The 115343-nt window shown below is 47.2% G+C and carries 102 protein-coding genes, 1 pseudogene and 1 riboswitch (2 of these 104 only partly in view); of the genes and pseudogenes, 44 read left to right on the top strand and 59 right to left on the bottom strand.

Features of this window, described 5'->3' with window-relative positions; all coding sequences use genetic code 11:
- Nucleotides 1-579, bottom strand: the beginning of a protein-coding gene (gene clpA, locus M0415_RS03680) for an ATP-dependent Clp protease ATP-binding subunit ClpA (protein WP_249555571.1). It extends 1689 nt beyond the left edge of the window; 579 of the gene's 2268 nt are visible here — the first part of the coding sequence; the start codon lies at nt 577-579; the stop codon falls past the left edge of the window.
- 42 nt (nt 580-621) lie between these two features.
- Nucleotides 622-930, bottom strand: a complete 309-nt coding sequence (clpS, locus tag M0415_RS03675; protein ID WP_011622425.1) for an ATP-dependent Clp protease adapter ClpS — start codon at nt 928-930, stop codon at nt 622-624.
- A 193-nt stretch (nt 931-1123) separates the two neighbouring features.
- Here clpS and cspD point away from each other — a divergent pair, with 193 nt between their 5' ends.
- Entirely contained in the window at nt 1124-1330 is a 207-nt protein-coding gene (cspD, locus tag M0415_RS03670) for a cold shock domain-containing protein CspD (protein ID WP_011072576.1), read from the top strand.
- Nucleotides 1331-1478: 148 nt separating this feature from the next.
- Here cspD and M0415_RS03665 read toward each other — a convergent pair whose 3' ends face one another.
- Nucleotides 1479-3704: an NADP-dependent isocitrate dehydrogenase gene (locus tag M0415_RS03665; protein WP_011716769.1), complete on the bottom strand. Its 2226-nt coding sequence runs from the start codon at nt 3702-3704 to the stop codon at nt 1479-1481.
- Between the two features lie 52 nt (nt 3705-3756).
- Between M0415_RS03665 and M0415_RS21425 the strand changes: the two genes are divergently transcribed.
- The 7 genes from M0415_RS21425 to M0415_RS03635 all read left to right on the top strand — a co-directional run bounded on the left by M0415_RS21425 (nt 3757) and on the right by M0415_RS03635 (nt 10041).
- Entirely contained in the window at nt 3757-3879 is a 123-nt protein-coding gene (locus M0415_RS21425; RefSeq protein WP_258405807.1) for a hypothetical protein, read from the top strand.
- A 175-nt stretch (nt 3880-4054) separates the two neighbouring features.
- Entirely contained in the window at nt 4055-4852 is a 798-nt protein-coding gene (locus M0415_RS03660; RefSeq protein WP_249555572.1) for an rRNA large subunit pseudouridine synthase E, read from the top strand.
- Between the two features lie 70 nt (nt 4853-4922).
- Nucleotides 4923-5414 carry an NUDIX hydrolase gene (locus tag M0415_RS03655; protein ID WP_249555574.1) on the top strand — a complete coding sequence of 164 codons (492 nt, stop codon included), beginning with the start codon at nt 4923-4925 and terminating at the stop codon, nt 5412-5414.
- Nucleotides 5415-5635: 221 nt separating this feature from the next.
- A complete protein-coding gene (gene mnmA / locus M0415_RS03650) occupies nt 5636-6754 on the top strand; it encodes a tRNA 2-thiouridine(34) synthase MnmA (RefSeq protein ID WP_249555575.1) in 1119 nt (372 codons plus the stop codon).
- 3 nt (nt 6755-6757) lie between these two features.
- A complete protein-coding gene (hflD, locus tag M0415_RS03645) occupies nt 6758-7375 on the top strand; it encodes a high frequency lysogenization protein HflD (RefSeq protein ID WP_249555586.1) in 618 nt (205 codons plus the stop codon).
- A 29-nt stretch (nt 7376-7404) separates the two neighbouring features.
- Nucleotides 7405-8775 carry an adenylosuccinate lyase gene (gene purB, locus M0415_RS03640; protein WP_249555588.1) on the top strand — a complete coding sequence of 457 codons (1371 nt, stop codon included), beginning with the start codon at nt 7405-7407 and terminating at the stop codon, nt 8773-8775.
- A 126-nt stretch (nt 8776-8901) separates the two neighbouring features.
- Nucleotides 8902-10041, top strand: a complete 1140-nt coding sequence (locus M0415_RS03635; protein WP_249555590.1) for a ribosomal protein uL16 3-hydroxylase — start codon at nt 8902-8904, stop codon at nt 10039-10041.
- Nucleotides 10042-10137: 96 nt separating this feature from the next.
- Here M0415_RS03635 and M0415_RS03630 read toward each other — a convergent pair whose 3' ends face one another.
- Complete coding sequence (locus M0415_RS03630; protein WP_249555592.1) at nt 10138-10596, bottom strand: DUF4826 family protein; 459 nt, start codon at nt 10594-10596, stop codon at nt 10138-10140.
- Between the two features lie 279 nt (nt 10597-10875).
- Here M0415_RS03630 and M0415_RS03625 point away from each other — a divergent pair, with 279 nt between their 5' ends.
- Nucleotides 10876-11910 (top strand): Glu/Leu/Phe/Val dehydrogenase dimerization domain-containing protein, encoded by a 1035-nt coding sequence (locus tag M0415_RS03625; RefSeq protein WP_011716761.1) that lies wholly within the window; start codon nt 10876-10878, stop codon nt 11908-11910.
- A 193-nt stretch (nt 11911-12103) separates the two neighbouring features.
- Nucleotides 12104-12451 carry a hypothetical protein gene (locus M0415_RS03620; RefSeq protein ID WP_249555594.1) on the top strand — a complete coding sequence of 116 codons (348 nt, stop codon included), beginning with the start codon at nt 12104-12106 and terminating at the stop codon, nt 12449-12451.
- A gap of 76 nt (nt 12452-12527) precedes the next feature.
- Here M0415_RS03620 and M0415_RS03615 read toward each other — a convergent pair whose 3' ends face one another.
- The 6 genes from M0415_RS03615 to ppsA form a co-directional block, all read right to left on the bottom strand.
- Nucleotides 12528-13163 (bottom strand): peptidase, encoded by a 636-nt coding sequence (locus tag M0415_RS03615; protein WP_249555596.1) that lies wholly within the window; start codon nt 13161-13163, stop codon nt 12528-12530.
- Nucleotides 13150-16302, bottom strand: a complete 3153-nt coding sequence (locus M0415_RS03610) for a S8 family serine peptidase (protein ID WP_249555598.1) — start codon at nt 16300-16302, stop codon at nt 13150-13152. The genes M0415_RS03615 and M0415_RS03610 overlap by 14 nt, the downstream gene beginning before the upstream one ends.
- Nucleotides 16303-16591: 289 nt before the next feature.
- Nucleotides 16592-17023 (bottom strand): MarR family winged helix-turn-helix transcriptional regulator, encoded by a 432-nt coding sequence (locus M0415_RS03605; RefSeq protein WP_220057915.1) that lies wholly within the window; start codon nt 17021-17023, stop codon nt 16592-16594.
- Between the two features lie 138 nt (nt 17024-17161).
- Nucleotides 17162-17650, bottom strand: coding sequence for a DUF1285 domain-containing protein (locus M0415_RS03600; protein ID WP_249555600.1), 489 nt, complete (start codon nt 17648-17650; stop codon nt 17162-17164).
- An 88-nt stretch (nt 17651-17738) separates the two neighbouring features.
- Nucleotides 17739-20780, bottom strand: coding sequence for a D-2-hydroxyglutarate dehydrogenase YdiJ (gene ydiJ / locus M0415_RS03595; RefSeq protein WP_249555601.1), 3042 nt, complete (start codon nt 20778-20780; stop codon nt 17739-17741).
- Between the two features lie 99 nt (nt 20781-20879).
- Nucleotides 20880-23249: a phosphoenolpyruvate synthase gene (gene ppsA, locus M0415_RS03590; RefSeq protein WP_011716755.1), complete on the bottom strand. Its 2370-nt coding sequence runs from the start codon at nt 23247-23249 to the stop codon at nt 20880-20882.
- 124 nt (nt 23250-23373) lie between these two features.
- On the opposite strand from ppsA, the gene ppsR reads away from it, so the two are divergent.
- The 4 genes from ppsR to M0415_RS03570 all read left to right on the top strand — a co-directional run bounded on the left by ppsR (nt 23374) and on the right by M0415_RS03570 (nt 26898).
- Nucleotides 23374-24186 (top strand): posphoenolpyruvate synthetase regulatory kinase/phosphorylase PpsR, encoded by an 813-nt coding sequence (gene ppsR, locus M0415_RS03585; RefSeq protein WP_011622371.1) that lies wholly within the window; start codon nt 23374-23376, stop codon nt 24184-24186.
- A 181-nt stretch (nt 24187-24367) separates the two neighbouring features.
- Nucleotides 24368-25432 (top strand): 3-deoxy-7-phosphoheptulonate synthase, encoded by a 1065-nt coding sequence (locus tag M0415_RS03580; protein WP_249555603.1) that lies wholly within the window; start codon nt 24368-24370, stop codon nt 25430-25432.
- 150 nt (nt 25433-25582) lie between these two features.
- Entirely contained in the window at nt 25583-26014 is a 432-nt protein-coding gene (locus M0415_RS03575; protein ID WP_249555604.1) for an acyl-CoA thioesterase, read from the top strand.
- A gap of 221 nt (nt 26015-26235) precedes the next feature.
- Entirely contained in the window at nt 26236-26898 is a 663-nt protein-coding gene (locus M0415_RS03570) for a response regulator transcription factor (protein WP_086903577.1), read from the top strand.
- A gap of 81 nt (nt 26899-26979) precedes the next feature.
- Here the strand turns inward: M0415_RS03570 and cysB are convergent, their stop codons facing one another.
- Nucleotides 26980-27954 carry an HTH-type transcriptional regulator CysB gene (gene cysB / locus M0415_RS03565; RefSeq protein ID WP_011622367.1) on the bottom strand — a complete coding sequence of 325 codons (975 nt, stop codon included), beginning with the start codon at nt 27952-27954 and terminating at the stop codon, nt 26980-26982.
- Nucleotides 27955-28181: 227 nt separating this feature from the next.
- Here cysB and zomB point away from each other — a divergent pair, with 227 nt between their 5' ends.
- Nucleotides 28182-28961, top strand: a complete 780-nt coding sequence (zomB, locus tag M0415_RS03560; protein WP_011716752.1) for a flagellar motor control protein ZomB — start codon at nt 28182-28184, stop codon at nt 28959-28961.
- A 220-nt stretch (nt 28962-29181) separates the two neighbouring features.
- On the opposite strand, the gene topA is transcribed toward zomB, so the two are convergent.
- Nucleotides 29182-31818, bottom strand: a complete 2637-nt coding sequence (topA, locus tag M0415_RS03555; protein ID WP_249555605.1) for a type I DNA topoisomerase — start codon at nt 31816-31818, stop codon at nt 29182-29184.
- A gap of 331 nt (nt 31819-32149) precedes the next feature.
- Between topA and astB the strand changes: the two genes are divergently transcribed.
- Nucleotides 32150-33484: an N-succinylarginine dihydrolase gene (gene astB / locus M0415_RS03550; RefSeq protein WP_109287775.1), complete on the top strand. Its 1335-nt coding sequence runs from the start codon at nt 32150-32152 to the stop codon at nt 33482-33484.
- An 88-nt stretch (nt 33485-33572) separates the two neighbouring features.
- Here astB and M0415_RS03545 read toward each other — a convergent pair whose 3' ends face one another.
- Nucleotides 33573-37247: an Ig-like domain-containing protein gene (locus M0415_RS03545; protein ID WP_249555607.1), complete on the bottom strand. Its 3675-nt coding sequence runs from the start codon at nt 37245-37247 to the stop codon at nt 33573-33575.
- Nucleotides 37248-37467: 220 nt separating this feature from the next.
- Between M0415_RS03545 and M0415_RS03540 the strand changes: the two genes are divergently transcribed.
- The gene (locus M0415_RS03540; protein ID WP_011716748.1) at nt 37468-38781 is read left to right on the top strand and encodes a dicarboxylate/amino acid:cation symporter; all 1314 of its coding nucleotides are present in this window, start codon (nt 37468-37470) and stop codon (nt 38779-38781) included.
- Between the two features lie 156 nt (nt 38782-38937).
- Nucleotides 38938-39270: a hypothetical protein gene (locus M0415_RS03535; RefSeq protein ID WP_249555609.1), complete on the top strand. Its 333-nt coding sequence runs from the start codon at nt 38938-38940 to the stop codon at nt 39268-39270.
- A 92-nt stretch (nt 39271-39362) separates the two neighbouring features.
- Here M0415_RS03535 and tnpA read toward each other — a convergent pair.
- The 4 genes and pseudogenes from tnpA to M0415_RS03515 all read right to left on the bottom strand — a co-directional run bounded on the left by tnpA (nt 39363) and on the right by M0415_RS03515 (nt 43033).
- A pseudogene (tnpA, locus tag M0415_RS03530) lies at nt 39363-39773 on the bottom strand (IS200/IS605 family transposase).
- Nucleotides 39774-40001: 228 nt separating this feature from the next.
- Complete coding sequence (ushA, locus tag M0415_RS03525; RefSeq protein WP_249555611.1) at nt 40002-41723, bottom strand: bifunctional UDP-sugar hydrolase/5'-nucleotidase UshA; 1722 nt, start codon at nt 41721-41723, stop codon at nt 40002-40004.
- A gap of 364 nt (nt 41724-42087) precedes the next feature.
- Nucleotides 42088-42753 (bottom strand): alpha/beta hydrolase, encoded by a 666-nt coding sequence (locus M0415_RS03520; protein WP_249555614.1) that lies wholly within the window; start codon nt 42751-42753, stop codon nt 42088-42090.
- Between the two features lie 52 nt (nt 42754-42805).
- Entirely contained in the window at nt 42806-43033 is a 228-nt protein-coding gene (locus M0415_RS03515; protein WP_249555615.1) for a DUF3389 domain-containing protein, read from the bottom strand.
- Between the two features lie 386 nt (nt 43034-43419).
- Between M0415_RS03515 and M0415_RS03510 the strand changes: the two genes are divergently transcribed.
- Nucleotides 43420-45348 (top strand): M1 family metallopeptidase, encoded by a 1929-nt coding sequence (locus M0415_RS03510; protein WP_249555617.1) that lies wholly within the window; start codon nt 43420-43422, stop codon nt 45346-45348.
- Nucleotides 45349-45608: 260 nt separating this feature from the next.
- On the opposite strand, the gene M0415_RS03505 is transcribed toward M0415_RS03510, so the two are convergent.
- A complete protein-coding gene (locus tag M0415_RS03505) occupies nt 45609-46097 on the bottom strand; it encodes an FKBP-type peptidyl-prolyl cis-trans isomerase (RefSeq protein ID WP_011623029.1) in 489 nt (162 codons plus the stop codon).
- A 209-nt stretch (nt 46098-46306) separates the two neighbouring features.
- Nucleotides 46307-47599, bottom strand: a complete 1293-nt coding sequence (locus M0415_RS03500; protein WP_249555619.1) for a lytic murein transglycosylase — start codon at nt 47597-47599, stop codon at nt 46307-46309.
- Nucleotides 47600-48005: 406 nt separating this feature from the next.
- Between M0415_RS03500 and M0415_RS03495 the strand changes: the two genes are divergently transcribed.
- The gene (locus tag M0415_RS03495) at nt 48006-48365 is read left to right on the top strand and encodes a DUF2750 domain-containing protein (RefSeq protein WP_011072081.1); all 360 of its coding nucleotides are present in this window, start codon (nt 48006-48008) and stop codon (nt 48363-48365) included.
- A gap of 57 nt (nt 48366-48422) precedes the next feature.
- Entirely contained in the window at nt 48423-49064 is a 642-nt protein-coding gene (locus M0415_RS03490) for a hypothetical protein (protein ID WP_249555621.1), read from the top strand.
- Nucleotides 49065-49241: 177 nt separating this feature from the next.
- On the opposite strand, the gene M0415_RS03485 is transcribed toward M0415_RS03490, so the two are convergent.
- Nucleotides 49242-50186, bottom strand: a complete 945-nt coding sequence (locus tag M0415_RS03485; RefSeq protein ID WP_011717385.1) for a chemotaxis protein CheV — start codon at nt 50184-50186, stop codon at nt 49242-49244.
- 212 nt (nt 50187-50398) lie between these two features.
- Nucleotides 50399-51013, bottom strand: a complete 615-nt coding sequence (locus M0415_RS03480; protein ID WP_249555623.1) for a class I SAM-dependent methyltransferase — start codon at nt 51011-51013, stop codon at nt 50399-50401.
- Between the two features lie 96 nt (nt 51014-51109).
- Here M0415_RS03480 and M0415_RS03475 point away from each other — a divergent pair, with 96 nt between their 5' ends.
- The 5 genes from M0415_RS03475 to M0415_RS03455 all read left to right on the top strand — a co-directional run bounded on the left by M0415_RS03475 (nt 51110) and on the right by M0415_RS03455 (nt 54385).
- Nucleotides 51110-51667, top strand: coding sequence for an LON peptidase substrate-binding domain-containing protein (locus tag M0415_RS03475; protein WP_249555625.1), 558 nt, complete (start codon nt 51110-51112; stop codon nt 51665-51667).
- Between the two features lie 115 nt (nt 51668-51782).
- The gene (locus M0415_RS03470; RefSeq protein ID WP_249555627.1) at nt 51783-52451 is read left to right on the top strand and encodes a sigma-70 family RNA polymerase sigma factor; all 669 of its coding nucleotides are present in this window, start codon (nt 51783-51785) and stop codon (nt 52449-52451) included.
- Nucleotides 52444-53139 carry a ChrR family anti-sigma-E factor gene (locus M0415_RS03465; RefSeq protein ID WP_249555629.1) on the top strand — a complete coding sequence of 232 codons (696 nt, stop codon included), beginning with the start codon at nt 52444-52446 and terminating at the stop codon, nt 53137-53139. The genes M0415_RS03470 and M0415_RS03465 overlap by 8 nt, the downstream gene beginning before the upstream one ends.
- Before the next feature lie 534 nt (nt 53140-53673).
- Complete coding sequence (locus M0415_RS03460) at nt 53674-53847, top strand: hypothetical protein (protein ID WP_023265706.1); 174 nt, start codon at nt 53674-53676, stop codon at nt 53845-53847.
- A gap of 277 nt (nt 53848-54124) precedes the next feature.
- Nucleotides 54125-54385, top strand: a complete 261-nt coding sequence (locus M0415_RS03455) for a hypothetical protein (protein WP_011717391.1) — start codon at nt 54125-54127, stop codon at nt 54383-54385.
- Between the two features lie 3 nt (nt 54386-54388).
- On the opposite strand, the gene M0415_RS03450 is transcribed toward M0415_RS03455, so the two are convergent.
- A complete protein-coding gene (locus tag M0415_RS03450) occupies nt 54389-55336 on the bottom strand; it encodes a 1-aminocyclopropane-1-carboxylate deaminase/D-cysteine desulfhydrase (RefSeq protein ID WP_249556605.1) in 948 nt (315 codons plus the stop codon).
- Nucleotides 55337-55620: 284 nt separating this feature from the next.
- Here M0415_RS03450 and M0415_RS03445 point away from each other — a divergent pair, with 284 nt between their 5' ends.
- Nucleotides 55621-56028 carry a YccF domain-containing protein gene (locus tag M0415_RS03445; RefSeq protein ID WP_011626453.1) on the top strand — a complete coding sequence of 136 codons (408 nt, stop codon included), beginning with the start codon at nt 55621-55623 and terminating at the stop codon, nt 56026-56028.
- Nucleotides 56029-56090: 62 nt separating this feature from the next.
- Here the strand turns inward: M0415_RS03445 and M0415_RS03440 are convergent, their stop codons facing one another.
- The 3 genes from M0415_RS03440 to M0415_RS03430 form a co-directional block, all read right to left on the bottom strand.
- Entirely contained in the window at nt 56091-56960 is an 870-nt protein-coding gene (locus tag M0415_RS03440) for an alpha/beta fold hydrolase (RefSeq protein ID WP_249555630.1), read from the bottom strand.
- The gene (locus M0415_RS03435) at nt 56960-57985 is read right to left on the bottom strand and encodes a M14 family metallopeptidase (protein ID WP_249555632.1); all 1026 of its coding nucleotides are present in this window, start codon (nt 57983-57985) and stop codon (nt 56960-56962) included. Before M0415_RS03435 ends, M0415_RS03440 begins: the two co-directional genes overlap by 1 nt.
- A gap of 106 nt (nt 57986-58091) precedes the next feature.
- Complete coding sequence (locus tag M0415_RS03430; RefSeq protein ID WP_088211574.1) at nt 58092-58844, bottom strand: substrate-binding periplasmic protein; 753 nt, start codon at nt 58842-58844, stop codon at nt 58092-58094.
- Between the two features lie 280 nt (nt 58845-59124).
- Between M0415_RS03430 and M0415_RS03425 the strand changes: the two genes are divergently transcribed.
- Nucleotides 59125-59391 (top strand): PGPGW domain-containing protein, encoded by a 267-nt coding sequence (locus M0415_RS03425; RefSeq protein ID WP_220053307.1) that lies wholly within the window; start codon nt 59125-59127, stop codon nt 59389-59391.
- Nucleotides 59392-59735: 344 nt separating this feature from the next.
- On the opposite strand, the gene M0415_RS03420 is transcribed toward M0415_RS03425, so the two are convergent.
- Together M0415_RS03420 and M0415_RS03415 are read right to left on the bottom strand one after the other, a co-directional pair.
- On the bottom strand, nt 59736-61460 hold the full coding sequence (locus M0415_RS03420; protein ID WP_249555634.1) for an AMP-binding protein: 1725 nt from the start codon (nt 61458-61460) through the stop codon (nt 59736-59738).
- Nucleotides 61461-61588: 128 nt separating this feature from the next.
- Nucleotides 61589-61969 carry a DUF6508 domain-containing protein gene (locus M0415_RS03415; RefSeq protein WP_249555636.1) on the bottom strand — a complete coding sequence of 127 codons (381 nt, stop codon included), beginning with the start codon at nt 61967-61969 and terminating at the stop codon, nt 61589-61591.
- Between the two features lie 287 nt (nt 61970-62256).
- Between M0415_RS03415 and M0415_RS03410 the strand changes: the two genes are divergently transcribed.
- On the top strand, nt 62257-62718 hold the full coding sequence (locus M0415_RS03410; protein WP_249555638.1) for an EVE domain-containing protein: 462 nt from the start codon (nt 62257-62259) through the stop codon (nt 62716-62718).
- A gap of 75 nt (nt 62719-62793) precedes the next feature.
- Nucleotides 62794-63132, top strand: coding sequence for a hypothetical protein (locus M0415_RS03405; protein ID WP_011717400.1), 339 nt, complete (start codon nt 62794-62796; stop codon nt 63130-63132).
- 65 nt (nt 63133-63197) lie between these two features.
- Here the strand turns inward: M0415_RS03405 and M0415_RS03400 are convergent, their stop codons facing one another.
- Both M0415_RS03400 and M0415_RS03395 read right to left on the bottom strand, forming a co-directional pair.
- Nucleotides 63198-63992 (bottom strand): TIGR00266 family protein, encoded by a 795-nt coding sequence (locus M0415_RS03400; RefSeq protein WP_011717401.1) that lies wholly within the window; start codon nt 63990-63992, stop codon nt 63198-63200.
- A gap of 159 nt (nt 63993-64151) precedes the next feature.
- Nucleotides 64152-65066: a LysR family transcriptional regulator gene (locus M0415_RS03395; RefSeq protein WP_088211568.1), complete on the bottom strand. Its 915-nt coding sequence runs from the start codon at nt 65064-65066 to the stop codon at nt 64152-64154.
- Between the two features lie 214 nt (nt 65067-65280).
- Between M0415_RS03395 and M0415_RS03390 the strand changes: the two genes are divergently transcribed.
- A complete protein-coding gene (locus tag M0415_RS03390; protein WP_089067590.1) occupies nt 65281-66441 on the top strand; it encodes a homogentisate 1,2-dioxygenase in 1161 nt (386 codons plus the stop codon).
- A 113-nt stretch (nt 66442-66554) separates the two neighbouring features.
- Nucleotides 66555-67595 (top strand): 4-hydroxyphenylpyruvate dioxygenase, encoded by a 1041-nt coding sequence (gene hppD, locus M0415_RS03385; RefSeq protein WP_011623053.1) that lies wholly within the window; start codon nt 66555-66557, stop codon nt 67593-67595.
- Between the two features lie 195 nt (nt 67596-67790).
- Here hppD and M0415_RS03380 read toward each other — a convergent pair whose 3' ends face one another.
- Both M0415_RS03380 and M0415_RS03375 read right to left on the bottom strand, forming a co-directional pair.
- Nucleotides 67791-69194 carry a GGDEF domain-containing protein gene (locus tag M0415_RS03380; protein ID WP_249555646.1) on the bottom strand — a complete coding sequence of 468 codons (1404 nt, stop codon included), beginning with the start codon at nt 69192-69194 and terminating at the stop codon, nt 67791-67793.
- Between the two features lie 163 nt (nt 69195-69357).
- A complete protein-coding gene (locus M0415_RS03375; protein ID WP_249555648.1) occupies nt 69358-69921 on the bottom strand; it encodes a sugar O-acetyltransferase in 564 nt (187 codons plus the stop codon).
- Between the two features lie 254 nt (nt 69922-70175).
- Here M0415_RS03375 and M0415_RS03370 point away from each other — a divergent pair, with 254 nt between their 5' ends.
- Complete coding sequence (locus M0415_RS03370; protein WP_011626464.1) at nt 70176-70799, top strand: LysE family translocator; 624 nt, start codon at nt 70176-70178, stop codon at nt 70797-70799.
- 112 nt (nt 70800-70911) lie between these two features.
- Here M0415_RS03370 and M0415_RS03365 read toward each other — a convergent pair whose 3' ends face one another.
- A complete protein-coding gene (locus M0415_RS03365; protein ID WP_249555650.1) occupies nt 70912-72177 on the bottom strand; it encodes a GNAT family N-acetyltransferase in 1266 nt (421 codons plus the stop codon).
- Between the two features lie 109 nt (nt 72178-72286).
- Here M0415_RS03365 and ggt point away from each other — a divergent pair, with 109 nt between their 5' ends.
- Nucleotides 72287-74026 carry a gamma-glutamyltransferase gene (gene ggt, locus M0415_RS03360; protein ID WP_249555652.1) on the top strand — a complete coding sequence of 580 codons (1740 nt, stop codon included), beginning with the start codon at nt 72287-72289 and terminating at the stop codon, nt 74024-74026.
- A 245-nt stretch (nt 74027-74271) separates the two neighbouring features.
- On the opposite strand, the gene M0415_RS03355 is transcribed toward ggt, so the two are convergent.
- On the bottom strand, nt 74272-76362 hold the full coding sequence (locus M0415_RS03355) for a TonB-dependent siderophore receptor (RefSeq protein WP_425383157.1): 2091 nt from the start codon (nt 76360-76362) through the stop codon (nt 74272-74274).
- A 355-nt stretch (nt 76363-76717) separates the two neighbouring features.
- On the opposite strand from M0415_RS03355, the gene M0415_RS03350 reads away from it, so the two are divergent.
- Nucleotides 76718-76933, top strand: a complete 216-nt coding sequence (locus M0415_RS03350) for a hypothetical protein (protein ID WP_249555656.1) — start codon at nt 76718-76720, stop codon at nt 76931-76933.
- A 252-nt stretch (nt 76934-77185) separates the two neighbouring features.
- On the opposite strand, the gene M0415_RS03345 is transcribed toward M0415_RS03350, so the two are convergent.
- The 4 genes from M0415_RS03345 to M0415_RS03330 all read right to left on the bottom strand — a co-directional run bounded on the left by M0415_RS03345 (nt 77186) and on the right by M0415_RS03330 (nt 81121).
- Entirely contained in the window at nt 77186-77617 is a 432-nt protein-coding gene (locus tag M0415_RS03345; protein WP_249555658.1) for an Imm26 family immunity protein, read from the bottom strand.
- Nucleotides 77618-77727: 110 nt separating this feature from the next.
- On the bottom strand, nt 77728-78261 hold the full coding sequence (locus M0415_RS03340; RefSeq protein WP_249555660.1) for a hypothetical protein: 534 nt from the start codon (nt 78259-78261) through the stop codon (nt 77728-77730).
- A gap of 117 nt (nt 78262-78378) precedes the next feature.
- Entirely contained in the window at nt 78379-78759 is a 381-nt protein-coding gene (locus M0415_RS03335; protein WP_249555662.1) for a DUF6896 domain-containing protein, read from the bottom strand.
- Between the two features lie 760 nt (nt 78760-79519).
- Nucleotides 79520-81121 carry a dipeptidase gene (locus tag M0415_RS03330; RefSeq protein WP_249555664.1) on the bottom strand — a complete coding sequence of 534 codons (1602 nt, stop codon included), beginning with the start codon at nt 81119-81121 and terminating at the stop codon, nt 79520-79522.
- Between the two features lie 273 nt (nt 81122-81394).
- Between M0415_RS03330 and M0415_RS03325 the strand changes: the two genes are divergently transcribed.
- A complete protein-coding gene (locus M0415_RS03325; RefSeq protein ID WP_249555666.1) occupies nt 81395-83623 on the top strand; it encodes a M3 family metallopeptidase in 2229 nt (742 codons plus the stop codon).
- A 99-nt stretch (nt 83624-83722) separates the two neighbouring features.
- Here the strand turns inward: M0415_RS03325 and M0415_RS03320 are convergent, their stop codons facing one another.
- From M0415_RS03320 to M0415_RS03285, 8 genes are all read right to left on the bottom strand, one after another.
- Nucleotides 83723-84220: a GNAT family N-acetyltransferase gene (locus M0415_RS03320; protein WP_164717868.1), complete on the bottom strand. Its 498-nt coding sequence runs from the start codon at nt 84218-84220 to the stop codon at nt 83723-83725.
- A gap of 34 nt (nt 84221-84254) precedes the next feature.
- On the bottom strand, nt 84255-84803 hold the full coding sequence (locus M0415_RS03315; protein WP_109285701.1) for an NAD(P)H nitroreductase: 549 nt from the start codon (nt 84801-84803) through the stop codon (nt 84255-84257).
- A 128-nt stretch (nt 84804-84931) separates the two neighbouring features.
- Complete coding sequence (locus M0415_RS03310) at nt 84932-85525, bottom strand: HvfX family Cu-binding RiPP maturation protein (protein WP_249555668.1); 594 nt, start codon at nt 85523-85525, stop codon at nt 84932-84934.
- A gap of 50 nt (nt 85526-85575) precedes the next feature.
- Complete coding sequence (locus M0415_RS03305) at nt 85576-86448, bottom strand: DUF6279 family lipoprotein (protein ID WP_249555670.1); 873 nt, start codon at nt 86446-86448, stop codon at nt 85576-85578.
- Between the two features lie 110 nt (nt 86449-86558).
- Nucleotides 86559-87803, bottom strand: coding sequence for a phosphotransferase (locus M0415_RS03300; RefSeq protein WP_249555671.1), 1245 nt, complete (start codon nt 87801-87803; stop codon nt 86559-86561).
- A gap of 90 nt (nt 87804-87893) precedes the next feature.
- On the bottom strand, nt 87894-88559 hold the full coding sequence (gene pnuC, locus M0415_RS03295; protein ID WP_249555673.1) for a nicotinamide riboside transporter PnuC: 666 nt from the start codon (nt 88557-88559) through the stop codon (nt 87894-87896).
- 120 nt (nt 88560-88679) lie between these two features.
- A complete protein-coding gene (locus tag M0415_RS03290; protein WP_011626476.1) occupies nt 88680-88940 on the bottom strand; it encodes a YkoF family thiamine/hydroxymethylpyrimidine-binding protein in 261 nt (86 codons plus the stop codon).
- Nucleotides 88941-89035: 95 nt separating this feature from the next.
- Nucleotides 89036-91261: a TonB-dependent receptor gene (locus tag M0415_RS03285; RefSeq protein WP_249555675.1), complete on the bottom strand. Its 2226-nt coding sequence runs from the start codon at nt 91259-91261 to the stop codon at nt 89036-89038.
- A 53-nt stretch (nt 91262-91314) separates the two neighbouring features.
- Nucleotides 91315-91425, bottom strand: a riboswitch (TPP riboswitch).
- Between the two features lie 214 nt (nt 91426-91639).
- Between M0415_RS03285 and M0415_RS03280 the strand changes: the two genes are divergently transcribed.
- Nucleotides 91640-92320 (top strand): Crp/Fnr family transcriptional regulator, encoded by a 681-nt coding sequence (locus M0415_RS03280; RefSeq protein ID WP_088211550.1) that lies wholly within the window; start codon nt 91640-91642, stop codon nt 92318-92320.
- A 55-nt stretch (nt 92321-92375) separates the two neighbouring features.
- Here the strand turns inward: M0415_RS03280 and tsgA are convergent, their stop codons facing one another.
- The 6 genes from tsgA to hinT all read right to left on the bottom strand — a co-directional run bounded on the left by tsgA (nt 92376) and on the right by hinT (nt 96510).
- The gene (gene tsgA / locus M0415_RS03275; RefSeq protein WP_249555678.1) at nt 92376-93551 is read right to left on the bottom strand and encodes an MFS transporter TsgA; all 1176 of its coding nucleotides are present in this window, start codon (nt 93549-93551) and stop codon (nt 92376-92378) included.
- 50 nt (nt 93552-93601) lie between these two features.
- The gene (gene deoD, locus M0415_RS03270; RefSeq protein WP_011717422.1) at nt 93602-94306 is read right to left on the bottom strand and encodes a purine-nucleoside phosphorylase; all 705 of its coding nucleotides are present in this window, start codon (nt 94304-94306) and stop codon (nt 93602-93604) included.
- Nucleotides 94307-94655: 349 nt separating this feature from the next.
- Nucleotides 94656-95048: a YcfL family putative periplasmic lipoprotein gene (locus M0415_RS03265; protein WP_011717423.1), complete on the bottom strand. Its 393-nt coding sequence runs from the start codon at nt 95046-95048 to the stop codon at nt 94656-94658.
- Nucleotides 95049-95178: 130 nt separating this feature from the next.
- Nucleotides 95179-95643: a PaaI family thioesterase gene (locus M0415_RS03260; RefSeq protein ID WP_011623073.1), complete on the bottom strand. Its 465-nt coding sequence runs from the start codon at nt 95641-95643 to the stop codon at nt 95179-95181.
- Entirely contained in the window at nt 95630-96157 is a 528-nt protein-coding gene (locus tag M0415_RS03255) for a PaaI family thioesterase (RefSeq protein WP_249555680.1), read from the bottom strand. Before M0415_RS03255 ends, M0415_RS03260 begins: the two co-directional genes overlap by 14 nt.
- Nucleotides 96154-96510, bottom strand: a complete 357-nt coding sequence (gene hinT, locus M0415_RS03250; protein ID WP_249555682.1) for a purine nucleoside phosphoramidase — start codon at nt 96508-96510, stop codon at nt 96154-96156. The genes M0415_RS03255 and hinT overlap by 4 nt, the downstream gene beginning before the upstream one ends.
- A gap of 145 nt (nt 96511-96655) precedes the next feature.
- Between hinT and M0415_RS03245 the strand changes: the two genes are divergently transcribed.
- A complete protein-coding gene (locus M0415_RS03245; protein WP_249555684.1) occupies nt 96656-98422 on the top strand; it encodes a M61 family metallopeptidase in 1767 nt (588 codons plus the stop codon).
- A 167-nt stretch (nt 98423-98589) separates the two neighbouring features.
- Here M0415_RS03245 and M0415_RS03240 read toward each other — a convergent pair whose 3' ends face one another.
- Nucleotides 98590-99225, bottom strand: a complete 636-nt coding sequence (locus tag M0415_RS03240; RefSeq protein ID WP_011717426.1) for a LuxR C-terminal-related transcriptional regulator — start codon at nt 99223-99225, stop codon at nt 98590-98592.
- A gap of 296 nt (nt 99226-99521) precedes the next feature.
- Between M0415_RS03240 and M0415_RS03235 the strand changes: the two genes are divergently transcribed.
- Nucleotides 99522-100268 carry a cytochrome b/b6 domain-containing protein gene (locus M0415_RS03235; RefSeq protein ID WP_249555686.1) on the top strand — a complete coding sequence of 249 codons (747 nt, stop codon included), beginning with the start codon at nt 99522-99524 and terminating at the stop codon, nt 100266-100268.
- Between the two features lie 62 nt (nt 100269-100330).
- On the opposite strand, the gene cctA is transcribed toward M0415_RS03235, so the two are convergent.
- Both cctA and htpX read right to left on the bottom strand, forming a co-directional pair.
- Entirely contained in the window at nt 100331-100681 is a 351-nt protein-coding gene (gene cctA, locus M0415_RS03230; RefSeq protein ID WP_011717428.1) for a tetraheme c-type cytochrome CctA, read from the bottom strand.
- 324 nt (nt 100682-101005) lie between these two features.
- Nucleotides 101006-101869, bottom strand: coding sequence for a protease HtpX (htpX, locus tag M0415_RS03225; protein ID WP_011717429.1), 864 nt, complete (start codon nt 101867-101869; stop codon nt 101006-101008).
- A 287-nt stretch (nt 101870-102156) separates the two neighbouring features.
- On the opposite strand from htpX, the gene pepE reads away from it, so the two are divergent.
- The 3 genes from pepE (at nt 102157) to M0415_RS03210 (ending at nt 106528) form a co-directional block, all read left to right on the top strand.
- Nucleotides 102157-102867 (top strand): dipeptidase PepE, encoded by a 711-nt coding sequence (gene pepE / locus M0415_RS03220; protein WP_249555688.1) that lies wholly within the window; start codon nt 102157-102159, stop codon nt 102865-102867.
- A gap of 408 nt (nt 102868-103275) precedes the next feature.
- Nucleotides 103276-104856: a glucan biosynthesis protein G gene (locus M0415_RS03215; RefSeq protein WP_249555690.1), complete on the top strand. Its 1581-nt coding sequence runs from the start codon at nt 103276-103278 to the stop codon at nt 104854-104856.
- 703 nt (nt 104857-105559) lie between these two features.
- On the top strand, nt 105560-106528 hold the full coding sequence (locus M0415_RS03210; RefSeq protein ID WP_249555691.1) for a DUF3187 family protein: 969 nt from the start codon (nt 105560-105562) through the stop codon (nt 106526-106528).
- An 81-nt stretch (nt 106529-106609) separates the two neighbouring features.
- Here M0415_RS03210 and bioD read toward each other — a convergent pair whose 3' ends face one another.
- The 4 genes from bioD to bioB form a co-directional block, all read right to left on the bottom strand.
- Entirely contained in the window at nt 106610-107305 is a 696-nt protein-coding gene (bioD, locus tag M0415_RS03205; protein WP_249555693.1) for a dethiobiotin synthase, read from the bottom strand.
- A gap of 55 nt (nt 107306-107360) precedes the next feature.
- The gene (bioC, locus tag M0415_RS03200; RefSeq protein WP_249556606.1) at nt 107361-108188 is read right to left on the bottom strand and encodes a malonyl-ACP O-methyltransferase BioC; all 828 of its coding nucleotides are present in this window, start codon (nt 108186-108188) and stop codon (nt 107361-107363) included.
- Between the two features lie 161 nt (nt 108189-108349).
- Nucleotides 108350-109570 (bottom strand): aminotransferase class I/II-fold pyridoxal phosphate-dependent enzyme, encoded by a 1221-nt coding sequence (locus M0415_RS03195; RefSeq protein WP_249555695.1) that lies wholly within the window; start codon nt 109568-109570, stop codon nt 108350-108352.
- A gap of 219 nt (nt 109571-109789) precedes the next feature.
- Complete coding sequence (bioB, locus tag M0415_RS03190; protein WP_011623120.1) at nt 109790-110842, bottom strand: biotin synthase BioB; 1053 nt, start codon at nt 110840-110842, stop codon at nt 109790-109792.
- 122 nt (nt 110843-110964) lie between these two features.
- Between bioB and bioA the strand changes: the two genes are divergently transcribed.
- Both bioA and M0415_RS03180 read left to right on the top strand, forming a co-directional pair.
- On the top strand, nt 110965-112323 hold the full coding sequence (bioA, locus tag M0415_RS03185) for an adenosylmethionine--8-amino-7-oxononanoate transaminase (protein WP_249555696.1): 1359 nt from the start codon (nt 110965-110967) through the stop codon (nt 112321-112323).
- 470 nt (nt 112324-112793) lie between these two features.
- The gene (locus tag M0415_RS03180) at nt 112794-114395 is read left to right on the top strand and encodes a methyl-accepting chemotaxis protein (RefSeq protein ID WP_249555698.1); all 1602 of its coding nucleotides are present in this window, start codon (nt 112794-112796) and stop codon (nt 114393-114395) included.
- A 49-nt stretch (nt 114396-114444) separates the two neighbouring features.
- Here M0415_RS03180 and M0415_RS03175 read toward each other — a convergent pair whose 3' ends face one another.
- On the bottom strand, nt 114445-115343 hold the 3' portion of the coding sequence (locus tag M0415_RS03175) for a hybrid sensor histidine kinase/response regulator (RefSeq protein ID WP_249555700.1). It continues 2542 nt past the right edge of the window; 899 of the gene's 3441 nt are visible here — the last part of the coding sequence; the start codon falls outside the window, past its right edge — the gene reads right to left on this strand; the stop codon is at nt 114445-114447.

Here is a 115343-nt window from a genome sequence, read left to right as displayed (position 1 = left end):
ATCGCGGCCGATGAGTGGATCGATAATCCCTTGTTTTGCAAGCTGGTTTAGATTGCTCGCAAACTGCGACAACATGCTGCGCTCTTCACCCGCTTCGGCTTGATCTTCGATGCGTTCGTGATCTTGATGGGCGTCGCTGTCCTCATTTTTTGAAAAACCATGGGAAATATAATTCACCACATCTAAACGACTGATGTCGCTGCGACGCAGCAGATACACGGCTTGGGATTCTTGCTCACTAAAAATGGCCACCAGCACATTGGCACCAGTGACTTCATTGCGGCCCGAAGACTGCACATGGAAAACGGCGCGTTGCAGCACCCGCTGAAACCCAAGCGTTGGCTGGGTCTCTTTATCATCATCCATATCTGCAATGATTGGGGTGGTTTGTTGGATAAAGCTTGCTACTTCATCTCTGAGTTTATCTAAATTCGCTCCACAGGCGATTAGCGCTTCTTGAGCCGCAGGGTTGTCGATCAGAGCCAATAACAGATGTTCAACTGTCATATACTCGTGACGTGCCTCTCTGGCTTGCTGAAACGCCAGATTTAAGGTGACTTCCAGATCTTTGTTCAGCATAAGCACCCCCAAAATTAACAACTGACAACAGAGTAAGCGCGGTTAAGCCTTCTCTAACGAACACAGTAACGGATGTTGGTTTTGTCTTGCAAATTGATTTACTTGTATCACCTTAGTTTCTGCAATGCCGTAGGGGAAAATCCCGCAGATACCCTTTCCCTGGTGATGAATAGTCAACATGATATCTGTGGCTTCCTGCTCATTCTTGCGAAAGAAGATTTGCAGCACTTCGATCACAAAATCCATTGGAGTGTAATCGTCATTATTAAGGATCACCTTATACATCGAAGGTGGCATTAACTCAGATTCCACACGCTCTTCAACGTGTTCTATGTTTCCTGTCTTACCCATTTTTTAATACTAGCCTCTCGTGTTGGCCTCTTCCAATTGCTATCTTCAAATTAATTAGTTGTTACCTCTTTGTTAATTTTAGCTTGACTTCCGCTTTTACTCCTTACATTCTGTAGCTCAGACGGTGAAACAATCCCGTCTATACAGGTTTTACTATCTTACTGGTAAGTAGACAACAGAAGGAAGTGGAAGTATGGCAAGCGGAACTGTTAAATGGTTCAACAACGCCAAAGGATTCGGGTTTATTTGCCCTGATCAAGGTGGCGAGGACGTTTTTGCACACTATTCTACCATTGAAATGGAAGGCTATAGAACTCTAAAAGCAGGCCAACCAGTTCAATTTGAAGTAGAACAGGGTCCAAAAGGAATGCACGCTTCAGCCATTTCACCAACAAAATAACGTTTGGTGAGGCCAATGATCTAAAAGGCAGGGATTATATCCCTGCCTTTTTATTGGGCGATTAATAGCTTTCTTGAAGATTGAATGTGATAAAAAAGGCCTGCAATGCAGGCCTTTTCAGTATTAATGCTAAGTTAACGATAAATCGTTAAGCAATTAATAACTTGTTCAGTGTCTCGCTTGGGCGCATGGCTTTTTCAGCTTTTGCCGCGTCTAAACGATAGTAACCGCCTAAATCCACAGGCGCACCTTGCGCATTGTTTAGCTCAGCAACAATCACTTGCTCATTTGCGCTTAACGCGTGCGCTAATGGAATAAAGTGAGCTTGTAACTGCTCATCTTTGGTTTGAGCGGCTAAAGCTTGTGCCCAGTACATCGCCAGATAGAAATGGCTACCACGGTTATCCAGCTCACCAACGCGTCTTGATGGCGACTTGTTGCTATCTAAGAACTGACCGATGGCTTGATCTAAGGTATCTGCCAGTACTTGCGCCTTAGGATTACCCACAGTTTGGCTTAAATGCTCTAAAGAAGCCGCTAAAGCCAGGAACTCACCTAATGAGTCCCAACGTAAGTGACCTTCTTTCTCAACCTGTTGTACGTGTTTAGGCGCACTACCGCCCGCACCCGTTTCGAACAGGCCACCGCCATTCATTAATGGCACGATAGACAGCATCTTAGCACTGGTACCCAATTCGAGGATTGGGAACAAGTCAGTCAGGTAGTCACGCAGTACGTTACCGGTAACAGAAATAGTATCTTTACCTTCTTTAATGCGCACTAATGAGAAACGAGTCGCTTCTTCTGGTGACATGATGCTGATGTCTAAACCGTCAGTATCATGCTCAGGTAGATATTGCTTCACTTTAGCGATCAGCTGCGCATCGTGGGCGCGATTCGCATCTAACCAGAATACCGCAGGAGTATTGCTTAAGCGTGCACGGCGTACAGCTAATTTCACCCAGTCGCGAATTGGAGCGTCTTTAACTTGGCACATTCTCCAAATATCGCCCGCTTCGACGTTGTGGCTCATTAACACTTTGCCACTGGCATCAATCACGTTAACCACGCCATCCGCTGGGATTTCGAAGGTTTTATCGTGGCTACCATATTCTTCGGCTTTTTGCGCCATCAGACCAACGTTTGGCACGCTACCCATAGTGCTTGGATCGAAGGCACCATGCTCTTTACAGAAAGCGATAGTTTCTTGATACACACCCGCGTAGCAACGGTCTGGGATCAGCGCTTTAGTGTCGTGCAACTTGCCATCAGGACCCCACATTTGGCCTGATGAACGAATGGCTGCAGGCATAGAAGCATCGATAATGATGTCGCTTGGTACGTGTAAGTTGGTGATGCCTTTGTCAGAATCCACCATCGCCAGCGCTGGGCGCTCAGCATAAACGGCGGCGATATCCGCTTCAATTTGTGCACGAACATCGGCTGGTAAACTAGCGATTTTGGCGTATACATCGCCAAAGCCGTTGTTCACATCAACGCCTAATTCAGCAAATAATGACGCATGTTTATCAAACACAGGTTTGAAGAATACTTTGACTGCGTGACCGAACATAATGGGATCGGACACTTTCATCATGGTGGCTTTAAGGTGCAGTGATAACAACACGTTTTCGGCCTTGGCATTGGCGATTTCACGCTCAAAGAAGCTAACTAGGGCTTTTTTGCTCATCACTGACGCGTCGATGATCTCACCAGCTAGCAGTTTCAGGCCAGATTTCAATACCACTTCTTGACCGTCTTTTTGCGACAGTACGATGTTAACTGTGTCTGCGTTAGCCAGCGTCACTGACTGCTCGCTACCGTAGAAGTCACCTTCACTCATGTGAGCAACGTGTGATTGAGACTCTTTGGTCCACTTACCCATTGAGTGTGGGTTTTTCTTAGCGAAGTTTTTCACTGACAGCGGCGCGCGGCGATCAGAGTTACCTTCACGCAGTACTGGGTTTACCGCACTGCCTTTGATCTTGTCGTAACGCGCTTTGATAGACTTTTCTTCGTCAGTCTTTGGCTCGTCAGGATAATTGGGAATGTCGTAACCTTTCTGTTGCAGCTCTAAAATACAAGCTTTTAACTGCGGAATTGAGGCACTGATGTTTGGCAGTTTGATGATGTTAGCTTCAGGTTGGTTAGCTAATTCACCCAGCTCAGCTAAGTGATCGCCAATCTTTTGCGCGTCAGTCAGTTTTTCAGGGAAATTAGCAATCACACGGCCCGATAAAGAAATATCACGGGTTTCAACCGCAACACCCGCCGCATCGGTAAAGGTTTTGATGATAGGTAACAGAGAAAGCGTTGCCAGAGCTGGTGCTTCATCGGTTTCGGTATAAATAATTGTTGGTGAGTTATCTTTCATGTTACATCCTACATTATTGTAAAATTTAATATTTTTATAATAATTTTATATCATGACGAACAAACATTGGCACGGCGGAATTCTCTATCGAGGCAATCGTGAACGCCTCTGCTACCTCAAAACCCGCGGCAACATCCTCTTTGCGTTCGCCAACGTGGGTAAATCGACTCATTAATACCTAACAAACATTTAGGCGTAGATCACATTTTCAGGCCGACATCATAGAGCATTCGCAGTAATATTCAAATTCCACTAACGGCGAATGCCAAGTACACTGTGTACAGATTATTGATACACGTCCTCAAACTTTTAAGTTCGGTCGTCAGCTTACAGCGACTATTAGCCACAGCATGAACAAAAACAGCACGCCAGCAACCGCATCCAGCCCACGCGCCAGCGGGAAACGCCCCGCTACAGGGCGCGCCAATCCGGTGGATAACCGCAATAGCGCCAAGAAACCCCATACCTTCGCCAAGAATGCCAAGCCAAGTTTACAGCAAGGTGCAAACGCCAAGCGAAACAGTGCTGAGCGTAGCGGCGCCAAGCCTCGCCCGCAGCAGCGCTCAACGGCTGCACGCACAAAAACCCAAGGCGAGCCGATGATCGTCTTATTTAATAAGCCGTTCGATGTCCTGTGCCAATTTACCGATGAGCAAGGCCGTAAAACCTTAAAGGATTACATCCCTATTCCGGAAGTGTACGCCGCAGGGCGATTGGATCGTGACAGTGAAGGCTTGTTACTTCTCACCAACGATGGTCAACTTCAGGCCAAACTCACTGAGCCAAAAAAGAAAACCTTTAAAACCTATTGGGTGCAAGTCGAGGGAGAACCCACGGAAGCAGATTTAGCAAAATTGCGCCAAGGGGTTGAATTAAAAGATGGTATGACACTCCCCGCTAAGGTCAGCATCATGGCGACGCCGAATGTTTGGCCGCGTAATCCGCCGATCCGTGAGCGAAAAAACATCCCTACCACTTGGCTGGAAGTTCAAATCCATGAAGGGCGTAATCGCCAAGTTCGGCGGATGACGGCCCATATTGGTTTTCCAACCTTAAGACTCATTCGTTATAAAATAGGCCAATGGAGTCTAGATGATTTAGCCACGGGTGAACATAAATGCATCCAAGTGACTCAAAAGGCTGGATGATTTAACAACACTGCGAATGCAATAAACAGGATGTCATTGTGCCCAGCCAACAGATAAAAAGGTGATTAGCGTGGCAGAAAAACTCAGATACAAACCCAATGTGACTGTGGCCTGTATTATCCACGCTCCTACCGAAGATAAGTATCTGTTGGTAGAAGAGTGGATCGATGGCGAGCAGCGCCTTAACCAGCCCGCCGGACATTTAGAAGCGAATGAGAGTCTGATCCAGGCCTGTAAACGTGAAGTGCTCGAAGAAACGGGGCTTACTCTTAAGCCACAGGGTTTAGTGGGGATTTATCAGTTTAGTGCCAGTGAAGCACTCGCTTTTGTGCGCTTTACCTTTTTCGTACAAGTCGATGCGCTGCTCCCACCTCAGCCACAGGATGCGGATATTGATGCCGCCCATTGGCTGAGCTTTGAGCAAATCGAAGCCAAAACGCAACAGCTTCGTAGCCCATTGGTGCTCGATTGCCTTAAGGATTACCGCCATCAGCAACAACAGGGGCAAACCTATTCCCTCGAATTACTCGATAGTCAGCGTCTGACGGGATGTCAAAGATAGCCCCAAGCGACAAGGCGTGATAGAATACGCCCCCGCGTAAATTCGCGATTCAACACGGCATTTAAGCGCTGTTTTAGCAAACACTCGCTCGATGAATCGCCCGCTTGTCTGCCATCAAACACAGTCTAAGCGAAGACGCAGATTTTAACGTGAGCGTGGCCCACTAAGGTGAGTCATTCTCGCGGCTAACCAATACATATACTCAATGGTTTTTAGGATCTATGACATCAATCGAACCCACTCATACAGGAAAAAAAGTCATTGTCGGCATGTCCGGCGGTGTTGATTCATCTGTTTCAGCCTATTTGCTTATGCAGCAAGGCTATCAGGTTGAAGGCCTTTTCATGAAGAACTGGGAAGAAGATGACAACGACGAGTATTGCGCGGCCGCCGAAGATTTAAAGGATGCTCAAGCCGTTTGCGACAAGCTTGGGATCAAACTGCACACGGTCAACTTTGCCGCCGAATATTGGGACAATGTGTTCGAGTACTTCCTCGCCGAATACAAGGCGGGTCGTACCCCTAACCCCGATATCATGTGCAACAAAGAAATCAAATTTAAAGCCTTTTTAGACTTTGCCGACGATATCCTCGATGCCGACTATATCGCCATGGGCCACTATGTGCGCCGCCGCGATAATGCCGATGGCACCACGCAAATGCTACGCGGTGTCGATAACAACAAGGATCAGAGCTACTTCCTGTATACCTTAAGCCATGAACAAGTGGCGCGTAGCCTGTTCCCCGTTGGTGAACTCGAAAAGCACGAAGTGCGTGAAATCGCGAAGAAAATGGGCTTAATTACCCATGATAAAAAGGACAGCACTGGCATTTGCTTTATCGGTGAACGTAAATTCACCGAGTTCTTAGGTAATTACTTACCAGCGCAACCGGGCAATATCGAAACAGCCGAAGGCGAAATCATTGGCAAGCACCAAGGCTTGATGTACCACACCTTAGGTCAACGTAAAGGTCTGGGCATTGGCGGCATGAAAAACAGCAACGACGATCCTTGGTACGTGGTCGATAAAGATCTCAAACGTAATGTCTTGGTGGTTGGCCAAGGTGGGCATCACCCGCGTTTGATGTCCAACGGCATGCTCGTCAATCAATTGCATTGGGTCGACCGCAAAGGTCCCGCCGAAGGCAGCAAGATTGTGGTGAAAACCCGTTACCGCCAGCAGGATATCCCCTGCACCCTCACCTATCTTGATGACAATACCCTCAAGGTGGTGTTTGACGAGCCTGTTGCCGCCGTAACGCCTGGCCAATCTGCGGTATTCTACGATGGCGAAGTGTGCCTAGGTGGCGGGATTATCGATCAACTGATCCGAGGATAAGCCGTGAACGAGCAGCTCCATAATCGCACTATGGCCTTTGCAGGAATACTGCAGGCCATTGCGCAAGTTCAGTATTTAGCCCGTCATGGTGAGAGTGACACGGATGAGCTGGCGGCCAGTTTAAACACTATTTTAGTGACCGACCCTGAAAGCGCCGCCGATGTCTATCAAGACAAGGCCGCGCTGCACAAAGGTTATCAGTTGGTGTTAAACCAACTGGGCGACAGCAGTCAAAAAGATGTGGAAATCACCCGCTATCTGGTCGGCATTTTGGCGCTTGAACGTAAATTAACTCGCTCGAACAGCGGGTTAGCCATGCTTGCTGAGCGCATCAATCAAGTGAATCGCCAACTACATCATTTTGCGATCACCGACGAGCAAGTCATTGCCAATCTGGCCAGTATTTACAGCGACATTATCAGTAATCTTGGACCGAAGATTCAGATCTCAGGCAATCCACTGTGTCTGCAACGTCCACTGGTACAACACAAAATTCGCGCCCTGCTGCTAGCAGCCATGCGCAGCGCCGTGTTATGGCGACAACTGGGCGGTAAACGTCGACACTTAGTCTTCGCCCGTAAAGCCATCATAGACACAGCCAAGAAAAGTCTTACCCTATAATAAAATAAGTTTTCATCAAGGAGCTTCACATGGATCTTTCCGCACTAACTGCTATCTCTCCGGTAGACGGCCGTTACGGTAGTAAAACAGCGTCATTGCGAGGGATTTTCAGCGAGTTCGGTCTTACTAAGTACCGTGTTCAAGTTGAAATCAACTGGTTAAAATTACTCGCCGATTGCCCAGAAATCACTGAAGTGCCGCCACTGAGCGAATCTGCTATCGCGGTGTTAGATGCAATTAAAGACAATTTCAGCGAGCAAGATGCGCTACGCGTGAAAGCCATTGAAAGCACCACCAACCACGACGTAAAAGCGGTTGAATACTTCATCAAAGAAAAAATCGCAGACAACGCCGAACTCGCCGCTGTGGGTGAATTTGTTCACTTCGCCTGTACCTCTGAAGACATCAACAACCTGAGCCACGGCTTAATGTTGACCGAAGCCCGTGAGCAAGTGGTTCTGCCATACTGCAATGAACTGCTCAGCGCCATCAAAAAACTGGCCGTTGAATACCGCTCAGTGCCATTGATGTCACGCACCCACGGTCAACCCGCTTCGCCTTCGACGTTAGGTAAAGAAATGGCCAACGTTGCGGTACGTTTAGAGCGTCAAATCAAGCAGATCGCAGCTGTTGAAGTCATGGGTAAAATTAACGGCGCCGTGGGTAACTACAACGCTCACTTATCTGCTTACCCAGAAGTGAACTGGCATGCACTGTCTGAGCGTTTTGTCACCAGCTTAGGCCTGCACTGGAACGCTTACACCACGCAAATCGAGCCACACGATTACATCGCCGAACTGTTTGATGCCATCGCGCGTTTCAACACTATCCTGATTGACTTCGACCGTGACATTTGGGGTTACATTGCCCTTGGTCACTTCAAGCAACGTACCGTTGCCGGTGAAATTGGTTCATCCACCATGCCACACAAAGTCAACCCAATCGACTTTGAAAACTCTGAGGGTAACCTCGGGATTGCTAACGCACTGATGCAACACTTAGCGTCTAAGCTGCCAGTATCAAGATGGCAACGTGACCTGACCGACTCAACCGTACTGCGTAACTTAGGCGTGGGTATTGCCCACTCGCTGATCGCCTACCAAGCCACCTTAAAAGGCATCAGCAAGTTACAAGTGAACGAAGATCATTTACGTGCCGAACTCGACCAAAACTGGGAAGTCTTAGCCGAGCCAGTACAAACCGTTATGCGTCGCTATGGTATTGAAAAACCCTACGAGAAGTTAAAAGAACTGACTCGCGGTAAGCGTATCGATGCCCAGCAATTAGCAGTATTCATCGACGGTTTAGCCCTGCCTGAAGAAGTGAAAGCAGAGCTGAAGAAGATGACGCCAGCCAACTACATTGGCCGTGCTGAAGCCTTCGTCGACGAGCTTAACTAATATTTTTAGCTCAGCGGAATTTGCTCATAAAGTAGCAAGAGCAAAGATTCGCGAGCTGATATTGTTTATCAGCCACAAATAAGGATTAAGGCGGTTACATTCGATGTAGTCGCCTTTTTTGACACTATGTATACACTCAATCTCGATATCGCCCAGTTCCTCAAGGAACACTGGCAACAAAAACCTGTAGTCATCAAGGGGGCCTTCCCTGACTTTGAAGATCCTATCAGCGCCGATGAGCTTGCAGGCCTTGCCTGTGAAGAAGAAATCACCTCGCGCATCGTGGTCACTCAAAAAGACAACTGGGAAGTGATCCAGGGCCCGTTCGAGGATTACGACAATTACGGTGAAACCCACTGGCAATTACTGGTGCAAGCCGTAAACCATTGGTACCCGGACTCTCAGCCATTAGTGGAAGCGTTTCGTTTTCTGCCCGACTGGCGATTCGATGATTTGATGGTGTCCTTCGCGACCCCAAGTGGCGGTGTCGGTCCACACGTTGATAACTACGATGTGTTTATCATCCAAGGTGAAGGCGAGCGTCGCTGGACTGTTGGGGCTAATACGCCGCAGCAACGCCGTGGCGGCAACCCGAACTCGCCACTGGTGGAAGACTTCGAGCCCATCATCGACGTGGTATTAGAGAAAGGCGACGTGCTATATATTCCGCCTGGTTACCCACACTGCGGTGAAACCTTAACCTTAGCCTTAAGCTATTCAATTGGTTACCGCGCACCGAGCCAACAGGAGCTCGCCAGTGAAGTTGCCGATTACTTGCTCGACAATAACTTAGGTCAGCAGCGTTTCACCTCGGCGTCAGAGCCTGCAAATCCTGGCGTGATCAGTCAAGATCATCAGCTCGGGATCATGTCGCTGTTAAGCCAGCTCGCTCAAGATCCAACAAGCTATCAAGTGGTGCTGGGTAAACTGTTGAGTCAAAACCGCTTTGAACTGGATATTTGTGAGGGTGAAGAAGCCTATAACGCCGACGATCTGCAGGATGCCTTCGAGCAAGGTGCCGGCGTTAATCGTATCGGTGGCTTAAAAGTGCTGCGCTTAGAAAACGACACTCAATCACGCTTATTCATCAATGGCGAAATTTATGAGCTGCCCAATACGCCAGAAGCCGTATTAACCCAGTTAAGCGACCATGTTAGCTTTGATTGCGACAGCGCCATGGCACTGTGTGAGCATGCCGAAGTGCAAGCGCTGCTGCTCCAGCTTATCAATCAAGGCTTGTATTATTTAAGTGACGATGAAGCTTAAGTCTTAGCGCACTATTGCGTTAGGTGACTAATTAGCGTCATCCAAAACAATAAAGGCACTCAACTGAGTGCCTTTAATTTTTACGCTAACACTAGATTAAGCATTGGTATTCCAAAGCTTTTCGTCATTATAAATACGATACAAGCTCTCAGCACGCGAGACTAATAACTGCGCAAATTTCGCCTGCGTCGCATCGCGTCGAACCGCGCCTGAGCGGATCAGGTTTTCAGCCTGCATCTGCCACATCATAGAAAAATGTCTAACTGCATCTCTAGCAGTTTTAGCGACATGTATATCAACGAAATCCGACGGTAAATCGCCAGACATCACCCAATAGGTTTTGGCCGAAGGACGCTTAGATTCCATTTTCCAAATCGCTAAATAAGGTGCCAGATAACGGCTTTCGTCGGCTAGCACTTTACTTGGGATCACCCCTTTTTCTGCTAAAAAACGGTTCGCTTTTTGGAATTGAGTTCTGACCCACTCTTGGCGCAGTTTCTCCATTTCTTCTGGAGAGATTGTTGGTTGAGCCTGGTCGACAGCTTGTTCAGTCATACTTCCGTCCTATCTTATTGTTATTACGCGGCTCTCATTCTTGGGACAGCACGCGAATCGTTCTAATGTCTGAGATTATCCCAGTAAAAACTGGTTTCACACTAAAAACCTTACGTTTACGTAAAGTGGAAAGCTAGATTGCCACAAATAATCTATTTATTCGGTCATTATGCATGGTTGAGAGTATCGCTAAATGCTATGGTTCTGCAATAAATATAACGAGCTGTCGATGGGAAGCCATTCCATCGACGTTTTATTGTGTATAGCGGAGAACTTCACGTGGCTGTATTTAATCATGTATCCTTTGATGAGCATGAACAGGTCGTATTCTGTCATGATAAAGAGAGTGGCTTAAAAGCCATCGTTGCCATCCATAACACCAACTTAGGTCCTGCTGTGGGTGGCTGCCGGATGTGGAACTACCAATCCGACGATGAAGCCCTGACAGACGTATTACGCCTCTCCCGCGGTATGACGTACAAAAACGCCCTCGCAGGTTTGACTATGGGTGGTGGTAAGTCAGTAATTATTGCCGATCCTAAGCGCCCTGATCGCGAAGCCCTCTTCCGTGCTTTTGGCCGTTTTATCAATAGCCTGGGTGGACGTTACTATTCAGCAGAAGACGTAGGTACCACTACAGCGGATATCATGATCGCCCATCAAGAAACCCCATACATGGCGGGTCTTGAAGGCAAGAGCGGCGATCCATCACCCTTTACCGCATTAGGCACCTATTTAGGGATCAAAGCTGCCGTTAAACACAAACTCGGTTTAGACAGCTTAAAAGGCCTTAAAATCGCCGTTCAAGGTGTGGGCCATGTGGGTTACTACCTGTGTAAACATCTACATGAAGAAGGTGCAGAGCTTATCGTCACCGATATTCACCAAGCTTCACTCGACAAAGTGGCTACCGACTTTGGCGCCATCGTCGTTGCCCCACAGGATATCTATGCCCAAGACGTTGATGTCTATGCGCCATGTGCATTAGGTGCCACCTTAAACGATGTGACCTTGCCACAGCTTAAAGCTAAGATTGTTGCCGGTTGCGCCAACAACCAATTAGCCGAAGTTCGCCATGGCGAGCAGTTAAAAGAAATGGGCATTCTGTATGCGCCAGACTATGTGATTAACGCTGGCGGTATCATCAACGTGTCATTTGAAAAAGACTATGACGCAGCGAAATCAGAAGCTAAGGTCAGAGAAATCTACAATACATTGCTGAAGATTTTCACTAAAGCCGACGCTGAAAACCGCACTACTGCGGCGGTTGCAGACGAAATGGCCCGTGCCATTTATCAAGCAGCAAAAGCCTAATCATGCTATAGGCGGACAACGACTTGTTGTTCGCCTCAACCTCTTCCCTCGCTTCGTTTATCCAGCTAAAAATAAATTCCTCTTAATACCAATCAGATACCAAAACGCCACGTAAAATTCACTTTTCTGTAGTGGAAAAGCCTATGTGCCTCTGCTTGAATTAATCACTCGTCTGTCAATGAAGGGATTGCATATGGTCAGTTTTAAGTACGAGTTAAATCAGGACTCGGTTGAGCTACAGGCCAGTGATTGGTTTGGAATTGAACGTGTGTTCGTGAATGGGCTGATGGTGTCGCGCAAGTTTAACTTTGGCCCGAACAGCGTACATAAAGTGCAGCTCAATGATGGCCATCAATGCAGTTTCAAGCTGTTTATCGATCCCCAAACCGATGAGTTGACTTGCCGAATTTATAAACACAATCAACTTATTACCAGCTTAAAACAAGGTAAAAACAGCCTTATTCAAGGCCAACGTCTGCTGCAACAGGGGTTACTGCTGGGTTCCAGTTTAGTGCTGCTCGCCGTGCTCTTCCCTTTCTAAGCCGTGTTAAACATTCAGTAATAAAAAACCGCTATTGCCTAAACAATAGCGGTGTTATCCAAACTACTCTGGCATATTACTTCAGCATATAAACCCGCATCATAGTCTGCTGCCCAGTGCTACTGCCATCGTTCATTTGTACACGTAAATGCACAAAATTACCCGCGGCAGCATCGTTAGGAATGGTCGCAGCCCACTGACCATCGACCATTTTGACTTCTGCCGTTTTCCATGCACTTTCAGCAAATTTACTCGCAACGGGGCAGTAAATCGATACAGAGACTGCTGCCAGTGAACACTCTTGGCCATAACCGTACTCTAAGCTGACATCAGCCAAGTCAACTTGACCTATGCCATCCATCACACCCGCAAGCTTGACGGTAACCGCTTCACCCGCAGCTACAGTGTTATCAAGCGCGACTGGAATATCGATTTTAGGTACCAATACCGCCTGAACACCTTGCTTACTCGAATCCGTGCTGAAGTGATAAATCCCTTGGTAGAAAGAGCCTAAGTTATCTTTAATCGGTGAGCTGCTACCGACACCACGAGCGTAGGAGCGAATTTCGAGTTCTACTTGAGCATTCGAGTCTGGAAGCGTCAGCAGCCCACTGTCGAGATAAGTGTTCTGACCATTCACTTTCAGTCCATAGAGAGACTGTGAATTGTAGCCACCTGTGCCATCATGCCCTGCCGCATCACCGAATCGCACAATACTTAAATCGATAGTATTTGTATCGCGATAGGCAATTGCGCCACAAACTCCCCGCCTTAGGTCCTTTAAGCCAAGAGGTGCTCTCAACTCTGCCTTCGGTCATCATACGTGGACCATCGAAGTAAGCACCTTCGGCCGTCATCGCAGAGCCAGGCATAACGATGTTGGTCCACATATTTTTACTGGTTGCCGTGTAGTATTCATCACGGACAATCGGTGTCATCACCATTTGCGTGCTGCCCGTGGAATAAAACTCGCCCGTACTATTGGTCATCCCCATCACATCCACAAACACAGGGCGCTCATCATTTTGTGAATGATAGGCAGCGCTAATTTTCTGCATCTTGTGCTCTTGCAACACCACTTGACCACCATCGATGCGACCATCGGTGATATGGTTAATGGAATAAGCATAGGGTGTACGCTCTGCAGCAATTCCTGACCAACTGACGATATTGTTACCCGCTTCCACCTGCGTCAATAGAGCTTCACCTTGCTCTGAACTGATCCCTACAGCAGGAATGCGCGGCGTGCCACCAATCGTTCCCTTGTAACGGCCCTTAAGACCCGGACGATAGAAAATTACCCCTATCGCGCCATTTTTCAGGGCATTGTTCACCATGGTTGAAGTCAAATAATAGGGATTACCTATGAGTGCAATGCGTCCCTTAAGCTCGAACTGAGTCCAATCCGTGCTGTAACCGCCATCGCCCACAAATACTGCTTCAGCACTGCCTTGGCCATTGAAGGACATTGCCAAACCTTGCTTGTTATACTCCAGCACTTCCCCATTTTGCATCGTCAGCACAGCTTCGGGGGCAATAGCACGAGTCGTCACGAAGGAGCGGAATCTGTCATCGTGCCCCTGTGACCAAGTGTACATATCCTTCACATAGTCGGGTGCAAAGTCCATCGCCGCCAATTTTGCTAGCTTGTTATCATCCAATGCATAGGTAAATCCAAAGGAGAAACCTTGCGTCGCTAACGGCTTACTGGCTTTAAACTGCAATTTTTCAGCATTACCGGCATCAAACTCGAGGTGGGTATCTTGGCTTAACTTACGATTAAGCACCGCCATTTGAGTCGCCGATTCCACTAAACCATTTGAAGTAAAATCATTGTCGTAGGTCATAACATTAGCGACGATTGAATAGTTACCCTCAGGCACTTTCACGCTCGCTTGGCCATTGGTTAAGCTTACGGCTTGTCCCCAATCATCTTCCTCATTCATCAAATACACTTTTGATGGCGAGGTGGCAGGATGACCACGCATATCGGTCACACTTAAGCTCAAGTTTACCTGCGGCGGCTCGATCCAGAATGACACAGGTACAGTAACCCGTTCATCGGATTTACCCGTTGTTGTACCTTCGATGCGCCCAGTGATAGTGCCATAGGCGCCACTACGCAGTGCCACACTCGAGTCTATCCACACTGGGATCTCAGCACTCCCATTGGCAGGGACGGTAATACTGTTAAGGCTTAACCCCGCCAATGTGGCTGGCATACGGGTTTTACCATCTTCACCTATCAAGCTCATTTTCAGCTTAAGATTAATGTCCTTATCGGATAAGTTGCGCAAACTAATGGTTTTTTCTGTAACGCCAATATCCTGATCATAGGCAAAGGAGCCAAGCTCCATATTGGGCGGCGCGATAATGCTTTGAGCGATTGCGCGATTCACATCCATAGGCCCAGCGCCTTGTTCAAGCACGTGTGAATCGTTCGGTAATACCGAAGAGGTCAACACTTCTTTCACTTGGCGCGGACTCAATTCGGGTCTTGCTTGCATCACAATCGCCGCACCGCCTGACACATGGGGCGCCGACATGGAGGTACCCGACAGAGCGCGATAGGCCGTCAAGCCAAATCCCCCTGAAGCCGCCGACACGACATCCACACCTTGGGAGGCGATATCGGGTTTTGCAGAATGGCCATCAGGAGAAGGTCCTCGGGAAGAGAAAGATGCGGTGTGATTGTCGCGGTCAACGGCCCCCACGGTTAACGCACTCGGAGCACATCCTGGGATCCCCACCGTCTCGCGGGTAAAACTATTGCCCGCCGATACCACAAACAGGGCTTTGTCGCTCAAGGCTTCGACCATATCGACAAGCGGCCCAGTACAGCTAGTGCCACTGCCACCTAAAGACATGCTGACCACATCGGCGCCTTGAGCCACGGCCCACTGCATACCACTCAAGATCCCACTAGTAGAGCCGGAGCCCGCATTTGTCAGTACCTTGCCCACCAGCAGCTTGGCTCCTGGCGCCATGCCCGCCCAGCGACCATTAGATTCGACACCCGTCCCCGCAATAGTAGCCGCGGTGTGTGTACCATGACCATTGAGATCGTCTATTCCATTACTGGAATAGGTAAAATCTTTGCTGACAAGCACTTGCTCTGCTAAATCGTTATGATCAAGATCATAACCAGTATCAAGTACTGCAACAGTGACACCTTGACCATTGAAGTGCTTGGCTAAATTGCCATAGGCACCGGTTAACGGCACGGTTGGAGTTAAGTTTGCCAATGCATTCACGCCATTTGGTACCTCTTTATCGGCATGCACCACGGCATCTAACCATACAGATTTCACCGAAGCATCTTTGCTGAGGGTTTCCCATACCTTAGCCGCTTTCGACTTACTCACACCAAAGGCGGCGCTGTCAATAAGCTCGATTTCATCGGTTAATGTCGCCCCTTCAATAGGATTAGGTACCGCAGAGCCCGCCAGCGTGCCATCTTGGTATTCGATAATCACGGGCAGCTTATCGGTGGAAGCATCGTCATAGCCCGCTGCATGTAATTTAGTGATGTTAAAGAGCTCTAAATCGACGGCTTTAGATGTCACCAGTGGTTGGGCTTTGGGGGTAATAAGATATTGGCCATTCGCATTTTGAAAAATACTGGTGATCACCTCGGCCCCATGTTCACCGAGCAAACGGATCCCGCCGAGTGAGCCATCAGCACGCACGACCGCTGTGACCACCTCACCCGTAATTAAGGTAAATTGCACCGCACCAGACTGTGCATCCACGAACGCACTATCATCCGCCAGCGTGGCGTAACTGGTCGCGAGCCCCATCGCCATAAGACAGGTCGCAGCAATACGGCTGCGCTTAAAGAGTTGTTTCATTTCATGTTCCCTGAAAAATCACCTTGTAATTGCTCAGTCGACAAACCAATCTGAGCAATGTTTTTGTGTTGGAATGCAAGCTTCCAGTGCAACAAGATGGCGTTTAGAGAAACATTTTTGCAACAATACTCGGGTAGCAATTTGTACTGCTGGTTAAAACAAGAATGAGTAATAGGCCGGAGTATTAGTAACAAACCAATACGCTGAGAAAACAAACATTGTGATAGCAGTTTAATCGCCATTAGCGAATGCGTGGAGACGGTTAAACAGCATTGTCTAAGGGCAGAGCTTACAGCTCTGTGAGTGAAGGTAAGCGATTTATCTTATTGAGTAAGCGCATAAACTGCTGGCGCTCCTCTTCGCTGAGATTGGACAGGTATTTCTCATTGACGCGCTCGGCCTCACGGATCAAATCCTGCTCCAGCGCCTTAGCCTCATCGGTGAGGAAAATCTGGAAAGCTCGGCGGTTATCGAGCTCTTGGTGACGGGTGATCAATCCCTGAACCTGCAACTGATCGAGCAGACGGGTCATGGTATAGTTGGCCACATCGCAACGCTTAGACAGCTCGGTCTGAGTGATCCCCTCCTCCTGCCAAAGCGCGAACAACACCGGCCACAACTTTATGTCGAGCTGATAGCGTTTCAGCTGGATATCGAGCTCATTTTGCAGCTCAATATTCAAGTGGGAAACAAGATAGCCTAAGCTTTCATAGCGGTTCAAACAGCACCTCCGAAAACACCATTTAGACCCATCAACACAGACCACAAGCAAAAGGATATTCGCCGAAGTCAGTTTTAATACTACCACTTAACCTGTAATAAACTAGTCAGCTTGCCCAAGTAATTGCAATCAAAATCTTTATGCATCCGACCCTTGGTCGTCGGATAAATTGAATTCATTCACAAAATTATAGTAACAGGCGCGACTTAATTTTCCCCATAAGCCGCGCTCTAGGGGCAGATAAATCCCAAAGTCGGTAAGCTTTAGTCGTTTGAGATCCGCAATCTGATGTTCAGTCCCGATACTGCTTTTGAGCGTCAAGCTAGGTGCTGTGTCATTCATTACATAATCGACAATCACCAATGGCGCATCTTCCACCTCGACTCTCACCTTCTCGACAGGCGTGATCAGAAAATGCTCGCCATCGATACCATGTAAAATACTGGCAAATAACTTGGCAAACTTGGTCGGTAATGGGCTGTCCTGATATATCCAGTCACCGGAGAGTTGGATACGAAATAACGCGACTTCACTACACAGCGCCGTTGGTTGTGCGGTGACATCCGGCGCTGGCTTGCTGGTGAATTCCTGTAGCGTGTCGATAACATTGTCCGTGTGCTTTTCCATAGCGTCCCCTCAATAAAAAAACCAGCCTGACGACTGGTTTAGTGTGGCATTGCCTTAGGGATTATCCAATCCCTAAGTCAAAATTGCGTTAAGCCTTAGAAAGCTCCAATAAAGCCTCTAATGGATGTTTTGGCTTATACCCGGCGAAACGTTTCACTTGGCTGCGACATGAATAGCCCGAGACTAACACCTGCGACGCATCTATCTTGCTCAAAGTGTCTTTCCACGACATATCAAACAAGGTCTTAGAACGCTCAAGATTCTCAGCCTCATGGCCGTAAGTACCCGCCATGCCGCAACAACCCAGATTCACCGCGGTTAATTTAGCGCCAAAGTGAGTGAAGATTTTGCTCCACTCATTGGCGGTATTCGGCTTCGCCGTAGACTCAGTACAATGGCTAAACCAAGTAAATTGTTTATCTTGCATGGCCTTAGTGGGAATATCCTGCAGAATGCTAAGGAGCCATTCGTTAGCCAGTTTCACCTCAAACGCGCCGCGATTCGTCCCTAAGATTTCTTTATATTCATCGCGATAACAGAGCACTAAGGCAGGATCGATGCCCACCATAGGCATGCCTAACTTATGCACTTGGTTTAAGAAATCCGCGCTCGACTGCGCCGTTTTGGCAAATTTATCCAAGAAGCCCTTGATATGAGTGGGTTTACCATTGGGTTTAAAGGGTAATAAAACGGGCTTTAATCCTAATGTTTCAATCAGTTGGATAAAACGATACACCAAGCCTGCATCGTAGAAACTGTTAAACGGATCTTGCACCACTAACACAAATTTTGCCCGCTCATCGGCGGGGATGGCCTGTAATGCCGCCAGATCATAACCGCGACTCGCATGACCATCGAGCCGTTGTTTTAATGTCGGCACCGACAGCGCTGGCGCATCCACATAACCGATGGCTTTTTTGATCACCCATTGGCTGAGCGGGTTTTGCGAGGCGAAATTGGTCAACCTTGGCGCCGCCGCCATAATAGGTAAACTGTCCTCGATGCCCGCCACCAGATAATCTTTAGCCGGACGCAGGTAACGTTGATAGTAAATATTAAAGAACTGCGCCCTAAATTTAGGCACATCCACTTTCACCGGACATTGGCTCGAGCAGGCCTTACAGGCTAAACAACCCTTCAGTGATTCCATCACTTCGTGGGAATAATCGTAATCGCGCTTCGCATTGAGGGTATTTTGCATGCGCTGCAAAATGCCTAAGGGTTTGGCTCTGGCCAGCGCATTGACATCGACGCCTTCAGATTCAAGCAAACGCAGCCACTCACGCATTAAGCCCGCGCGCCCCTTAGGCGACTGAACTCTGTCTCCCGTCACTTTAAATGACGGACACATAGGTGAGAAACTGCTGTAGTTAAAGCACAGCCCATTACCATTACAGTTCATCACATCGGGATAGGCATCGCGCACTTCGACCGGAATTTGCCGGTCAAACTTGCCGCGCTTAGTACTGTCCACATCAAAACACAGGCCACCCGCTTGCTTGGGCGCCACTAACTTACCTGGGTTGAGCCGATTATCAGGGTCAAACAGGCCTTTAATGTCTTGCAGCACGCCATAAAGCTCGTCACCAAATACCGATGGACCATATTCGCCGCGCACGCCCTTACCGTGCTCGCCCCACATCAGGCCGCCATATTTGAGTGTCAGCGCCGCGACTTGATCAGAAATCACCCTAAGCAGTTTTTCATCTTCGACATCGCACATATCCAGCGCGGGCCGCACGTGCAAAACGCCCGCATCCACATGGCCAAACATGCCGTATTGCAAATTGTGACTATCGAGTAGCGCACGGAACTCCATAATATAATCGGCGAGCATTTCGGGCGGCACTGCCGTATCTTCGGCAAACGCAATGGGTTTACGACGTCCCTTGGTAGCACCGAGCAGGCCCACGGCTTTTTTACGCATGCCGTAGATTTTCTCAATGCTGGCCTTATCTTGAGTGACTTGATAACCAACCACACCACACTCACCACGGCTGATTTGCTCGGTCAGCACGGCTTCGAGTGCTGCAAGCTTTTCGCTCACCTCACCGGCATCACCTGCAAACTCAACCATATTGAGGCCATCGATCACTTTGCCCGGCACTTCTTGAATAAGGTCTGAAACCGAATGCCAAACTATGTCCTCACGGGCAAGGTTAAGCACTTTTGAGTCCACGGTTTCGACCACAGTGGCCCGCGCAGCCACTAAGGATGGCGCATGGCGCAGCGCAGACTGGAAGGAATCGTACTTAATGTTCACCATCGCCCGCTCACTCGGCAGTGGTGTGATATTGAGCTTCGCTTCGGTGATCACCGCCAGCGTGCCTTCAGAGCCAGTTAAAATACGCGAGAGATCGAACTGGGTTAAGCCGTTGTTCCAGACATTCTTTAAGTCATATCCGGTTAAAAAACGATTGAGCTTAGGGAATTGTTGTTCGATCAGCGCACGCTTCTCGCGGCACACCTCGGCAATCGCCGAAATCAGTTTTTGCCCGAGCGGGTTATCGCTCACGTTATCGGGGTTACATAGCAGACCCGCATCGAGGGGACGAGTGTCGAACACGCTGCCATCAATCAATACGCTGCGTAGCGCCAGCACGTGATCAGAGGTTTTACCGTAAACTAAGGATCCCGCGCCCGAGGCATCGGTATTAATCATACCGCCGATAGTGGCGCGGTTTGAGGTTGAGAGATCGGGACTGAAAAAATAACCGTGGGGACGCAGCGCATCGTTTAGCGCATCTTTGACGACACCCGCCTCGACGCGTACCCAACCCTGCTCGGGGTTCACTTCCAATACGCGATTCATGTAGCGAGAAACATCGAGGATCAAGCCGTGGGTCAGTGATTGGCCATTGGTGCCCGTACCGCCGCCTCTGGCACTAAAAGTCACACCCACAAATTCAGCTTTTGCCGCCAGCGACAAGGCAATTTGAATATCTTTTTGATGCTTAGGATAAAGCACCGCCTGCGGCAAAAATTGGTACACGGAGTTATCCGTGGCCTGCACGAGGCGCGCGCTGTAGCGCTTATCGATGTCACCGGCGTAGCCACTTTGCGCTAAGGCATCAAGATAGGCCAGATAGACAGGTTCTAAGGTTTGTTGGTGTGATAACAGAGGTAACATGAGCGGCTTCAGTCAATTATTGTTATGCGGCCCATTATAAACAAAAAAAAGCCGCTAAAAAGCGGCTTTTTTAACACCTTTATAAAATTACAACCGAGATCAACCGTGCGCTTCGGCTAAATATAACCAAGTATCAATCACTGTATCAGGGTTTAACGATACGGTATCGATGCCTTGTTCAACTAACCAGGCGGCGAAATCTGCGTGATCTGAAGGTCCTTGACCACAGATACCGATGTAAGCGCCCTTCGCCTTAGCCGCTTTAATGGCCATAGACAGCAGGATCTTAACGGCTTCGTTACGCTCATCGAACAGGTGGCTGATGATGCCTGAGTCACGGTCAAGACCGAGTGATAACTGGGTTAAGTCGTTTGAGCCAATAGAGAAACCATCGAAGTGCTCAAGGAATTGGTCCGCTAACAGCGCGTTTGACGGTACTTCACACATCATGATGACGCGCAGACCATCTTTACCACGCTCTAAGCCCTGCTCTTTCAGCAGTTCAATCACTTGCTCGGCTTCTTTCACGGTACGGACGAATGGGATCATCACTTCAACGTTCTTCAGACCCATCTCGTTACGCACGCGCTTAATCGCTTCACATTCTAACGCGAAACAATCGCGGAATGATTCGGAAATATAACGGCTTGCACCACGGAAGCCCAACATTGGGTTTTCTTCCTCTGGCTCGTAACGATCACCACCTACTAAGTTAGCGTATTCGTTAGACTTGAAGTCAGACATACGCACGATCACTTTCTTCGGATAGAAAGCTGAACCGATTGAGGCGATACCTTCGACTAAGCGGGCAATGTAGAACTCAACAGGAGAGTCGTAACCTGCGATCATCTCGTTGATTTCTTCCTGCAGCGCAGCGTCTTGTTGGTTGAATTCAAGCAGCGCTTTCGGGTGAATACCGATCATGCGGTTGATGATGAACTCTAAACGCGCTAGACCCACACCTTCGTTTGGTAAACGAGCGAAATCAAAGGCGCGATCTGGGTTACCCACGTTCATCATGATTTTCATCGGTAATGCAGGCAGAGCGTCAACGCGGTTAGACACCACTTCGAACTCTTGCTTACCTTCGTAGATGTAACCAGTGTCACCTTCGGCGCAAGAAACCGTCACTAACTGACCATTCTTGATACGGTCGGTCACGTCGCCACAACCTACTACTGCAGGTACACCTAATTCACGGGCAATAATCGCCGCGTGACAGGTACGGCCGCCACGGTTAGTCACGATGGCGCTGGCGCGCTTCATGATAGGTTCCCAATCTGGGTCAGTCATGTCGGTCACTAACACATCGCCAGGCTGGATTTGATCCATGTCAGCGATTGAAGTTAATACCTTAGCCACGCCTGAACCCACTTTATGACCGATAGCACGACCTTCAGAGATCACCGCGCCACGGCTCTTTAAGTGGTAACGTTCAATTAATTGTACGTCTTCACGGCTGCGAACCGTTTCTGGACGCGCTTGAACGATATAAAGTTTGCCATCGTTACCGTCTTTCGCCCACTCGATATCCATTGGACGACCGTAGTGTTTTTCGATAACCATAGCTTGTTTAGCCAGTTCCATCACTTCGGCGTCGTTGATGGAGAATTGGCGACGTTTTTCAGCAGCAACGTCTTCAATTTTCACTTGTTTGCCGTGAGAAGCATCATCGGAATACACCATCTGGATGAGCTTGCTACCGATATTACGGCGAACAACGGCTTTATGGCCTTGAGTGAGGATAGGTTTGTGAACATAGAATTCGTCAGGGTTTACCGCACCTTGAACAACCATTTCACCCAGACCGAAAGATGAAGTGATAAACACCACATCGTTGTTGCCTGATTCAGTGTCCATGGTGAACATCACACCTGATGCCGCTTTGTCTGAACGAACCATGCGTTGTACGCCGGCAGACAGGGCAACACCGTGGTGCTCATAACCTTGGTGAACACGGTATGAAATTGCACGGTCGTTAAAGAGTGACGCGAACACGTGCTTAATCGCCACGAGTACTGAGTCAAATCCTTTCACGTTTAAGAAGGTTTCTTGCTGACCAGCAAAAGAAGCATCTGGCATGTCTTCTGCGGTAGCAGAAGAACGCACCGCGAATGATGCATCGCTCGTTTCAGCGGCAAGTTTGTCGTAAGCTTCACGAATCGCTTGCTCTAGAGCTGGTTGGAACGGGGTATCGATAACCCATTGTCTGATCTGTGCACCTACTTGTGCCAGTGCATTGACATCATCTACATCCAATGTTGCTAGGATGTCATAAATCTTCTGGTTTACTCCACTTTGTTCAAGGAACTCATTGAACGCATAAGAAGTAGTCGCAAATCCGCCAGGTACTTGAACACCGGCATTAGCTAGATTGCTGATCATCTCGCCAAGAGAAGCATTTTTACCGCCAACCAAGTTGACGTCACCCATGCCTAATTCCTGATACCAGAGTACGTATTGCTGCACAGTTCTATCTCCGCAAGTTTATTTCAGTGGCCCCTTCACACGAGGGCAGCGGCATTTTACACTCCCGCCGAAGCAGCGTAAATCTATAATTTTATTTGTAATTTTATTACTACAAGAGGTCAGTATGGCACCAAAGGTATTTTACATCTCCGACGGGACAGCGATCACAGCTGAGGTTTTTGGGCATGCAGTACTCTCGCAATTTCCATTAGAATTTGAGTCACTTACAATTCCATTTGTTGAAACATTGGCAAAAGCCGAGAACGTTAAACGACAAATTAATGATTGTTTTATTACAACAGGTGAAAGGCCGTTAGTGTTCCATTCGATCGTAAAACCTGAAATTCGGGACATTATTTATTCGAGTGAAGGTCTCGATTACGATTTTTTAAATACCTTCGTTGCACCACTTGAACAACATTTAGGCGTTAGCGCCTCTCCGGTGTTACATCGCACCCACGGGAAAGCTAATCACGGCTACGAAGCCCGTATCGATGCCATCAATTTTGCGATGGACAATGACGATGGCCAAACCATGAAACATATGGATCAGGCCGATTTAATCCTACTTGGCGTGTCTCGCTGCGGTAAAACCCCGTCCAGCCTCTATTTATCGATGCAGTTTGGTATTAAGGCGGCCAACTATCCGTTCACCGAAGACGATATGGATAACCTGAAACTGCCCGAAGCGTTAAAACGCAATAAGAAGAAGTTGTTCGGCCTAACCATCGATCCGGTGCGCTTACATGAAATCCGCCAAAGCCGCATGGAAAACAGCCGCTACTCGTCCTTAAAGCAGTGTCGTTTAGAGGTAAAAGAAGTCGAGATGATGTTTAAACGTGAACGTATTCCTTATATCGACACCACCAACCACTCGGTCGAAGAAATCGCCACTAAGATTTTGGACGTGACAGGCTTAGAACGTCATATGTTCTAATCTTGATGATTTCGAACGAGGCAATCGAGTCCCTCGATTTAGGCTAAATAGGTCTAACTTAAATCAAATTCATTGCACAGTTGCCGACAATTAACACAATTGGCACTGTGCAATGCTGTTCGATTCGTTATAATCCGAGGCAATCTGGCGAAAAGCGCCGCACGCAAGCTCGGTATTTTGAATGACCATTAAAACAGACGAATTACGCACTTCCTTATTAGCTAAAGTCATCTCACCTGCACAACTGGCATCTGAGTACCCGTTAACCCAAGATGCAGCCGATTATCTCGTACAACAACGTCGAGAAGTCGAAGCCATTATTATGGGCGAAGATCAACGCCTATTAGTGATCATTGGCCCCTGCTCTATCCATGATACTCAAGCCGCCCTCGACTACGCTCGCCGTTTAGCCGTATTGCACCAAGAGTTGAAGGACGATCTCTGCATTTTAATGCGCGTGTATTTTGAAAAACCACGCACTATCGTCGGTTGGAAGGGGTTAATCTCCGATCCTGATTTAGACGGCAGCTTCGAGCCAAATAAAGGTTTACGTATTGCCCGTGAGTTATTGCAGCAAATCACTGAGCTGAAGTTACCGATTGCCACTGAATTTTTAGATATGGTGAATGGTCAATATATTGCCGACCTAATCACCTGGGGCGCTATCGGTGCCCGCACCACCGAAAGCCAAGTCCACCGCGAGATGGCCTCGGCGCTCTCCTGCCCCGTGGGCTTTAAGAACGGTACCGATGGCAATATTAATATCGCCGTCGATGCGGTGCGCGCAGCAAAAGTGCCACATATCTTCTATTCACCGGATAAAGATGGTGCCATGTCTGTCTATCGCACCCATGGTAATCCTTACGGCCACATCATTTTACGTGGCGGTAAAAAACCGAATTACTTTGAGCAAGACATTGAAGAAGCAAGATTAAAACTTGAGTCTGTCGATGTAACACCGCGTATGGTGGTTGATTTTAGCCATGGTAATAGCGAAAAGAATCACCTGAAGCAGTTAGTCGTTGCCGATAATATCATGGCGCAAATGCGCGCTGGCAGCACGGCAATTGCGGGTGTTATGGCCGAAAGTTTCTTACAGGAAGGCAACCAGAAGGTGGTTGAGGGCCAACCATTATGCTACGGCCAAAGCATCACAGATGCGTGCCTGCATTGGAATGACTCGGAAAAGTTACTGCGCGATCTGGCCAAAGCCTCTCGCGATAGACGTGAGCTTCTCGGCAAATAAGTCGATGACCCACAGCAAAAGGCTTCCACTGGAAGCCTTTTTACTTTTCGTGCAGTCTTAACACCTAACGATATAGGCGTTTTCTACCATTCAAATTGAAAACTCACTATAATTGCGCCTCTTTAAAAATGCATAACCTCAGGTTGCCGTATGCCAAACTCGCTCGACTCTAGCCGCCCTGCCTTTTCTGACGTCATCGAACAGCGGATCAATCAATCCGAAGCGCGGGTGATCAAGGCGGTATTCCCGTCTATCACCAATCACCACAACACCTTATTCGGTGGCGAAGCGTTAGCCTGGATGGATGAAACCGCCTTTATTGCGGCGACTCGCTTTTGCCGTAAAACCTTAGTGACCGTCAGCTCCGATAGAATCGACTTTAAAAAACCTATTCCAGCCGGCACCTTAGCCGAACTCATCGCCCGCGTGATCCATGTGGGTAATACCTCGTTAAAGGTGGAAGTGAATATTTTCGTCGAAGACATGTATCAAGACCATCGCGAGCATGCGATCCGCGGTGTATTCACCTTTGTTGCGGTTGACGAACAACGCCACCCAACTCAGGTGTGGACCGCTGAATAATATTTAGTCAGCCAAGATAACGCACTCTAGCCCTTAAACCCCTTGGTTTTGGGGCTTATTTCTATGTGAATATCCCGTCCACTTTTGATAGACAAAAGTATAACAACCAGAAACATATAAAAATTTTGTCAATCTTACTGCATAAAGCAATAGGATCCTCGATTACTTTTCTGTTACATTGGGTTTAATCTTCACGTGCCACGAACATAACCAACAAAGCCATGAAGCTAGAAAACTTAAATATTATTATTGCCGATGACCATCCATTGTTTCGAAATGCACTACGTCAAGCCCTCAGTAGCGCCTTTGAACACACCCAATGGTATGAGGCCGACAGTGCCGATGCCTTACAGTCTGTATTAGATTCACAGAATGTGAGTTACGATTTGGTTTTGCTGGATCTGCAAATGCCTGGCTCCCACGGCTATTCGACGCTTATTCACCTGCGCTCCCATTATCCTGAACTGCCTGTGGTGGTGATTTCGGCCCATGAGGATATCAATACCATTAGCCGTGCTATCCATTATGGCGGCAGTGGTTTTATTCCTAAATCGGCATCGATGGAAACCTTAAAAGAAGCGCTCACCGCCGTATTATTTGGGGATATCTGGTTGCCCGCTGGTGCTGAAATCATCCCGATTGAAGATGATGATACGGATAAGATGGCCAACAAACTCTCCGACTTGACGCCGCAGCAATACAAAGTGTTGCAGATGTTCGCCGAGGGCTTACTCAATAAACAGATCGCCTATGACTTAGGTGTGTCTGAAGCCACCATCAAAGCCCACGCTACTGCGATTTTTAGAAAGCTAGGAGTCCGTAATCGTACTCAAGCCGTTATTGCCTTAGGCCAGCTTGAAATGGATAAAGTGGATTTGACCTAATTCGGCCGTGGCTGCTGTCAATTTCGCATAAAAAATGCCGCATTCATTGCGGCATTTTTTATTGTCTCTAACAACCGCGAATCAACGCATTGGCAGGTTTTTATCGGCAAACATTTCATCAATCAATTGCTGATCGCGTAGTGCCACCGCCTTTTCAACGACATCGCGAGTCAAATGCGGTGCAAAGTGTTGAATAAAATCATACATATAACTACGTAAGAAACTACCCTTTCTAAAACCAATCTTAGTCGTGCTGTGGGCAAATAAATGGCCCGCATCGATAGCCACTAAGTCTTTATCGATATTAGGGTCAATCGCCATTGAGGCTATCACCCCGACTCCTAAGCCTAAACGTACATAGGTTTTCAGCACATCGGCGCTGGTCGCACTAAAGACCACCCGCGGCTCGAGATTGGCGCGGTTAAAAGCTTTTTCAATCTCCGATGCGCGGTCAAAACCAAACACATAAGTGACTAATGGGAAACGGGCTAAATCTTCGATACTGATATGGGTACGGGTCGCCAAGGGATGATCTTTGGGAACCACAACCGAGCGATTCCAATGGTAACAAGGCAACATGATTAAGTCGGAATACAAGTGCATCGCTTCGGTGGCAATCGCAAAGTCAGCATCGCCACGCGCCGCTTGTTCGCTGATCTGCGATGGCGTGCCTTGGTGCATATGCAGGTTGACTTTAGGATAGCGGTCAATGAATTGGCGAATAATATGGGGTAACGCATACCGCGCCTGCGTATCCGTGGTCGCGATATTCAATTCACCCTGATCAGGTTTAGTGTATTCCTCGGAGACTTTTTTAATGCTTTCGACTTTGCCTAAGATGTCATTGGCAATATTTATCACCTGTTGTCCGGCGGGTGTCACGTGGGTCAAATGTTTACCGCTGCGACCGAAGATTTGAATGCCTAATTCATCTTCCAACATGCGAACTTGCTTACTGATCCCAGGTTGCGATGTATATAAATTTTCCGCGGTGGCCGATACGTTAAGGTTGTGTTTGACGACCTCAGCAATATACCTGAGCTGTTGCAGTTTCATCTTATGTCCTTGTCTCAAACAGGCTGAATTGGATTGGCGAACATGGCGCAACTCAGTATCAGCTATAATCAATCGTTATAGTATATAGTAAAAATTAAAGCAAATAGGAATATAGAGCACAAGTCTTAAGTTTCATACGACAGAAATGATAACCTAGGCTAAGATAACTATGCTAGTTTATTGATTTATTGTAGCATTAGCCCAATTAGATAAATAATGGAACAGCTATGACATTCACCTTGGTTCTGATCCTCATCGGTGCACTTTTACTGCTTGTTATCGGAATTAACGTTATACAACAACAAAAAGAACGTGCTGAGGCTGAACGTCGCATAGAATTTGCCCGTCAACGCGCAATTATTGATGAAACTGAAACCGTATTATCCAACACAGGGATGATCCCTTGCAGTACACACATCATTTTAGTGCTCTATCGTCGTGTGCAAGAAGCGTTAGAAATCGCCACCACTTTAAGTGCGAGTCAACAGCAATCGGATTTTCAACGTCGTCTTACCGATCTCAAGTCACAAATCGAGACATTGCAATCTAACACGCCACAGATGCCCCCTATTGAGAATTTTAGATTGCCGGATAATGACAAGCAGATCTTAGTGTTAGTACAAACACTCAAGAAACTGAAAGCCATTTTACGTGCAGAGCACAACAAGGGCCGAGTCGACCCCAATGTTTTTGCTCAGGAAGAGAATCGTATCGATAGTTTACAGCTACGGATTAATGTTGATTCCATGCTATCCCGTGCCCGTGCCGCGAGCTTTATGAAGCAATATGGTTCGTCTAAGCAAATGGTCACAAAAGCTTTAGCAACCCTACACGCTATTAAAGCGCAAACACCGAATGATCCTTTTATTGCCCGCAAGGTCGATGAAGCCAAAATGTTGTTAGATGAGATTATGGGTGCACAAAAACTGTCTGCACCTAGTGCGCCTAGACCTAAAAATGAAGAAGATGACATCGATATGCTGTTTCAACCGAAGAAGAAATGGTGATATCGCATTGCTCAATTAAGAACGTTTTCCATAAAAAGCCAAGTCTGTGACTTGGCTTTTTTATGCGTGGTATTTTTATTCACAATATCTCGGTTATCGATACGCCAACATCATTACTGCAATCGGCGATTGTAAGAACCCTAGATAACAAAATGGGCTCACCTAAGTGAACCCATTTATAACCACGAAGAAAAGGATCCTAAACCCTATTCAGATCAGGTTACTTCTTAGCTTTCTTCGCCGTCGATTCAGTCACCCATTTACCATTCACATAATGGGCCGACCATCCGGTTGCTTTACCGTCAACTTCGGTCGCCACATATTGCTCTTTGGTCTTACGGCTAAACTTAACCGCCGCTTTATTCCCCTCATCATCGGCGATAGGAGCATCGGCAAGGTACTGATATTTTGGCCACAATAGCTCGCGATATTTCACTAACTCTTCAACCAGTGGCGCACGGGTTTCCCGAGATTTAGGGAAAGTGCTGGCGGCTAAGAAAATCCCCGCCGCACCATCACGCAGCACAAAATGCGCATCAGACTTGCTGCATTTCAGCTCTGGCAGATAAATAGGATCTTCTTTTGGCGGCGCAGCTTCGCCGTTTTTCAGTAACTTACGAGTATTCTTACATTCCTCGTTAGTACAACCAAAATACTTACCAAAACGGCCGTTTTTCAGCTCCATATCATGGCCACAGCGGTCACATTCAATTAATGGACCTTCATAACCTTTGATCTTAAATTGTCCTTCTTCGACTTCATAACCCTCACAGATGGGGTTATTACCGCAAACGTGCAGCTTACGCTTTTCGTCGATAAGGTAGCTGTCCATCGCCGTACCACAAATGCCGCAGCGATGCTTGGCGCGTAGCGCATCGGTTTCGGCATCTTCACTGTCGCTAATCGCTTCAATGCCTGGCGTTAAGTTCATGGTGGTTTTGCAGCGTTCTTTCGGTGGTAACTCGTAACCCGAACAACCGAGGAACACCCCAGTTGTGCCGGTACGGATCCCCATAGGGCGACCACAAGTCGGACACTTAATATTGGTCATCACCATTTGATTGAGGCGCATACCGCCTTCTTCTGGTGCCAATTCCGCCTTCTCTAATTGTTTAGTGAAGTCGGCATAGAAACCATCGAGAACCTTTTTCCAATCCAGCTCACCACTGGCAACATCGTCGAGTGTCTGTTCCATACTGGCGGTAAAATCGTAGCTCATCAGCTCAGCAAAACTACCGACTAAACGCTCACTGACAATCTCGCCCATTTTCTCTGCGTAGAAACGGCGGTTTTCAACTTTGACATAACCCCGCTCTTGAATCGTCGAAATAATAGTGGCATAGGTTGAAGGACGACCGATACCACGCTTCTCTAATTCTTTTACCAATGACGCTTCGCTGTATCTGGCAGGCGGCTTAGTAAAGTGTTGCTTAGGCTCTAATTCGACCAGAGACAACAGATCACCTTCGTTCACCGAAGGCAAGGTATTGTCTTCTTCATTTTTCTTTTTTAATGCGGTTTGAACACGAGTCCAACCGTCAAAGCGCAGGATACGTCCCGTCGCTTTCAGTTCGTAGTCACCCGCCTTGACCGTGAGTTTGGTCGCATCGTATTGGGCTGGTGTCATCTGACAAGAGACAAACTGACGCCAAATCAGCTCGTAGAGACGCTGTGCATCACGTTCCATATCAGTTAAGGCAGCCGCTTCGACCTTCACGTTTGATGGACGAATCGCTTCGTGCGCCTCTTGCGCGCCTTCCTTAGAGCCGTAGCGGATCGGTTCGGCAGGTAAATACTTGGTGCCATATTCCTTGCCGATCATCTCACGCACACTGTCTAACGCTTCTTGGCTTAAGTTTGTCGAATCGGTACGCATATAAGTGATGTGACCCGCTTCGTACAAGCGCTGTGCCATCATCATGGTTTTCTTCACCCCAAAGCCTAGGCGAGTACTGGCCGCTTGTTGTAGGGTTGAGGTAATAAAAGGAGCCGAAGGTTTACTCTGGGTCGCTTTATCTTCACGAGCGATCACTTTAAAGCTGGCAGAAGATAAGGCTTGAACGGCGGCTAACGCTTGCTGCTCGTTTGTTGGCTCGAAGGCTGAGTCTAGGTACTTAACCACTTCCATGCGCAGCGCTTCGCTCGCAGGCGTATTCAGCTGTGCATGCACATCCCAAAACTCTTCAGGTACGAAGGCTTTGATTTCGCTTTCACGCTCCACCACAAGACGCACGGCCACGGATTGTACCCGTCCTGCGGATAATCCGCGGGCAACCTTCTTCCACAACAGTGGTGACACCATAAAGCCGACGACACGGTCTAAAAAGCGTCGCGCCTGCTGGGCATTCACCATATTAGTGTCGAGGGAAGAAGGTTTACTAAAGGCTTCTTGAATCGCAGATTTGGTGATTTCGTTAAATACAACGCGTTGATACCGTGAAGGATCGCCACCAATCACCTCTTGCAAATGCCAGGCGATGGCTTCCCCTTCACGGTCTAAGTCCGTTGCGAGATAGATTTGGTCAGCAGAATCGGCTAAGGCTTGCAGCTCTTTAACGACTTTCTCTTTACCCGGTAGGATTTGATATTTAGCCGCCCAGCCCTTTTCAGGGTTAACGCCCATACGCGACACCAGCGCCTGGTGGTCTTTCACCTTTTTATATCGCGCCTTTTCTTCTGGCGACATCTTCTTCACTTCGGCGGCGGATTTCACCTTTTCATTGCCGTCAGATGAAGAAGAAGTTGGTAGGTCACGGATATGCCCCACGCTCGATTTAACGATGAATTCTTTGCCAAGATATTTATTAATAGTCTTAGCTTTGGCCGGTGATTCGACAATAACTAGCGATTTACCCATAGTTTGATTTGCGCCAAAAAATCTCAAGAAGGTGGAAATTGGCTCCATATATAGAGGGTTGCATTGAGAGTTTCAAGCTAATCCCTCTTTTATATGTACCAGCGAGTCACTTTTTAATCAAAGTTGAAAAAATGTAAAAAAATAATATTGCGTAATTAAAAACTAATATTTCATTATTTGCCAGCAAGCAAGAAATAGTTATGCATTTATCGCGAAAAAGTCGCTTTGAGCACAAAACCGTGCGCTTGTGCCCACAAAAACCTTCAGTATACTGGGTCGCCTCAGGGACCATTTGAATAAATAATAACCTTCCCTATCACAAGGATAAGCAATGAAGCACTTTGAAGCGAATTTCGACGGACTCGTTGGGCCAACCCACAATTATGCCGGTTTGTCTTTTGGCAATGTGGCCTCACTCAACAACGCCGCTTTAGTCTCAAATCCTAAAGCCGCCGCTAAACAAGGTTTGCAAAAAGCCAAAGCACTCGCTGATTTAGGGATGATCCAAGGCATGTTAGCGCCACAAGAGCGCCCAGATCTTAATACACTGCGCCGAATTGGTTTTTCTGGCAGTGATGCCCAAGTTTTACAACAAGCCGCTAAAACCGCGCCTGCGCTGCTTAATGCCTGTTGCAGTGCTTCGAGTATGTGGACGGCAAATGCTGCAACCGTGTCTCCCAGTGCCGACACCCGTGACGGTAAACTGCATTTTACCCCTGCCAACTTAGTAGATAAGTTACATCGCAGCATCGAGCCCATCACAACGGGGCGCATCTTAACAGCAACTTTCAACGATCCCCACTATTTTCATCATCATAACCATTTACCTGAGCATAATAGCTTCGGTGATGAGGGCGCGGCGAACCATACTCGCCTGTGCCAAGAATATGGTCATGCTGGGGTCGAGCTGTTTGTTTACGGCCAAGAAGCCACCAATCCTAATGCGCCAAGACCGCAAAAATATCCCGCGAGACAAACCCTCGAAGCTTCGATGGCGATAGCAAGATTGCATCAACTCGAGGAAGATAACTGTGTCTTTATTCAACAAAATCCCGATGTCATTGACCAAGGGGTATTTCACAATGATGTGATCGCCGTGGGTAACCAAAATGTGCTGTTTTACCATGAGCAGGCATTCTTAAATACACAGGCTAAATTGGATGAAATAAGACGAAAACTCGACACCGAATTATTCTTTATCGAGGTTCCAACGGCCAAGGTGGCGATTAACGATGCGGTAAAGAGCTATCTATTCAACACCCAGATAATCACCCTTCCCTCAGGCGAAATGGCCATCATTGCGCCAACGGACTGCCAAGAGAACCCGGCTGTTTATGCGTATTTAAATGAGCTACTCACGTTAAATACGCCAATCAAACAAGTGCTGTATTTCGATGTGAAACAAAGTATGCAAAATGGTGGCGGCCCCGCCTGCTTGCGTTTACGGGTTGCCATGAATGAGCGAGAAGTCGCAGCCGTGAATCAACACACTTTACTTAACGATGCTTTATTCGCGCGTTTAAACACTTGGGTGGATAAACACTATCGCGACCGCTTATCGACTCAAGATTTAGCCGATCCACAATTAGTGATTGAATCACGCACCGCATTAGATGAGCTCACTCAAATCATGAAATTAGGAAGTGTGTATCCATTCCAAAGATAAACCTCTATCTAACCACGCTAAACTACAAAAATTAAAGGCGATGCTCTGATCGCCTTTAATACTGTTAAGTGAATATTAAGCAGGCTGATTAACCACCATCTTTGACATTCACTGTCACACTCACAGGCGAACCTTTTGGTGTTTTTACAGTTATGACAAGAGCACCAGAGAGTTTTTGGTTAGCTTGGTCTTCCTGACCAATAGTAAATGCATATATTAACGGTTTATTAGATGCATTACTCGCAATTGAATAACTCCCTCCAACAGGGACTATGAGCTTTCCATTGTCTATTGATGTCGTTATTTTAGTCTCGTAAGGTAATGTATTGTTATTTACATCAGAAACAAACAGATAAACTGTTTGAGGCTCTTTTTCTATCGGGTTTAGTGGATCTGTTCTGTCAATCAAATCTATTTCTGTTACTGCTGTCATCGTGTCTTTATCAGCTGGATCAATCTTTACTAATCGAACCATTGGTGTACTACCAGACATAACAATTGGAATATTTCTGAAGATATTTAGTTGAGCTCGATTATCATCTAAACCAGTGTCAGTGCAAGCAGCACTCGAACCAGAAGCACATAATAGCCCTGTGTATTTATTGTCTGCTTTATTAAAGATGCCATCAAAATTGTAATCAACAAACTCCTCATTCACCGAACCTGCTGGTTGAATAGGTAAATCAGCTAATGAGGAAGGTGAAGCTTTCCGGTAATAACCATCTTCATTATGATCAGTAAAAGCTTCGGATCTGTCAGTAAATGGTTCATTTGTATCAAATAAACCATTGCCATTTAAATCCACAAAACTTTCCTCACCAATAGCATAAGCAGTGATAGTCGCTCTACCTGGCCTAGGTTCTGTCAATATTGAATTGATTCCTGAATCAAACAGACTCTTTGATGGCCCCATACAAGGAGGATTAATATCTCCATAAAATGGTACAGGACATTGCACTACTGTACTCGAAAATGGTCGTGGGCTCTGGCTCCGCCACTGAACACCACAAGCCCCATCAGGATTCGTTAAACCACCAGTTGTACAAGAGCCTGGTATTGCACCGCCTTCTGCAGTGAAAACAATTACTGTGCCAGCGGGTACCATGTTATTGAAATGATCAGCCGCCAATATATTTATATCTACTGTTTCATTATCGTAATCCCAACCTTCAGGATTAAATATGGATGCTGATACAGAAAAACTGTCATCATCAGCAAGACCTGTTGTGATTGCAAGTTGATCTGACACATTTGAAATAACGCCATTATGGCCATCCGCAGAACTCCCTGCCCATAATGCAAAAACTTTTACAGGAGTCGCTCTATCACCACTTCTTACAATAACAGAAGCGAGTCCTGCACTGTCCGTTACGGCAACAGCATACTTATTAGGCACACTTAAATCAGCAGGATAGTTAGGAGAATTTGGTTTCGGGAAATTAGGACAATCGAGATAATCTTGCGCTAATGGAGCAGGACTTAGGCTAATCCCTCCTACTTCGGTGCTTAATTCAAAACAAACTCTTTCTTGTCCCGCTGGTGCAGCTGTTTCATCTAATAGCTTGAATGTTACTACTGATGTTTCAGAACGAGCACCCGCACCTGCGATCCCTCCAGTTCCTTGTAAAGCCAACAATGTCGGGCTAGCCGTAATATATTGCAAAGCTCCAACTTTAATAGAATCAATATTGATTACAGCTGTTGAACTTACACTTCCTCCGCCTGTTATAGCAGACACTGATACTGTGTCCTGTGTTTCGCACCCAGTACTTCTATAAGTCGCGTATCCTTTTCCACCATTTGTAATAACAGGTGAGTCAATTATTGCTTTATTGGATGCTTGGCATTCAGAAGTAAATACAAGAGTAAAAGGTTGACCTGTTGCTAACGAACCGTCTGGATTTAAAACAGTAACATCCAAAATGGTGGAACCACCAGCTGGAAGTAAATTACCGCCAAGGGAAGTTTCTAGTTTAAGTGAAATATTAACCCTACCAATTTCAAAAGCTTTGGTGGCCGTTACATCTTTCACTTTCAGTGAAATCTCTCCAGCTCCAACATTGCCATTCGCATATAAATCGAGAATTGCTTTACCTTCAGCATTTGTAATAGCAGTGCCTGAGCTTGGGCTAATTGCCCCTATAGTAGTCGCAGCAGTAATCAACACTTGTTGCAAAGCTTGTGTGCTGCCGGAACGAGTCACTTTAGCACCGACAATGCCGGGTTTATCATTAGTAATATTGTCTGTAGCCTTACAAACTTCGAAGTTCTTTAACGCTTTATCCCAAGTTGCAACATCATTACAATCATAGATATCAAAGCTAATTTCAGGGCTTGCTTCAACAGGGTCAATTTCATCTCCCGCGGTTACAAATCCAATAATCGCTTTTGCAGTTCCATAAGTTGCAGTAATTTCACCAGCACCTTCAATACTTCCCGCGGTTAATGTAATAGATGCACGGCCAAGAGAATCTGTTAACGCTGTTCCTTGAGTCGGTAGAAAGTTACCTAATGTACTACTAAAACTAACAACTTTACCAACCAAGGGAGTCGAATCTTTATCCACTAAAGCAACAGTTACTTTACCAGGCTGTGTAGCACTAATATCGGTGGTTGGAACCCCTGTCTGACTATTTGTCAGCTGAATAGACAAAGAATTTGCTTCGCCATTACCACCAGGAGCATCACCTGCAACTTCAAAGTTAAAGCTATCAGTTATTGTTTCGTTTTCAAGTGAAAAACTTGCTGTGACAGTACCAGCCCCAGCATTAGTACCAGTCACTAAGGTCACTGATGCATGACCATTCAAGTCAGTTAATGCAGTTCCAGATGAAGGATTTAATGTACCCTGGCCTGTTAAATTAAATGAAATTGTTTGGTAACTAGTTGGAACCCCATCTTTTCGCAGAGTTGCAATCACAGAACCTGGAACACTATGACTAATATTCCGTAATTCTTGACCTTGTGAATCTGTAATCGTTAACGCAATGCTATAGGCATCAATTGGTTTAACAACAACTTCATCGCCTAAGGTATTAAATCCAAAAGCTTCTGACTCTGTATCATCAGCTTTTGCAATAATTTTCCCAGCACCAGCGACAGTTCCTGCTGTTATAGCTATTTTAGCAAGACCCAGTGTATCTGTCAGAGCAGTACCTGATTCAGGCTGAAATTTACCTAACGTAGAAGTAAAGGTAATAACCTTACCTACAAGAGGCTCGTCTGAACTATTAGTATATAGTGCTTTAACAACTCCAGGAGTTGCTGTACTAATGCTTGTTATGGCTTGCCCTTGAGCATTCACAAGAAATAGCTTTAGTTTATTTCCCGTTCCCGGATTAATGGCTCCATCGCCTTTAGAATAAAATCCAATACTAGCGGACTCACCTGTTACAATACTAGCAGTCACACTTCCTGCACCTGCTAAATTCCTCGTTTCAAGCTTGATCTTCGCAACCCCAGATGAATCAGTTAACTGAGTACCAGTGGAAGGCGTAAAAGTGCCCAATTCGTCATTGTCGAGCTTAAATGTAACGACAATACCAGCCTTAGGTCCTGTTTTAGAATCCACAACGGTAGCCTGCACTTCCGCAGGAGTATCAAGTGAAACATTGTCACTATTCGAAATACTAAGAGTGACAGTCACTACACTAGGCTGGGGTGTCGTTCCTGTGCCATCGTCGGAGATACTGCCTCCGCCGCCACATGCGACCAAGAAAAGTGAACATAATCCTGCGAGAAAAACCTTATACGCTGACTTCATTGTCAGGCTCCCTGTTACTCTGATGATAATACTAAGATTGACGCCTTTAACTTATAGGCTAACATTACACAATTTTCACCTAACTTTTCCAATACTCTCTTATTTTATTTCTCATATTTTGCAGTCAGTTTAACATCGGAACTCATTTAAACTTCTGCATTTTCTTGCTAGGCTTGTCGTCGCCAATATTAGAATGTATAAAAAACACACAGGAATCCCCATGGCAACCTTATTACAAAAGAAATTCGGCCTTACAAGCAAAATTCTGTTCGGTATGGCAACAGGTATTGCTTTAGGTCTCATACTCCGCAATGTCTTTCCAGAAAGCGATATCGTAAAAGACTATATTACTGAAGGTTTCTTACATGTTATCGGCACTATCTTTATCTCAAGTTTGAAAATGCTAGTGGTTCCACTGGTATTTATTTCATTAGTTTGTGGCACTTGCTCACTGAGTGAACCTTCAAAATTAGGTCGTTTAGGCGGCAAAACATTAGCCTTTTATTTATTCACAACAGCGATTGCTTTAATTCTGGCCATTGTCAGTGCGGTATTAGTTCATCCAGGTAATGCTTCGCTCGCTTCCGAAAAAATGGAGTACACAGCCAAAGAAGCGCCTAGTCTTTCGAGCGTCCTAATCAATATTGTGCCAACGAATCCGATGCAGGCTATGAGCGAAGGCAATATGCTGCAGATTATTATCTTTGCGGTGATTTTTGGCTTTGCGATTGCGCATATTGGCGAACGTGGCAAACGTGTTGCCGCGTTATTTGAAGATTTAAATGAAGTGATCATGCGGGTCGTTACGCTGATCATGCAGCTTGCGCCTTACGGGGTGTTTGCACTGATGGCCAAACTGGCTTTAACGCTAGGTTTGGGAACATTCGAGAGTGTGGTCAAGTATTTCTTTGTCGTGTTGGTGGTGTTACTCATCCACGCCTTTATCGTCTACCCGACCCTGCTTAAGTTATTCTCAGGCTTAAATCCACTGATCTTTATTCGTAAGATGCGCGATGTGCAATTGTTTGCCTTTTCAACCGCAAGCTCTAACGCCACCTTACCGATTACGATTGAGGCGTCTGAGCACAGACTCGGTGTTGATAACAAAATTGCCTCTTTCACCCTGCCATTAGGCGCCACCATTAACATGGATGGCACGGCGATTATGCAAGGTGTCGCTACCGTATTTATCGCCCAAGTCTTTGGTATTGAGTTAACCATTACCGATTATGCTGCCGTTGTTGTCACCGCGACCTTAGCCTCAATCGGTACTGCAGGGGTTCCAGGTGTAGGGTTAATCATGCTAGCTATGGTGCTTAACCAAGTCGGCCTGCCCGTAGAAGGGATTGCCCTTATTATCGGGGTTGACCGACTGCTGGATATGGTGCGCACCGCGGTTAACGTAACAGGCGATTGCGTCGCGACTGTGGTGATTGCTAAATCTGAAGGCGAATTTAACGAAACCGTATTCAACAATACCCAAGCAGGTAAAGTCGCCAGTAACTTCGATGAGCAAGTGCATAAAGTAGAATAATCCTCACTTTCGAATGCATCTGTACCTACTAAAAAGCCCAACTCAGTTGGGCTTTTTTATTTGTCTTATCCTGATCTTGTGAACAAGCAAATAGAATGGTTCTTTAAAACCCATTACATTAGACCTCGTCAATATAGAAAGATAGAGAGGAAAACTATGTGGTGGAGAGTGAGCTGGATTATTGTCGCCTTTTGGCTGTTAAGCGCGCATTTTCTACGCTATGACCAGCTTGTATTAACTGGCCTATTTGCATTCGCGCCTATGGGTTTACTTATCAAACATCCTGTCGTCATTCGACTACTGCAGGCGATATTATTCATCAGTGTGGTTATCGTTTGGGGCACAACCGCGATCGATTCGGTACAAATGCGTATCGCCCACGATGCGCCTTGGATAAGGCTGGCAGTCATCATGGGCGGCGTAATGCTCTTTAGTCTTGGGGCGGTATGGAGTGCAAACGGAATTTGGCGCAGCAGAGCTGCGTTATAGCAAGACGGCATTCTAGCAATCAGAAACATCACTAAATTGCTTTAAAGACAGTATAAATCCACCTGCATAGCAGGTGCCTTTGATACAGCCCCCTAGAATGGGGCTAACAAACTAATATTCCAATCTAACTGAATTTGCCTCTTGGCTTTCTCTTTAGCGACTTTATCCTGATACCTTACATATCTTCTGATGATATCCTCATTGGCTCCTACTGAGTCAACAAAATAGCCCCTCTGCCAATAGTGATTCCCCCAAAGCCTTTGCTTTCTTAAATAAGGAAACTTTGCAAACAGCCTGATTACTGTTCGACCTTTAACAAAAACCATCAATTCCGATACGCTTAGACTTGGTGGAGTCCTTACAACCAAGTCCACATGGTCCATTTGCACATTTAGTTCTACCACCGTAAATCTCTTCATATTGCAATATACATAAATACTTCAGTAAAGCTCCTTACCCAAGTTTTCTTTCAGAATCTTGTATCTGTACTTAGGTGCCCACACTAAGTGATACTAACAACGGTAAAATTCGTGTGATGAAGACTCGTATCTGCTTATGCTATTTACTCCTTCATTTGCTGGTAACAAACAAAGGCAGCATTTAGCATGGGTATTCTACGGGCAAATCCCCACATGAACGATCACCACCTCCAGAGGAGGTGAATTTAGAATACCAATAAAAATGCCACTCAAATGAGTGGCATTTTTTTTGCGATAATTTATCGCATGCGATTACAGCTGACAGCCTTCAACATTGTTTGAGTTTTCGTAAACAATGTCGCCCACTGGGTTGTAGTCAGCAGCTACGATTGCTTGTTTCTCTTTCAGGAATGAATAGAGTAAGTCCGCATCTACATAACCTGTTTGGATTGGGCTAGCCAGTTTTGGATAACCGTCACCACCTGCAGCGTTAAAGCTAGGTACAGTGAACTTATAGCTTGCTGTCGCACTGAACTCTTTGCCATTGATTTCGCTGATATTAGCCGTCTTAGCCGCACAGTCGATGGTCATTTTCACGCCAGTGATCTGCGCATAACCACCCGAACCGATTTGGATACTGCCCACAGCGCCTAAGTAAGCTGCAACTTCAGTACCCGTCATTTCGTTCAGGGTGACCATGTTGCCGAAAGGTTGAACCGTCAGCACGTCACGGTAAGTAATGTCACCCGCTTGGATAGAAGCGCGCACACCGCCTGAGTTCATTACACCAAAGTCAGCAGACACTTTACCGCTTTGTGCCATGGCTAACATGCGGCCTAAGTTGGTTTGCTTGTTACGTACGTTTGCACGTTCACCATCGAGCAGCGCATCGGTAGTCGCAATCACTTCATCTAACTTAGCTTGGCCTTTCTCTTGGTAGTAAGACAGCAGCTCTTTTAACTCAGCATCTGGCTCAATCTTAGTGCCAGCAAGCTCTGTGGTTTTCTTACCTGCTTCGTCCAGTTTACGCATGTTAACTGGGATCAGCTTGTAGCTGGCTAAATGCAGTTCACCGTTGAAGTATTGGAAATCCGCACGGCCAACATACTTACCCCATTCATGGGCTTGCATGATCCAAGTGCCGTTTTGTTGGTCTGGCGCGCAGTCATCACCTGGTTTGAAGTCGGCATAAGACTTATTGTCAGTACCCGGTTCCATACACACTGGATTTTGTGAGTGACCACCAATCACAACTTGTAAGTCGCCTTTATTCAACGCACGTGCCATAGCGACGTCGCCTGGGGCGTTGCTACCGTTTTGGCCATCGGCATAGTGACCCATGTGAGTCGTTGCGAAGATAATATCAGCCGCTTTGGCGTCTTTAATTTCGTTGATAACTTTCGCCACTTCCACTTTAGGATCGGTGAAAATTAAATCGCTGATAAATTCTGGGTTACCGATTTTTGCAGTGTCTTCGGTGGTTAAACCAATCACAGCCACTTTAAGACCGTTAATATCGAACACTTTGTAAGGCTCGAAATAACGTTCACCTTGACCACCCTCAGCGTTTTTACGGTAAATGTTCGCCGCCAACATTGGGAATTCGGCTAAACGACGCTGCATATCTAATACAGATAATGGGTTGTCAAATTCATGGTTACCAACCGCCATTGCGTCGTAACCAATTTTGTTCATACCGGTAAAGTCAGGAATCGCATCCTGTAAATCAGATTCTGGTACGCCAGTGTTAATATCACCGCCAGACAATAATAATGTTTGGCCGCCATTCTTGCTGACTTCAGCACGAATTTGATCAATTAACGCTTTACGCGCTGCCATACCATATTCGCCATCACTGTTTTCCCAGAAACGGCCATGGTTATCATTGGTGTGTAATACGGTAAAAGTTTTACAAGCACTGCCCGCTTCGGCACAGGTTGTTGGCACTTTAGTATTATCATCATCACTATTACAACCTGCTAGCGCAGCCAGCACTGCAGTCGCAATTAGTCCTTTAATAAGTTTATTTGTCATTACATCAACCCCTTGATTTTAATTATTTTATCATAGATAGATTGTCGCGAAGTCCATCCAATTCGCGTCACGCATAATAGCAAAGAATAAAGACGAATTGTGTCATTTTTATTAATAAACGTGACTTTAATGTGGAATCACAGGGAGGATTTAAGACAAATTTGTTTCAAATAAAAAATAAGCTAAACGGCTGATTTTTACTTTTTGTTTCAATGACTGAAAAATATCGGAATATTAAATTTAACTCTTTAAATTTAAGCAAGTTAGCCATTAATGACAAAACATCTTATTGTTCTGAATAAAAAACATCAAACGGTAAAAACGCACTTTACAGCATGATGTTTTTATCAGCATTTAGATTTTTCTACATTTCAAAACACTGTTGTAACCAAGTGCTTATTGCTTTTAATTGCACAGGGATGACCGAATGTGGCATAGGATAGGTTTGCCATTGCACCGAATATCCCCCCGCCTCTAGCGCATTCTTCGCTAATAAACCTGCGGATAATGGCACCACATCATCCTGTTCACCGTGCTGATGTAAAATAGGCGTTTTCGCATTGGCGACACTTAATTGGCTGGGTAATACATCACCCGTCGGTAAATAACAGGAAAGTGCCATAATGCCTGCGAGTTTTTGAGGATAACGTAATCCCGTAAATAGGCTCATCACCCCGCCTTGGCTAAAACCGGCTAAGACGATGCGTTCACTCGGAATACCAGCCGCGATTTGTTCGTCAATCAAGGCCCGTACACTCAGCTCCGAGGCCATCACACCCTGCATATCGGCTCTATCGTGCAAATCCATGCTCTTGATGTCATACCAAGCGCGCATAATGTAGCCGCCGTTAATGGTCACCGCTTGCTCTGGCGCATGGGGGAAAATAAAGCGAATGCTATGCCCCGCAGGCAACCCTAACGCCGGAACCACAGGTGCAAAGCCTGCGCCCGAGTCTCCTAAACCGTGTAACCAAATCACCGCCGCCGTCGCCTCAACTTGAGGCTCAATCACAATACGTTCAAGTGTCATAGTGACAAATCCCTTATAAATCAAAAGTTATTATTCTCGCCCCGCGAGCGCTTTACAGATAATCAATGCCGAGGAGAGCTTGCAATGCGTCGAGCTGATTTGTGTTATCTAATTTAATGCTCCAACGCACGCCGCCGCCATTGGCGATAATCATCGGCGGCTCCTGCCTAAGGCTGATGTCTTCGGCCGCGGCTTGAAGCACCACGTTGGCCATGCTCAGCCGGATCTGCACTTCAAATTCAGTGGCAATCAACTTACCCTGAGAAAATTCCACTAACATAGCTATTCCGCTCTCGTGATAGTCACTGTTAAAACGCGCCATGATAGCAAAGTTATTTCGCCAAGGATGAACTTTTAAACTCGCATTAGGGTTGATGACTGACACGCCATAGGTTGAGCAAGCTTAGGTTTATCCATCACCATCAAATCCACAGCTGCAGTATTAGAGTGCGCTTACGTCAAGTCCTTATCCGCTCGGCATAGACGCTTAACCCAGCTTTTTAGCAAGGCAATCCCACAGTCTAGATAAAGTTTAATTACATTTTAGTGTCAGCTAAATTGCCCCAAAACAGAGCAGTTCGAGTAAAATCTCGCATCAGCGATGCCAGCCCACTCGCGGCTAGCGCGTTTTACACCATAACAAGAATCACAACACTGGGTGGTTATATGTTTTTATCCCGTCGTACCCTCATTAGCAGCGCACTCTTGATGCTGCTGCCATTAGTACAATATGCCAATGCGGCCAATATCTTACCGAATACGAGCCAAGCCAGCGTCACCGCCAGCCAAAAGCACTCTGTTACCGATGAGCTGACCTTTGCCAATTACCAGCAAGTGAGCATTCATCACATCGCATTGGCATTAAACGTAGATTTTGCACAGCAGCAACTCTCGGGGGACGCGATTCTCGAACTGGATTGGCATCAGGCCGGAAAAGTGCTGGTGCTCGACACCCGTGACCTTACGATTAACAGTGTCAGCATGTTAAATGCAAACGGCCAATGGCAATCCGTGCCCTTTAGTTTAGGCACGGCCGATAAGGTTAAAGGCGCAGCGCTCACCATCAATCTGCCTCAAGAGCGAGTCGCTAAGGTCAAAGTTAATTACCATACTTCCAAGAATCCATCCGGTATTCAATGGCTGACTCCAGAGCAAACCCAAGGTAAGCAATGGCCATTTATGTTTAGCCAGAGCCAAGCCATCCACGCCAGAAGCTGGATCCCGCTGCAAGATACGCCCGCAGTGCGCCAAACCTATAGCGCCACTGTCACCGCTCAGCAAGGCATTAGTGTCGTGATGAGCGCCGACCGAAAGAACGTGTCTTCGACGCAAACCCAATTCACTATGCCGCAGGCGATTCCGGCCTATTTGATTGCCATTGCCGCGGGACACCTGCAATTTGCCGCCTTAGACGACACCTCAGGTATTTGGGCCGAGCCCGAAATGCTTTCCAAGGCCAGCAAAGAATTTGCCGATACGCCGGAGATGATCGCCATCGCCGCCAAACGTTACGGCGATTACCGTTGGGGTCGTTACGATTTACTGATCCTTCCGCCGAGTTTCCCCTTCGGCGGGATGGAAAATCCGCGATTATCCTTTATTACCCCCACCGTCATTGCGGGAGATAAAAGCCTAGTGAGTTTAATCGCCCACGAGTTGGCTCATTCTTGGTCGGGCAATTTAGTCACTAACGCCACCTGGCGCGATCTCTGGCTTAACGAAGGTTTTACCACCTATGTGGAAAATCGCATTATGGAAGATCTCTATGGTCGCGACCGCGCCCTGATGGAGCAAACCATTGGTTACTCTGAGCTATTGGCCGAATTAGCCGAGTTACCCGCCGGCGATTCAGTGCTGCATATTGACTTAGGCGATCGCGATCCCGACGATGCCTTTAGCGGCGTTCCCTATGTGAAAGGGCAATTATTTTTGCGCTTCCTCGAGCAAAAATTTGGCCGCGAACGGTTCGACACCTTTGTGAAGAGCTACTTCGATCACTTTGCGTTTCAAAGCATTACCACGGAGCAGTTCCGCAATTACCTCACGCAACAGTTATTGCAAAAATATCCCAATATCGTCAGCGAGTCCGAAGTGGATACTTGGGTAGAGGGACAAGGTTTACCCAGCTTTTTAGTGCCGCCGAACTCACACGCCTTCGATGATATCGATGCTCAGCGCCAAGCGTGGTTAGAAGGCAAGCGTGAGGCCCGCGCGCTAAACACTCAGGACTGGACTGTGCATCAATGGCTACGCTTTATTAATGAAATGCCAAGGCTAAATCTCACAGAGCAGCAATTAGCCGAGTTAGATAAAGCCTTTCATTTTACTGGCACCCACAATAATGAAATCGCTTTTGCTTGGTATGCCCTCGCCCTCGATAACGGTTATTACAGTGTATTGCCGGCACTGAAACAACATTTAACCGAGATTGGCCGGCGCAGGCTAATTGTACCTTTGTATCAAAAACTGGCGAGCAGCGAGCACTATGACTGGGCAAAAACCGTTTACTTATCGGCCCGCAGTGGTTACCACCCACAGACCCAAGCCAGTCTCGATATGATGTTTAGTGATAAACCAATGGAGCATACCCATTAAACTGTGCACTTGTTGGGATTGGGCGCAGGAAAGCCTGTGCTCAAGCCTCGCCACGAAAAGTGGGCATAAGTTTAGCGGTGAATCCTTTGCACCAAAACCACGATGTTGATTGCGAGACTTTCATTGCTAGAGTTTGTTTGAAACCAAAGCATTAGCGCACAAAAAAGCCCAAACCTAGGTTTGGGCTTTTGTTTACTTATCTGGTCGTTATTCCCGGGCACGCCTGCTGTAGCAGAGTATTAACGGGAAAACCACACAGATTAGTGGTGGTGACCACCTACACCGTGGGCGTGACCGTGGGCGATTTCTTCATCGGTCGCATCACGGGCGCCAACCACTTCGATATCGAAGGTTAAGTCACGGCCCGCTAATGGATGGTTAACATCCACAGTCGCCATAAACTTACCCACTTTGACGATAGTCACTTGGCGTTGACCCTGATCAGTGTGAACCACAGCCGTCATGCCTGGCTTCCACACGCTAGCGCCTAACAGGTGCTTCACAGACACACGTTGCTGCGCCGCTTCACCTTCGATACGTTGACCATAGGTTTCAGTGCATGGCAGAGTAACAGTGAACTTTTCACCAATCGCTTTACCATTAATCGCATTCTCAACACCTGGCATCATGTTGTCATGGCCGTGTAAGTAAGCAATCGGCTCGCGACCTTCGTTCGTCTCGATCACTTCGCCTTTTTCGTCGCGCAGAGTGTAGTTAAACTGCACAACCATATCGTCTTTAATGCTCATCGAATATCCTTTGATTTGCTTCGATTTCAAATGTCGGCCGAGCTTAACAAAACTGGCCTTTGCACTCCACTGTTTTATCCCTGCGATACCTCACCAAAGCTTAAACGGCTGCGGATCAGCAAGCCCCATGCCTAAAGTGGCATAGGGTTGAGTGAACCATAAGCCACTTGCGGCAATATTCGCAGGCAGTACGACACAACCTAAAGACTTTAGAGTGAAATCCCCAGAGCACTGAAGACTTCAGGGCTTGGGAAACCGTCGGCAATCATATTCTTACTGCGCTGGAATGCTTGGATCCCCGCCGAAGAGTTACGCCCAAGTACGCCGTCGGGTTTACCGACATCGAAGCCTGATTCATTCAGCTTGGTTTGCAACTGTTTGATTTGCTCGCGACTCAAACGTGGTTGCTCGGGCGGTGCCACTTTTAATGGTTCGCCACCATTAATTCTATCGGCCAAATGACCAACGGTAATGGCGTAAAACTCAGAGCGGTTCCAACGCATGATCACATTGAAATTCTCATAGCCTAAAAACGCGGGACCAGTATGACCCGAGGGCAAATACAGCGACGCCTTCATATCAATAGCGGGTAAAGGCAGTCCATTACTTTGCACGACAGATTGCGCCGCCCATTGGGATAGTGGCTGCGCCTGTTTGGCACCAAGGTTTTCATAGCTGAAATTGCGCGGCAATACCACTTCACGCCCCCAACGCTCATTGCGTTGCCAGCCTAAATGCTGCAAAAAGTTCGCCGCCGAGGTGAGTGCATCTTCGGTGCTATTCCACAAATCGGCCTTACCGTCGCCATCACCATCGATGGCATATTTAGCATAGGCCGAGGGCATAAACTGGGTGTGCCCCATGGCGCCAGCCCAAGAGCCCACCATAGTGCTCTTATCAAAGCCGTATTTTTCTTTTAACTTAAGCGCTTGCATCAGTTCAGTCGTAAAATAGCCACTACGGCGCGGCTCACAGGCCAAGGTTGCAAGGGAATCTAACACAGACATTTTGCCTTTGTAGGAGCCGTAGTTAGTCTCAAGTCCCCAGAAAGACAGAATATATTGTGGCGGTACACCGTATTCCTGCGCCAATTTATCGAGCAGCGCGCGGTGTTTTTTCAGTAAACGGCGGCCTTCATTCACCCGCCAATCGGTCGCTCGCTTGGTAAAATAGTTGTTGAAGGTTTGACTAAACTCGGGCTGAGCTTGGTCAAGCTCAATCACTTTAGGCACAAACTGCAAACTGGCAACTGTGTCTTGGATAGTGGCTTCGGATAAGCCTTCGGTACGTGCGCGCTCCTGTAGGTTAGCCACACAGGTCGGAAACGCCGCAGCATGGGCGGCGATGGTGTCACTGAGTGGCATTTCTTGCACGGCGGCCTGCGTCTCGGCGATCGCGGTTTGAGTCGTACCGCCGGAGGTTGGTGCGCTCGAACACGCACTTAAGCTCACACACGCGGCGATGCTGGCGGCAAGATAGGACATTCCTTTCAATTTGATCAAATCAATTACTCCTACGGTCAGCGCTAAGAATGTATCTTAGCTGAGCGAGGCAAGGGGTGGATCACCCCGAGCCAAGAGAGATACGATATTTAGCCATAAACAGGTTGCCGCTGTGTTGATAGGTCAACAAACAGGGCAACGGCCAAACATCCACGAAACTATTTTCTCCCCCAGAAAATCGAGCCAGATACTCACCAACAATCAGTAGTCATTATCGGCGCCTCTGCTCGGCACATCCTGACCCATAGCGCCCGCTAACACAATGCTTATCACCACAAATCGCCAGATAAATTCACTTATTGCTCAGTTAACCAACAGCGAAAAAATCTTAGCAAAGAATCCCTTGGACTATCTATCCGTTGCCGTATAATGGACAAGTTAACAGCATACTTCAAAGAGACCTATCATGACTGAAATCAACGCGGCGTTGGCTGGCTTTATCGAAAACGTAAAAGAACATCAAACACTCTGGGGTTTGATGGATGAAACTGGCGAAGGCTGGGTCGTTTGTGACTCGGGCGAGTTCGAAGATACTGATGTTATGCCTTTATGGTCGAGTGAAGCGCAGGCAAAGTCTCACTGCACCGAAGAGTGGAAAGACTACCAAGCGGTGGCCATTAGCCTCGAAGAATTCCTCGAGTACTGGGTATCGGATCTCAACGATGATGGCGTGTTGATTGGTGTTGATTGGCAGAGCGATGAAGACTGCTTAGAGTTAGATCCTATCGTTCTGGCGAAAGATTTAGTTGATGTTGAAGAGGTTTAATTCCATCAACCAAAACAACATGTTTAAGGCATCAAGGGCTGAGGTATTTAGCTCTTGATGTCCGCTTTCCCTTGTATCGACATTCCCTTCGATAAACGTCACCTCTGTTGGTTTTGCGGCGAGCCCTGCAAAGACCGATTGGAATATCAAGCTGAGTCACATGCGCCCCACCCGGCTTTAGCCGTCCCTTGCTGCGCCGAATGCTTAAAACTGGCTAAAAAGCACACCTTAACCTCAATCTGGGACTGCCGAGTGGCGGTTAAAGATGCCCTGATGAGCATTTATGCCAAGCACTTAGCCATTGGGATTAATTGGACAGAGGAAGAGCTAGCCGAGTCTGAATTTTCCTGCAAAGTGTTTGAAGGCTTTAAAAAAAGCGCTTGGATGATGTATCAAATTGCCCGCGACAGGATTAATTTTCCGGGTTGGCCGATACAGCTTGAAGGGGTTGAACTCGAATGCCAGTTAGACAGTACCCGCTTTGTGTTTGATGGGGTGACTTACACCTCTTTACCCGCGGCGATTCATTACTACAGCCAGCAATTCTGCTTAGATCCCGTATTTTTTGCCGAGCTTATCCGATTAGTCGGTAGGCAGAGATTTAACTATGCCCTTAGGCTTGCGCGGATCCATATCGCCGCAGCCAAAGAGATGAAGCGCCAAGTCCTTGCCGATGTTAAAGCCGAACTCAACCAGTAAGCCGTATCGCGGTAAATCGTTTATATCGCAGCAAATAGTCCGAGTTACGGCCAATAGTACGAGCCACAAGTGAAATACTAAAATCGAGTGCAGAAAATAACGAGGCCGCCAATCGCAGGTTGCTAGGGCGGCCCATTGGTTTCACGTGTTATTGAGCAATCAGTTCAATCAGTGGCGTTATTTTCCAATAACTTGTTTTAATCTGTCTTGCACCACTTCCACCAGCAAGTCAGGCTGGAACTTAGAAATAAACCTGTCGCAGCCAACCTTCTCCACCATCGCATTGTTAAAGCTACCGCTGAGTGAAGTGTTTAAAGTGATAAATAAGTCCGACATCGCCTTATCGTTACGCACTTCGTAGGTCAGTTTGTAGCCGTCCATCTCCGGCATTTCGGCATCGGTTATCATCATCAACAGCTCTTGGGCGACATTCTTGCCTTCATCGCGCCATTTTTGCAGTAAATGCAATGCCTGCAAGCCATCGGAGGCTTCGATGATTTCAATCCCAAGTTGGCCTAAGGTCTCACGCACTTGGCGCCTTGCGGTTGACGAGTCATCGACAATCAACACCTTCTTACCGGGCATCTTGTCTAACAGGCTCTCATCCAATACCCCTTCGGAGAGACGAATATCGTAATGGACGATTTCCGCAAGTACCTTCTCGACATCGATAATCGACACCAGTTGCGACTGACCTTGATATTCGATCCGGGTGATGGCCGTGAGGTAATTATTTCGCCCAGCCGTTTTAGGCGGCGGCATAATATCGCTCCAGGTCATGTTGATAATGTGCTCGACCTTACCGACTAAGAAGCCCTGCACACTGCGGTTATATTCGGTGATGATCATATTGGCATCATCTCCCGGAGGCACGGGTTTAAAACCGATAGCCGAACGCAGGTCAATGACGGGAATCGACATGCCACGAATATTCGCCACCCCAAAAATATGGGGATGACTGCCGGGCATAGAATTTAATGGCGGTAACTTGACGACTTCTTTGACTTTAAAGACGTTAATCGCAAATAACTGGGTAGAGTTAATTCGAAACAGCAGCAGTTCGAGCCGATTTTCACCGACGAGTTTGGTTCGTTGATCTACGGTTGCAAGCACGTTTGCCATAATGCGACTTCTCTACTTTGGAGGAACAGCTTTCCTCACCAGTGACGGATTAAGCTAAATTATAGCGGTAAACTCACCATGAGAACCATGCGATAAGTCGATTTTATCTAAAAATTACAATCACTCGGCAATCCTTTATCGTTCGGCAGGCGTCCCGATAAATACGTGATTCGCTTACGGCTATCGCGCATCTATCGCCGCAATTCCCCCCTTTATGCCATGCGTTTTTGGGCCAGCACCATGCCCGAAAGATTGAGAAGATTCCTCTCGCAGAGGATCTCAAATCCCCCTTGGCGCAGCCCTGCTACCCATTCTTGATGGTTAAATCGATTCTGTTGTGGATGCTCGAACAACCGTCGACTCAAGGGATTGCAAATGGCGGCGCGGTATAAATCCTCTACCACAAAGTAGCCGTTGGGTTTTAGCACCCTTGCCACCTCGGCAACCGCCGCTTGCCAATCGGGAATATGGTGAAACACGGCAAAATTGAACACCACATCAAACTGGGCATTTGCAAAAGGCAACGCAGTAGCATCGGCAACACTAAATGCCAATTGGCTTAACCCATAGGGTGAATCATGCCAGCGCGCTTTCGCGGCTGCGACCATCTCAGGGTCAAGGTCGACGGCCGTGACATGCTCGGCCCCAAAATGGTCGCGGATTAACTGAATTCCGTTACCAAAACCACAACCAATTTCGAGGGCGTGACGTAGATAAGGAAGGGGTTTGGGCATCATAGAAGTCAGTAATGGCGCTTCAACATGGTTTTGCAACCAAAAACGCAGCGGATGCTGGACTAACTTTTTCTCGAATGGATTTAACTTCATCTCATTCCCTTAAATGAATCGGTTATTGCTTGGTACACTGATCAAATTCTGTATATGGTACGTAATGATATAGACATAAGTTCACTTGAGGCCACTATGAAATTACCTCTTTTTCCTTTGCCAATCTGTTTATTACCAGAGGGATATACGCAGTTGCGCATTTTTGAACCCAGGTATAAACGCTTAGTCGCTGAATCCCTTAAATCGGCGGATGGTTTTGGCCTGTGTATGACATCGGAGGATGGCAAAACCCTTTATCCCATCGGCACGCTGGTGCATATCATCGATTTTGAAACCTTACCCGATGGAATGCTCGGAATAAGCATTCAAGGAAAACAACGCTTCACACTCGGCGAAATCAGCATAGAGTCGGACGGATTAAAGCGTGCCGAGGTGAAGCTTATCGATAATTGGCCGAGTGCACCGATTGAAGACGATGAGCGTTACTTGAGTGAGATGCTGCAAAACATTCTTAAGGAGTTCCCGCTGCACCTGCAACATTATCAGGTGGAACAATTTGAAGATATCGCCTGGGTTTGCCAACGCTGGTTAGAAATTCTGCCGGTACAAGCAGCCGAGAAATACGCTTGTATCAATGCATTAGATCATCAACTAACACAGGATTTATTACATACTGTCATTCAATCCGCTTAAGTGATCCAACTTCCCGCGAGCCACGTATTGCTCTGTATGCTTATCGAATGTCGGCCCTGACGTAACATCTTTTGTGATGTTCAGACTGGATTGAACCTTAAGTAAAGAGCTAATAATGGAAAATTTTCAATCACATTTAGCGCAAAATCGCTATGATAGGCAGTTATCATCCCCTATCGATATTGCTATGGAAAACGATAGCACTATTTCAACAGCCAATGAGCCAGTCACAGATGCGGATCCTTTAGCGCGCGCCATTCTAAGAGTCGCGAATCAACGGGATAAAGCCGCCTTTGCGGAATTGTTCAGCCATTTTATGCCCAAAATTCGTGCATTCGGTCTGCAACGCTTAAATCAGCAAGGGCTGGCCATGGATCTGGTGCAAGAAACCATGACCTTAGTGTGGACCAAGGCCCATTTGTACAATGCCGACAAAGGCTCGGTCGCGACCTGGGTATTTACCATTATGCGCAACCAGTGTTTCGACATGCTCAGGCGCATCCAACATAACCGTGAAGATGCCTTCGGGGATGATATTTGGCCTATTTACGATGTCGCCGTCAGTCAAGAAAACGGCCCAGATCATAAACTCACCGCCAAGCTACTCGCGCATTTAGATGCCCTGCCCTTGCCTCAACGCCAAGTGGTTCAAGGGATCTATATGCAAGAACTCACGCAACAAGAATTAGCCGATGCCTTAAAAGTCCCGATTGGTACGATAAAATCGCGACTCAGATTGGGGTTAGAAAAGCTGAAAAGCTTTTTGGAGACGCAACATGATTAAACATCATCCCCATACCGATTTGCTATTAGCCCATGCACAAGGCGAGCTGCCGTTGTCTATGTCGATTGCCATTGCGGCCCATTGTGCCCTTTGCCATGAGTGCCAATCGCAAGTAAGCCGCTTTACGGAACAAGCGGCAGAACTCGCCTTTTTAACGCCGAGCCAAACCACTGAACCAGCTTTTATCAGAGAAACCGATACGGCACAAGATGACGCTTGGCAGCAAATGTTGTCGCATATTATGGACTTGCCAGAAGCAACGCCAACTGAAAGCGACTATCTCGCCAAAGCGACGGTTTCCCTAAATCATAAGCATGTGCGCTATGAGATCCCGACAGTCTTTCGTCAACATATCGCTCATCCGTGGCAGCAAATTGGTAAGGTCAGCCGAATGCGTTTCGATGTGGATGAAAGCCACACCCGCGCCAGCCTATTGCACATCGACGCCTTAGGTGAGATCCCGCAGCACACCCATAAGGGATACGAACTGACCCTGTTATTGGCGGGGGAATTTTCGGACATCAACGGGCAGTATGTTCCCGGCGATTTCATCATCTTAGATGGCAACACGCAACATTCGCCTAAAACCCAGTCAGGCTGCCTCTGTTACACAGTGTTAGATGCGCCGTTATATTTTACCAAAGGGCTCAGTAAATTATTGAATCCCATTGGTGAGCTGATTTATTAATCTCGCTGACATTTAAAATAAGCTGGCAGAGTGAATAACCGATAAACGCAAAATTACAACAAAATACCAACAAACTTATTTCCCGCTGAGTAAAAAATAAACTTGCCAGCGGGAATTTTGCTGTTATACTGCCCGCCGTTTTGAGAAGTATCTTGTCGTTATCCTTTTTATATCGATTTGTCCATTCGCGTAAGCAATGACAAAAACGATCCTCACGAAGAAAGCCTACTACAAGTAAGTCCCACAAAAATAATGAGTTAGTGATTTTCTGCATCGACTCAAAAACAGTGAACTATTTAATTAAACCCATGTCATAGTACTGTCACTTTACTATGGTCAACTGGGCTAATTGAGATATTCCATTGACATAATCGCTGATATGCATTAGTTATCAATAAGGCATCTCTTGATTAATGATCATGGAATGGGTAACCTCAAGACTCATTAGTATCATCTTTCGCAATTATGCTAAGGATATTTTATTGTTATAACTTACTCACCCAAGGGTGAATTGAATTAAAAGGAGTGTGGCCTATGTCATACAAAATTAACGGACATGAAATCACAGTGAACTTTCCTGTAGACTCTATTTCAGTTAACAAAACATCCATTGCTTTTACCGATAGACAAGGTAAAAACAAGCAGACTTTTTCAAAGCGTACCGAAGCCTTAAACTTTATGAAATGGCTATTGTCGGCAAATAAATAAGTCTCATTGTGTACTCCTTAGAGTACCCAAAACGGTGTTTAGGTTTATTCGGTTCCCATTTTCCTCGCCATACCGAAGCCTAATTACCGAAATAGATAGCCCAATATCACGATTTGCTATCCCCTTACGTCGAATGACGAACTCGTTTGGTTCAGGCTGTATCTAGCTCACACAGATACGTGCCGAACCAAATGTGTATTCATCTAATCTAGATCAAATTAATCTGTATTTGTCCCTGCTAATATAATCACTCACTCCGTTTGTGAATGTATTTTCTATGTCAAAACCCGATACTAAAACGGCTATGCTGACCTTAATAACCCAGATTAAACAGGTTATTCCGCTCAACTTAGATGAAGCACAAATGTGCCAAGGTGAGTGTTTAGGCTGTTCTAAAAAAATGCTGGAAATGTTGGATGCTGAAATAAGCTACTGGCAATATTCAACCGATACGCCGGGATTGAAAGATCTTAAACATCTGGAAAAGATCGCCACTCGCACCCACAAAATATTAAAGCGCAATAAGTTAGTTGGCTAAATGCTATCCGGCATCGCCCTCACCGTATTTTCGTCTGTATCTTGGCAACATGGTTTGATTTCCTAATAGCCCCCCCTGATGAATATAGAGAATGGAGACATGTTGCTCGCGCCGTAAATAATCCTCTAACACCATAAAGCCTAAGGGATCGTAGAGTAATTCAAATTGCACACCGCTGGCACAGAGTCGTTGCCACATGGCATAAAACTCAGGATAGAGTTTCCCAAAATGGTATTTCTTCCTCACATTCAGAATCTGTGGATGTTCCGCAGCGTTAGGGCTTAGCTCATAAAACTGCTGCGTTAAATACTCATCGCCGCCGACAACGGCGCAGGTAAGCACTCGAATATTCAATTGCTGACGCACAAAATACTGATTTAAAAAGAGTGCCGTTGTTCCTGTACCTGCAGGTAAAAACACCTTGAGATCGGAAATTTGCCGTGACTCAGCCCAAGCAGCTATTTCGGTGGCTAACTGACTGACGCCATATTTCGCATACTTGCAACGCCCACCTTCGGGAATAAACAAAGCCTTAGGCTCAGCAGGCAAGACTTGCTGCTCAATATAATCCTGGCAAGTCCAATTAGGCTCACGATGAAGAGAAGGATTGGCTGCAATCAGGCTTGATAAATCAATGACACGCGTACCATTAGCAATAGCAGCGGCATAGTTACCCGTCGGCAATGTGCGGACATGGCTAGCGATATGATCCACATAAAAATCGCACTGCCAGCCTTTCAGTTTTGCGAGCGCCGACAGTGAATACAGTGAGTTAGCCTGCGCGGAGCCATAACCAATCAGCTTAGTCACGCCAGCAAAATCATGGTCTAGAAAATAGGCAAACTTACGCGCCTTATTGCCACTAAACGCAGGATGCAATAAATCGTCTCGCTTGAGAAATATCTCGCGTCCGGCAAAGGAAAAAGACTCAACAGGACTCTTAGAGAGCAAGCTTTGACTCAACTGGCTATTGGCTAACATGAATACACTCGAAGGAAACAAGGTCGTTAGTGTACCGCGAGCTTGTCTACATCGTCCGTAATTATTAAGCATTTTCGCGAAAATCTAGCATTTTTTACAACGTCACACAGTCATCCATATGAACATCTTACTGATAAATAATGAAAAATATTTTGGCACAATTCTCGCTTATACCATTTAAGTATCAATTAATGATCCTGTGTGTTGGCCAACATCATACCAACACAGATTTAAAATGAGTTAAGGAGTATTCAATGTCGCTTTTACGGTTAATTTTCAATATCGCTTGGTTTGTCCTTGGTGGATTTGTAATGGGACTCGCCTGGTGGCTCGCAGGGATTTTGTGTTTTATCAGTATTATCGGTATTCCCTTCGGCCGTGCCTGCTTTGTCATTGGCGAATTAACCTTCTGGCCCTTTGGGCAAGAACAAATGAATCGTCGCCATTTAACCGGACGTGAAGATTTAGGCACTGGCGCCTTTGGCATGGTGGGCAATATTATTTGGTTCTTGCTGTTTGGGATTTGGTTGGCCATAGGTCATTTAGCCCATGCCCTCGCCTGCTTTGTGACGATTATTGGTATCCCCTTCGGGATCCAACATATCAAGCTGGCGCTACTAAGCCTGACGCCGATCGGGCAAACCATAGTAGCGAAAGCGTAATAACCACAGTAGCGAAGGCGTAGTAATCATAGTCGCTAAAGCGTAAGGCAAATCACTCAGCACTACTCTACGTCAGTAGGTAGTGCTGATAAATAGTTTGGCAGTGACTGCACTAACCTTGCCTCATGAAAGGCGGTTTCCTCATCGAGCAAATCGCCACAATCTGCAAACGACGCACTCCCTTCCCCTTGCTCTAGGCTTATGATTTCGAATAGATAATGCGCCAGTTTAGCTGGCGCATCTATGGTGATGTCATGACCACAATAGGCCAAGACAACCAACTCGACCTTAAACTGTTGTGCTAATGCCCTGCTGGTTTGAATATTCACTAAGGCATCACGATCACCCGATAAAATACTGACGGGCACAGGTAAAGACGCTGGGCAGCGATAACGAAACGCCGCCCACAACTGACGACATGCATTGCTGAAAAATGGCGTCGACTCGTGGCGATATCGGCTCCAACGCTCAATCAAGGCAATATCGCGCCGATGGCGATAGCTGGTTAAGCGCACAATTGTCGATTCGATGGGATGAAGCTGTCGACCACGGCAACGTTTGAGCCAAGCACTCAGGGCATTCAATCCATTAAATCGTTGATACCAAGGCGATAAGTTAGCCGCGCTGCTATTCAATACAAATAGGTGCTTTATCTGCTCCGGGCGCTGCTTAGCCATTTCCATGGCGAGCATGCCGCCCATCGATAAGCCCAGCAGATAAAAGGCTTGTCCCGCTAGTTGCTTATCCAATTGTTGCCACACCGAGCTGGCGTATTCAGCGATAGTTAAAGGGCTGGCTTGGTGAGTGAGGATCCCATTGCCGGGCAAGTCTGGGGTGAAAACTCTGCAACCCCGTTGCCTTAACCTTTGATCGAAGCCATTCCAATGGCGTTGATCCCGCATTAAGCCCCTGAGTAATACCCAAGTTGTCATTAAAAACGCTCCCGATACCAAAACTGCTGCGCACTCTGTGCTAGTTGTGTGAGATGCTCGGGCGTCAGTCCTTCTAACTCCCGTGCGTACGCCGCCTCCATCAAGAACTGCATCAGTACTGTGTGCCGACGTAAAATCCTGTGGTGTCTGTGTGTTTTTTGCGGATTAAAAAAACCCGCAAAATTAAATATTTGCCTTGGATTTTTCTTAATCCATGCCCAAGATCCCATCTCTAACGTTAAGGGTAAGAATGGAATGTTTGCTTGAGGATCTTGGGCATGATGCTGGCGGTACAAGTAATCCCAAATATCACCGTGGGTGCGATAAAACTGGCTCTGGGGCGCAAGCCGATAGTGGCCATGATGGGGATAGCTGGCTTCAAATAATTGCTTTAAGTGATAAATGAAGTGGGCATTTTCAAAGGACGCGCGAGTGTGGGCATAGGGAAACCAGATATGATCCGTCAAACCAAAACCAGAATGCGCATCGAGGGAGATAAGACTGGTGCTTTGTCTAAGCAATTGTTGCACATAGGCCACCAGCCCCGCGGTTTCAAGCTCCATGCCGCCAAGGCCACGAAACCAAGGTAACTTAGAGGAGAGCCGCTGCCCTCCAACCATAAAAGATACTTTTTCACGGGACTCTATTGGCGCATTGCGCATCAAGTCGACCTGATTTCCATTACCACGACTCCCCAGCAGTAACCCGACGGGATTCACCACAGGGACAAAGGCTAAGCGGATGTCCGTTAATAACGCTTGTAGGTGTTTGTCCCACGCAAGGCGCTGTAGCAGGCTGTTAAGCAAAGCTAAAATCACCTGAGAGCCAATCCGTTCCACCCCATGCACGCCGCCGACGAATAACACGGTCGGACAAGGGCGTTCGGTGACGCCTAACTCGACACTGTAGAGCGGAAAATGTTGGTGCCGAAATGGAATGTCCGCAAGAACCTGATATTTGAGTTTAAGATGATGAGTATCAATGAGTTGTGAAAGTGTATCTAACTCGAAGGGAATGTTATTCATATCATCCTAGAAAGTGAAATGAGCATCGACTCATAGCCTTAGGACGATATTAATGGCGAACCACGACACATTTATGACAACAGATTAAGCCAAAGCCAAGCTTCCTTTAGTGGCGTGTCACTTCCTCCTGAAACAACAACTCCCCCATAATGCTCTCAATATCCAGTTGAGCTAAGCCTTGGTCGAAAACATCTCGCCAATGGCGCCCCTCCTCGGTATTACGAAACGCAACATACAGCTGTTTATTGGCAAGCAGTTGTTTATTCACCTGTAATTTATCCGCCAATGGCTGGAGATGAGGCTGCTTTAACAGGTAATAGAGTACGTTGACATCAATCACTGCACCATCGATGCGACCGGCTGCCACCTTCTTGATGTTTTGTTCATCGGAGGTCACGGCCTCGACGGGCTGTGTACCGGAAGCAATCATCAGATCTAGGGAGTCGGTATTCACATAGTCCTTCACCACCCCTAAGGTATAGCGGTTCAGATCGGCTAAGTAGTGCCAGCTGATGGGATGTGATTTTTGCTCAACAATGCCTAATGGACTGATCCCTATTGGTTTTGAAAAAACAAATTTGTCCGTTTCAAAATAATATTCTGGAAAATAGCCAATGTAATCGGAGCTTGGCATGGCCGCCAATTTTATCGCTCGGCTCCAAGGGTAAAAATCCACGACCAGTTGCTGATCCATACGTTCGAAGGCGGCTTGAGCGACCGCGACACTGGCCCCTTGTTGTGCCAGTTGCTGACCAGAATAAGGCGGCCAGAGTAATGAGGTGAGCTTAAGCGTATCGGCAAATGCGCTATTGGCCGTGGCGAAAAGGCAACAGAGCATCAGTAGGCACCAGCGGAACATAACACCTCCATCAAAGGATCATCTGTTTTAATGGATTGAAAAACAAACAATTCATCACATGCTCATCGGTTAAACTCTTTTCAGTATAATCAGCCATGCCTCAAGGTACAGTGAATATTTGTTACATATTTACCCGACAAGAACCTAGCCTAAGCAGAAATGATAAGAGTAGACTGAAACGAGCATCGATATTCACTGTCGTCATGCACGCGGCGAAAAGTGGAAGATGAGGCCAAGCTGGTGAGAGCCAGCTGATGAAGTCAATCTGAGGGGACGCGATATGCCAATTTATTTCAAAGACAGTAAGTTGACTTTTATGCATCCCGCGATGACTCGAACCGTCATTACCGTGATTGGTGCATGTTTTACCTTAGTCGGAGGGATATTTTTACTCTTACCCGGACCGGGACTGCTGTTTATCCTGATAGGACTAACCCTCTTGAGCACCCAGTATCCTTGGGCAAAACGTTGGCTGCGCCTAAGTCAACGACAATTAACTAAGAGTGCGGCTTGGCTCGATAATCAAATTCGCCGCCACCGTCGATAATTTTGAATCTCGACCTAAACATCAACCCAAGCCATCGAACTTGGGTTGATTTATCTTATGTGCCCTTGGGCGTGATGACGTTTTAGGGGGATTTTTACAGCGATATGGCTAACGTTTATGCAAGGCAGAGTCCGTGCTGTGTTGTTATTCTACATAAACGGACGATAACGCAGCAGAAACGCCAGCTAAACACTGCCCGAAGGGTTCGTTTGGCAAGTTAACTCTCTTACTTGGTGTAATAAAAGTGATTCGCCATTCGAGTAGAATAATGACAGGTCATCCTCGTTTCGTGAGCTCAAACTTGCCAGAACGAACAACATTTCATCTCAAAACGTCAACATGCCCTATGCATTAATATCCTCATATAACTCTTGATACATCAGCTCACGCATTTTAAATTTCTGGATTTTGCCCGTGACAGTCATGGGGTATTGCTCCACAAACTTGATGTAGCGAGGCACTTTAAAGTAGGCAAACTTTTCGGTGAGGAAATGACGAATATCCTCCTCTGAAATCGTGGCGCCACTGCGAACCTTGATCCACGCGCACACTTCCTCGCCGTATTTATCACTGTGTACCCCAAACACTGCCGCATCTTGCACATCTTTATGGGTATAGAGTTTCTCTTCAATTTCACGGGGATAGATATTCTCGCCACCGCGAATAATCATATCTTTAATGCGACCAACAATTTGCACATAGCCTTGCTCATCCATTTGCCCAATATCGCCAGAATGCAGCCAGCCTTCACTGTCGATGGTTGCCGCCGTTTTTTCAGGATCGTTCCAGTAACACTGCATTATGCAATACCCACGGCTACAGACTTCACCGGGTGTATTTATCGGCAGCACTTCACCAAATTCATCGACGATTTTCACTTCGGTATGGGGTAAAGCACGGCCAACGGTCAGCACACGCTTCTCTACCGGTGAGTCGATTTCGGTAATGTGATTCAGCGGGCTGCACTCGGTTTGCCCATACCCAATTAACACTTCCTGCATATACATCAGGTTTTGTACCCGGCGCATTACTTCTTCTGGGCAAGTTGCCCCCGCCATAACACCGGTACGCAGCGAGCTTAAATCAAAGCGTTTAAATTCGGGGTGCTCTAACTCGGCAATAAACATGGTCGGTACACCGTGCAGTGCGGTGCAGCGTTCACGTTCTACCACCTCTAGAGTGGTCAGCGGATCGAAGGAGTCCCCAGGAAAAACCGCCGCCGCGCCCTTAGCAAGGCACACTAAGCTCCCGAGTACCATGCCAAAGCAATGATATAAAGGCACTGGAATACAGAGCTTATCCTCACAGGTAAACTTCATCGCCTCGGCCACTAAGTAGCCATTATTCAGGATGTTATGGTGCGATAATGTCGCACCCTTCGGGCTGCCTGTGGTGCCAGAGGTAAATTGAATATTAATGGCATCATAAGGGCTAAGTGATTCGGCGATTTGCTCTAGCGCAGCCTTGTCATCGGCCGTCACCTCAACCAATAAATCATCAAAGTTCAACATGCCGGGAGACTGCTCAGCCCCCATGCGGATCACAAACTGTAACTCGGGCAACGCCTTGGCCTGCAATTGCCCTGCGGCGCACACCTTAAGCTCTGGCGCTAACTCGTAGAGCATCTGTAAATAGTTACTGGACTTGAATTTATCGGCGCAAATCACCGCCCTACAGCCCACGTTAGTTAGCGCATATTGTAATTCTTCAGGCCGATAAGCGGGGTTGATACACACCATGATGGCGCCAATTTTGGCGGTGGCGAATTGGGTTAGACACCACTCAATATTATTGGGCGACCAAATGCCCACGCGATCCCCAGGACCTATGCCAAGTTTGAGTAAACCTGTGGCCAAAGCATCAATTTGTGCAAGGTATTGGCGGTAATTCCAGCGGATATCTTGATGATTCACGACAACGGCTAACTGTTCGGGATAAACGTTAGCGATATCGTTAAGATACTGTCCTATGGTTTTCTCAACGAGCTCTGGGGAATTAGGCCCCCGGAACTCACTGTATTTGAGAGGATGAGTGGCTTGATTTGTTGCTTGAGTCGTTGAAACAGACATTAAGGCCTCCGTGCTTTTTTATTATGGTTAGCGGGATTCAAACTAACCAATCCTCGGAACATGTCACAAGTAAAAAAGCACGGTATTAGACTAAAGAGTAAGGATGTTCTGTTACTCGAACGTCTTGATTAACGGGTAATAAACGCTACCTGTTTATCGGAAGTTACCACCTCTAAACGCTGCAAACGCTCCATAATCGCCAGCAATACCCCTTGGCGGCGCATATTCTCTAACACCCCAGGGCTGAACACTTCGAGGCGAGTCATCGCAGTTAATAACAGGCGGCATTGCGCGACACTGGCATCACGGATATAAGCAGGTTTATCAACTAAGTAACTGTTGTTATACCAATAATCCCAAGTGAAATTTGCCAGCAACCAGCCCTGAGTAGTTAAATCGCTGATAAATTCCAACATGCGATCGCGGTGCAGGCTCACATCACCCGCGGTAAAATCTTTAAGGTATTTAGTGTATAGGCCACTGTCTGTGGTCATTGCTGAAGTTTCCATAGCACACCTCACTGTCTCAACATCACTCATATAAAAGTCGGGTATTGAAAAAAGCTTGGATTAGGATCTAAAGCTGCCAACTTTGCATCAATTCGCGGCGTCATAGCACCAGTGCATAAGGCATACCAGACTCGATAGTGACAACAGGGTAAGCTGGGTTAACTGAACGCTGACTTAACGCTCTCAATAATCTGCTCAGAGTACGGTTAACTGTGAGGCAAACAAAAAGTAAGATAAACTCAATGCATTAACTCAAAGAGACTGGCTGTTTTTGTGAAGGATAAAAGATGAACTACTGGCTGATGAAATCGGAACCCGACGAATTTAGTATCGACGATCTTAAGGCTTGCCCCAATCAAACTGAAGCTTGGTTTGGGATCCGTAACTACCAAGCACGTAACTTTATGCGAGATGCGATGCAAATTGGCGATCAAGTCTTCTTTTACCACTCAAGTTGCAAAGTCCCCGGCATCGTCGGCATTGCCGAAGTCGTGACGCAGGCCTATCCTGACAGCTCGGCCTTTGACCCTGAATCAAAATATTTTGATCCTAAGTCCGATCCACAGCAGCCACGCTGGTTAAGGGTGGATATTCGTTTCGTCAAACAATTCAAGGAAATCATCCCCTTAAGTTTGATCAAAAGTTTGCCGCAACTGGCCGATATGTACTTAGTCTCTAAAGGTTCTAGGCTGAGCATTCAACCTGTTACCGAAGAACAATGGCAAGCCGTGCTTATGCTCGCCCGCTAAGGGCGCATATTCAGCTAAAGTTCATCTAAGCTAAGCTAGATTGACCACAACCACGTAATTCCTAAGGGAGCTAGTATGAATAAATTAACTGCAACACTGATTGGCGGAGTCGTACTCAGTTTGGTCGCCCCAATGGCCGCTTTTGCAAAGAATGAGCATGAGCACGACAAGCGAGACAAAGACTTACCACCCGGCTTACAAAAGAAAGCCGATAAAGGTCAGCCTCTCCCTCCCGGATGGCAGAAAAAACTGCGTCGTGGCGATATCCTAGATTACGATATTTATGACCGCGGCCGCGTCGTAGTCCCCATCGACAGAGACGGCAGAATAAGCATTGAAGTCGAAGGTTCCATTATCAAGCTCGATGAAAAGAGCCGTAAGATCCTCGATATCATCAATGTGGTCACCTATTGATCTGAATGTGCAAACGGCTTACTGCGCACACTTAAACAGTTAAGTGTGCGCATTTTCGTTTAGGGTTAACGCCCATCGAGCATGCGGCCAAGCCCGCCGAGGACAGAACCTTCGCCGCGGTCACTACCACCAGCAGAGGGAGCGTGAGCAATAATGCGATCCGCCATCCGCGAGAAGGGTAGACTCTGCAGCCACACAGTGCCATGGCCTTTTAAGGTCGCTAAAAACAGGCCTTCACCACCAAACACCATCGATTTTAACGAGCCTGCGCGCTCGATATCGTAATCAATTCCTGGGGTAAAACCGACCAAACAACCTGTGTCAACACGTAAAGTTTCGCCTTTGAGTTCTTTCTTTATTAAAGTGCCACCCGCATGAATAAACGCCATGCCATCACCCTGTAAGCTTTGCAGAATAAAACCTTCACCACCGAAAAAGCCCGTGCCTAGGCGGCGATTAAACTTCATGCTCACTCGAGTCCCTAGGGCGGCGGCGAGGAAACTGTCTTTCTGACAAATCAGCTCTCCGCCATATTGAGCGAGATCGATAGCCAAAATCGTCCCTGGATAGGGCGCGGCAAACGCCACTTTACGTTTCTGATGCCCGAGGTTCGTAAAGTGTGTCATAAAGATGCTTTCACCCGTCAACACACGTTTACCCGCCCCCATCAACTTGCCAAAAAAGCCAGATTCAGGCTCGGAGCCGTCACCCATTTTGGCCTCGAAGCTAATGTCCTGCTCTAGATAATTCATCGCGCCGGCTTCGGCGATCACAGTCTCGTGCGGGTCAAGTTCCACCTCAACCAGCTGCATGCTGTGACCGATAATTTCATAGTCCACTTCGTGGCAACGTCTAGACATACCATTCCCTTACTCTGTTAGTCCAATTAATGTGGCAAATCGTAATCATCAGTGCCACGATATTGGACTCACTTTATGACATAAAATGTCAAAAGGCGACCGTTTTTATCCCAAGGTTGCGTCAGTAAGTTGTTTCAAAACATGACAAGTCGCAGAGGATTAACCTAAGCCCACCCCGTTAAACTGCCCTGCTTTAGCAAATTCCTCTAGGATTAATTCGGTAAAGAGTTTGCCAGCACGGCCCAAGGGGCGCTCAAGGGTCGAGACTAACTGGGGAGTAAAGGTATAGCGACTGCCACCGACAAAGTCGACTTCCACAAGCTCACCACTCAATAACTCCTCCTGCACCAGAAAATCTGGCAGCCAACCAAAGCCGAGTCCTTTTAATAACGCGTTCTTTTTCATAATAAAACCAGAAAGATAGAACACTTTATCGCCGCCAAATTGCAGCTCATCTCGATAGGTTTTATTGGGGGAGGAATCTTCGATGGTCAGCTCAACATGTTGCTGTAACTCGGGCAAACTGATGTGTTTTTGCTGAGCCAGAGGATGTGAAGCACTCGTCACCAGCACACTGGTTATCGCAGGGAGTGGCTGTGGGTGATAATAGGGGCCGGTGCGGTAGTCTTTAACCAACATCAGATCCGCGTTATCACGCTCGAATCTGTGCTGCACACCACCGAGAAACTCCATATTGAGTTGGATTTTCGTTGGAATTTGATGCTCTGCCATCCGTTTAAGTGCCGTCATAATCGGCTCCATCGGCAAGGCGCCATCGATCACTAACTCAAGCTTCGGCTCCCAACCTTCACTGAAACGACTGGCAAGATGTTCGATATTGGCAAGGTGTTGTAACAGTCTTTGCCCCTCGGCCAAGATCACCCGCCCCTCGCTTGTTAATTCGGCGCGGTATTGATCACGACTAAAAAGTTGCACACCTAAGTGCTCTTCCAGCTTTTTGACCTGATAGCTGACCGCCGATTGCGCCTTGTGTAAACGCTCGGCGGCTTTGGCAAAACTGCCCTCTTCCACCAACACTTGCAGCACATTAAAAGCATCAATATCGATGCGCATGGGGACTCCTAGGCTCTCATTAACATGTCACGGAAACGCTACGAAGCGTAAAGCAGTTAATACCATCTAATTTTTAGATGGAGATAACAGATTTATTATTCTTTTTTTTGTTCATTCAAGCAACTAAATTGATAAGAAGATCACACTAATGCAACTTGCAGCATAACGACTCGCGGTGTAGGCAAGCCTGCAGCGCAACTTTGAAGGAATCACCATGCCATTTTATGTGAAACAAGGCCAAGTCCCCCATAAGCGCCATATCGCATTTGAGAAAGAAAACGGCGAGTTATACCGTGAGGAGCTGTTTTCAACCCATGGTTTTTCCAATATTTATTCGAATAAATATCACCACAATATGCCGACTAAGGCATTGGAAGTAGCGCCCTACCGCCTCGGTCACGGTGCCCAATGGGAAGATTCATTAGTTCAAAACTACAAATTGGACTCTCGCACGGCCGATCGCGAAGGCAACTTCTTTAGTGCCCGCAACAAAATCTTTTATAACAATGATGTGGCCATCTATACCGCAAAAGTGACTCAAGACACGCCGGAGTTTTACCGCAATGCCTACGCCGATGAAGTGGTGTTTGTGCACGAAGGTGAAGGTACGCTCTACAGTGAATATGGCACTCTAGAGATCAAAAAATGGGACTACTTAGTGATCCCACGCGGCACCACACATCAGCTCAAATTCAACGATTACAGTAATGTGCGCTTATTTGTAATTGAAGCCTTTTCAATGGTGGAAGTGCCAAAACATTTCCGTAATGAATACGGTCAGTTACTCGAGTCTGCCCCCTATTGTGAACGCGATCTACGCACGCCCGTATTGCAAGATGCCGTGGTTGAACGTGGCGCCTTCCCGCTGGTATGTAAATTTGGTGATAAGTACCAACTGACTACCTTAGAGTGGCATCCCTTTGACCTTGTGGGTTGGGATGGCTGTGTTTACCCCTGGGCATTTAACATTACCGAATACGCACCAAAAGTCGGCAAAATTCACTTACCGCCTTCAGACCACTTAGTGTTTACCGCCCACAACTTTGTGGTGTGTAACTTTGTACCGCGTCCTTATGACTTCCACGAGCGTGCCATTCCTGCGCCTTACTATCACAACAATATTGATAGTGATGAAGTGCTGTACTACGTCGACGGTGACTTTATGAGTCGTACTGGGATTGAAGCCGGTTACATCACCCTACATCAAAAAGGGGTAGCGCACGGTCCACAACCCGGCCGTACCGAAGCCTCGATTGGCAAAAAAGAAACCTATGAATATGCAGTGATGGTGGACACCTTCGCCCCACTGAAATTAACCGAACATGTGCAAAATTGCATGAGTAAAGACTACAACCGCTCTTGGCTAGAAAACTAACGCTGCACCGCAGCATGAGTGAATGGCTTAACTAAGCCTACTAGCCGTAAGTCACCACAGCGAACAAGGCAAAAAGAGTGACTGCGTGTTGAATTAATCAAGAGGAACAGATCATGGCAAGCGAACTCAATCCACTGGGCTTACTCGGTATCGAATTTACCGAATTTGCCAGCCCCGATAGCGATTTTATGCACAAAGTGTTTATCGACTTTGGTTTTTCACTGCTGAAAAAAGCCAAAAATAAAGACATTTTGTACTACAAACAAAATGACATTAACTTCCTGCTTAACAACGAGCGCGAAGGATTTTCGGCAGAATTTGCCAAATCCCACGGCCCTGCCATTAGCTCTATGGGCTGGCGCGTAGAAGATGCCAGCTTTGCTCACCGTGTGGCGGTAGAGCGCGGCGCCAAAGCCGTAGCCGATTCGGCCAAGGATCTGCCTTATCCAGCCATTTATGGTATTGGTGACAGCTTAATTTATTTTATCGACACCTTCGGTGCCGACAACAATATCTATGCCACTGACTTTGAAGATTTAAGTGAGCCTGTGATCACCCAAGAGAAAGGCTTTGTCGAAGTAGACCACTTAACCAATAACGTCTACAAAGGCACCATGGAACATTGGGCTAACTTCTACAAAAACATCTTTGGTTTTACCGAAGTGCGCTACTTCGACATCAGCGGCGTACAAACCGCACTGGTGTCTTACGCCCTGCGCTCACCCGATGGCAGCTTCTGTATCCCAATTAACGAAGGTAAAGGCAACGATAAGAACCAAATCGATGAATACCTGAAGGAATACAACGGTCCAGGCGTACAACACTTAGCCTTTAGAAGCCGTGATATCGTTAAATCCTTAGATGCGATGGAAGGTAGCTCGATTCAATGCTTGGATATTATTCCTGAATATTACGACACCATTTTCGATAAAGTCCCACAAGTGACCGAAAACCGTGAGCGTATCAAGCATCACCAAATTTTGGTGGACGGCGACGAGTCAGGCTATTTATTGCAGATCTTCACTAAGAACCTGTTTGGCCCGATCTTTATCGAAATCATTCAACGTAAGAACAACTTAGGTTTTGGTGAAGGTAACTTCACCGCCCTGTTCCAATCGATTGAACGTGACCAAATGCGCCGCGGCGTACTGTAATCGCAGCCATTAATGCATAAGAAACAAAAACGGTACACACTGCGTACCGTTTTTTTATGCCCTATAGTGACCCGTTGTTTGTCACGCTTCGCGTATGGCCTTTCGATTATTGTCTTTCGACATTACCTTTTGAGTATCGCCCCTTACAGTACGCTGGAGCATCGCACTTTCGAACAAAGCTTCTTGGTGTGGTCCTTAAGCGTGATACTTTACAATCGTATTTTTGCCCTGTGCCTTGGCTTGATACAAAGCCTTATCCGCCAAATGCAGCAACGACTCGCCAGTGATACCTTGTTGATACTCCACCCAACCAATGCTCACAGTGCAGTAAATCGTGTGCTCCTCGGCTGCTATCGACATCTCTGCAAAGGATTTTCGAATACGTTCAAGCACGGGATACACCTGCTCAGCATCAATATCCCTAAGCACAAGGGCGAACTCTTCACCGCCTAGGCGCGCGGCAATATCTTGGCTACGGCTGTGATTGTGTATCAACTGCGCCAACAGCTGGATAACCCTATCGCCCACACTGTGACCATAGGTGTCGTTAATCATCTTAAAGTTATCGAGATCCAACATAGCGACCGAATAACGCACTGTCGGGCCGTTAAGATTTGTCAGCTGTGGCATAAAGCCGCGGCGATTCAGTAGCCCCGACAAGGGATCATAGAGCGCCTCTTGCACCGCAGTTTGCTTATCTCTCTCGGTTCGGCGCAGCTGTGCCCGCTGTAACGACACCCCAAAAATCGTTAATGCCGATGACAACACAAAAGCCATCATCTCCGCATTGGTTTGATATGGCGTGGCATTGATAAACGGACCATAACCCTGAGCTGTCGCTAAAATCATAAACAGCATGGAGGCGCTGCTAAACAGCGCGAGGTAAAAACGCGTGACCTCAAAGGAGAGCACAACCAATAGCGGCGGGATCACATAAAACAACCAGCCCAGATCAAACTTAACCCCCACCAAACAAAACAGTGGCAAGCCAATCAAGGGCAGAAGGATATAGCGGGTTTTGGCTATGCTTAGCACATTGGGTTCCACCCATCCGGCATACAGCTGATACACCAACACTATTCCCAGAATATCGGCAAAGAAAAACATTTGCCCCATACTCCAAAACGCGCTGGGTAAAATATAACCGCCAAGCACTAAGTTAGCGGATAACAATGCGCTGGAGCCGAAAATGGGGATGATGCCTGCGACCACCACAAACTTCATCAAGTCATTCGCACTTCCCGTCCCCTGTGGCAAGAAGCGTCTGAGTAACAACATCGACATCGCAGGCGCGAGCATATCGCTTAACGCGGCAATTGAAGTATGCAGCAGCGAAAGACCGAGGGAGTCCTGTTGCAACATGCCTTGAAAATTCAAAGTAAAACTGCCGAGGAATATCAGCATCAATGCCTTACGCCCCCACATGAGTAACATCACCAAGGCAATGCCGGAGGGCAGCCAAATCAAGGTGATATTCTCAGGTTGCAAGCTAAATAACGTTTGGCCTAAGGCGCCAGTTAGCCAATAGATAATGCCTGCGCACAGCAGTGCGATATGGCTTTGTCTTGCTGGCAACAAAGGCGAAAAAAGTGTCTTCAATCGGTAATCAACCTCAAAGAGCGCTAACGCATAAAATTAAAAGGTTTATTGGGTCGCTATTAAAGCTTATGCCATGTGCATTAAATGGCAGTACAACCAAGTTTACATATAAACTCGGCGACGGCTTTAACCTCAGCGACCAAAAGCCCTGTAGGATTGATCTTCAGTACGCATTAGAAACAGTGATTTGCTTAATCACCCTGCAAGGATTACCCACAGCCACACTATTGGCTGGAATATCTTTATTCACCACACTGCCCGCGCCAATCACACAGTTATCGCCAATGGTGACACCGGGCAATACACTGACATTACCGCCGAGCCACACATGGTGACCAATATGAATAGGCTTACCAAATTCTGTTGTAAGACGAGCAATGGGATCAATAGGATGGGTCGCAGTAGAAATCAGTACATTAGGCCCAAACATCACATGGTTGCCAATCGTGACCTGACAAACGTCGAGTATGGTTAAGTTGTGATTCGCATAAAATTGCTGGCCAATTTGGATGTTATAGCCGTAATCACAAAAGAAGTTAGGCTCGATATGGGCACAACTAGGCACATTGAGTAGCTCACGCAAGTGGGCCATGCGCGCCTCAAGCTGTGTGGGATCGGCATGATTAAATCGATGACAGAGTAATTTAGCTCGCATTCTTTCGGCGACTAAGGTTTCATCGGAGGCTTGATAGGCTTCCCCCGCCAACATTTTTTGCTTTTCTGTCATCTAAGTTCAACATTTAACCCTTGTTATAATGACGCAACCCTAACAATCGACTATCAATAATTCAAGCGCAACAACAAATCCGATGCTTTTTTTGCATCAATTGTTGTACGGTTTTACATCCAGCCAAGCTAACGTCAGCAAACAATGCCTTCAAACACGATGAAAATTAGCTCCGCTCATTCAAGCCGATTGGCTAACTCTCTCATTTTCATTACACTAGCGTTCCTTCACTCTTCTAGTAGACCGTTTAGACCATGCCAGATTTTGCCTTACTCGCAGTGTTTATCCCGACCTTTTTCTTTGTTTCTATCACCCCGGGGATGTGTATGACACTTGCCATGACGCTCGGGATGAGCATTGGTGTGCGCCGTACCCTGTGGATGATGCTCGGTGAGCTTGTTGGGGTTGCCTTGGTCGCTACCGCTGCTGTCATGGGGGTGGCGAGTATCATGCTTAACTACCCTGAGGTTTTTCAGGTATTTAAATGGGTTGGTGGCATTTACTTAGGCTATATCGGCGTACAGATGTGGCGCGCCCGAGGCAAGATGGCCATGCTCAGCGATGATGACACTAACCCAAGAGCCAGTAACTTTACGCTGATTTCACAGGGGTTTATTACCGCCATTGCTAACCCTAAGGGTTGGGCGTTTATGGTGTCGCTATTACCGCCATTTATTAATGCCGAGCGCGAGGTTGCGCCGCAGCTCCTAGCCCTACTTAGCATTATTATGGTGACAGAGTTTACTTCTATGTTGGCCTACGCCAGTGGCGGTAAGAGTCTGAGGATATTTTTAAGTCGTGGCGATAATATTCGTTGGCTAAATCGTATCGCCGGCAGCCTTATGATTGGCGTTGGCATTTGGTTAGCGGTGAGCTAGTTAAACATGCTGTCTTGAGTGATATGTGCTTAGTACATCACTCTTTTGTGTAGACCCATTCGCGTCGCGCCAACGTATTTGTTGACGCAACGCTCTACGTTTATGGTGGTTATTAGCCCTTTTTATAGGGCAACACCTCGCGCATCTGCTGCATATACACTTCCATTTGTGCAGCTTCCTCCTCGGTAAAATGTGCTATGGCTCGCTTAAAGTCGGGATGAGCAATATTGTGGTAGGAATAAAGCGCCACAGGCTCGAAGCCGCGCAGCACTTTATGTTCGCCCTGAGCGCCGGCATCAAAGATATCAATCCCATGGGCGATACAGTATTCAATACCCTGATAATAACAGGCCTCAAAGTGTAATCCCTCAAGCTCGACAATGCTGCCCCAATAACGACCAAACAGACATGTCTGCCCTTGCTCGTTGCGGCCCGTAAAATACAGCGCGCCCGCTAACATCTGCCCTTTCGCATCACTTACGACGAGCAAGACAATTTGCTCAGCCAACCGCTCGGCAATCATGTTAAAAAATGTTGGGGTTAAATAGCCACGATGGCCGGAGCGTTTAAGGTAGGTTAATTGATAACATTCAATAAAATGCTGCCATTGCTCACGGCTAATATCCGCTCCCGCGACAAACTCATAGTGCAAGCCATAGGGCTGTAGCTGGGCACGCTCCTTAAGGATGTTTTTACGCTTACGGGAGGTGAGCGCCGCTAAAAACGCGTCAAAATCTGCATAGCCACGATTATGCCAATGGAACTGGGTGCTTAAACGCTTAAGGGAAGTGGGATTGGATGCCTCAGTAAATAGCGCTTGCTGCGAAGGCGAGACAAATAAGCAATGCCAAGAGGACATTGGCGCATCCACGGTCACAAATTGCTCATTTAAGCACGTAAATACGGCGCGACTTAGCAGCTTGACCTCCGCAGCCGAAAGCGTAGGCGATAGCCCCAACCGCCGCCCCTGCACCGGTGTAAACGGAATGGCATTTAACAATTTAGGATAATATTCAAAACCATGGCGCTCATAGGCCTGCGCCCATGCCCAATCAAACACGTATTCGCCGTAGGAGTGGGATTTTTGATAAAGCGGCATCAATGCCAGCAGGGGTAAATCCATAAAATCTGCGACATCCTTTTGGCTAAAAATAACGGCATCTGGCGCTAATTCTTGTGCAAATTCACTGTCAGTTGCGTCGAACACACCTAAATGATGTGGCCGCCAGCCCGTCGCGGCACAGGCCGACAAGCTCTGCTCTAAGCTGAGTAAATAGGCATGCTGGCAGAAGGGATTATCCGTCCCCATCAATCGGTCCCAGCTGTTAGCGTCAATACTCTGCACCGCGCTGGCAAAGGCCAATATCAGTTGTCTCATTCGTTGAATTCTTATCCGTTAAACACACTAAGCAAAGATCCAAGGTTGCAATTAAGCCTAATTCTCGGCACATTGCATAGCCAAAATGAAAATAAATTCAGGATTGAATATGCGCCGCGCAGGAACTTTTAGACCTCTTATTCTCGCTATCGCCATGGCATTGCCTTTGTTGTCTTCGCCCACTCTCCATGCCGAAGAGCCTTCGATTTTCAGCCAAATGGCCACGGCACAACCCGTATGGGCAAAACATGGTATGGTCGCCAGCCAAGAAGCGCTGGCCAGCCGCACTGGCATCGAAATTTTGAAGCAAGGCGGTAATGCCGTCGATGCTGCGGTGGCGGTCGCATTCAGTTTAGCCGTCACGCTCCCCCGCGCGGGCAATATTGGTGGCGGTGGCTTTATGCTTGTCCATCTGGCCAAAGAAAACAAAACCATCGCCATCGATTACCGTGAAATGGCGCCATCAAAGGCGAAAAAAGACATATTCCTCGATGAGAATGGCGATGCGGTAACTAAATTAAGCCGTGAACATGGTCTGGCTGTCGGCGTCCCAGGCACTGTGATGGGCATGAGTTTAGCCCTTGAAAAATATGGCACTATGACCATGGCGCAAGTCACAGCGCCCGCCATCAAAATGGCGCAGGAAGGCATTAGCGTTACCCCAGATCTGGCGGTATCCCTTGCAGGCTTAAAGCGCCGAATGAGCCAATGGCCAAGCACGGCAGCCATCTTCTATAAGGCCGACGGTAGCGACTACCAAGTGGATGATATTTTAAAGCAGCCAGAACTTGCCCACTCCCTGCAACTTATCGCCGAGAAAGGCACTAAAGGGTTCTACGAAGGTGAAACCGCAGAGAAACTGGTTAAGGCCGTGCAAGACGCTGGCGGCATCATGACCTTAGCAGATTTACAACACTACAAAACCGTCGAGCGTGAACCCGTTCGTGGTCAATACCGTGGATATGAGGTGGTTTCTATGCCACCGCCATCCTCGGGCGGCGTGCACATTATCGAAATGCTTAATGTGTTGCAGCAGTTCCCAATCGATCAATTTGGCCACAACACGGCGCAAACGATTCATGTGATGGCCGAAACCATGAAGCATGCCTACGCCGATCGCAGCGAGTATTTAGGCGATCCCGATTTTTATAAGGTGCCCGTCAAGCAGTTAACCAATAAAGACTACGCCCAAAAGATTGCCAGCCAAATTGCGCTAAATAAAACCACACCTAGTACCGAAATCAAACCCGGTAATCTAGCGCCCTATGAGAGTGACCAAACCACCCACTTCTCGGTGGTCGATAAATGGGGCAATGCGGTGTCTAACACTTACACCTTAAACTTCAGTTACGGCTCGGGTTTAGTCGCCAAAGGCACGGGGATTTTACTCAATAACGAAATGGATGATTTTTCCGCTAAACCCGGCACGCCTAACGGTTACGGCTTAGTGGGTGGCGATGCCAACGCGGTGGAAGGTAATAAACGTCCGTTGAGTTCAATGAGCCCCACCATAGTGATGAAAGACGGCAAACCTTTCTTAGTGACAGGCAGCCCAGGCGGTTCACGCATCATTACCACCACGCTGCAAATCATTATGAATGTGATTGACCACGGCTTAAACATTGCCGAAGCCAGCAATGCAGCGCGGGTACACCACCAATGGCTACCCGATGAACTTAGGGTCGAAACCAGCCTGAACCGCGATACCATTTCGTTACTCGAAGCCAAAGGCCATAAGGTGAAAGTGCAATCGGCCATGGGCAGCACCCAATCCATTATGGTAACGGACCAAGGGATTTTTGGTGCCACCGATCCCCGTCATTCGGGTAGCGAAGCCGTCGGTTACTAATCGCTGATTGGCATACAAGCGTTATGTAAAAAGGTTGGATAGGAGTGATAAGGCTGATTGCCAAGCTGCTCGATATTGAGCATTCAAGCTAAGCAGTGGATATTGACTCTCTCAGTAAGAGTCAAGCAAACGACAAAAGCAGATTATTAGCAAATGCCGGGCGTTATATTCACTAATCTCCTATCACTGAGTGATGCTAAAGCCGTGTCTTATTGGACACGGCTTTAGCTTACAGGGAAGAGTATTTAAAAGTTGTAGCTTAGGCTTAACTCAATCTTTCGAGGTTCACCGAAGAAACCTTGATTGTAAAAATCAATGCTGGAGTAATATTTTTTATCAAATAAGTTATTGATATTAAGCTGAACTTTAGCATCATCCGTCAGTTGATAGCTTGTCATCAGGTTGACTAGGTAATAGCTGTCTTGCTCGGAGCGCTCGCCATTAGGACCCGCTTTATCTTTGTAAATTTTACTCTGCCAACTTAAGTTACCGCCAACGGTTAAATCCGCGAGTGCACCATCAAAGTGATAAAGTGAGGATAAACGCACCAGATCTTTAGGTAAATGAGTGCTAAAAGCTGCTCCATCCTGATCTTCTGATTTGCTATAGGTATAGCTGAAAAACAGATCCCAATTTTCTGTTGGTTTACCGTTTAGCTCAACTTCATAACCTTGGTTACTGGTTCCATCTACCAAATGCATAGGATAACTGCCACCTGGTAAGGGAAGTGCGCCATCATCGGGTTCTGCCACATTTTCTTTTTGCACTTTAAATACGGCAACACTGGCGGTCAGTTTCTCATCGAAGAAATCCCCTTTTGCCCCCAATTCAATATTGTTCCCCGTCATCGGATCTAAGCGCTTATTGTTCGCGTCCCTTGCGTCTTGCGGTAAAAATATTTCGGTATAACTGGTGTAAATCGAGATGCTATCGTTCAGGTTGTATATCAGGCCAGCATAAGGTGTAAAAACATCGCTATTGTTGTAGTCATCAGCCGCGTTTGATTCAAATTTATATTGGCTAATGCGGCCACCCAGTAACAACATCCATTGATCATGTAAATTAATTTGGGTCGCGAGATAGGCCCCCTTTTGAGTTTCCTCACCTTCCTGATAGATTGGCGTCGACGGATAATTAGGTTCGGCAATTGAGCCATCCCATTCGAAGAAGTTACCAATACTTAAACTATTCAATGGATAATAGGAATCTGCAGTCGTATCTTGCTTAGAATACAATAAACCCGCAGTCAATTTATGCTCGCGGCCAAAGAGCTCAAATGGCCCTGAGGCAAATAGTCGTGCGGCATCTTGTTTACGTGTCGATTGGTAGATCATCGCCGATGATTTCATACCTAAGCCAGTCGTTTTATCTGGCGCACCATAGAGATACAGCAAGTGGCCGTCCATCTCATCTTCACGATGTTCGACGTCAAATTTAAGGTCCCAATTATTATCAAAATCATGTTCAAGCGTGGCAAAGACATTCGCGCCATTCCGTTGCCAACTCGACCAAGAGGCAGCCGTTGTGGTCGAGCGAGGTAAATCATTGGCTAAGCTGCCATCGGCATAAAATAGCGGGATACCACCCCAAGTTGAGCCTTTTGGATCACGATCACTGTAATCGGCACCTAGGGTAAATAAGGTATTGTCACCGAGTTTTGCCGTTATAACACCATAAATTTGGAGGTTTTCATCTTCGGCAAGATCAATGTAACTATCTGATTTTTCATAGGCAGCAGCAAAACGAGCCTGCACAGCACCACTATCTGTCACATCAACAGAGGCATCGCCTTCAACTCGGTAACTATCCCATGAACCGACTTTTGCGCTGACATAACCACCAGGCGCAGATTTAGGCCGTTTACGGATAAGGTTAATGGCCGCCGATGGTTCACCCGCCCCCGTTAAGAGTCCGGTTGCACCACGAACAACCTCTACGCGATCAAATAATATGGTGTCAGTTGAAGCGTCATTAAAGAAACTCGAATAGTTAACGGGCACGCCATCAAACTGAAAATTAGTAATGGGATTTCCGCGGGAGCTAAAGAAATAGCGATTAGTTTCAGCTTTTTGAGCATAAACCCCTGGGGTTAAAAACATTAAATCGGCAACACTATCCAGTGAGAAACTCTGAATAAACTCTTGATCGATAATGGTAACGGATTGCGGAGTTTCCCTAAGAGTTAAGGGTAAACCTGTTGCCGTTGCGGCCTTATCTAATCGACTCCCCTTGATACTAATGACCTCAATATTGGTCGCGGACTTGTCCTCACTGGCATAGGTGCCTGGTACGAATAAAAAACTCGCAATGAGTGTCGCTAACAGCGTTTTTTGCATCATGATTCCCCATCATTGTTTTTGAGAGATGCATTTTAATTGAAAATAATTATCAATACACAAGAATGATAACAATTCTCATTACATTTACACTCAAAGTTTGTAAAAATGTCGGGAGCATCACATGCTAAAGGCGAGTCCTCATTGTTGGTCGATGTTGCATGGCTTAGTAGCATCGCCATCCAGATTTATTCGATATCGTCTGTTTTATGGTTCTTTAGGATTCACTAAGTAAGTGGTAAAACTGGCCAATTACCCACCGCCATAGCACTCAATCATGATAAATAAGATTGACTCAGCCTTAACTCGCTCTTTATTATCAAGCTCTAACATATGAATTAAAAAGGAATTTATTGTGTCAATTGTATCGCTGATTTTGCTATTGCTCTTAGCTAGCATGATGTTTTTCGGCATGTTGAGTTATTCACTCGGGCGCAAAAAAACGACAAACCCTAAGCTCACAGGGATGCTAGGCGCAGTACTGGGATTATTCCCGTTATTGGGCGTTATTTTTTTGATTGTCTTAGTGCTAAAAGAAGACATTACAGCCCCAAGCCTCCCCCAAGGATAATAGCCTGCTCTAGCTAAAATGCGGTTAACCGACCTGAATTTATTCCACACTTAATTTAGCCAGACCATATAGTCGCAATGAGTTTTTAGCCAGAAGAATGCTTCGAGAGACAGTTGGGATTGTGTTGATTTCAACTGTCATTTTCGGATGTCGATTTTAAAGAAGATACTTGCTCATTTTGGGACAAAAGCATGTTAGATTCCCAACTCTAATTTTTGAGTTGCAGATTAAAACTTCTATGGTGATAACTCTTCAAGAAAGGGTGCTGGTTACGTCGTCCCGCTTGCTTGACTTGTTAACTGTTACGTACCTTTCGGCTAGCTTTGTAATCACGTTGTAACCCCATGTGCTAATGAAATCGGATTTTTCGATTTCTCTTGCAATGCCTACTACGTTATAACCAGAGCCAATAATTACACTGCCTGTTTCAGTAATGCTTTTTATATGTACGGCTCCAGTTTCGATGATGTTAGCACCTTTGATTTGGCTTAATGTTGGCGGTGCCTCACCAAACCAATCTAACAGGCCCACAAAGAACAAACGTGTATCGGTTTTACCTTGACGCAATAATTTAGCTAGTACCACGCCGCAGCCAAAACCACCTTGTTCAAGAGGCACAGCCCAAAACTGTCCTTGCTCAAGGTAGCTTGTTGATTTAGGTTTGAGTGGATATTCGATGCTCATTGTTTTGTACTGTTAACGCCCGCCACAAACGCGAGCAACGTGGTGCGAGTCGAGCGCCCAACGGACGCGCTTTTGATGGCGACTGTTATGTTTTTCTACTAAAAGCATAGTTACCAATCGGCCGCATATTCTTTATTCGCTTTAAACGCTTCGACCTCTAAAGGTGCTTTGTCGTACCCATATTCTGCTAATTCCGAGAAGTGCTGAGTTATTATATGGCTGAGATTGCCTCGTTCAATTTGAAGTACATGAACCAATTCATGGGCTAGCTTTGGCCTATTTAATTCATAACCATTGCGAACATAAATTGAGTATCCGAACACTTGAGCATTGTTGATAACGCCTTCACCAATAAATCCGAGTGCTTCACCTAGTGTTTTCAGCGCAAAGTTTTCGTATGGGAACGGAACTTCATCCACATACACAATCCTTATTTTTTTGGGGTTTTGAATTCCTATTTCTTCTGCTAAAGACAATTCTTGTGCATTAAGAGGTATTCCAGACTCCAAACCTTTTTTATCAGTTTCATATGCCCAGTCAATATACTGTGGTAGTAATATATTTGAGATAAGTTTCTCGTATGACAGTACTGCTATGATAATGGCAACGACCAATATGAGCGTTGTAAACCTGATGAACTTCATGTACTTCAAATCCTTTTCTAAAAAATCTAGTGAACTACGGAAGAAACATAACGCCCGCCACACAGGCTAGCAACTTGTTGCGAGTCCAGCGCCGCAGGCGCGATGTGCTGGCGTTTGTTATGCATTTTGCGGCAATGCCTCTGAAATGGCCTTTTTCATTAGTTCATCATCATTAAGTAATTCACGGTAGTTTTCGTAAGGCAAGTTTCCATCGTTTACTTGCCTCACAACAAAGATCTGCATTCGCCACGGATCTGGGTCGGGTTTGTCAAAATCAAAATCGATCCCTCCAACATCAGGAGTTTTAAAAACATCTACACCGATACCGTGAGTTCGAATATACCAAACTGTTCCTGGCACTAATTTGCAGCCACGATTTTCGCTAGAAAGAATGTCCTCAGCTTTCGATAGACCGAATCCAAGTCGAATTAGCTCTTTCGCCCAGCTCATCTGGGCATACCATAATGGAATGACCGCTGAGATTGGATTCGTACTCATGACATCCTTAATGCATAACATTTTTTCGTGCGCATGCGCGTTTACCTCGTTGGACCAGTGAAAACGCGCACAGTTAACTATCTGTATGCAAAGAACTTATCAGCTTTCTGCCAAGTACACCATCTGGAAAAACACGCATGCGCGTTTTCCAAACCTATTAACTAAAACTCAGTCTCTATAGTTAGTTGATTTTATGAAGTTTTATTTATTGCGGATTGAATTAGTGCGCACTGTTCCAACCTTAAAATCATACAAAATACCTAAATTTAAATATGACTGTATAGCCATACATTATTAGCTGAATTCTGGTAAGGCCAAACATAGGTAAATAGATAATAATTTGTATGGCAACTGGAGTAGGTATTTTCGATTGAGATAACGAGCCGAAACACGGAAAGGGGCATGAGCTTTTTAGCCGGATAAACTATTCAATGGTCGTAAAGATTGTCATTGTTGCAACTGTGACCGTTGGCGGCATGGATGCCGCCGTCGAGCCCTCAGGGAGGAGTTTATGGCGTGTCACAGGGGAAACAATGACAATTCATCCTGCACACCAGACGACAAACTTACTAGTTTTGGGGCAAAAGCTTTTAGCCAGATGAACTGTTGTTATCTTGTTTTAACGATTAAATAGTAATGGCGGCTATTTCGGATTAGCCGCCATTATCTTATAAACCGATGAGTCTTGGCGTGAACTCAGCGCCTTTCACCTTCTTGTGTATTTCACCCATAACTTCAATTAATCACATTAAAAAACGCACTATTTTGCAGCGGTTAACTCAATAAAGGCGGCGGTGTACATTTTCAGATTTAGCATAAACTGTTTATGGGTAATAAATTCTTTCTCCGTGTGACCCGTGTATTCCACGCCCGGCATGGCGGGGCCAAAACTTAAGGCGTTGGGGAATAATTTACTGTTGGTTGAGCCGCCAATGGCCACAGGTTTGGGAGATGCTATGCCGGTAAAGTGGGCAAATACATCGAGTAAGGTCTGCTGATGCGGTGCATCTTTCATCACCATAGGTTCGCCCCAATAACTTTCCACATCAATGAGTGTCACTTGATGCTCAGCTTGCCATTTGTTCAGCGCGTCCTTGGCTTGGGCTGAGAGTAACTCAGGCGTTTTGCCCACTGGGCGACGTAAATTAATGGTGACTTCCGTCCCTTTACTCGTTTGCGCAACAACAGTTGGAGCCAGCGTTAAAGCGCCCATAAAATCATCTTTATAGGCCAGCTCGCCAAACTGCTCGGCATAAATCCCCAACCCCACTAACTCATTCATGGCGGCGACGGTTAAAGCCGCCGTGGTTTTAGGCCAAGTATATGGCTGCAGTAACGCGGCCAAATGCGTCACGGCATTCACCCCATCTTCTGGTGTGGAGGAATGGGCCGCCTTACCGTCGGCAAAAATATGCAAGTCGCACACGGCCTGCTCGCAAGTTCGCTCGAATCGATACTTCATCCCCTGTTGGTTGGCCGCGCTCGACTGTAACTGTGCCAATAAGCTTGGGGTGATGGCATGAATTTTCGCCTCGGCTTGCTGTGGTACTTGGCTAGCAAAATAACCGCCTGAGAATGCCGTTAGGCTCGGGACATTCGCTGCCGCGCCCTGCTCCTGCGTTGGCTCGAGATTCGGTACAGTAAACCCAATCTTACTCCAACCCTTTTCGGCGGTAACCACAGGATACTCGGCATCTATGGTGATATTCATCTGCGCAGGGGTGTAATGGGCTAAAAAGGCCTTTAGCGGATCCCAATCGGACTCTTCGGCTAAATACACCAACAGCTCAATGCGTTTTTCCCGTTTGAGTTGTTTATCTTTGATGGCCTTCATCGCATACATGGCGGTGACAATCGCGCCTTTATCATCTTCGGTGCCACGACCTATCAGCTTGCCAGGTTCAGACTCGGTATCCAGCACATAGGGGCTTTTGGCCCAGAGCGCGGGATTGGCGGGCTGCACATCGCCGTGGGTGACGATGCCCAATTTCTCAACCTGTGAGCGTTGGGCATCGACAACATTGGCATCGAGGCCAATCAGCACCACATAACCGTGATCGGCATAATCGAGTCCGAGTTCTTGGCTCAAGCTTTTTAAACTCGACTTAAAACCAATAAAGGCAGGGTTGGTATCGGGCGTTTGCCCTTCCACCGCTTGGGTATTAAAACTGATTAAATGCGCCAGACTCTCGACCATCTGCGCGTCATAGGTGCTCACCGCATAATCGGCCACCTTAAGCGCATCTTGGCTAAGCGTGATTGGCGATGCTGCAGCTTGCGTCGATGTCCACAGCGCAGCGGCTAATAGGGAATAAGAAAAACGACGACAAAGGCTCGTATAGTTAAACTGAGGCAATTCCATAGAGGTCCTATTTATTATTTGTATGATTAGGGACTTACATTAAAACGCACCAAAGCAATGGCTTTATCCTTTACCCAATATTGCCTTAGTGCGCGGCTCAGTTTGCCATAGTTCTTCCGTTAAAAACCGCAGACTAACCATTTGTTACAAACAAAACACAAAATCGATGGAACCCTTAGTCGGATACATGCTAAATAGTCACCTTAAAATAACATTAATGGTCTGCAGTACCATTAATCCAACAGAATAATAATCACCTAACGGGGAATTGACATGAAGGGACTAAGCCTAAAATCACAGGCCCTTAACGCGCGCACACTCAAACCAGGCGCTATTAAACTGACCTTTAGCGCCATCACACTCGCCCTCGCCTTAAGTGGCTGCAGTGCACAGCACAGCGATACTGCGGCGCAGGCGACAGTCGCACCGAATGCCATGTCGGCGCAAATCATCAGCCAAAATGCCAGCAACCCTTTCTTTAAACCCTATGATACGTTTATGGAAATTCCGGCCTTCGACAAGATAAAGCCAGAACATTTCCTCCCAGCATTTAAGGCGGGTATCGCCCAGCAACACGAAGAAATTCAAGCGATTGTAGATAACAAAGACAAACCTACCTTCGCCAACACCATCGAAGCGATGGAGTTTTCTGGCGATCTCGTCACCCGCGTATCCAACGTCTTCTTTAACTTAACTGGCGCAGATACCACTCCTGAGCTGCAAGCGATTTCCAAGGAAGTCTCGCCGATGTTATCGTCTGCCGAAGACGATATCTTATTGAACGATAAACTGTTTCAACGTGTTAAAGCCGTTTACGACAGCAAAGGCAGCCTAAAGCTCAATACGGCGCAGGCCAAATTACTCGAAGACACCTATAAATCGTTCACCCGTGGCGGTGCTAACCTCAGCGAGCAGGATAAAACCAAGCTGCGCGCCCTGAATGAAGAAATCGGCAAGCTTAACTTAGCCTTTGGTGACAATCTGTTAGCCGAAACCAATGCCTTCGAACTAGTGATTGATAAGCAAGCTGACCTGTCTGGTTTACCCGCCGATGTGATTGCCACTGCCGCCGAAACCGCGAAAAAGCGTGGCCATGAAGGCAAATGGGTATTTACCACCTCACGCCCTTCTATCACGCCGTTTTTAACCTATGCCGATAATCGCGAACTACGCGAAAAGCTCTATAAGGGTTATATCGAGCGCGGTAACAACAATAATGCCAATGATAACAAAGTCATTCTGGCAAAAATTGCCGCACTGCGCGCCGAACGTGCACAGCTCATGGGCTATAAAACCCATGCGGATTTTGTGTTAGAAGAGCGCACCGCCAAGACGCCTGAAAATGTTTATGGCTTACTCAACAAAGTCTGGCCAGCAGCCCTTGCCCAAGCCAAGGCCGAAGTTGCGGATATGCAGGCGTTAATCGATAGCCAAGGCGGCAAGTTTAAACTGCAAGCTTGGGATTGGGATTACTACGCCGACAAAATCCGTGTTGCGAAGTACAGCTTTAACGAGCAACAAACTCGCCCTTATTTCTCCCTCGACAGCACTTTAAAAGGCGTGTTCTACACGGCCAATCGCCTCTATGGTTTAACCTTTAAAGAACGTACCGACTTACCCAAATACAACCCCGAGGTGCGTACTTGGGAAGTGTACGATAAAGACGGCAAGCTTATGGCCATCTTTATGGGTGACTATTTTACCCGTGATAGCAAACGCGGCGGCGCCTGGATGAACTCGTTCCGCAAGCAATACCATATGAACGGTGTCGATTCGAAACCCATTATTGTTAACGTGTTGAACTACCCTCGCCCAGCGGGTAATGAGCCAGCGTTACTCACCTTCGATGAAGCCAGCACCCTGTTCCATGAGTTTGGCCATGCGCTCCACGGCATGTTATCCAATGTCGAATATCGCTCACAAGGCGGAACGGCAGTACCTCGCGACTATGTAGAGTTCCCTTCACAGGTCAACGAAAACTGGATGACTCAGCCTGAAGTGCTCGCGCAATTTGCGAAGCACTACAAAACTGGTGAAGTGATCCCGCAGGAACTGGTGAAAAAAATCCAAGCCGCCAGCAAATTCAACCAAGGCTTTGCGACCGTTGAATATATGGCCGCCACTAAGCTCGATTTAGATTGGCACACCCTAACCGATACCACGCCTAAGGATGCCGCCAAGTTTGAGGCCGACTCCTTAGCCGCCATGGGATTGATTAATGAGATCAGCCCACGTTACCGCAGCACTTACTTCTCGCATATCTTCGCGGGGGGTTATTCAGCCGGTTACTACAGCTACCTCTGGTCAGATATTTTAGGCGCCGATGCCTTTGAAGCCTTTAAAGAAAATGGCATTTTCGATAAAGCGACGGCCGATGCCTTCCGTAACAACATCTTGTCTAAGGGTGGCAGTGACGACCCTATGCTGATGTATAAAAACTTCCGTGGTAAAGAAGCTGGCATTGAGCCGCTACTACGTAGTCGTGGTCTGTTAGCGGAGTAATCGCATTCCCTAAGGGAAAAGCAAAAGAGATAAAAATGGGGAGCTAAGCTCCCCATTTTATTGCGCGTAGACGCACTCACTCGCACATAAAACCACTGCTTAGCTAAACAGCTCCACCGGCGCATCGTTAGGGGTAAGCTGCAACTGGGTTTCAAACGACATGCCTAATTTATTCAGCAGCGACTTAGAGGCCTGATTATGCGGGCTGACGATCGCGACAATCCGTTCAATCCCTAAGGTTTTACCAAACTCCAGTGAGGCCTTAGCGGCTTCAAACGCATAACCTTTACCCCAATACTGCGGCAAAAAGGCATAGCCTAAGTCCACATCCGCCAGCGTTGGCCGTTTAATCAGGCCGCAAATGCCAATCGGAAAACCATTTTCGGCCAGCACCACGGCAAACAAACCAAAACCATGCTCGCGATAGCTAATCGCGGGTCCATTAGCGATATAGTCCTTGGCATCTTGCAAACTACGCACGCCCTTATCACCGATATTGTCGATAAATCCTTGGGTGTTGAGTAATACCAAAATAAATGACGCATCATCGGGCGTTAACTGCCGCAGCAGCAATCTGGGGGTTTGGGCAACTTGCATACTAAGGACTCCCATTCAGAGGGGGTAAACTAGGTTAAAGGTAGCGGGCGTACTGGCTGCCATCCTTTTGCGGTTTTTTCGGTGCGGCTACCGCTGGAGTGCCCACGTATAAAAAGCCGACGATTTGATCCTCTGGCGCTAAGCCTAATGCCGCATTCACGTTGGCGTCGAAGGCAAAATCCCCAGTGCGCCACACAGCGCCTAATCCCAGCGCGAATACCGCTTGCTGCATCGCCATCGTGGCGCAGCCCGCTGCGATTTGCTGCTCAAGTACTGGCACTTTGGGGTGCTGTTGGGTTTTCGCCACAACGGTAATCACCATAGGCGCGCGCATCGGCATCCCTTTGGCTTTATTGATAAAATCTTCATCGGCGCCGCTGGCTTTGGCCGCGTTAACATAGATATCTGCTAAGGTGTCTAACCCTTGGCCTGTGGCAATAATAAATTCCCACGGTGCTAAGGCACCATGATCTGGCACTCGAATCGCCGCATCTAAAATGATTTTAAGCTCATGCTCGTTGGGCGCAGGCGCGGTTAATCTTGGAGTGGATTGGCGGGTGAGTAAAAGTTCGATAGCGTCCAAGTGATTATCCCTGTTCTGAAAAATAGGTGCGTGTAAATTGGCTCAAGCATAGCAAATTGCGGCTAAAGAGGTACAAAAAATCCCACGCAAAGGTGGGATTGAAAGTGTTGCAAGCAAAGTCACTTGGCTTACTTTACGTTATAACGCTTCGCGATAAAGTAATCGAGACTGGTATAACGCCCGCCTCCTAGGCTAAAGAGTGCCAGCAACATAATAAAATAGGTCGCCGCGAACTCAATACCATTATTCAGCACCACCAAGTTACCCGAGCTGGTCAACCAATCGTAATTGCCGTACTCCTGCAACAGGGATTTGGCCTTATCCAGCTTATCACCCGCCTCGAGCACCCGCTCATTGGCGAGCCATGAACTGCCATCGGCAATTGCCAACCAACCATTGGGCCAATGTACTGTGAATGCTGCCACCAGCATAGTTATCATCAAAGGGATAGAGATCAGCCGCGTCGCTAAGCCAACGAGTAATAAACACGCGCCAAAAAACTCCGTGCCTGCCGCCAAGGCCGCCATTAACGTCGGCATAGGCAAACCCAATCCCCAATCGGGATTAGCAAACCAAGCTACTGTGTCTTCAAAGTGCGCGAGTTTGTTATAGCCAGCTTGCATTAGCACTGGCGCGAGATAAAGCCTAAGGGCTAAGGGGGCAAGCCCCTCACCATAACGGCTCGCATTGAGGAATTTTTGATAAAGGTTAACAAGGGACATGGGCAATCTCTGAATTAGATGGAGTTGCCCAATAGACCTTGGCTTAGGGATTAATCTTTCGCGACTTTTGCCACTTTTTCGATCCCCTCTTGATTTAATTCACGAAGATCCTGAATAAGCTTATTCAGCTTTTTATAAAAATGCTTGGACTGCTTCGCTGACAGACTGGCATTGATCGTGAGTAACAAGCCGCCGAAGGCTTCGGTGTTTTGCCTTAAAATGGCGCGGTGTTTTTCCGACTTAAGCTCGTCAGGGCGCGTCATCAGCAGGGTCAATCGTTCGGTCAGCAGCGGAATATCGCTGCGCTGTCCAAGGGCAACTTCAAATTGGCGCAGCCATTCGTGGCGGTAATCCAGCCACATATCTAAGGTCGACAGTCGCTGTTGATTATATTGATGAATAAGCGTTTTTTGCTCATCCGTTACGCTACCTAACCAGTCATCGAATTGCTCGATAAGATTCTCATCGGCCTCCTGCTGTAACTGCTCGGGGGTTTTACCGGCAAATTCCTTAATCAATTCCTGCTCGTCATTTCGCGACTGGGCAAGAATTTGCTTCACCTGTTCATCGGTTAACGATGAGATAATCGGCAACATTTCCGGCAGTGCAAACTCAAATAACCGAAACCAATGCCGTTTGGCGAGTGTGACATGCTCGGCCCACAGCGCGGGAGTTAAGGTATTGGTTTGGATCTGCTGCTCAACTTCGGTTAGCTGCGCCACATAATGACCGAGTTCTTCGGATTGGTGCCAAAGCACAAACTTGTCGATAAGTCCATCGACGACCTTTTGCTGGTTTTTATCAAGGCTGACATAGTCATCCAACTCCCAACCTATGGCCCAGTCGAGAAAATGGTAACTAAATTTGGTCGAGCAGGCCGTTAAGCCAAACAGCAATACCACTAACAACACAGCTTTTTTCATCAATTTGCATCCGTTCAGCCTTGGTCATCCTATGACACTGAGGTTAATGGAAAGTTTATTTTTTTAACACAACAACCATAACCAAACAGAGGCAGTGAGAAACAAAATACTTAAGACGTGTGGCTGATAAGTGGCCAGAAATGATCGAACCAGTCGAAGTATTCCTGCTGCCGCTCACCTTGGGTGTGCGCCGCCATCAATAATGCCCAATATACGGCAAACACCCAGTACATCTCGATGGCGGCGGGTATCGCCTTGATGGCATCCGAGGTTAAGCCCGGGTGCCCGGCCAGATACTGCCGTACTAACAGATGCCGCTGCGCAGGCGTTAATTGGTGTGTAGCGAGCACAACGGCCAGTTCACACAGCGGATGGGAGGCGGTCGCATACTCAAAGTCGATGCAATACAACTGGTTATCTTTAAGCAGCAGATTATGGGGATTTAAGTCGCGATGGCAAAACTGCGGCTCAACTAAACAATCGGCCAAGGTCGCCGTCCAATCATAGATCTGTGTTTGTATGCTGAGTAATTGCGCCAATCGGCTCTGCCACGCCTCGCCCTTATCCGCTGCGGCAAAGGCTAACAACTGCCCGTGATATTCCTGCCATTGCTCAGTGATACTGATGTGGTACGGCCCTGTCGCTTGCTTGCGTAGCCGTTGCAGCAATTGCAGTAACAGGCTGTGGGCGCGATTCGGCGTTAAGGAGTCTAACAAAGCGAGTCGTTCCGACAGAGACCAAGCCTGCTGCTCTGCTGCGAGCTTGATATCGGCATGAGATTGCAACCAAGCCTCAATGTGCGTTTCACCCAAGCAAAAGGTTGCCGCACTGCATTGAGACTCTAGATCTTTCCAGGCTACGTACTGCAAACTCAGGTCTTGCAAGCTCAGATCTTGATAATGTGATGCCATACTTGGCTTGCGTGGCACCTCGGGTTGCTCAAGTGTATCAATACCACTTGCCGCAATACGCTTTTCGATAACCAACTCCTCCCTCCCCTCAATATCCTCCATCAGCGGCGCAAACTGAGATGCTATAGGAAGGCTTGGGAGAGATTGTGCGAAGATAAACTGGCTTAGGTAATAACGCTGATCGCCACTCACCCACAGCAACTCGGGGGCAAGCTTTGCCTTGGCAAGATGGTGCCAATAGAACAACTCTTGCTCCCGCGAACAAAAGCTATCGGCGGCATTGGCGTTTTCACGCAAGACATAATGCGCCGTCGGCGTTTCGACATGATAGTTGTGGTTACTTAATCCATCCGCTAACGGCTGAATTTGCGTGATATCAGTAAGCCCTGCCTGTGCTAATACCGCAAGCAGTGTATCCTTGTTCTGATCAACAATGGGCGGCATTAGCGGCAGACCACAAGAGTCATGTTGAATAGGTTATTAGGCATTCGCAGCCCTTGTGTATTGGCCATCATCTATTGATATCTGCCGCCGTTAGCCGAGTAGCTTTGCGGCGCTCGACTCCAGATGGGGATTGCGGCTATCGGCAAGGGCGGCGCGCCAGAGGAAATAGCCTACAACTGCTAGCCCAACATAGAGCACGAATAATAAGGAGGTCAGCATCAGTCCCTTACTGAGGTAAAGGTAAATCGAGACCAGATCGATAACCACCCAATACAACCAATTCTCCAACACTTTTTTGGCGACTAAATAGGTCGTCATCACCGCAAAACAAGTGGTGGCCGCATCAAGATAGGGAAAAGAAGCCTGGGTAAAAGTTGCCATCCCATGGCCAACGCCAAGGGAAATAATCCCCGTCGCAACAATCAGTTTTAGATGGGTTTTCAGCGACCAAGTAGTCACTTTCACCCCTTGATGTTTATCGCCACCTTGGGTCCAGAGCCAGTAACCATAGAGTGCCATAGCCATATAATAAATATTCAGCACCGACTCCATCAGCAGTGCGACTTTCCAAAACAAGACAGTGTAAATGGCCGTGCTGGTAAATGCCGCCGCCCAGCACCAAACGCTCGCCTTCATGGCCAGTAGCAAATAGGCCATGGCCAATACCACGGCTAAGGCTTCCCATGCGGTCATCACATGGACTTCCCCTAGGGCCGCATTAACACTATTGACCAGCGTTAACCATAATTCTGTCATTGCCTTACTCTCACTCTATATCGCTTGCTTGAACCACTTCGCTTTAGCGTAAAAACCGTGCTTTAGCTAAAAACATCGCGCTTTACTAAAATATCATTGGGCTCAAGTTGACTCAGGGCGTTACTCGCTGTGGGCTAAATTCAGCTCACCACCAATAAACTTACATACAAACACAGCTTTGCCCCATTTTTCATGGGCGGCTTGCATCTCGGTCGCCAGCATGGCCATCACGTCTTGATAGTCGCCACACACTTGCGTCGCCATAGCATTGGTAACACGTTGAATCGTTGGATAACTGTCCAAGCGATGGATAAACCATTTGATCGGGTCGAGATAATTTTCATTAAAGGGATACATGCTAATTTCGGCGGTGAGTTTCATCTTCACTCCTAGGGTCAAATGCTAATAATGCAATCGTCAGGCGGTGACACTATTAGCGAGCACAACCTGACATCTGATGTATCATTCTTATGGGATTACATAAACTTAACGTTTAGTGTGACCCCAATTTGGCGTGGGTCGCCGTAGCGAATATATTGCTTTTCCGCCCAGCCGTTATCCGGCTCATTACCAAAATAGAAACCACGCACGCCATATTCTTCATCGAACAGGTTGCGGCCCCATAAATACGCCGACCAAGCACTCGCCTCGTAACCTACACGCGCATTCACAATGGTGTATGGCTCAGAGCGCGAGTCGTTGCTGTCTGAGTAGTAAAACTCACTCTTACCACTCATATTGACGTTGGCAAACCAACCCGAATTCGCACGATAGGTACCGCCTAGGCTATAGGTTAAGTGTGGTGAATGGGCCAAATCGCGGCCCGTTAAATCCACAGCGCTACCGTATTTATCTTGGTACTGGTAATCGCCATACGCCGTCTCTAACCAACCTAGGCTTGAGTAAAACTGGAGATTATCGGTGGCATACCAAGTGGCGTCCAACTCTGCACCGTAGTTGTGTGAGCTACCCGCATTTTCAGTGTAGAGGATAAAGCGTTGTGGCTTGTTCGGATCTTGCTGGGATGCAGCCACTTGCTGATCCTGTCTATCCATATAGAACAGCGCTAGATTCGTATCGATAAGCCCTTCAAACCAATGGGATTTAAGACCAATTTCGTAGTTGTATAGCGTTTCGGTATCAAACTCTTTTTTATCATTGAGTTCGACTGGCAAGGTCATGTTAAAACCGCCCGCCTTGTAACCGCGCGCCACACGGGCGTACACATTATGGGATTCATTCAGCACTTTGCTCAGCGCAATATGGCCGCCCCACATGGTTTCGCTCGGGTCAAAATTGTCATTGTTGGTGTCTGAGTAATGGCTATTGCGACGCTCAACACGCAGTCCCACAGACAAGGCATAATCGGCGCCTAAATCCGTATCCAACTGACCAAATACGGCGTAATTAGTTGCTTCATATTCAGAATCTAATACCTCATCGGGCCAAGTATTATATTCAGAATACAGTTGGTTATCTTCTTTAAGGTTCATCGCATAAACCCCAAGTAACCAGTCGGTTGAACCCGAAAAAATACGGCCTTGGTCGGTCGAGCTTAAGCGGAACTCTTGGGATAAGGTCTTACGCTGACCGGTTTTGTCCCAGAAGTAATCGTACTGACAAGGGGCGAGATTGCTCTCATCCTCACATTGCTTGGCAGCCCAATACTCAGGGTTAGCCCAATCGCCATCGTAACTATAATGATGATCGGTATTGGCAAATGAAGTCAGCGAGGTTAACTCAAACGATTCTGCACCCGAGTAAGTTGCTTTAAATCCTGCGCCAGTGGTGCGCTGGCTATCGACACCCGGCTGATCCGAAATAGTATGTTTAGGATCGTTGGTTAAGCTCCAGGCATCGTAGCCGTTATCAAAATCGGCATGCAGCAGGGTTAAATCGAGTTGCAGATTATCGGTGGCATACCAGCGTAATTTAGCGCGGCCAGTAAATTCATCACGACCATTGGTATCTTCTTTATTTAAATAGAGATTGTCGCGATAACCGTTTTGCTGATGCTGCTGCAGCGACACGCGGTATAACAATTTGCCCGAATCGGTTAACGGCCCTGAGCTAAAACCGCTGAAGGTTTGGAGGTCATCATTGCCTAAAGAAACCTCGGCGCCATGTTCAAACACATCGGTCGGGTCGTTGCTCTTAAGGTAAATCAAGCCCGCTAACGCATTGGCGCCATAGCGGGTACCCTGCGGGCCGCGTAACACTTCGACCTGTTGCAGATCGTACATGCTCGACACCATGCCGATACCGGATAAATCAATATCATCAATGATATAACCCACAGACGAGTTAGGTGCACCCTGATATTGCTCCTGCTCACCCACGCCGCGGATCTGAAAATACTTAGGACGTGAGCTGCCACCCGACCAGTTGAAGTTGGCGATAGAATTCATCACGTCTTCAAAGTGCTGGGCACTTTCATCTTGAATTTGCTGGGCATCGATAACGGTAATGCTCGATGGCATTTTTTCTAAGCTGGCACTGCGAAAATCCGCCGTCACCACCATGATTTCCATATCATTGCTAGGCTCTGGTTTATCGATAGCATCGGTTTGCGCCCACGCGGCTGTACTCAAGGCTGCCGAAATGGCCAGCGCCAATGGCGCACGCGTTAACGATAAGGAGAAGATGGAACCCTTGGTAGACTTTTGGGTGTAAGACTTGTTGTAAAACTTTTGGTTAGACATAGGACCTCAAATACATGTTTGAGATCCGGCAACGAATAAGCGATTCAGAAGTGTGCTGTTGATTGGCCCATTCCTACGCCGGTATTAGCCGGATCAGGTTCTAAGGGTTCGTCTGATGACATCTCAGTCTGCCACTTTGTTAGCAAACACCCCTTGGCGGCGCTAAGTATACATGACGAAAATCATAAAGTAGACACTCTTGTCACTGCACATCAGTAAATGACGCTTAGCTCACGCCATTAATGCCTTTGTTGAAACCTCTGACAGCTCACAATCGGCCAATATAAACGCCCTTCTCTCCTTTGGCTGATTTGACCCAATATGCGTTCTAATGCTATAGAAGGCGACGATTTTAAGTATGGTAGAAGGGTCAACTCAATGCAGCTAAAACCGTTAGCCAAGGGACGTTATAGCCAGCGATGGGAACAAGACTATCCTCTTATTGAAGCGGTGATTCTTAGCTGTATCAGCGAAGTCAAAATGCTCAAAAAAGGCGCTCACCTGATGACACAAGGTGAAGCCATAAACTCGCTGGTGCTAGTGAAGCAAGGCCGCGTATCGCTGGGGCACACCGCCAGAAATGGCCGTTGTTTCCAATTAGGGACTATCGATTGTGATTCACAGCTCTTTGGTGAGATGGAGTTTTTTACCCAATACCAGTGTCAGCTCGACATCATCGCTAGCGAACCCTTGGAAATTTCGCTCATCAGCACTGAAAAGTTACAACATTCCCTCGGCCAACACCCACAACTGGCGCTATTTTTTGCCAGTGCCATAGCGATTGATTACCAAGATACCGTCGATATTTTTACCCGAAGGCTGCTTTATCCCATCAGCTATAACGTGGCATTCGATATCTACCATGAGTATTTAAACGATTTACCCGTCGATGGTTTTAGTAAGCGTTATTTAGAGGCGGAGCGTTTTGGTACCACAGACAGGGTCTATCGACGGGCACTGCAACATTTGGAAGAGCGCGGTTTAATCGAGCGTAAAAAAGAAGGTATTAGGATTAAAAACCTGAATGCACTTAAAGCCTTTGTCGAAGCAGGTATTTAGCCCACTTCGACAACCCCCATACTCGGCGGATAACAACCAAGTATGGGCCTTTAGCTTAACTTGCCGAAAGTGATTGTGCAGACATCGCAGGTTTCATCCGGCTCGATGCAATCAGCAGCATAAAGATTGCGGCATAAAGCACGGGGATCACATACATCACGGTTTGTAAGCCGATAATACGCTCGAAGAACGAACTGATCGCTGGGCTAAACATGGCGCCCGTACTGCCACTGATCAGAATGTAGGAGACATTCTTGCTGCTGGCTTGCTTCACAAACGACACGCCATAGGCAATAAACGCATTGTAAAGTGCCGCGCAGACAAAGCCGTACCCATAGGTTAAATAAGCAATCCAATTCAGTTTATCGGTAGTCACAATCACAAAGGTGATCACCATGGCTAAACCAATAATACCGACTAAGAAATGATGAATTTTTACCCGGGTCACGATCAGGGTTGAAATCAAAGCACCGATCAGCGCGGCCGACCAATATTGGGTAATGATATTGCCCGCCTCTTCAAATGGGATATCAAATTTTTGTTTTACAAATAACGGCGCCCATGTGAGGAAGGTATACAGTGCCAGCATGCCTAAAAATAAGCCGATACCGCCGCTGATAATGCCGAAATTCCACTCTGATTGTTGTTTCTCCTCCGTATTCGATGATTGCTCGCACAGAGAAAAATTGGTGAATAAGCTAATAATCACCGTGCCTAAGGCAACCAACCCCACGGCTAAGTAACTGTAACTCCAAGATAAGGCATTGGTTAAGGCGTAGGTTGTGATCAGCGGAAACACCACCCCAGCAACATTAAAGGTCGCATCCTGCACCACTAACATAGTGCTCTGCATTTTGGCTTGCCATACAGACACCACAATGGTGCCTGCGATACACAGACCAATCCCACCGCAGAACCCAATTAAGGTCATGGCTACCATCACTAGTTGTAGCGAACTAGTAAGGTGTAATGCCAGCGCAGAAAGCGCGACTAGACTGTAACTGAGCAAGGTGATCCGCTTGATGCCCAACTTTTCAATAAAGAAGAAGGCGGCAATGGTCCCAGCCAATGCGCCACCATTAAGTAAGGAGAAGATTGAGGCCACATCATTCACATCGGCCGCAAACTTCTCCGCTATGGGTTCTATCAACATCCCAAATTGCGTCGCAAAACCCGCCATAATAAAGTTCGCGAGAAAACTAATGGCGGTTAAGGTGATTTTATTATTCATTTTTGTCATTCCATCGTGAAATGCGAAAGGTGCAAAGGTTAACGAGTGACCTAATTCAGCGCAGTCGCGAGCGCAAGTTCGATCATATTATTGAAGGATAATTGGCGTTCTTCGGCGGTGGTTTCCTCACCCGTTAGGCAGTGATCGGATACCGTGAGAATGGCCAATGATTCAATGCCCTGTTGATGTGCTAAGCCATAAAGACCCGCGACTTCCATATCGATACCCAATACCCCAAAACGCTCCAGTGCTGGGATCATATCTTCATCGGGATCATAATAAAGATCGCCACTAAATACGTTGCCAACTTTCACGCTAATGCCTTTTTCATTGGCTTGGGTATAGGCTTTGTGCAGTAAGGAAAAGGTGGCCGAGGTTGCCATATGATAGCCACTGCTACGCTTGGCATTCGTGGGGGAGTCGGTGCCCGCCGCTTGCGCTAAAATCACATCACGCATTTGCACGTGTTTTTGGGTTGCGCCTAAACTGCCGATACGAATGATGCGCTTCACACCAAAAAAGTTAATCAACTCATGGCCATAGAGCACCATTGAGGAAATCCCCATACCGTGGCCCATTACAGATATACGCTGCCCTTGGTAATAACCTGTGTAACCCAGCATATTGCGAACGTTGGTGACTTCTACGGCATCGGTAAGATAGGTTTCGGCAATATATTTTGCCCGCAGCGGATCACCAGGCATAATTACAGTTTCAGCAAAATCAGTAGGTTGTGCATTAATGTGCGCGGTCATAGGTCTATCCTCATCTAATATTATGCTGATAGTAGTGCTCAACCCTGAAATAGTTTTAGGACTAAAGTCCGCTTTTCTGTCGCTGTTTGAGTTTTTCCGTCGAACTGAGTCCGTTATCGCAACTTTGCTTCCCGGCGTAGCAACCGTCACGGGACAAACTCATCTCGCACAAACGAGCAGAAGGAAGATGGGTTGGTGAGGATGAGGGTAGATAAAAGCAAAAGACTTACGTCTCAAAAACGTAAGTCTTTATCAATGTGGTGTAAGTCTTTATAAACGCACGTTAACTTAGCTTTGAAGTGCCAAATGCTCTAACGCGATAGTGACAACTAAACCCTGTGATTTAAGCTTAGTTTGAATAGGTCTCGCGCACATAAACATCGAATTTCGCCACTTGCGCATTTGGGGCCACGGCCGAGACCTGCAGCTGTTGTTTACCGTGTAATTTAACCGATTTCCAACTGGTGGCTTCATCTTCGATGGTAAAGCCGCTGGCATCATACCAAGTGAACTTATATTGCACTCGCATATCGCTTGAGGACTTGCTGACAATCAAGGCCGAACCTTGAATAAGATCGCCAACACGGCGCGCCTCAACCCCTTCAACACTGATATCACGGGCGAAGCTGTTGTTATCGACGCGGGTTTCTCCCAGTGAGTTCACCGAAATGCCCGCCGTATTAGTGCAGGCACCGAGTGTCAGTGCTGCTGCCAAGATTAATCCACTGTAAATTGCTTTCATTTTGTTTTCCCTCACTCACAAAAACCTAGGTGCCGAACAACGGATGGGCAATGACACTACGCGACGCCAGCTGAACTTATGCTTAACGTACACATCGGCAAAACCTGCCCATCCTGCCCCGCCCTCGCGATTAATCGATTAAAAAGTGCGCCCTTGCGGTTGCGATCAACTGCTTACGATTGGTTTGCCAACAATTGATATTCACGTTGGCGACCCGTCGACCCTGACGGGTGATACGGCATTCGGCAAAGCTGTCTTTATGAAGGCCGGCACGCAGGTAATCAATGGAGAAATCGACTACTTTTGGCACTTTTGCCGTTTGCATAAACACCATTAATTGCACTATGGCTGACATTTCCATAAAACCAGCAATCACTCCGCCATGAATCGCGGGCAGGATGGGATTACCGATATTGTCATCCTTAGCGGGGAGTTTGAAAATCAGCTCGTCGCCAAAACGCTCGACCTTCATACCAATAAACTTAGCATAGGGCACGTGTTCGAGTAGATGACCAAAGTCGTTCAGCTCGGTGGCGCGTTTTACAATTCCCTGCACATCGAGGGTTTTCTGCTCGGTCGGCTTATTTGAGTTCATCTGTCTCTCCTAAGGGCGGCACAGCTTCTCCCATCAAGGCTTGTCTAAAGGCATCGCCCACCATTTCGGGGCTGATCCGCATAAAGGAGCCCACCGCATGGGCGATAGGATCATCAATGCTGTCCTGATAGGCGATGGCGCGGGTAAAGGCGATATTAGATGACAATTTATAGCACTCGGCAAAGCCATAAACCGGCTTATGGGGCTGCGCGGGCTTCATATAATCGACCCGTAAGTCGAGGGTGGGCGAAATCTCTAAGGATTGATATTTTTGAAAAATCACACTCACTACAGCGCTGCCACAGGCGGTGTCCATCAGGGTGGTGATCACCCCGCCATGGATAACACCTGTATCGGGATAACCAATTAACTCAGTGCTATAGGGCAACTCAATCAGTACATGGTGCTCACTGGCCTCAAGCACAGTGAGCCCTAAGCGGCGGCACTGGGCGAGCTGATCGACAAATCGCTGCGCCATTTGAGTTAGCGGAAAAAACTCGGGATTGACCTTCATTTACCTTGGCTCAGCATGGGTCCCAGTGGCTCTCCGCCGACGAGATGAATATGGATATGGTACACTTCCTGTCCGCCATGTTTGTTGCAGTTCATGATCAAACGATAACCGTCTTTGGCAATCCCCGCCTCAGCCGCCAGTTTAGCCGCCACAGTCATCATCCGGCCAAGAGCAGGTTCATCCGAGGCTTTCATATCATTTGCGGTTGGGATCAAATGATTCGGCACAATCAAAATATGGGTTGGCGCCTTTGGCGAAATGTCTCTAAAAGCGGTTACCAGCTCGTCTTGATACAGAATGTCGGCGGGAATTTCGCGGCGGATAATTTTGCTGAAAATGGTTTCTTCGGCCATGGGGAGTCCTCCTTGGGTTAATTGGGATAGTATACTAGCAATTCAACGCTTTGTGTCTCCAGATATTTTGCGTTTCATTTGCCTGTTGTGCGCATTTTTGGCAGCATGACGCCCATTAAAACGCAGCAGTTTTACAGGATAAATTATGATCCACTATCACATCATTCCCGTCGATCCCAAGGCGCACTTGTTCGCCGTCACTATGACGGTACAAACGCCCCACCCTAAGCAAGTTTTTAGTTTGCCCGCGTGGCTTCCCGGCAGTTATATGGTGCGGGATTTTGCCAAGAATATTATCGATCTTAAAGCCACAGGCGATAACGACGAGCCGCTTACGCTCACTCAGCTGGATAAACAAACCTGGTCGGTCGAACATCAAAGCACGCAGCTCACCTTAACTTATCAAGTTTATGCTTGGGACTTGTCGGTACGCACCGCGCACCTGGATATGACCCACGGTTTCTTTAACGGTAGCAGTGTATTTTTAGCCGCCCACGGCTATGAGGCAGGCTTACACACAGTAACAATGGCGGCGCCGACTGAGCCGAGTCTCAACGTGTGGCGCCTTGCCACCAGCATGACACGCCAAAGCGGTGATGAATTTGCCTTTGGTGAGTTTTGCGCGCAAAGCTATGACGAACTTATCGATCATCCGGTTGAGATGGGCCTATTCACCCAAGCCAGTTTCGAAGCCTGCGGCGTCAGACACGATATCGTATTAAACGGTCGCCACCGCGCCCATATGCCGAGACTCTGCCAAGATTTAAAGGCAATTTGCGAGTATCAAATCAAGCTGTTTGGCACGCCCGCGCCCTTTGAACGTTATTTGTTTATGACGACAGTGCTCGACAATGGTTTTGGTGGATTAGAACATAGGGCATCGACGGCACTCATGTGCTCGCGCAAAGATTTGCCGCTGTCGATGGATGCGCCGATTAATAACGACTATCGCACCTATTTATCGCTCTGCAGCCATGAATATTTCCACAGTTGGAACGTCAAGCGCATCAAGCCGGAATGCTTCTTACCCTATCAACTCGAAGCGGAGACCTATACGCCGCAGCTGTGGGCCTATGAGGGCATCACCTCCTATTATGATGATTTCCTCACCTATCGGGCAGGCTTAGTCGATGAGCAAAGCTACTTAGATATGTTGAGCGAAACCTTTACAAGGGTTTATCGCAGTCAAGGCCGCTTTAAACAAAGCATTAAGGACTCCAGCTTTAACGCTTGGACTAAGTTCTATAAGCAGGATGAGAACGCCCAAAACGCCATTATCAGTTATTACACTAAGGGCGCCCTGTTTGCCCTGTATCTGGATTTAACCCTAAGGATCGAAACCCAGGGTAAATACAATCTCGACGATGTGATGAGCATTTTGTGGCAGGAATATGCCCTACAAAATCGTGGCACCACAGATGAATGTCATCAAAGGATTGTTGAACGCTTATTAGGGCGTGATTGCCAAGATCTCTTCGCCTATTTAGACAATACCGACGATATTCCACTGGCACCGCTACTCGCCGAGTTTGGCGTTGAATTGACTCTTCGCTCCAGCCAAGGCGCGCAGGATGTCGGCGGTGGCACGGCTAAAGGGTATGAAATTGCCTTTGGCGCTAAGACGCAAGCCGCGCCAATGGGCCTTAAAGTGACCACAGTCGCCCAAGGCAGCCCTGCTCACCTTGCAGGTTTAAGCGCCGGAGATATCTTAATTGCGGCGGATAATCTGCAGGTGACAGGCCAATTTGAAGCGCAGCTTCAGCATTACCCACTCGGAGAACGCCTAAGCCTACATTGGTTTAGACGCGATGAATTGATGACGGGAGAACTGATTATTGCAGAGGCGCCAAAGGATACGGTTGCCTTAAGCATCACAGATAAAGACAAACTCCAGGCTTGGTTGGGTCGCTAATTTTCAACGCATTAGCCTTTTATGCACTAATTTTTAATGCATTAGCCTTTAAATTCGTCTTTTATCCATAAAGCACAAAAGGGGCAATCGTATCAACGATCGCCCCTTTCTATTTGATTCTTTGTTTGCTCAATTGAATATTGGCTTAGCAATACATCAACAATGGGTTACACCACCACATCGTGTAAATAGGTTTGCGCCCACGCGATAGCTTGACCACGGCTCGACACACCAATCTTACGGAAGACACGGTACAAGTGCGTCTTAATGGTGCTCTCACTGACAAACAATTGATTGGCGATATCGAGGTTAGTGCTGCCAGACAGCAGGGCTTGTAACACTTCGCGCTCACGGATGGTCAATGGCTCGGTATCTTCGAATAGTCCAAAGTCATCATTCACCCCGTTCACCAATTGGATAGGGATCACTCTGTGTCCGCGCAGGATGTTGGAAAGGCCAAGGCTGATTTCAGTCAATCCTGCATCCAGATAAAACACCCCTGCCGTGGTCGAGGCTTGCATTAAGAAGCGGGCATCAACTTGTTTAGGGAACTGGATATAAACGACTCGCACGCTCGGATGTTCGCGGGCAAGCAAGCGTTGAAATTGATAGGCTTTTTGAAGATCGACGGTGGAAAGGTCAATCACCACCATAGAGGCTTGGTTATCTTTGATTTGATCGCACATCTCATCCGGGCTGACTTGCGACAGCTTAACGAGAAACTCCTGCGGCCAGCGTCCTGCCAGCAATTCCATCAGAACTTGCGATCTTGACACTACAATCCAATGTAATATTTTGAACATCCTGCTCACTCCCTGTCTGGTTAACGATTATTCATTTTGAGAGGAGAAACATCTCTCAATACCACTTCAACATCCGTTCAATAGACTTCCGAGTCTACCGTGCACACGATATTAGCATTAGATAAAACAGATTCAAAAGACTTACGATAAAAATATTTACCGTACGCAAATCAAAAACTTCTGCAACTTTAGCACTGAGCATTGTCAATCAGAAGGCTGAATTTAAACTGAAAATAATGCGCTATTTTTAATAGAAAGGCGTAAGATCAAATCAATACAAATCATAAGGAAATACCATGTCCAACCCGCAGCCAAACTCTATTGAAATGCAGTCCTATTGCGTGTGGGACAGACCCACGCGTCTGTTCCACTGGATTAATCTCATCCTTGTACTCGCCCTGCTTATCGTTGGCGGCATGATGATGTTTCGCAGCGACTTAGGCATTACCGAACTCTCCGGCAAAATTGGGCTTAAAACCCTGCATGTCATCATTGGCTATGGCTTTGCAATTAATTTACTGATCCGCCTAGTTTGGGGGTTTATGGGCAATAAATACGCCCGTTTTAGCCATATGTTCCCCAATGCCAACAGCAAGAACGAGTTACAAAGCTATAAAGCGGAACTTGCCGCGGGTAAAAATCCCCAGTATCTAGGCCACAATCCTAAGGGAAAATTCGCCGTACTCGCCATCATGCTCTTGCTTGTCACCATAATGATCACAGGCCTGATCCGCGCAGGTACAGACATTTACTATCCGCCGCTCGGCAGCACAGTACAAAGCTACTTAGCCGCAGCGGATGTTGAGCCAAGTAGCTTAAAACCCTACGATGCCACAGGCGTAGATACCGATAAAGCCAATGCTATCAAGCCCATGAAGGGACTGGCCGGTGAAGTACACGTTTACGCCGTGTACTTATTGATGCTCCTTATCGTGCTGCATGTGTTTGCCGTGATTTACACAGAAGTCAAACGCCAACCCGGGATCATTTCCGCCATGTTTTCTGGCAAAAAACTGATCCAAGGACAACCGAAGGACGAGTGATACATATAAAAAAACGCCAGCAATTGCTGGCGTTTTTTTATCAAACTTATACCGAAGTAGTATTACTTCTTCAGGATAGATTCTGGAGTACGACCATCGTCATGGCAGCTTTCACAGGTAGGTTTTTGACCTACGTTCATATCGTGTGGCGCGTGACAGTCAGCACACACTAAGTTGCCATCGTGTGGCTTGTGTACCGCGTCCATTTCAGCCAAAGAGCCGTGGCAGCTTTGACATTGTTCAAATTCGAAAGCACCGTCAGCAGAAGGTGTACCGTCTTTATGACAGCTTTCACAACCACCAGATTCTGCATGGAAGTCTGATAATTTTTGATCCGCGGCAAATGCGGTTGGTGACAGCGCTAGCGCTGCAAGACTTGCCCCGAAAAGCGCACTTAATAGTTTTTTGCTCACAATTGTATCCTCCAATGGCGATTGACAGTGGAAATTCTTGTCAGGGTGACTTCCATCTCGCAACCAATGTAAATAGCACGACTCGATTTAACTTAGCTAAGGATTGAGCAATAAGCAACCCAATCTTATGCAAAGTAACTTTATCAATATACCGAGGGGTAAAATGTGCGCTGCATCATGTAACCACATGCTTATATAAGAGTTTTACATTGCCACAACCTAAAAGTCACAACTAAAAACCTCCCTAGCCTAATCATCAGCAAAAGAAAAGCCCCAATAAAAAAGGAGACCCTAGGTCTCCTTTTTGTGAACTTTTGAACTCGATTAACGAGTTTGTAAGGCGGCGATACGCTTCTCTAATGGCGGGTGGCTCATCATCAGCTCAGCCATTGAACGCTTACCGTTAATACCAAAAGCCGACATTTGCGCTGGCATTGCCGAGCTTTCAGGGCCTTGGCGTAAACGCTCGAGCGCTGCAATCATCTTATGTTTGCCCGCTAAACGCGCCGCACCTTCGTCTGCACGGTATTCACGAATACGTGAGAAGTAAGCCACGATGATCGAGGCCAAGATACCAAACAGCATATCGAGGACAAATACCACAGCCATATAGGCGAACATGCCTAAACCTTCGCCTTCTTCATCGTTGCTCGAGACGAAGTTGTTGATAATACCTGCAACAACACGTGCCGCGAAGATAACAAAGGTGTTCACCACGCCTTGAATTAAGGTCAAGGTCACCATGTCGCCGTTAGCAACGTGGCTCACTTCGTGGGCGAGTACGCCTTCAACTTCATCTTGGCTCATGCCGTACAACAGACCGGTACTTACGGCAACTAATGAGTTGTCTTTGCTTGGGCCTGTGGCAAAAGCGTTCATCTCTGGCGATTGGTAAATTGCCACTTCTGGCATTTTAATCCCAGCTTGCTGCGCTTGACGGGCAACAGTGTCTAATAACCAACGCTCGGTGCTATCACGTGGCGTGGTGATCACTTCACAGCCCATGGTCTTTTTCGCCATCCATTTTGAAATGGCTAAGCTGATGAAGGCTCCGCCGAATCCAAAAATCGCAGCGAACACAAGCAGTCCACCCATAGTCGACGTATTCACGCCCAGAATAGACATCACAATTGAGGCTACCAGCAACACGGCTAGGTTAGTCGCAATTAATAAAAAAATACGCTTCATTTCAGCTCCTTTACGGCAAACATATGCCATTTAACTTTGCTCAAAGACATAATATGTCCAATTAATCGAAATTCAAGGGGTAAAGATAAGAGTTTTTCTACTCGCTAATTTTTCTCTCAATTTAGACATTGCCTTTCATGGCTCGTGAGTCTAGGGACAATGTATTAATCCAAACTTAAATCTAGGCTCTGTCAGCGTTACAGCCAAATTCATGTGTGTTTATCTATGTTTATCGCGATTAAACTTTGTTAACATGCCAGCACATTCCGAGATTTCAGGATAAAAAAATGACTATCAATGCCCTACTGCTGAGCAGCTCTCGCGTCGGTGATACGCCTTACCTTTCCCATGCGCTTCCCTTTATCAAGCCGCTCACCGCTAACGCCCAGAAATGGATTTTTATCCCTTATGCTGGTGTCAGCATGAGTTACGACACTTATTTGGCCTCAGTCGTCGCAGGATTAAGTGAACTTAGGCTCGATATCAGCGGCATTCACCAGCATCCTGATCCGCGCCAAGCGATTAAAGATGCCGACGGTATTTTGATCGGTGGCGGCAATACCTTCCATTTATTGCACGAGCTCTATAAGTACGATTTAGTGCATCTTATCCGTGAAGAAGTACTGAATGGTAAACCCTATATTGGTTGGAGCGCGGGCTCTAATGTCTCCGGATTGAGTATTCGCACCACCAACGATATGCCGATTATCGAGCCACCGTCTTTTACCGCGTTAAATATAGTACCGTTTCAGTTAAATCCACATTATTCGAACTACCGCGCTCCGGGACATAACGGCGAAACCCGCGCCCAACGTTTGCTCGAATTCACTCGTGTCGACCCCATCACGCCAGTTGTAGGTATTGTCGAAGGCAGCGCACTTTGGCGTCAGGGAGACACCTTATCTCTGCTAGGTGACAATCCTGCCTATTTATTCTGTGGTGAGCAGCAAGAAATCCCGATCCCTGTCAGCAGCGATTTATCCCATATGCTGAAATAAGATCTATGCGGCGGCATTGCCTAAGCGGATCTGCTACTATCGGCCACCGAGCATGAGTGTGTAATCAAGCTGGCTGGCCGATAACATGCCGCAAAATGTCGTATACAGAGGCAAGGATACCGCGCGCGGTGAGGACGGAAATCAACAATATCCCAAGTGATAACACCAGCCGGCAAGTGTTTTAACCAATAAGGCAAACACTTATCCTGCGGCAGAAAAGACTTGCACCACTTAAGTAACTGCTCTAATTTCGTTGTCGAACACTTTGATAAACAAGATTAAATTATTATTCACCCCTGAGCACTTCCCGTACAAAAGCATTCTAAGTTATTTATAAATCGGGAGTTTTGGGCAAGTCATTAAGTGCGAGTCTCTCGCCTTAGCCCATTAAAGTGAGGAGTTTCTATTTTGCGACTGCATTCAACATTCAACCATTTCGCCCCTATCTCGCGCCCCAAAGCGACCAAATCGAGGTTTTTTCTCGGTTCGTTACTCGCCTGTACGCTCGGCATCAGCAGTTTTACCGCCTATGGCGCCGATGCCGCTCAAGAGAAAAAAGCTAAGATGTTCTCCCATGACACTGTGGTTGAACTTGCCCAGCAACTGGCTCAAAAACCGTTTAAAGAAGCGAGAAAAGCCCCCAAAGAGCTAATCGATCTTGATTACGCCACCTATGGCAAAATCAATTATCAAGAAAACGCTGCGATTTGGGGCGGAACCCCCACGAAGTTTTCGGTACAACTGTTTGCCCCCGGCTTTTTATACAAAAACTTGGTCGATATCGATGTGGTTGAAAACAGCCATGCTTTTCCTATCGAGTTAACCGAATCCTCCTTTAGTGTGCCGAACGATACCATAGAGAAATTATTGACTCAGGTTGGCCAATACGCCGGCGTGCGCCTGCACTACCCCATCAATGATGATGAGGTAAAAGACGAGTTCATCATGTTCCAAGGCGCAAGCTATTTTAGAGCGCTGTCCAAAGGGCAAACCTATGGTTTATCGAATCGCGGATTAGCTATCGATGTCGCTCAACCTAAAGGTGAGGAATACCCATTATTCAAGCGTTTTTGGGTAGAGCGTCCGTCTAAGTATCAAACGGCGATTGTGGTGCACGCATTGTTAGATAGCCAGAGTGTTACTGGTGCCTATCGCTTCGGTATTTACCCTGGCGCGCCAACGCGGGTCGAGGTAGATGTGACCCTATTCCCCCGCCGTGATATCACTCATGTAGGGATTGCACCACTGACCTCAATGTTCCTCTATGGTGGTTTAGATACGCCGGATAAGCCAGATTATCGCCCAGCGGTGCATAACTCCGAAGGCTTACAAATTGATCGCGGTAATGGCGAGCGTTTATGGCGCCCGCTCAATAACCCAAATAAATTGCAGATCAGTGCCTTTGGCGATGAAGATATTAAGGGTTTTGGCTTAATCCAACGTCATCGTAACTTCGATTACTATCAAGATCTGACTGCAAACTATCAGCAGCGCCCTTCCGCTTGGATTGAGCCGCTTAACGATTGGGGTAAAGGTCAGCTAGTGCTACTGGAGATCCCATCGAGCGCTGAAACCAACGACAATATAGTCACTTACTGGGAGCCTCAGGGCGGATTGAAGCAAGGTGAACCCTATCGTTACTCCTATCGCATCACAGCGTCTAACGATAGCCCCAGTGCTAACACTAAGGCGCGAGTGGTTCGTAGCTCAAAAGGACAAAAGCAAGCCAAAGGTAAAGAGTTGCTTATCGATTACAGCAATATCAAACCACAAGATATTGAGAACATTGTGATTGATGCCAGTATCAGCAAGGGCAAGATCCTGTCATCGCGTATCGTCGCTCATCCAGATATCAATGGTGCCCGCGTATTTGTGACCTTCGAGCCCGAAAGCACCAATGTGGCAGAACTACGGATTCAATTGCGTAAAGATGAAAAACCTGTGGCCGCTACTTGGCTGTATCGCTGGAACAGTGATGATTGGCCCTAGGAAAATAAGCTAGCTATCCGTTACACCATAAAAACGCCGAACTTACGGCGTTTTTTATTGCGCTTGGTTCTACACTAACGAATGTTCAGATCTAACTCGATTATATTCTCAGCAAGTCGTGACAACATCATGACTCTTTAGCTATTCAGCTTTTTAATTTACGGGATAACTTGGGCAGAATAACGTCTTCGGAATATCTAGGATTATTTCTATCTAACAAAAATAGGGAACTTCAGTTCCAATTTTCGGCCCTATTTAGCGCGCCCATAAGATTTACTCCCCTACTCCACAACGGTATATTACCCCTTCACAGCAACTGAATATTTGCTATATACACTTCTTTACAAGATATCCATCTATTGCAATCACCATATTCAGTGTTAGTTATATTTCGCATCATGAATATGTCAGAGAAAAAATGAAGTTACCCACATTAAATGCTGCGTACTTTCGTAAGCCAACGACAATATTGTTAATGATAAGTATCTTACTTGCCTTATATTCACTACCAATGATTGGGCGAGTGTTTTGGCTTGCGTTGGTTTTACTCTGCTATACGCTGATTTAAATGCAAACAAAATGTTAATTCAGTAATTAACGTTAACATCTATATTAATCATCAGTGTAACTGTTGGTCGATAATACCCTGTTTCATCAACCCATCGAATCTAGATAACTCATTATCTAGACGGATATTTAAGCTATGCCGTTTTCAAACCTAAAACCAGCCTTTGCGCTTTCTTTGCTGTTTGTCCCGAATGCCTTTGCAACTGCCGTCGATTTTAGTGACTACGGTCCTTTACGCACCTACGCACAATCACCGACCCAAGCGGGCAGTTTAACGCCGATGCTTAGATCTGGGTTTTCGTTACCTGAAGGTCAAAAAGAGCTGCACTTATCTGCAAGTGCGGCCAGTGTTTGGGCTGAAACCGATGATTATTTTGCCGATTACTACCACAACACCCTCGAAGGTGGGCTGACTTGGCAAATCAATGACAAATGGATGATAGACACAAGTTATCACTGGCGCTTTAGCGGCGATAATCACTTAGACTCGGTAACTATGTGGTTCCATGATGCTTTTGGTTTTAGTCAAAATGGTCGTGAAGATACGGCAAAACACCAAAACCAAATATTTTCTAAAGATGGTGTAAACCAACAAGATATTTCGGGTGAGACACTCAATAATGCCATTATGCTTTATGTTGGTTATCAATTATTTGAGAGCCAACATCAGGGTTTATCCCTAGGTGGTAGCTTATATTATAACTATGTGGACTCAGGCCCCTTTGAAAATGAAGCCTTTGAACAAGCGTTGCAGTTAAATTACAGCTTCCGTTACGAGAAGCATCATTTTCATTCAAGCGCCGCAGTCAGTTTCAGGCAGGGAAATGAAGTGCTCTCGGGGATCCGCTACGATAATCATGCCTATTCGCTCAATCTCGGCTATGAATATATCACGGGTCGCCATGGCTGGTTAATTGAGTTACATCATTACCAAGGTTTATTAGAAACAGAAAATGATTTCGCTAAGGCGTCAAATGAAATATTACTCGGCTACCGTTATTACTTAGACACAAGTGCAATTGAGTTTTCCGTCGTTGAAAATTATTTCAATATGGATAACAGCACTGACATCGCCTTTAATATTGGCTACCGAGTTAAGTTTTAGTCACAATAAATTAAACGCTCAATAACAAAAAGAGGCTGTATGGCCTCTTTTTTGTTATATCACACGTATTTTTTGAATGGGTTATTTCATCAACAAAGCCTGGATATCGATAAAATGGGCGGCATGTTCTGCATCAGCCTGTTTAAGATGCGGAATACAACCAAGGAAAGGCGATGTCATCATCTCTTTAAGCGATGCTAAGTTTTCATCAAACACGCTCATATTGGGATCGACGCAATTTGCCACCCAACCCGCCACGGTTAAGCCATCGGCGATTATCGCCTCTTGGGTTAATAACGCATGATTTAAGCAGCCCAGTTTCATTCCCACAACCAAGATCACTGGCAAATTAAGTTGCTGCACTAATTCCGATAAATAACGCCCGTCCCCTAAGGGCAAACGCCAGCCACCCGCACCTTCTATCAAGCAAAAATCAGCCTGCGCAAAGGCTTGTCTGTCGAGTTTTGCCAAAATCGCCTCTGGAGATAAATTAACCTCAAGCTGTTTTGCGGCAATATGCGGCGCAATGGCGGGTTCAAAGCTTATCGGATTGACCTGCTCATAGCTGAGCTTTAAAGATGATGCCGACATCAGTTTTAACGCATCACTGTTACGTAAGCCCTGCTCTGTGGTTTCACATCCCGAGGCCACAGGTTTTACCCCAAGGCTGAAGTGCGCAGCGCCTGTGCGAGCAGCTTCACGATTGAATGCGGTTAACAGCGCCGTCGACACTAAGGTTTTACCACTGTCAGTATCTGTACCTGTTACAAAAAACATGCGTTTTCCTTCTTAATCCATGGTCAATCACGCGCTCAAAGCTAAACGACGAGCCTTACACCCTATCGCCTTGGCGACGTACACGAAATTGGGCGATTTGATAGGTTAAAGGCAGGCCCTGAGCCTCACGGAATAGTTCTGCGCGTTGTTGTAATGCCAGCCAATCCTGGCGGCCACGCAATTTGCCTAAGTGAGTATCGGCATCTGAAGAGTTTTCGGTCCGTACGTATGATTGCACCGATGCGCCCACACCCTTAATGGAATAGAGCAAGGTTTTAAGATCTTGAAAATAAACGGTCATTGGCACAAGTTGAACATCAAATAGTTGCCAGTCTTTGGCATCAAAAACCGCTTGTAAGCTTTCAAGGGATTGAAAACCGTTCACCCTTAAACCAAGATGGGATAACTGAGCCAAGCTGCCTTCGGCCACGATACTCAGGTGCGCTTCTCCACCAGCTTTTAAGACTCTAGCCATTTCACTGGTCGCCGCCGAAAAATCATGGCACCACTGCAGGGCTAAATTGGAGTAAATACTATCGATACTCCCATCGGCAAAGGGGAGTTGCTCGGCATTACCACACACGCATTGGTGCCGAGGGAAAGTCACTTGAAGTTGTTGCAGCATCCCTAGGGCGATATCGAGGGCATAAACCTTGATATTGTCACCCACTACACGGTCGGCAAAATCGGTCCCTGGCCCCGCGCCAATATCAAGAATTGCGCCCTTGGCAGCAAATCCCTGCAACAAACTCGCGCCGCTTAAACGCTGTAAACAGTTATGCTCTTGGTAGCGCTTGGCCGCAGCAGAAAACCGATCGGCAATATGCTCGACCTGACGGGCAGATGGATGGGAATTAACACTCACGCCAAGCGGCATAGACATCACAAATTATTCTCACTTTAACATCAAACTTTTACTTATAAGCCTTTACGTTCAAGCTCTTACTTTCAGACTCTTATCTTCAAGCTCTCCACTCTCAAGAACTCAATACCGAGCATTGAAGTGCCCTGCCATTCACCGGATGTTCTGAATCAAACGCTGGCTTACCGTTCAGGCCGCCCAGAAACCCTAGGCAGTGCGCATTCCTTCAGCACTGTGGCAATACTACCGACGCAGCGTCGTATTGCCGCCTCGCTATGGGATGCACTTAAGGTAATGCGCAATCTTGCCGAACCGACCGGCACTGTGGGTGGACGAATGGCGCCGACCCAAATGCCTAATGCCTTTAGCTTTTCTGCCACCCGCAAGGTTTGCGCCGCATCACCAATAATCAAAGGTTGAATTGCCGTGTCGCTACCTAGGAGTGGAATGTCAGCATCTTGGCACAACTGCTTAAACAATAAGATATTGCGCTGCAATTTTTGCTTAAGCTCAGGATGGGCCTCAGTGTATTCAACAGCGGCCAAGGCAAGGGCTGCATTGGCGGGCGACAGCGCCGTAGAATAGATATATTCCCGTGCATTGCTGACCAGAAACTCAATCAACTGCCGACTCCCGAGGATCGCCGCGCCCTGACAGCCTAACGCCTTACCAAAGGTCACTATCTGGATATCGATAAGGTTAGAAGCTGAAGTCGACTCAGCTTGAGCACTCACAGTATCAACAACACCAAAACCATGGGCATCATCGACAATCAACCAAGCATTATGTGCCCGGCAAAGAGCTGATAACGCCGAAATCGGCGCGATATCACCATCCATGCTGAACACACTCTCAGTGATCAACGCAGATACAGCGCTCTTAGTTAATAGTCGCTCGGCACTTTCGATGGAATTATGTAAAAAGCGCTTAAAATCCGCGCCGCTGTCGCGCAATCCATCGATAATCGATGCATGGACCAGTTTATCGGCCAGTACCACATCCTGCTTATCGAACAAGGTTTTACACAAGGTCGTATTGGCGCTGAACCCTGAGCTAAAGAGTAGCGCCGCCTCAAATCCCGTTATCTGGCACAGCTTAGTTTCTAGCGCCAAATGCGCCTCGCTGTAACCCGTCACCAGTGGTGATGCGCCGCTACCCACGCCATATTGCTTAGCGCCAAGGTGCAGCGCTTCGACCAATGCGGGAGCACGGGATAGACCAAAGTAATCATTGCTGCTGAAGTTAAGATAGTGCTGATCCGCTAAGCCAAACTGGGGACCATCCTCACTGAGTGCTGCCGCGCTCGACAGCGCCTGACGCTGCCTAAGCAAACCTTGCTCGGCTAACGCCTGCTGACGGGCGAGGATTTTTGAACTCAGTTTTGAGGTGAGTGGTGAACTCATTTTTTCTTACTCAACTTGTCTTGCTCAACTTTTCTTGCTGTGCATTTTACTTTGCTGGCTTACTCGGCGCCTTGACTGGTTTTTCGCTCAGTCTCGGCATAACGACGGCTCAAATGCTCGCTGAATCTCGCCGCCCGCATCATCCTTTGAGACCTGCGCATCGCCACTTAACGAAGCGCAAGTCCAAAAAACGAGTTTTACTGAGGCGATAAATCTTAGTTACAGCGCCGCCGCATCATAAAAAGGTGCCGAGGCTTTATCTTGGTGGGCCGCAGCTTTGGCTAATACAGCCTGTTCATCATCGATAGTCGCGGCAGCGCCCTGCTCAGGGCGTAAGCCCAGACGGCGGAACAGGCCCATATCATCACTTTCTTCAGGGTTTGGCGTAGTCAACAGCTTGCAGCCATAGAAAATCGAGTTCGCACCCGCAAAGAAACACATAGCTTGCAGTTCGTCAGTCATGTTTTCACGGCCCGCCGATAAACGCACACGGGACTTAGGCATTAAAATACGCGCCACAGCGATGGTACGGACAAACTCCAGCGGATCTAAATCATCGAGTTTTTCGAAGGGGGTGCCCGCCACTTTGACCAACATGTTAATGGGCACTGAATCGGGATGCTGAGGCAAATTCGCCAATTGTTGCAATAAGCCCGCTCGGTCTGTGGCCTTTTCGCCCATACCAACAATACCGCCGGAGCAAACTTTCATGCCCGATGCGCGCACGTGGCTTAAGGTATCTAAACGGTTTTGATAGGTGCGGGTTGTGATCACATCGCCGTAATATTCAGGCGAGGTATCTAAATTGTGGTTGTAGTAATCAAGGCCTGCATCGGCCAGCTCATTGGCTTGCTCGGCACTTAACATTCCAAGGGTCATACAGGTTTCCATGCCGAGGGCTTTAACCTCTTGCACCATTTGCTTGAGGTATGGCATGTCTTTATCTTTCGGGTTACGCCAAGCGGCGCCCATACAGAAACGTGAAGCGCCCGCGGCTTTGGCACTGCGTGCTTCGGTCAACACGGTTTCCATCGCCAATAGGCGCTCTTTTTCAAGGCCAGTGTCGTAACGCGCACTCTGCGGACAATATTTACAATCCTCAGGGCAAGCACCGGTTTTGATCGACAGTAATCGGCTGATCTGCACTTCGTTAGGATCGTACACTTCACGGTGGATACTGTGTGCTTTAAATAATAAGTCATTCATCGGCAGCGCAAATAAGGCTTCGATTTCTTCCCGCTTCCAATCATGACGAACTTGCAACTGCGACATTGAACACCCTTTTATTTTTGTATTTTACCTTGGCTAGGATAACCTCAGCCCTTAAACTGTCAACGCCAACCAGTGATACAGGTTTACCACTGATTAATTTTCAATCAACACTGTGAGCTTTTATGCGCAATTTACTCGATTTGGATTTTGATAGCGCCCATATTTGGCATCCTTATACCTCCATGACCCGCGCACTTCCTGTTTTTGGGGTACACAGTGCCCAAGGCTGCGAGCTGGAATTGGTCGATGGCCGTAAGCTTATCGATGGCACCAGCTCTTGGTGGGCCTGTGTACATGGCTACGGACACCCAGCGATATTAACGGCGATGGAGCGGCAGCTGCACCAACTTAGCCATGTGATGTTTGGCGGCATTACCCACGAGCCCGCCATTGAACTCTGTAAAAAACTGTTGGCGATGACCTGCGAGCCCCTCACTAAAGTCTTTCTCTGCGACTCAGGCTCAATTGCCGTCGAAGTCGCCATCAAAATGGCGCTGCAATATTGGCAAGGGCAAGATTTGCCTATAGCGCAAAAAGCCCAAAAACAGCGCATTCTTACGGTGAAGAAGGGTTACCATGGCGATACTTTTGCCGCCATGAGTGTCTGCGATCCCGAAGGTGGCATGCATACCATGTTTGGCGAGGCCGTCACGAAACAGTGTTTTGTCGACGCGCCACAAACGCCCTTCGGTGAGCCATTACGCCAAGATGATTTAGCGCCAATGCAACGTATTTTACGCGAGCAACATCAACATATTGCCGCCGTGATTATCGAGCCGATTATGCAGGGTGCAGGGGGAATGCGATTCTACAGCAGCGAATATTTACGTGGCCTGCGCGCCCTGTGTGATGAATATAATGTGCTGCTTATTCTCGATGAAATCGCCACGGGTTTTGGCCGAACTGGTAAGTTATTTGCCTATGAACATGCCGATATCACGCCCGATATTCTCTGCCTAGGCAAAGCCTTAACGGGCGGTTATATCAGCCTTGCCGCCACCTTATGTACGGATAACGTCGCCCAAGGCATTAGCCAATCACCCGCCGGCGTCTTTATGCATGGCCCGACATTTATGGGCAATCCCCTCGCCTGCGCCGCCGCCTGCGCCAGCTTAGATTTAATCAATCAGCAGGAGTGGCCAGCACAGGTTGCCGCCATCGAACAGCAAATGCAGCGCGAGCTTGCCGATGCCATCGATATTCCCAGCGTGAAGGAGGTGCGCGTGCTCGGCGCGGTTGGCGTGCTCGAAATGCACCAAGCGGTCAATACCGCCGCACTGCAACAGCAATTTGTCGACTTAGGCGTATGGGTTCGTCCCTTTGCCAACCTGATTTATATTATGCCGCCCTATGTGATTAGTTCTTCACAGCTTACACAGCTGACTCAAGCGATGAAGCAAGTGGCGGCAACAATTGCCCCGCCCCGTGCAAAACAAAGCGACGCACTGGTGACAGAGAGCATCACTATCAGCCACGGCTAATGTTGTTCAATCACAATGCAATTGTGATGCAAGCTCTGCTCTGCATATCGAAGCTTGGCCCAATTAAACTCAGCCAAATGTAAATTCAGCGCAGTTTCAGTTCTGCCGAATGCCTTAACGATCGGCAGGACTGTTTCTCAAAGGCCTCAGGCTTTGACTTTGCGATCCTAACCCTACTCACTCAACTGGCTCACTCAACCGGCTCTGAATTGAGTTATCTTTTGTACTCTTAATGTGGTTCATCTTACTTTGAGTGAAAGTCGTCACATAAAAACGCTTTAGATAACCTTGTTCACAAATTGCATAAAATCTCACTATTTTCACATTTATTTAGCAAGTTAACTGGAAAATTAGTTAAAGCCAGTAATGCTTAATAACACTGACTTCCACATAAGTACGTTTCATAAGCAGCCGCTAAAAACCTAGGCAAAAAGGATAGCTTAGTGCGTGACCAAGAAAAAGGAGCTTTTATGTTTAAACTCGCCGACATTCCCGTCAGCCGAAAACTCGCGCTACAACTTATCACAGCCCTTATCGGCGCCTTAATTCTTCTCACTCTTTCCGTCACTACCTTAAAAAGCAATTTGATGGCAGAACGTGAAGCCAGACTCAACGCAGTGCTCAGCTTAGCCCTCAGTCGCATTCAAGCTTTACAACAAAACTTACCTCTAGAGCAGGCTCAACAAGCCGCAAAAGAGATGCTTAATAATATGCGGTTCGACGGTGACAACTACCTGTTTGTAATTGATGAAACACGCCACATCATAGTTCATCCCGTTAAACCCGAGTTAGTCAGCCTGCAAATGGGCAACAATGGCGCAGAGCAGTACTGGTTCAGCATGGTCGAGTTAGGACGCAATGGTCAGCAAGGTGTCTTGCAATATCCTTGGGTAACAGGCAATGGCAAAAAAGCCCAGAAAATGTCCTTAGTGATGGGATTTAAACCCTGGGGCTGGATTTTAGGCTCGGGGATTTTACTGCAAGACATTGAAAACACGATTTGGCATGAATATGTGCTAATGGGCGGCACTACACTTATTCTCATTCTGCTGATGGCGGCATTGGGCTACATCATCAGTCGCTCTATTGTTCAACCGTTAGAGCAAGTGAACAACGCGATGCAAATCATCGCCACTGGCAACCTGACACCGCAGCTTGTGGTCACTGGCAAAGATGAACTTGCGACCCTAGCGCACAACATCAATCAGAGCATGACAAGCATTCGAACGGTACTGGCAGAGGCTAACCACAGCGCCGACAACGTCTCGCAAGCCGCTTCACGTATCGCATCAACCGCCGAAGAAACCAATCAAGCGGTAAACAACCAGCGGGACCAACTCGCCCAGTTAGCCACGGCGATGAACGAAATGAGCGCCACCATTGCCGATGTGGCCAATAATGCCGAAAGTACCGCGAAAGACACCAAAGAAGCCACCCGCGAAGCCGGGCTTGGCGATAAGGACGTGCACGCCAGCGTTGACGGTATCCATGCGCTTGCCAAAGAAGTGGAGCAAGCAACGCAGCAAGTGAATAAATTAAAAGAAGAAATCATGCAGATCAGTGAAGTGACGGCGGTGATCAGTGCCATTTCGGATCAAACCAATTTATTGGCATTAAACGCCGCCATTGAAGCGGCGCGTGCCGGTGAGCAGGGCCGAGGTTTTGCCGTGGTGGCCGATGAAGTGCGGCAATTAGCCAGCAGAACGAGGCAATCCACAGAGGAAATTCAAAACACCATTTCCCTATTACAACAACGTGCTGTCAGTGCCGCCAATGCGATGGATACGAGCCGCGATCTGGCAGAAAAGAGCGTTGACCAGTCCACAAAGGCAGGCAACGATTTATCCCTCATTGTGACCCATATTAAGCACGTGAGTGATATGGCCACCCAGATTGCAACCGCGGCCGAAGAGCAAAGCGCGGTGGCAGAAGAAATGAACCGTAACGTCTGCGGGATTAATAGTTCGGCGCTTGAAGTGTCTGAATCCGCCACTTATCTTGCTCAAGAAAGCGAAAGCCTCGCCGAGCTATCGCTTAATCTCAATACCAAACTGGCGGCGTTTAAGCTCTAAGCTCGAGTGAACTCAATATGGGGCCAACATCCTGATGTTGGCCTCTTCTTTAACGACTCGCCTTGACCAGGCTCGAAATCAATGCCCGTAGCGCCGCCGGTTTAATCATTTTCGCCATGTAGTGGTAACCTCGACGCTGCACATCTTCCACCAGCTCCTTACGGGTATTGGCGGTGATTAAAATCCCCGGTAACTCTTTGCCATAGAGCGCGCGGATCCCATCCATCGCATCGACACCATTTTGGCCATCGTCCAAGTGGAAATCCGCTAAAACAATATCCGGCGCCACCCCTTTTAGACCTAACTTTATGCGTGCATCGGCTAAATCCTTGGCGCAAATTACCTCACACTGCCAGCGGCTGAGTAGACTCTCAAGCCCAGCCAAAATGGCCTCTTCATTGTCGATACACAGCACTTTAATCCCAGATAAAGGTTGCAATAGCGATGGCAAGGCCTTGACCTGCGGCTGACGCACGGTTTCCCCTAAAGGCACACTAATAGAGAACACTGAACCACGTCCAAGCTGTGAGGACACTTGAATACTGTGGTTTAGTACCCTGCTGATCCTATCGGCAATCGCCAACCCTAGGCCAAGACCACTAACGCTTTTACTACGTGGATTATTTAAGCGCTTAAACTCTTTGAAAATTTCGCGGGTTTCGTGCTCATCAATCCCACAGCCCGTGTCCAATACTTGGATCTCTAACTCACTGCCGCGATGGCGACAGCCAAACAACACCCGTCCACCACGGGCATAACGGTAAGCATTGGTTAAGAAGTTTTGCAGCACGCGCCGCAGTAGCGAAGGATCGGAATTAACTGTCGCGCTACAAGATATCATCTTAAAGCGAATTTGATTGTCCGCCGCCATCGCCTCAAATTCGACCGACAGACCATTGAGCAGCTCGGATATGGCAAAGTCGCGGCGATTGACCTCCACCATGCCGG

The organism is Shewanella sp. 10B, assembly GCF_023475885.1.
Taxonomy (GTDB): domain Bacteria; phylum Pseudomonadota; class Gammaproteobacteria; order Enterobacterales; family Shewanellaceae; genus Shewanella; species Shewanella mangrovisoli.
The sequence above is the reverse complement of the archived record's forward strand: the minus strand, read 5'-3'. Positions and strand labels throughout refer to the sequence as shown.

What these genes read in the sequence shown, in the direction of transcription:
- clpS (WP_011622425.1), bottom strand. Translation starts at nt 930, where the DNA reads ATGGGTAAGACAGGAAACATAGAACACGTTGAAGAGCGTGTGGAATCT.
- cspD (WP_011072576.1), top strand. Translation starts at nt 1,124, where the DNA reads ATGGCAAGCGGAACTGTTAAATGGTTCAACAACGCCAAAGGATTCGGG.
- M0415_RS03665 (WP_011716769.1), bottom strand. Translation starts at nt 3,704, where the DNA reads ATGAAAGATAACTCACCAACAATTATTTATACCGAAACCGATGAAGCA.
- M0415_RS21425 (WP_258405807.1), top strand. Translation starts at nt 3,757, where the DNA reads ATGACGAACAAACATTGGCACGGCGGAATTCTCTATCGAGGCAATCGT.
- M0415_RS03660 (WP_249555572.1), top strand. Translation starts at nt 4,055, where the DNA reads ATGAACAAAAACAGCACGCCAGCAACCGCATCCAGCCCACGCGCCAGC.
- mnmA (WP_249555575.1), top strand. Translation starts at nt 5,636, where the DNA reads ATGACATCAATCGAACCCACTCATACAGGAAAAAAAGTCATTGTCGGC.
- purB (WP_249555588.1), top strand. Translation starts at nt 7,405, where the DNA reads ATGGATCTTTCCGCACTAACTGCTATCTCTCCGGTAGACGGCCGTTAC.
- M0415_RS03635 (WP_249555590.1), top strand. Translation starts at nt 8,902, where the DNA reads ATGTATACACTCAATCTCGATATCGCCCAGTTCCTCAAGGAACACTGG.
- M0415_RS03630 (WP_249555592.1), bottom strand. Translation starts at nt 10,596, where the DNA reads ATGACTGAACAAGCTGTCGACCAGGCTCAACCAACAATCTCTCCAGAA.
- M0415_RS03620 (WP_249555594.1), top strand. Translation starts at nt 12,104, where the DNA reads ATGGTCAGTTTTAAGTACGAGTTAAATCAGGACTCGGTTGAGCTACAG.
- M0415_RS03610 (WP_249555598.1), bottom strand. Translation starts at nt 16,302, where the DNA reads ATGAAACAACTCTTTAAGCGCAGCCGTATTGCTGCGACCTGTCTTATG.
- M0415_RS03600 (WP_249555600.1), bottom strand. Translation starts at nt 17,650, where the DNA reads ATGGAAAAGCACACGGACAATGTTATCGACACGCTACAGGAATTCACC.
- ydiJ (WP_249555601.1), bottom strand. Translation starts at nt 20,780, where the DNA reads ATGTTACCTCTGTTATCACACCAACAAACCTTAGAACCTGTCTATCTG.
- ppsR (WP_011622371.1), top strand. Translation starts at nt 23,374, where the DNA reads ATGGCACCAAAGGTATTTTACATCTCCGACGGGACAGCGATCACAGCT.
- M0415_RS03580 (WP_249555603.1), top strand. Translation starts at nt 24,368, where the DNA reads ATGACCATTAAAACAGACGAATTACGCACTTCCTTATTAGCTAAAGTC.
- M0415_RS03575 (WP_249555604.1), top strand. Translation starts at nt 25,583, where the DNA reads ATGCCAAACTCGCTCGACTCTAGCCGCCCTGCCTTTTCTGACGTCATC.
- M0415_RS03570 (WP_086903577.1), top strand. Translation starts at nt 26,236, where the DNA reads ATGAAGCTAGAAAACTTAAATATTATTATTGCCGATGACCATCCATTG.
- cysB (WP_011622367.1), bottom strand. Translation starts at nt 27,954, where the DNA reads ATGAAACTGCAACAGCTCAGGTATATTGCTGAGGTCGTCAAACACAAC.
- zomB (WP_011716752.1), top strand. Translation starts at nt 28,182, where the DNA reads ATGACATTCACCTTGGTTCTGATCCTCATCGGTGCACTTTTACTGCTT.
- topA (WP_249555605.1), bottom strand. Translation starts at nt 31,818, where the DNA reads ATGGGTAAATCGCTAGTTATTGTCGAATCACCGGCCAAAGCTAAGACT.
- astB (WP_109287775.1), top strand. Translation starts at nt 32,150, where the DNA reads ATGAAGCACTTTGAAGCGAATTTCGACGGACTCGTTGGGCCAACCCAC.
- M0415_RS03545 (WP_249555607.1), bottom strand. Translation starts at nt 37,247, where the DNA reads ATGAAGTCAGCGTATAAGGTTTTTCTCGCAGGATTATGTTCACTTTTC.
- M0415_RS03540 (WP_011716748.1), top strand. Translation starts at nt 37,468, where the DNA reads ATGGCAACCTTATTACAAAAGAAATTCGGCCTTACAAGCAAAATTCTG.
- M0415_RS03535 (WP_249555609.1), top strand. Translation starts at nt 38,938, where the DNA reads ATGTGGTGGAGAGTGAGCTGGATTATTGTCGCCTTTTGGCTGTTAAGC.
- ushA (WP_249555611.1), bottom strand. Translation starts at nt 41,723, where the DNA reads ATGACAAATAAACTTATTAAAGGACTAATTGCGACTGCAGTGCTGGCT.
- M0415_RS03520 (WP_249555614.1), bottom strand. Translation starts at nt 42,753, where the DNA reads ATGACACTTGAACGTATTGTGATTGAGCCTCAAGTTGAGGCGACGGCG.
- M0415_RS03515 (WP_249555615.1), bottom strand. Translation starts at nt 43,033, where the DNA reads ATGTTAGTGGAATTTTCTCAGGGTAAGTTGATTGCCACTGAATTTGAA.
- M0415_RS03510 (WP_249555617.1), top strand. Translation starts at nt 43,420, where the DNA reads ATGTTTTTATCCCGTCGTACCCTCATTAGCAGCGCACTCTTGATGCTG.
- M0415_RS03505 (WP_011623029.1), bottom strand. Translation starts at nt 46,097, where the DNA reads ATGAGCATTAAAGACGATATGGTTGTGCAGTTTAACTACACTCTGCGC.
- M0415_RS03495 (WP_011072081.1), top strand. Translation starts at nt 48,006, where the DNA reads ATGACTGAAATCAACGCGGCGTTGGCTGGCTTTATCGAAAACGTAAAA.
- M0415_RS03490 (WP_249555621.1), top strand. Translation starts at nt 48,423, where the DNA reads ATGTCCGCTTTCCCTTGTATCGACATTCCCTTCGATAAACGTCACCTC.
- M0415_RS03485 (WP_011717385.1), bottom strand. Translation starts at nt 50,186, where the DNA reads ATGGCAAACGTGCTTGCAACCGTAGATCAACGAACCAAACTCGTCGGT.
- M0415_RS03480 (WP_249555623.1), bottom strand. Translation starts at nt 51,013, where the DNA reads ATGAAGTTAAATCCATTCGAGAAAAAGTTAGTCCAGCATCCGCTGCGT.
- M0415_RS03475 (WP_249555625.1), top strand. Translation starts at nt 51,110, where the DNA reads ATGAAATTACCTCTTTTTCCTTTGCCAATCTGTTTATTACCAGAGGGA.
- M0415_RS03470 (WP_249555627.1), top strand. Translation starts at nt 51,783, where the DNA reads ATGGAAAATTTTCAATCACATTTAGCGCAAAATCGCTATGATAGGCAG.
- M0415_RS03465 (WP_249555629.1), top strand. Translation starts at nt 52,444, where the DNA reads ATGATTAAACATCATCCCCATACCGATTTGCTATTAGCCCATGCACAA.
- M0415_RS03460 (WP_023265706.1), top strand. Translation starts at nt 53,674, where the DNA reads ATGTCATACAAAATTAACGGACATGAAATCACAGTGAACTTTCCTGTA.
- M0415_RS03455 (WP_011717391.1), top strand. Translation starts at nt 54,125, where the DNA reads ATGTCAAAACCCGATACTAAAACGGCTATGCTGACCTTAATAACCCAG.
- M0415_RS03445 (WP_011626453.1), top strand. Translation starts at nt 55,621, where the DNA reads ATGTCGCTTTTACGGTTAATTTTCAATATCGCTTGGTTTGTCCTTGGT.
- M0415_RS03440 (WP_249555630.1), bottom strand. Translation starts at nt 56,960, where the DNA reads ATGACAACTTGGGTATTACTCAGGGGCTTAATGCGGGATCAACGCCAT.
- M0415_RS03435 (WP_249555632.1), bottom strand. Translation starts at nt 57,985, where the DNA reads ATGAATAACATTCCCTTCGAGTTAGATACACTTTCACAACTCATTGAT.
- M0415_RS03430 (WP_088211574.1), bottom strand. Translation starts at nt 58,844, where the DNA reads ATGTTCCGCTGGTGCCTACTGATGCTCTGTTGCCTTTTCGCCACGGCC.
- M0415_RS03425 (WP_220053307.1), top strand. Translation starts at nt 59,125, where the DNA reads ATGCCAATTTATTTCAAAGACAGTAAGTTGACTTTTATGCATCCCGCG.
- M0415_RS03420 (WP_249555634.1), bottom strand. Translation starts at nt 61,460, where the DNA reads ATGTCTGTTTCAACGACTCAAGCAACAAATCAAGCCACTCATCCTCTC.
- M0415_RS03415 (WP_249555636.1), bottom strand. Translation starts at nt 61,969, where the DNA reads ATGGAAACTTCAGCAATGACCACAGACAGTGGCCTATACACTAAATAC.
- M0415_RS03410 (WP_249555638.1), top strand. Translation starts at nt 62,257, where the DNA reads ATGAACTACTGGCTGATGAAATCGGAACCCGACGAATTTAGTATCGAC.
- M0415_RS03405 (WP_011717400.1), top strand. Translation starts at nt 62,794, where the DNA reads ATGAATAAATTAACTGCAACACTGATTGGCGGAGTCGTACTCAGTTTG.
- M0415_RS03400 (WP_011717401.1), bottom strand. Translation starts at nt 63,992, where the DNA reads ATGTCTAGACGTTGCCACGAAGTGGACTATGAAATTATCGGTCACAGC.
- M0415_RS03395 (WP_088211568.1), bottom strand. Translation starts at nt 65,066, where the DNA reads ATGCGCATCGATATTGATGCTTTTAATGTGCTGCAAGTGTTGGTGGAA.
- M0415_RS03390 (WP_089067590.1), top strand. Translation starts at nt 65,281, where the DNA reads ATGCCATTTTATGTGAAACAAGGCCAAGTCCCCCATAAGCGCCATATC.
- hppD (WP_011623053.1), top strand. Translation starts at nt 66,555, where the DNA reads ATGGCAAGCGAACTCAATCCACTGGGCTTACTCGGTATCGAATTTACC.
- M0415_RS03375 (WP_249555648.1), bottom strand. Translation starts at nt 69,921, where the DNA reads ATGACAGAAAAGCAAAAAATGTTGGCGGGGGAAGCCTATCAAGCCTCC.
- M0415_RS03370 (WP_011626464.1), top strand. Translation starts at nt 70,176, where the DNA reads ATGCCAGATTTTGCCTTACTCGCAGTGTTTATCCCGACCTTTTTCTTT.
- M0415_RS03365 (WP_249555650.1), bottom strand. Translation starts at nt 72,177, where the DNA reads ATGAGACAACTGATATTGGCCTTTGCCAGCGCGGTGCAGAGTATTGAC.
- ggt (WP_249555652.1), top strand. Translation starts at nt 72,287, where the DNA reads ATGCGCCGCGCAGGAACTTTTAGACCTCTTATTCTCGCTATCGCCATG.
- M0415_RS03355 (WP_425383157.1), bottom strand. Translation starts at nt 76,362, where the DNA reads ATGCAAAAAACGCTGTTAGCGACACTCATTGCGAGTTTTTTATTCGTA.
- M0415_RS03345 (WP_249555658.1), bottom strand. Translation starts at nt 77,617, where the DNA reads ATGAGCATCGAATATCCACTCAAACCTAAATCAACAAGCTACCTTGAG.
- M0415_RS03340 (WP_249555660.1), bottom strand. Translation starts at nt 78,261, where the DNA reads ATGAAGTTCATCAGGTTTACAACGCTCATATTGGTCGTTGCCATTATC.
- M0415_RS03335 (WP_249555662.1), bottom strand. Translation starts at nt 78,759, where the DNA reads ATGAGTACGAATCCAATCTCAGCGGTCATTCCATTATGGTATGCCCAG.
- M0415_RS03330 (WP_249555664.1), bottom strand. Translation starts at nt 81,121, where the DNA reads ATGGAATTGCCTCAGTTTAACTATACGAGCCTTTGTCGTCGTTTTTCT.
- M0415_RS03325 (WP_249555666.1), top strand. Translation starts at nt 81,395, where the DNA reads ATGAAGGGACTAAGCCTAAAATCACAGGCCCTTAACGCGCGCACACTC.
- M0415_RS03320 (WP_164717868.1), bottom strand. Translation starts at nt 84,220, where the DNA reads ATGCAAGTTGCCCAAACCCCCAGATTGCTGCTGCGGCAGTTAACGCCC.
- M0415_RS03310 (WP_249555668.1), bottom strand. Translation starts at nt 85,525, where the DNA reads ATGTCCCTTGTTAACCTTTATCAAAAATTCCTCAATGCGAGCCGTTAT.
- M0415_RS03305 (WP_249555670.1), bottom strand. Translation starts at nt 86,448, where the DNA reads ATGAAAAAAGCTGTGTTGTTAGTGGTATTGCTGTTTGGCTTAACGGCC.
- M0415_RS03300 (WP_249555671.1), bottom strand. Translation starts at nt 87,803, where the DNA reads ATGCCGCCCATTGTTGATCAGAACAAGGATACACTGCTTGCGGTATTA.
- pnuC (WP_249555673.1), bottom strand. Translation starts at nt 88,559, where the DNA reads ATGACAGAATTATGGTTAACGCTGGTCAATAGTGTTAATGCGGCCCTA.
- M0415_RS03290 (WP_011626476.1), bottom strand. Translation starts at nt 88,940, where the DNA reads ATGAAACTCACCGCCGAAATTAGCATGTATCCCTTTAATGAAAATTAT.
- M0415_RS03285 (WP_249555675.1), bottom strand. Translation starts at nt 91,261, where the DNA reads ATGTCTAACCAAAAGTTTTACAACAAGTCTTACACCCAAAAGTCTACC.
- M0415_RS03280 (WP_088211550.1), top strand. Translation starts at nt 91,640, where the DNA reads ATGCAGCTAAAACCGTTAGCCAAGGGACGTTATAGCCAGCGATGGGAA.
- tsgA (WP_249555678.1), bottom strand. Translation starts at nt 93,551, where the DNA reads ATGAATAATAAAATCACCTTAACCGCCATTAGTTTTCTCGCGAACTTT.
- deoD (WP_011717422.1), bottom strand. Translation starts at nt 94,306, where the DNA reads ATGACCGCGCACATTAATGCACAACCTACTGATTTTGCTGAAACTGTA.
- M0415_RS03265 (WP_011717423.1), bottom strand. Translation starts at nt 95,048, where the DNA reads ATGAAAGCAATTTACAGTGGATTAATCTTGGCAGCAGCACTGACACTC.
- M0415_RS03260 (WP_011623073.1), bottom strand. Translation starts at nt 95,643, where the DNA reads ATGAACTCAAATAAGCCGACCGAGCAGAAAACCCTCGATGTGCAGGGA.
- M0415_RS03255 (WP_249555680.1), bottom strand. Translation starts at nt 96,157, where the DNA reads ATGAAGGTCAATCCCGAGTTTTTTCCGCTAACTCAAATGGCGCAGCGA.
- hinT (WP_249555682.1), bottom strand. Translation starts at nt 96,510, where the DNA reads ATGGCCGAAGAAACCATTTTCAGCAAAATTATCCGCCGCGAAATTCCC.
- M0415_RS03245 (WP_249555684.1), top strand. Translation starts at nt 96,656, where the DNA reads ATGATCCACTATCACATCATTCCCGTCGATCCCAAGGCGCACTTGTTC.
- M0415_RS03240 (WP_011717426.1), bottom strand. Translation starts at nt 99,225, where the DNA reads ATGTTCAAAATATTACATTGGATTGTAGTGTCAAGATCGCAAGTTCTG.
- M0415_RS03235 (WP_249555686.1), top strand. Translation starts at nt 99,522, where the DNA reads ATGTCCAACCCGCAGCCAAACTCTATTGAAATGCAGTCCTATTGCGTG.
- htpX (WP_011717429.1), bottom strand. Translation starts at nt 101,869, where the DNA reads ATGAAGCGTATTTTTTTATTAATTGCGACTAACCTAGCCGTGTTGCTG.
- pepE (WP_249555688.1), top strand. Translation starts at nt 102,157, where the DNA reads ATGACTATCAATGCCCTACTGCTGAGCAGCTCTCGCGTCGGTGATACG.
- M0415_RS03210 (WP_249555691.1), top strand. Translation starts at nt 105,560, where the DNA reads ATGCCGTTTTCAAACCTAAAACCAGCCTTTGCGCTTTCTTTGCTGTTT.
- bioD (WP_249555693.1), bottom strand. Translation starts at nt 107,305, where the DNA reads ATGTTTTTTGTAACAGGTACAGATACTGACAGTGGTAAAACCTTAGTG.
- bioC (WP_249556606.1), bottom strand. Translation starts at nt 108,188, where the DNA reads ATGTCTATGCCGCTTGGCGTGAGTGTTAATTCCCATCCATCTGCCCGT.
- M0415_RS03195 (WP_249555695.1), bottom strand. Translation starts at nt 109,570, where the DNA reads ATGAGTTCACCACTCACCTCAAAACTGAGTTCAAAAATCCTCGCCCGT.
- bioB (WP_011623120.1), bottom strand. Translation starts at nt 110,842, where the DNA reads ATGTCGCAGTTGCAAGTTCGTCATGATTGGAAGCGGGAAGAAATCGAA.
- bioA (WP_249555696.1), top strand. Translation starts at nt 110,965, where the DNA reads ATGCGCAATTTACTCGATTTGGATTTTGATAGCGCCCATATTTGGCAT.
- M0415_RS03180 (WP_249555698.1), top strand. Translation starts at nt 112,794, where the DNA reads ATGTTTAAACTCGCCGACATTCCCGTCAGCCGAAAACTCGCGCTACAA.